The organism is Campylobacter sp. BCW_4319 (genome assembly GCF_001764435.1).
Lineage (GTDB): Bacteria > Campylobacterota > Campylobacteria > Campylobacterales > Campylobacteraceae > Campylobacter_D > Campylobacter_D jejuni.
The window spans coordinates 1-115,343 of the sequence record NZ_MKAQ01000009.1 but is presented as its reverse complement, the minus strand read 5'-3'; the positions used below and the strand labels follow the sequence as shown (position 1 = coordinate 115,343).

At 30.9% G+C, this 115,343-nt stretch carries 114 protein-coding genes, 2 tRNA genes, 3 rRNA genes and 1 pseudogene (1 of these 120 running past the window's edge); 78 read left to right on the top strand and 42 right to left on the bottom strand.

Annotated features, from left to right (window positions below; genetic code table 11):
- The 16 genes from pth to AJN56_RS03240 form a co-directional block, all read left to right on the top strand.
- Nucleotides 1-203, top strand: partial view of an aminoacyl-tRNA hydrolase gene (gene pth / locus AJN56_RS03315; protein ID WP_002857525.1) — the final stretch only. It extends 343 nt beyond the left edge of the window; only the last 203 of its 546 coding nucleotides appear in the window; its start codon lies off the left edge, out of view; the stop codon is at nt 201-203.
- Between the two features lies 1 nt (nt 204).
- On the top strand, nt 205-1,263 hold the full coding sequence (locus tag AJN56_RS03310) for an LptF/LptG family permease (protein ID WP_070246216.1): 1,059 nt from the start codon (nt 205-207) through the stop codon (nt 1,261-1,263).
- Between the two features lie 43 nt (nt 1,264-1,306).
- A complete protein-coding gene (lysA, locus tag AJN56_RS03305; protein WP_002868748.1) occupies nt 1,307-2,515 on the top strand; it encodes a diaminopimelate decarboxylase in 1,209 nt (402 codons plus the stop codon).
- Between the two features lies 1 nt (nt 2,516).
- Nucleotides 2,517-3,284: an HAD-IIA family hydrolase gene (locus tag AJN56_RS03300; protein ID WP_002867748.1), complete on the top strand. Its 768-nt coding sequence runs from the start codon at nt 2,517-2,519 to the stop codon at nt 3,282-3,284.
- Nucleotides 3,272-4,345: a prephenate dehydratase gene (pheA, locus tag AJN56_RS03295; RefSeq protein WP_002867749.1), complete on the top strand. Its 1,074-nt coding sequence runs from the start codon at nt 3,272-3,274 to the stop codon at nt 4,343-4,345. Before AJN56_RS03300 ends, pheA begins: the two co-directional genes overlap by 13 nt.
- On the top strand, nt 4,335-5,429 hold the full coding sequence (gene hisC, locus AJN56_RS03290; protein WP_002868749.1) for a histidinol-phosphate transaminase: 1,095 nt from the start codon (nt 4,335-4,337) through the stop codon (nt 5,427-5,429). The genes pheA and hisC overlap by 11 nt, the downstream gene beginning before the upstream one ends.
- A gap of 51 nt (nt 5,430-5,480) precedes the next feature.
- Complete coding sequence (fliF, locus tag AJN56_RS03285) at nt 5,481-7,163, top strand: flagellar basal-body MS-ring/collar protein FliF (protein ID WP_002857356.1); 1,683 nt, start codon at nt 5,481-5,483, stop codon at nt 7,161-7,163.
- The gene (gene fliG, locus AJN56_RS03280) at nt 7,163-8,191 is read left to right on the top strand and encodes a flagellar motor switch protein FliG (RefSeq protein ID WP_002854670.1); all 1,029 of its coding nucleotides are present in this window, start codon (nt 7,163-7,165) and stop codon (nt 8,189-8,191) included. The genes fliF and fliG overlap by 1 nt, the downstream gene beginning before the upstream one ends.
- A gap of 7 nt (nt 8,192-8,198) precedes the next feature.
- Nucleotides 8,199-9,029 (top strand): flagellar assembly protein FliH, encoded by an 831-nt coding sequence (gene fliH, locus AJN56_RS03275; protein ID WP_002858748.1) that lies wholly within the window; start codon nt 8,199-8,201, stop codon nt 9,027-9,029.
- Complete coding sequence (gene dxs / locus AJN56_RS03270) at nt 9,022-10,869, top strand: 1-deoxy-D-xylulose-5-phosphate synthase (RefSeq protein ID WP_070246219.1); 1,848 nt, start codon at nt 9,022-9,024, stop codon at nt 10,867-10,869. The genes fliH and dxs overlap by 8 nt, the downstream gene beginning before the upstream one ends.
- A gap of 85 nt (nt 10,870-10,954) precedes the next feature.
- Nucleotides 10,955-11,365 carry a peroxide-responsive transcriptional repressor PerR gene (gene perR / locus AJN56_RS03265; protein WP_002854244.1) on the top strand — a complete coding sequence of 137 codons (411 nt, stop codon included), beginning with the start codon at nt 10,955-10,957 and terminating at the stop codon, nt 11,363-11,365.
- A gap of 45 nt (nt 11,366-11,410) precedes the next feature.
- Nucleotides 11,411-12,607 carry a hypothetical protein gene (locus AJN56_RS03260; protein ID WP_002868751.1) on the top strand — a complete coding sequence of 399 codons (1,197 nt, stop codon included), beginning with the start codon at nt 11,411-11,413 and terminating at the stop codon, nt 12,605-12,607.
- A 2-nt stretch (nt 12,608-12,609) separates the two neighbouring features.
- Nucleotides 12,610-13,317, top strand: coding sequence for a bifunctional demethylmenaquinone methyltransferase/2-methoxy-6-polyprenyl-1,4-benzoquinol methylase UbiE (gene ubiE / locus AJN56_RS03255; RefSeq protein WP_002859428.1), 708 nt, complete (start codon nt 12,610-12,612; stop codon nt 13,315-13,317).
- Nucleotides 13,314-14,477 (top strand): exodeoxyribonuclease VII large subunit, encoded by a 1,164-nt coding sequence (xseA, locus tag AJN56_RS03250; protein WP_002859429.1) that lies wholly within the window; start codon nt 13,314-13,316, stop codon nt 14,475-14,477. The genes ubiE and xseA overlap by 4 nt, the downstream gene beginning before the upstream one ends.
- 9 nt (nt 14,478-14,486) lie before the next feature.
- On the top strand, nt 14,487-15,563 hold the full coding sequence (gene serC, locus AJN56_RS03245; RefSeq protein ID WP_002868752.1) for a phosphoserine transaminase: 1,077 nt from the start codon (nt 14,487-14,489) through the stop codon (nt 15,561-15,563).
- The gene (locus AJN56_RS03240) at nt 15,560-15,910 is read left to right on the top strand and encodes a RidA family protein (protein WP_002868753.1); all 351 of its coding nucleotides are present in this window, start codon (nt 15,560-15,562) and stop codon (nt 15,908-15,910) included. Before serC ends, AJN56_RS03240 begins: the two co-directional genes overlap by 4 nt.
- Here the strand turns inward: AJN56_RS03240 and AJN56_RS03235 are convergent.
- The 6 genes from AJN56_RS03235 to AJN56_RS03210 form a co-directional block, all read right to left on the bottom strand.
- Nucleotides 15,907-16,881, bottom strand: coding sequence for a beta-ketoacyl-ACP synthase III (locus tag AJN56_RS03235; RefSeq protein ID WP_002858639.1), 975 nt, complete (start codon nt 16,879-16,881; stop codon nt 15,907-15,909). The two genes, AJN56_RS03240 and AJN56_RS03235, sit on opposite strands and share 4 nt — an antisense overlap.
- On the bottom strand, nt 16,874-17,860 hold the full coding sequence (gene plsX / locus AJN56_RS03230) for a phosphate acyltransferase PlsX (protein ID WP_002868169.1): 987 nt from the start codon (nt 17,858-17,860) through the stop codon (nt 16,874-16,876). The genes AJN56_RS03235 and plsX overlap by 8 nt, the downstream gene beginning before the upstream one ends.
- Before the next feature lie 5 nt (nt 17,861-17,865).
- Nucleotides 17,866-18,012 carry a 50S ribosomal protein L32 gene (gene rpmF, locus AJN56_RS03225; RefSeq protein ID WP_002858674.1) on the bottom strand — a complete coding sequence of 49 codons (147 nt, stop codon included), beginning with the start codon at nt 18,010-18,012 and terminating at the stop codon, nt 17,866-17,868.
- Between the two features lie 23 nt (nt 18,013-18,035).
- The gene (locus AJN56_RS03220; RefSeq protein ID WP_002859434.1) at nt 18,036-18,389 is read right to left on the bottom strand and encodes a hypothetical protein; all 354 of its coding nucleotides are present in this window, start codon (nt 18,387-18,389) and stop codon (nt 18,036-18,038) included.
- Complete coding sequence (ndk, locus tag AJN56_RS03215; RefSeq protein ID WP_002859435.1) at nt 18,390-18,803, bottom strand: nucleoside-diphosphate kinase; 414 nt, start codon at nt 18,801-18,803, stop codon at nt 18,390-18,392. It lies immediately after the preceding gene.
- A 112-nt stretch (nt 18,804-18,915) separates the two neighbouring features.
- Entirely contained in the window at nt 18,916-19,200 is a 285-nt protein-coding gene (locus tag AJN56_RS03210) for a DUF362 domain-containing protein (protein ID WP_002854354.1), read from the bottom strand.
- Between the two features lie 205 nt (nt 19,201-19,405).
- Here AJN56_RS03210 and AJN56_RS03205 point away from each other — a divergent pair, with 205 nt between their 5' ends.
- Complete coding sequence (locus AJN56_RS03205) at nt 19,406-20,002, top strand: peroxiredoxin (RefSeq protein WP_002854219.1); 597 nt, start codon at nt 19,406-19,408, stop codon at nt 20,000-20,002.
- A 118-nt stretch (nt 20,003-20,120) separates the two neighbouring features.
- The gene (gene flhB / locus AJN56_RS03200) at nt 20,121-21,209 is read left to right on the top strand and encodes a flagellar biosynthesis protein FlhB (RefSeq protein ID WP_002868910.1); all 1,089 of its coding nucleotides are present in this window, start codon (nt 20,121-20,123) and stop codon (nt 21,207-21,209) included.
- Between the two features lie 5 nt (nt 21,210-21,214).
- Here flhB and motB read toward each other — a convergent pair whose 3' ends face one another.
- Genes motB through polA form a run of 3 tightly spaced genes read right to left on the bottom strand, consistent with a single transcriptional unit; the run spans nt 21,215 to nt 25,392 of the window.
- On the bottom strand, nt 21,215-21,958 hold the full coding sequence (motB, locus tag AJN56_RS03195) for a flagellar motor protein MotB (RefSeq protein ID WP_070246221.1): 744 nt from the start codon (nt 21,956-21,958) through the stop codon (nt 21,215-21,217).
- A gap of 2 nt (nt 21,959-21,960) precedes the next feature.
- Entirely contained in the window at nt 21,961-22,737 is a 777-nt protein-coding gene (gene motA, locus AJN56_RS03190; RefSeq protein WP_002859438.1) for a flagellar motor stator protein MotA, read from the bottom strand.
- A 15-nt stretch (nt 22,738-22,752) separates the two neighbouring features.
- Complete coding sequence (gene polA / locus AJN56_RS03185) at nt 22,753-25,392, bottom strand: DNA polymerase I (RefSeq protein WP_002859439.1); 2,640 nt, start codon at nt 25,390-25,392, stop codon at nt 22,753-22,755.
- Between the two features lie 161 nt (nt 25,393-25,553).
- On the opposite strand from polA, the gene AJN56_RS03180 reads away from it, so the two are divergent.
- Both AJN56_RS03180 and AJN56_RS03175 read left to right on the top strand, forming a co-directional pair.
- On the top strand, nt 25,554-26,915 hold the full coding sequence (locus AJN56_RS03180; protein ID WP_002875281.1) for an MFS transporter: 1,362 nt from the start codon (nt 25,554-25,556) through the stop codon (nt 26,913-26,915).
- Complete coding sequence (locus AJN56_RS03175) at nt 26,912-27,919, top strand: nucleoside hydrolase (RefSeq protein ID WP_002868914.1); 1,008 nt, start codon at nt 26,912-26,914, stop codon at nt 27,917-27,919. The genes AJN56_RS03180 and AJN56_RS03175 overlap by 4 nt, the downstream gene beginning before the upstream one ends.
- Here the strand turns inward: AJN56_RS03175 and AJN56_RS03170 are convergent.
- The 3 genes from AJN56_RS03170 to AJN56_RS03160 form a co-directional block, all read right to left on the bottom strand.
- The gene (locus AJN56_RS03170) at nt 27,875-28,318 is read right to left on the bottom strand and encodes a YqaA family protein (RefSeq protein ID WP_002859441.1); all 444 of its coding nucleotides are present in this window, start codon (nt 28,316-28,318) and stop codon (nt 27,875-27,877) included. The two genes, AJN56_RS03175 and AJN56_RS03170, sit on opposite strands and share 45 nt — an antisense overlap.
- Nucleotides 28,319-28,322: 4 nt before the next feature.
- Nucleotides 28,323-31,148, bottom strand: coding sequence for an excinuclease ABC subunit UvrA (gene uvrA / locus AJN56_RS03165; protein WP_002868915.1), 2,826 nt, complete (start codon nt 31,146-31,148; stop codon nt 28,323-28,325).
- 72 nt (nt 31,149-31,220) lie between these two features.
- The gene (locus tag AJN56_RS03160; protein ID WP_002858695.1) at nt 31,221-32,006 is read right to left on the bottom strand and encodes a sulfite exporter TauE/SafE family protein; all 786 of its coding nucleotides are present in this window, start codon (nt 32,004-32,006) and stop codon (nt 31,221-31,223) included.
- 122 nt (nt 32,007-32,128) lie between these two features.
- On the opposite strand from AJN56_RS03160, the gene AJN56_RS03155 reads away from it, so the two are divergent.
- The 9 genes from AJN56_RS03155 to AJN56_RS03115 all read left to right on the top strand — a co-directional run bounded on the left by AJN56_RS03155 (nt 32,129) and on the right by AJN56_RS03115 (nt 39,369).
- Nucleotides 32,129-32,254, top strand: a complete 126-nt coding sequence (locus AJN56_RS03155; RefSeq protein ID WP_002854718.1) for a hypothetical protein — start codon at nt 32,129-32,131, stop codon at nt 32,252-32,254.
- A 164-nt stretch (nt 32,255-32,418) separates the two neighbouring features.
- Complete coding sequence (locus tag AJN56_RS03150) at nt 32,419-33,669, top strand: anthranilate synthase component I family protein (RefSeq protein WP_002858746.1); 1,251 nt, start codon at nt 32,419-32,421, stop codon at nt 33,667-33,669.
- On the top strand, nt 33,666-35,267 hold the full coding sequence (gene trpD, locus AJN56_RS03145; protein ID WP_002868916.1) for an anthranilate phosphoribosyltransferase: 1,602 nt from the start codon (nt 33,666-33,668) through the stop codon (nt 35,265-35,267). The genes AJN56_RS03150 and trpD overlap by 4 nt, the downstream gene beginning before the upstream one ends.
- Nucleotides 35,254-35,853: a phosphoribosylanthranilate isomerase gene (locus AJN56_RS03140; protein WP_002868917.1), complete on the top strand. Its 600-nt coding sequence runs from the start codon at nt 35,254-35,256 to the stop codon at nt 35,851-35,853. Before trpD ends, AJN56_RS03140 begins: the two co-directional genes overlap by 14 nt.
- Entirely contained in the window at nt 35,850-37,028 is a 1,179-nt protein-coding gene (gene trpB, locus AJN56_RS03135) for a tryptophan synthase subunit beta (protein WP_002854204.1), read from the top strand. Before AJN56_RS03140 ends, trpB begins: the two co-directional genes overlap by 4 nt.
- A complete protein-coding gene (trpA, locus tag AJN56_RS03130; protein ID WP_002868918.1) occupies nt 37,021-37,770 on the top strand; it encodes a tryptophan synthase subunit alpha in 750 nt (249 codons plus the stop codon). The genes trpB and trpA overlap by 8 nt, the downstream gene beginning before the upstream one ends.
- Nucleotides 37,771-37,840: 70 nt before the next feature.
- Nucleotides 37,841-38,263 (top strand): chemotaxis protein CheX, encoded by a 423-nt coding sequence (locus tag AJN56_RS03125; RefSeq protein ID WP_002854524.1) that lies wholly within the window; start codon nt 37,841-37,843, stop codon nt 38,261-38,263.
- On the top strand, nt 38,263-38,571 hold the full coding sequence (fliN, locus tag AJN56_RS03120; RefSeq protein ID WP_002824739.1) for a flagellar motor switch protein FliN: 309 nt from the start codon (nt 38,263-38,265) through the stop codon (nt 38,569-38,571). The genes AJN56_RS03125 and fliN overlap by 1 nt, the downstream gene beginning before the upstream one ends.
- A complete protein-coding gene (locus AJN56_RS03115) occupies nt 38,572-39,369 on the top strand; it encodes a hypothetical protein (RefSeq protein WP_002868919.1) in 798 nt (265 codons plus the stop codon). It begins immediately after the preceding gene.
- Here the strand turns inward: AJN56_RS03115 and AJN56_RS03110 are convergent.
- The 5 genes from AJN56_RS03110 to plsY all read right to left on the bottom strand — a co-directional run bounded on the left by AJN56_RS03110 (nt 39,366) and on the right by plsY (nt 42,844).
- A complete protein-coding gene (locus AJN56_RS03110) occupies nt 39,366-40,826 on the bottom strand; it encodes a Ppx/GppA phosphatase family protein (protein WP_002866641.1) in 1,461 nt (486 codons plus the stop codon). The two genes, AJN56_RS03115 and AJN56_RS03110, sit on opposite strands and share 4 nt — an antisense overlap.
- Nucleotides 40,826-41,071 (bottom strand): YfhL family 4Fe-4S dicluster ferredoxin, encoded by a 246-nt coding sequence (locus AJN56_RS03105; protein ID WP_002854647.1) that lies wholly within the window; start codon nt 41,069-41,071, stop codon nt 40,826-40,828. Before AJN56_RS03105 ends, AJN56_RS03110 begins: the two co-directional genes overlap by 1 nt.
- Before the next feature lie 112 nt (nt 41,072-41,183).
- Nucleotides 41,184-41,855, bottom strand: coding sequence for a homeostatic response regulator transcription factor HsrA (gene hsrA, locus AJN56_RS03100; protein WP_002857553.1), 672 nt, complete (start codon nt 41,853-41,855; stop codon nt 41,184-41,186).
- 78 nt (nt 41,856-41,933) lie between these two features.
- The gene (locus AJN56_RS03095) at nt 41,934-42,251 is read right to left on the bottom strand and encodes a dihydroneopterin aldolase (protein WP_002857609.1); all 318 of its coding nucleotides are present in this window, start codon (nt 42,249-42,251) and stop codon (nt 41,934-41,936) included.
- Nucleotides 42,236-42,844, bottom strand: coding sequence for a glycerol-3-phosphate 1-O-acyltransferase PlsY (gene plsY / locus AJN56_RS03090; protein WP_002857304.1), 609 nt, complete (start codon nt 42,842-42,844; stop codon nt 42,236-42,238). Before plsY ends, AJN56_RS03095 begins: the two co-directional genes overlap by 16 nt.
- Nucleotides 42,845-43,043: 199 nt before the next feature.
- Between plsY and AJN56_RS03085 the strand changes: the two genes are divergently transcribed.
- The 4 genes from AJN56_RS03085 to hemJ all read left to right on the top strand — a co-directional run bounded on the left by AJN56_RS03085 (nt 43,044) and on the right by hemJ (nt 46,399).
- On the top strand, nt 43,044-44,069 hold the full coding sequence (locus AJN56_RS03085) for a cytochrome-c peroxidase (RefSeq protein WP_002857587.1): 1,026 nt from the start codon (nt 43,044-43,046) through the stop codon (nt 44,067-44,069).
- 93 nt (nt 44,070-44,162) lie between these two features.
- Entirely contained in the window at nt 44,163-45,500 is a 1,338-nt protein-coding gene (gene glmM, locus AJN56_RS03080; protein WP_002857318.1) for a phosphoglucosamine mutase, read from the top strand.
- Nucleotides 45,493-45,963 (top strand): signal peptidase II, encoded by a 471-nt coding sequence (gene lspA / locus AJN56_RS03075; RefSeq protein ID WP_002857354.1) that lies wholly within the window; start codon nt 45,493-45,495, stop codon nt 45,961-45,963. The genes glmM and lspA overlap by 8 nt, the downstream gene beginning before the upstream one ends.
- Nucleotides 45,947-46,399, top strand: coding sequence for a protoporphyrinogen oxidase HemJ (hemJ, locus tag AJN56_RS03070; protein WP_002857597.1), 453 nt, complete (start codon nt 45,947-45,949; stop codon nt 46,397-46,399). Before lspA ends, hemJ begins: the two co-directional genes overlap by 17 nt.
- Here hemJ and AJN56_RS03065 read toward each other — a convergent pair.
- Nucleotides 46,396-47,742: a coproporphyrinogen III oxidase family protein gene (locus AJN56_RS03065; protein ID WP_002868920.1), complete on the bottom strand. Its 1,347-nt coding sequence runs from the start codon at nt 47,740-47,742 to the stop codon at nt 46,396-46,398. The two genes, hemJ and AJN56_RS03065, sit on opposite strands and share 4 nt — an antisense overlap.
- A 128-nt stretch (nt 47,743-47,870) precedes the next feature.
- On the opposite strand from AJN56_RS03065, the gene cmeU reads away from it, so the two are divergent.
- Entirely contained in the window at nt 47,871-48,122 is a 252-nt protein-coding gene (gene cmeU / locus AJN56_RS03060; protein ID WP_002857293.1) for a CmeU family protein, read from the top strand.
- Between the two features lie 22 nt (nt 48,123-48,144).
- Here cmeU and cmeC read toward each other — a convergent pair whose 3' ends face one another.
- The 5 genes from cmeC to ccoG all read right to left on the bottom strand — a co-directional run bounded on the left by cmeC (nt 48,145) and on the right by ccoG (nt 55,930).
- Nucleotides 48,145-49,623 (bottom strand): multidrug efflux transporter outer membrane subunit CmeC, encoded by a 1,479-nt coding sequence (gene cmeC / locus AJN56_RS03055; RefSeq protein ID WP_070246223.1) that lies wholly within the window; start codon nt 49,621-49,623, stop codon nt 48,145-48,147.
- Nucleotides 49,616-52,738 carry a multidrug efflux RND transporter permease subunit CmeB gene (gene cmeB / locus AJN56_RS03050; protein ID WP_002868922.1) on the bottom strand — a complete coding sequence of 1,041 codons (3,123 nt, stop codon included), beginning with the start codon at nt 52,736-52,738 and terminating at the stop codon, nt 49,616-49,618. The genes cmeC and cmeB overlap by 8 nt, the downstream gene beginning before the upstream one ends.
- A complete protein-coding gene (cmeA, locus tag AJN56_RS03045) occupies nt 52,738-53,841 on the bottom strand; it encodes a multidrug efflux RND transporter periplasmic adaptor subunit CmeA (RefSeq protein WP_070246227.1) in 1,104 nt (367 codons plus the stop codon). Before cmeA ends, cmeB begins: the two co-directional genes overlap by 1 nt.
- A gap of 93 nt (nt 53,842-53,934) precedes the next feature.
- Entirely contained in the window at nt 53,935-54,567 is a 633-nt protein-coding gene (cmeR, locus tag AJN56_RS03040; RefSeq protein ID WP_002859459.1) for a multidrug efflux system transcriptional regulator CmeR, read from the bottom strand.
- Nucleotides 54,554-55,930: a cytochrome c oxidase accessory protein CcoG gene (gene ccoG, locus AJN56_RS03035; protein WP_002868682.1), complete on the bottom strand. Its 1,377-nt coding sequence runs from the start codon at nt 55,928-55,930 to the stop codon at nt 54,554-54,556. The genes cmeR and ccoG overlap by 14 nt, the downstream gene beginning before the upstream one ends.
- Before the next feature lie 160 nt (nt 55,931-56,090).
- On the opposite strand from ccoG, the gene rpsU reads away from it, so the two are divergent.
- From rpsU to AJN56_RS02995, 8 genes are all read left to right on the top strand, one after another.
- The gene (gene rpsU / locus AJN56_RS03030; RefSeq protein WP_002780697.1) at nt 56,091-56,303 is read left to right on the top strand and encodes a 30S ribosomal protein S21; all 213 of its coding nucleotides are present in this window, start codon (nt 56,091-56,093) and stop codon (nt 56,301-56,303) included.
- Between the two features lie 119 nt (nt 56,304-56,422).
- The gene (locus AJN56_RS03025) at nt 56,423-57,028 is read left to right on the top strand and encodes a UPF0323 family lipoprotein (RefSeq protein ID WP_002868683.1); all 606 of its coding nucleotides are present in this window, start codon (nt 56,423-56,425) and stop codon (nt 57,026-57,028) included.
- A 9-nt stretch (nt 57,029-57,037) separates the two neighbouring features.
- On the top strand, nt 57,038-58,207 hold the full coding sequence (locus AJN56_RS03020; protein WP_002868684.1) for a glutathionylspermidine synthase family protein: 1,170 nt from the start codon (nt 57,038-57,040) through the stop codon (nt 58,205-58,207).
- A 3-nt stretch (nt 58,208-58,210) separates the two neighbouring features.
- On the top strand, nt 58,211-59,146 hold the full coding sequence (locus AJN56_RS03015; protein WP_002854730.1) for a D-2-hydroxyacid dehydrogenase: 936 nt from the start codon (nt 58,211-58,213) through the stop codon (nt 59,144-59,146).
- Nucleotides 59,136-59,627: a YajQ family cyclic di-GMP-binding protein gene (locus tag AJN56_RS03010; RefSeq protein WP_002868685.1), complete on the top strand. Its 492-nt coding sequence runs from the start codon at nt 59,136-59,138 to the stop codon at nt 59,625-59,627. The genes AJN56_RS03015 and AJN56_RS03010 overlap by 11 nt, the downstream gene beginning before the upstream one ends.
- A gap of 8 nt (nt 59,628-59,635) precedes the next feature.
- On the top strand, nt 59,636-60,112 hold the full coding sequence (locus AJN56_RS03005) for a hypothetical protein (protein WP_002854442.1): 477 nt from the start codon (nt 59,636-59,638) through the stop codon (nt 60,110-60,112).
- 10 nt (nt 60,113-60,122) lie between these two features.
- Entirely contained in the window at nt 60,123-60,947 is an 825-nt protein-coding gene (locus AJN56_RS03000; RefSeq protein ID WP_002868686.1) for a hypothetical protein, read from the top strand.
- Nucleotides 60,947-62,659 carry an AAA family ATPase gene (locus tag AJN56_RS02995; protein ID WP_070246229.1) on the top strand — a complete coding sequence of 571 codons (1,713 nt, stop codon included), beginning with the start codon at nt 60,947-60,949 and terminating at the stop codon, nt 62,657-62,659. Before AJN56_RS03000 ends, AJN56_RS02995 begins: the two co-directional genes overlap by 1 nt.
- Here AJN56_RS02995 and AJN56_RS02990 read toward each other — a convergent pair.
- Genes AJN56_RS02990 through AJN56_RS02955 form a run of 8 tightly spaced genes read right to left on the bottom strand, consistent with a single transcriptional unit; the run spans nt 62,624 to nt 68,366 of the window.
- Nucleotides 62,624-63,196 (bottom strand): sulfite oxidase heme-binding subunit YedZ, encoded by a 573-nt coding sequence (locus AJN56_RS02990; RefSeq protein ID WP_002857273.1) that lies wholly within the window; start codon nt 63,194-63,196, stop codon nt 62,624-62,626. The two genes, AJN56_RS02995 and AJN56_RS02990, sit on opposite strands and share 36 nt — an antisense overlap.
- A complete protein-coding gene (gene msrP / locus AJN56_RS02985; protein ID WP_002868687.1) occupies nt 63,196-64,089 on the bottom strand; it encodes a protein-methionine-sulfoxide reductase catalytic subunit MsrP in 894 nt (297 codons plus the stop codon). The genes AJN56_RS02990 and msrP overlap by 1 nt, the downstream gene beginning before the upstream one ends.
- Before the next feature lie 55 nt (nt 64,090-64,144).
- Nucleotides 64,145-64,930, bottom strand: a complete 786-nt coding sequence (locus AJN56_RS02980; RefSeq protein ID WP_070246231.1) for a hypothetical protein — start codon at nt 64,928-64,930, stop codon at nt 64,145-64,147.
- Nucleotides 64,927-65,766, bottom strand: coding sequence for an orotidine-5'-phosphate decarboxylase (gene pyrF, locus AJN56_RS02975; RefSeq protein ID WP_002894559.1), 840 nt, complete (start codon nt 65,764-65,766; stop codon nt 64,927-64,929). The genes AJN56_RS02980 and pyrF overlap by 4 nt, the downstream gene beginning before the upstream one ends.
- A complete protein-coding gene (gene nusB / locus AJN56_RS02970) occupies nt 65,763-66,161 on the bottom strand; it encodes a transcription antitermination factor NusB (protein ID WP_002789667.1) in 399 nt (132 codons plus the stop codon). The genes pyrF and nusB overlap by 4 nt, the downstream gene beginning before the upstream one ends.
- Nucleotides 66,161-66,625 carry a 6,7-dimethyl-8-ribityllumazine synthase gene (gene ribE / locus AJN56_RS02965; RefSeq protein ID WP_002854278.1) on the bottom strand — a complete coding sequence of 155 codons (465 nt, stop codon included), beginning with the start codon at nt 66,623-66,625 and terminating at the stop codon, nt 66,161-66,163. Before ribE ends, nusB begins: the two co-directional genes overlap by 1 nt.
- A complete protein-coding gene (kdsA, locus tag AJN56_RS02960; protein ID WP_009882115.1) occupies nt 66,622-67,437 on the bottom strand; it encodes a 3-deoxy-8-phosphooctulonate synthase in 816 nt (271 codons plus the stop codon). The genes ribE and kdsA overlap by 4 nt, the downstream gene beginning before the upstream one ends.
- Nucleotides 67,434-68,366 carry a DMT family transporter gene (locus AJN56_RS02955; protein ID WP_002854544.1) on the bottom strand — a complete coding sequence of 311 codons (933 nt, stop codon included), beginning with the start codon at nt 68,364-68,366 and terminating at the stop codon, nt 67,434-67,436. Before AJN56_RS02955 ends, kdsA begins: the two co-directional genes overlap by 4 nt.
- A gap of 100 nt (nt 68,367-68,466) precedes the next feature.
- Between AJN56_RS02955 and der the strand changes: the two genes are divergently transcribed.
- From der to pflB, 5 genes are read left to right on the top strand one after another with little or no spacing between them, the layout of a single operon-like run.
- On the top strand, nt 68,467-69,849 hold the full coding sequence (gene der, locus AJN56_RS02950) for a ribosome biogenesis GTPase Der (protein WP_002854274.1): 1,383 nt from the start codon (nt 68,467-68,469) through the stop codon (nt 69,847-69,849).
- Nucleotides 69,836-70,333 carry a shikimate kinase gene (locus tag AJN56_RS02945; protein ID WP_011812707.1) on the top strand — a complete coding sequence of 166 codons (498 nt, stop codon included), beginning with the start codon at nt 69,836-69,838 and terminating at the stop codon, nt 70,331-70,333. Before der ends, AJN56_RS02945 begins: the two co-directional genes overlap by 14 nt.
- On the top strand, nt 70,330-71,289 hold the full coding sequence (gene trpS, locus AJN56_RS02940; protein WP_002854553.1) for a tryptophan--tRNA ligase: 960 nt from the start codon (nt 70,330-70,332) through the stop codon (nt 71,287-71,289). The genes AJN56_RS02945 and trpS overlap by 4 nt, the downstream gene beginning before the upstream one ends.
- 10 nt (nt 71,290-71,299) lie before the next feature.
- A complete protein-coding gene (gene serS, locus AJN56_RS02935; protein WP_009882121.1) occupies nt 71,300-72,535 on the top strand; it encodes a serine--tRNA ligase in 1,236 nt (411 codons plus the stop codon).
- A gap of 9 nt (nt 72,536-72,544) precedes the next feature.
- A complete protein-coding gene (pflB, locus tag AJN56_RS02930; RefSeq protein WP_070246233.1) occupies nt 72,545-75,007 on the top strand; it encodes a motility protein PflB in 2,463 nt (820 codons plus the stop codon).
- A 30-nt stretch (nt 75,008-75,037) separates the two neighbouring features.
- Here the strand turns inward: pflB and AJN56_RS02925 are convergent, their stop codons facing one another.
- The 7 genes from AJN56_RS02925 to AJN56_RS02895 form a co-directional block, all read right to left on the bottom strand.
- Nucleotides 75,038-75,673, bottom strand: a complete 636-nt coding sequence (locus tag AJN56_RS02925; protein WP_002859472.1) for a hypothetical protein — start codon at nt 75,671-75,673, stop codon at nt 75,038-75,040.
- A gap of 97 nt (nt 75,674-75,770) precedes the next feature.
- Nucleotides 75,771-77,213, bottom strand: coding sequence for a pyruvate kinase (gene pyk, locus AJN56_RS02920; protein WP_002857427.1), 1,443 nt, complete (start codon nt 77,211-77,213; stop codon nt 75,771-75,773).
- A gap of 48 nt (nt 77,214-77,261) precedes the next feature.
- The gene (locus AJN56_RS02915) at nt 77,262-78,608 is read right to left on the bottom strand and encodes an FAD-dependent oxidoreductase (protein WP_002857491.1); all 1,347 of its coding nucleotides are present in this window, start codon (nt 78,606-78,608) and stop codon (nt 77,262-77,264) included.
- 118 nt (nt 78,609-78,726) lie between these two features.
- Entirely contained in the window at nt 78,727-79,356 is a 630-nt protein-coding gene (locus tag AJN56_RS02910; protein ID WP_002854234.1) for a type III pantothenate kinase, read from the bottom strand.
- Entirely contained in the window at nt 79,343-79,633 is a 291-nt protein-coding gene (locus tag AJN56_RS02905) for a hypothetical protein (RefSeq protein WP_011812708.1), read from the bottom strand. The genes AJN56_RS02910 and AJN56_RS02905 overlap by 14 nt, the downstream gene beginning before the upstream one ends.
- The gene (locus AJN56_RS02900; RefSeq protein WP_002857599.1) at nt 79,630-80,628 is read right to left on the bottom strand and encodes a hypothetical protein; all 999 of its coding nucleotides are present in this window, start codon (nt 80,626-80,628) and stop codon (nt 79,630-79,632) included. Before AJN56_RS02900 ends, AJN56_RS02905 begins: the two co-directional genes overlap by 4 nt.
- Complete coding sequence (locus AJN56_RS02895) at nt 80,625-81,203, bottom strand: hypothetical protein (protein WP_009882129.1); 579 nt, start codon at nt 81,201-81,203, stop codon at nt 80,625-80,627. The genes AJN56_RS02900 and AJN56_RS02895 overlap by 4 nt, the downstream gene beginning before the upstream one ends.
- Nucleotides 81,204-81,346: 143 nt before the next feature.
- Here AJN56_RS02895 and gatC point away from each other — a divergent pair, with 143 nt between their 5' ends.
- The 8 genes from gatC (at nt 81,347) to AJN56_RS02855 (ending at nt 87,662) form a co-directional block, all read left to right on the top strand.
- Complete coding sequence (gene gatC, locus AJN56_RS02890; RefSeq protein WP_002854550.1) at nt 81,347-81,631, top strand: Asp-tRNA(Asn)/Glu-tRNA(Gln) amidotransferase subunit GatC; 285 nt, start codon at nt 81,347-81,349, stop codon at nt 81,629-81,631.
- Nucleotides 81,632-81,699: 68 nt separating this feature from the next.
- Complete coding sequence (locus AJN56_RS02885) at nt 81,700-82,263, top strand: CvpA family protein (protein ID WP_002857472.1); 564 nt, start codon at nt 81,700-81,702, stop codon at nt 82,261-82,263.
- 1 nt (nt 82,264) lies between these two features.
- Nucleotides 82,265-82,738 carry a Fur family transcriptional regulator gene (locus AJN56_RS02880; protein ID WP_002854230.1) on the top strand — a complete coding sequence of 158 codons (474 nt, stop codon included), beginning with the start codon at nt 82,265-82,267 and terminating at the stop codon, nt 82,736-82,738.
- Nucleotides 82,739-84,244, top strand: coding sequence for a lysine--tRNA ligase (gene lysS / locus AJN56_RS02875; protein ID WP_070246234.1), 1,506 nt, complete (start codon nt 82,739-82,741; stop codon nt 84,242-84,244).
- Nucleotides 84,241-85,485 (top strand): serine hydroxymethyltransferase, encoded by a 1,245-nt coding sequence (locus tag AJN56_RS02870; RefSeq protein WP_002854503.1) that lies wholly within the window; start codon nt 84,241-84,243, stop codon nt 85,483-85,485. Before lysS ends, AJN56_RS02870 begins: the two co-directional genes overlap by 4 nt.
- A complete protein-coding gene (locus AJN56_RS02865; protein ID WP_002859481.1) occupies nt 85,482-86,027 on the top strand; it encodes a DUF1882 domain-containing protein in 546 nt (181 codons plus the stop codon). The genes AJN56_RS02870 and AJN56_RS02865 overlap by 4 nt, the downstream gene beginning before the upstream one ends.
- Nucleotides 86,028-86,040: 13 nt before the next feature.
- A complete protein-coding gene (locus AJN56_RS02860) occupies nt 86,041-86,877 on the top strand; it encodes an SPOR domain-containing protein (protein ID WP_002911077.1) in 837 nt (278 codons plus the stop codon).
- Nucleotides 86,874-87,662 carry a shikimate dehydrogenase gene (locus AJN56_RS02855; protein WP_070246236.1) on the top strand — a complete coding sequence of 263 codons (789 nt, stop codon included), beginning with the start codon at nt 86,874-86,876 and terminating at the stop codon, nt 87,660-87,662. The genes AJN56_RS02860 and AJN56_RS02855 overlap by 4 nt, the downstream gene beginning before the upstream one ends.
- Nucleotides 87,663-87,735: 73 nt before the next feature.
- Here the strand turns inward: AJN56_RS02855 and AJN56_RS02850 are convergent, their stop codons facing one another.
- The gene (locus AJN56_RS02850) at nt 87,736-88,635 is read right to left on the bottom strand and encodes a membrane lipoprotein lipid attachment site-containing protein (RefSeq protein ID WP_002857417.1); all 900 of its coding nucleotides are present in this window, start codon (nt 88,633-88,635) and stop codon (nt 87,736-87,738) included.
- Nucleotides 88,636-88,724: 89 nt separating this feature from the next.
- On the opposite strand from AJN56_RS02850, the gene lgt reads away from it, so the two are divergent.
- The 11 genes and pseudogenes from lgt to AJN56_RS02795 all read left to right on the top strand — a co-directional run bounded on the left by lgt (nt 88,725) and on the right by AJN56_RS02795 (nt 100,889).
- Nucleotides 88,725-89,540 (top strand): prolipoprotein diacylglyceryl transferase, encoded by an 816-nt coding sequence (lgt, locus tag AJN56_RS02845; protein ID WP_002854600.1) that lies wholly within the window; start codon nt 88,725-88,727, stop codon nt 89,538-89,540.
- A 69-nt stretch (nt 89,541-89,609) separates the two neighbouring features.
- Nucleotides 89,610-90,392, top strand: coding sequence for a fumarate reductase cytochrome b subunit (locus tag AJN56_RS02840; RefSeq protein WP_002854660.1), 783 nt, complete (start codon nt 89,610-89,612; stop codon nt 90,390-90,392).
- Nucleotides 90,376-92,367 carry a fumarate reductase flavoprotein subunit gene (locus AJN56_RS02835; RefSeq protein ID WP_002854193.1) on the top strand — a complete coding sequence of 664 codons (1,992 nt, stop codon included), beginning with the start codon at nt 90,376-90,378 and terminating at the stop codon, nt 92,365-92,367. Before AJN56_RS02840 ends, AJN56_RS02835 begins: the two co-directional genes overlap by 17 nt.
- On the top strand, nt 92,360-93,085 hold the full coding sequence (locus tag AJN56_RS02830) for a fumarate reductase iron-sulfur subunit (RefSeq protein WP_002854302.1): 726 nt from the start codon (nt 92,360-92,362) through the stop codon (nt 93,083-93,085). The genes AJN56_RS02835 and AJN56_RS02830 overlap by 8 nt, the downstream gene beginning before the upstream one ends.
- 27 nt (nt 93,086-93,112) lie before the next feature.
- On the top strand, nt 93,113-95,299 hold the full coding sequence (locus AJN56_RS02825; RefSeq protein WP_002857319.1) for a dynamin family protein: 2,187 nt from the start codon (nt 93,113-93,115) through the stop codon (nt 95,297-95,299).
- Entirely contained in the window at nt 95,289-97,118 is a 1,830-nt protein-coding gene (locus tag AJN56_RS02820) for a dynamin family protein (protein ID WP_002858743.1), read from the top strand. Before AJN56_RS02825 ends, AJN56_RS02820 begins: the two co-directional genes overlap by 11 nt.
- On the top strand, nt 97,118-97,822 hold the full coding sequence (locus AJN56_RS02815) for a tetratricopeptide repeat protein (RefSeq protein ID WP_002858736.1): 705 nt from the start codon (nt 97,118-97,120) through the stop codon (nt 97,820-97,822). Before AJN56_RS02820 ends, AJN56_RS02815 begins: the two co-directional genes overlap by 1 nt.
- Before the next feature lie 135 nt (nt 97,823-97,957).
- A complete protein-coding gene (locus AJN56_RS02810) occupies nt 97,958-98,686 on the top strand; it encodes a gluconate 2-dehydrogenase subunit 3 family protein (RefSeq protein ID WP_002857555.1) in 729 nt (242 codons plus the stop codon).
- Between the two features lies 1 nt (nt 98,687).
- Complete coding sequence (locus tag AJN56_RS02805; protein WP_002869237.1) at nt 98,688-100,409, top strand: GMC family oxidoreductase; 1,722 nt, start codon at nt 98,688-98,690, stop codon at nt 100,407-100,409.
- A gap of 170 nt (nt 100,410-100,579) precedes the next feature.
- Nucleotides 100,580-100,666: pseudogene (locus tag AJN56_RS08865) on the top strand (hypothetical protein); the annotation flags it as partial.
- A 31-nt stretch (nt 100,667-100,697) separates the two neighbouring features.
- The gene (locus tag AJN56_RS02795; RefSeq protein ID WP_002857465.1) at nt 100,698-100,889 is read left to right on the top strand and encodes a hypothetical protein; all 192 of its coding nucleotides are present in this window, start codon (nt 100,698-100,700) and stop codon (nt 100,887-100,889) included.
- 78 nt (nt 100,890-100,967) lie between these two features.
- On the opposite strand, the gene AJN56_RS02790 is transcribed toward AJN56_RS02795, so the two are convergent.
- On the bottom strand, nt 100,968-101,714 hold the full coding sequence (locus tag AJN56_RS02790) for a putative metalloprotease CJM1_0395 family protein (protein ID WP_052785898.1): 747 nt from the start codon (nt 101,712-101,714) through the stop codon (nt 100,968-100,970).
- Nucleotides 101,715-101,820: 106 nt separating this feature from the next.
- Here AJN56_RS02790 and AJN56_RS02785 point away from each other — a divergent pair, with 106 nt between their 5' ends.
- The gene (locus AJN56_RS02785; RefSeq protein WP_002857306.1) at nt 101,821-102,183 is read left to right on the top strand and encodes an HIT family protein; all 363 of its coding nucleotides are present in this window, start codon (nt 101,821-101,823) and stop codon (nt 102,181-102,183) included.
- 73 nt (nt 102,184-102,256) lie between these two features.
- Nucleotides 102,257-102,829: a YceI family protein gene (locus AJN56_RS02780; RefSeq protein ID WP_002857612.1), complete on the top strand. Its 573-nt coding sequence runs from the start codon at nt 102,257-102,259 to the stop codon at nt 102,827-102,829.
- Nucleotides 102,830-102,832: 3 nt separating this feature from the next.
- On the opposite strand, the gene AJN56_RS02775 is transcribed toward AJN56_RS02780, so the two are convergent.
- Nucleotides 102,833-103,789 (bottom strand): membrane protein, encoded by a 957-nt coding sequence (locus AJN56_RS02775; protein ID WP_002857486.1) that lies wholly within the window; start codon nt 103,787-103,789, stop codon nt 102,833-102,835.
- A 167-nt stretch (nt 103,790-103,956) separates the two neighbouring features.
- Here AJN56_RS02775 and AJN56_RS02770 point away from each other — a divergent pair, with 167 nt between their 5' ends.
- The 3 genes from AJN56_RS02770 (at nt 103,957) to AJN56_RS02760 (ending at nt 106,318) form a co-directional block, all read left to right on the top strand.
- Entirely contained in the window at nt 103,957-105,534 is a 1,578-nt protein-coding gene (locus AJN56_RS02770; RefSeq protein WP_002866019.1) for an ABC-F family ATP-binding cassette domain-containing protein, read from the top strand.
- Nucleotides 105,524-105,859, top strand: coding sequence for a hypothetical protein (locus AJN56_RS02765; protein ID WP_002859498.1), 336 nt, complete (start codon nt 105,524-105,526; stop codon nt 105,857-105,859). The genes AJN56_RS02770 and AJN56_RS02765 overlap by 11 nt, the downstream gene beginning before the upstream one ends.
- A gap of 75 nt (nt 105,860-105,934) precedes the next feature.
- Entirely contained in the window at nt 105,935-106,318 is a 384-nt protein-coding gene (locus AJN56_RS02760) for a hypothetical protein (RefSeq protein WP_002857569.1), read from the top strand.
- Nucleotides 106,319-106,361: 43 nt separating this feature from the next.
- Here AJN56_RS02760 and AJN56_RS02755 read toward each other — a convergent pair whose 3' ends face one another.
- A complete protein-coding gene (locus AJN56_RS02755; protein ID WP_002869240.1) occupies nt 106,362-106,946 on the bottom strand; it encodes an IMPACT family protein in 585 nt (194 codons plus the stop codon).
- 126 nt (nt 106,947-107,072) lie between these two features.
- On the opposite strand from AJN56_RS02755, the gene AJN56_RS02750 reads away from it, so the two are divergent.
- From AJN56_RS02750 to rrf, 7 genes are all read left to right on the top strand, one after another.
- Complete coding sequence (locus AJN56_RS02750) at nt 107,073-108,299, top strand: hypothetical protein (protein WP_002869241.1); 1,227 nt, start codon at nt 107,073-107,075, stop codon at nt 108,297-108,299.
- The gene (locus tag AJN56_RS02745) at nt 108,292-109,029 is read left to right on the top strand and encodes a hypothetical protein (protein WP_002869242.1); all 738 of its coding nucleotides are present in this window, start codon (nt 108,292-108,294) and stop codon (nt 109,027-109,029) included. Before AJN56_RS02750 ends, AJN56_RS02745 begins: the two co-directional genes overlap by 8 nt.
- 479 nt (nt 109,030-109,508) lie before the next feature.
- Nucleotides 109,509-111,021, top strand: a 16S ribosomal RNA gene (locus AJN56_RS02740).
- 102 nt (nt 111,022-111,123) lie between these two features.
- A tRNA-Ala gene (locus AJN56_RS02735) sits at nt 111,124-111,199 on the top strand.
- Between the two features lie 8 nt (nt 111,200-111,207).
- A tRNA-Ile gene (locus AJN56_RS02730) sits at nt 111,208-111,284 on the top strand.
- A 473-nt stretch (nt 111,285-111,757) separates the two neighbouring features.
- Nucleotides 111,758-114,801 (top strand): 23S ribosomal RNA (locus AJN56_RS02725).
- A gap of 274 nt (nt 114,802-115,075) precedes the next feature.
- A 5S ribosomal RNA gene (rrf, locus tag AJN56_RS02720) occupies nt 115,076-115,192 on the top strand.
- The 16S, 23S and 5S rRNA genes sit together here with 2 tRNA genes alongside, the layout of an rRNA operon.
- The last annotated feature ends 151 nt before the right edge of the window (nt 115,193-115,343 follow it).

Genomic DNA, 115,343 nt, shown 5'->3' with positions numbered 1-115,343 from the left:
CTTTATGTGGAAATGACTATGAAAGAGTGCGTATAGGAGTGGGAAAGGGTGAAAATGTGATTTCCCATGTTTTAGGTAAATTTAAATCCGAAGAAGAAATAACTTTAAGCAAAGTTTTAGAGCATACAAAAAAAGCTTTGCTTGAGCTTATTGAAAATGATGATTTGTCTGCTATATCATCCAAATACAGCCTAAAGGCTTAAGATGTGGATATTTTTTCGTTTTATTTCAGGGATTTATTTAAAAAATTTTTTTATTATATTTTTTTCTTTACTTGGTTTTTATTGCGGTATTGATTTACTCTTAAATTTTAAAGATCTACCAAAAGCCGCAAATCTTGATTTGCTTTATGTTATGTTTTTATCTTTTTCGGCAGTGCCTTATGTATTACCCATTTCTTTGATTTTTGCTTTGGTAGTTTCTTTGATTTCTATGATCAGAGCAAATGAATTTGTAAGTCTTTATGCGTTAGGACTGAGTAGAAATTATGTTATTTTATTTCCTTTTTTATGGGCTTTATTTTTTTGTTGTATTTATATAGGATTGAATTTTACTTCTTTTGCTTATGCAAATGATTATAAGAGAAATATTTTAAAAAATGGCACTATTATGAATCAAAGTGGAGAAGTGTTTTTGAAATTTAACAATAATTTTGTTTATATTTCAAAGATAAACAATGGACAAAATAGTGCTCAAAATATAAAAATTTTTAATATTAATGATTTAAATTTAAACTCTTTTGTAAGTGCTAAAAATGCCCATTTTGAAGGTGAAAGCTGGATTTTGCGAGATGGTAATATTACATTATTACCTAAAAATTATGAACTTGCTAATGATGGTTTAAAGATACAAGATTTCTCCGAGCTTAAATCACTTGAGGGTTTTAAACCAAAGATTATAGAAGGGGTTGCTAGTAATAGTGATTATTCAATATCTGATGCACTTGAAAGTTTTGAGCTTTTTAAGGCACAAAATGTCAATACAGATACTCTTAAAATCAATCTTTATAAATTTGTTTTTACTCCTTTTTTTGCACCATTTTTAATGCTTATTATGTATTATTTTTTTCCTGTAATAGCAAGATTTTTTAATCTTGCTATTGTAACTTTTGTAACTTTTGTAGTGACTTTGATGATTTGGGGAGTCTTGTTTTTGCTTACTAGATTAAGCGAAAATAGTGTGATTGCAAGTGAAATTGGCATTGTAGTGCCTATTATAATTTTGGGTTGTTTAAGTGCTTATATGTATTATAAGCATCGATAAATTAAGCTTTGTGTAGTAAAATTATAAAAATTAAAGGTTAAATATGGATTATAAACAATTAAAACAAGAATTTAATACCCCTTTTTATATTTACAATTTTGATTTCATAAAAGAGCGTTTTTTAAATCTCAAAGAGGCTTTTAAGGCTAGAAAATCTCAAATTTTTTACGCTGTAAAAGCCAATTCAAATTTAAGTTTGTTGCAAATGCTTGCAAATTTAGATAGTGGATTTGATTGTGTGAGTATAGGCGAGGTAAAGCGTGCCTTAAAAGCAGGAGCAAAAGCTTATAAGATTATTTTTAGTGGAGTAGGAAAAACCAAAGAAGAGTTAAGACAAGCTTTAGAATATGATATTTTATATATTAACCTTGAAAGCGAAGCTGAAATGATGCTTTTAGAAAGTGTGGCTAAAGAACTTAATCTAAAGGCAAGAATCAGTATTCGTGTTAATCCAAATGTTGATGCAAAAACTCATCCTTATATTTCTACAGGATTAAATGAAAATAAATTTGGTGTCGAAATTGATATAGCAAGAAAAATGTATCTTTATGCAAAAAATTCATCTTTTTTAGAGCCTGTTGGAGTGCATTTTCATATAGGTTCGCAACTTTTAGATATTTCTCCCATTCATGAAGCAGCAGGCATCGTTGCAAAACTTGTAAGAGAGTTAAAAGCCTTGCAAATCGATCTTAAATTTTTTGATATAGGCGGTGGTTTGGGTGTGGCTTATGAAAAAGATGAGTGTGAATCTGATCTTTATGATTATGCACAAGGTATATTAGCACAACTTCATGGGCTTGATTTAACTATAGGAATGGAGCCTGGAAGGTATCTAGTTGCTAAAAGTGGAGAATTTGTTTGTTCAGTGCTTTATGAAAAACAAAATAAAACCAAGCGTTTTGTTGTAGTAGATGGAGCGATGAATGATCTTATACGCCCAAGTTTATACGAGGCTTATCATGAAATAATCTTACCTTATAATCAAGCTCAAGAGAGTTTATGTGATGTTGTAGGTGGAATTTGTGAGAGTGGAGACTTTTTTGCTAAAGCAAGGTCTTTACCTAGCACTCAAAGTGGCGATATAATGGTTATTAAAAATACTGGAGCTTATGGTTTTAGTATGAGTAGTAACTACAATACTCGTAATAAAGTTTGCGAATTAGCCCTTGAAGAAGGACAGGTAAGATTGATCCGTCAAAGAGAAAATTTTGAAAATCAAATCGCTTTAGAAGAGAAATTTTTAAAGGCTTAAAATGTTTTTTTTAGATGTTCAAGGGACTTTAATTTCTGATCATGATAAGAGTTTAATCCATGGCGCTAAAGAATTGATCGATTTTTTAAATGCAAAAAATCTTCCTTATGTTATCATTACTAACAATACAAAAAAACTTGATTTTTTAGAAAAATTACAGCAAAAAGGATTGGCTATAAAAGAAAATGCTTATATTGATCCTTTTAGCGTTTTAAAACACCTTTTAAAACCTTGTAAAGTTGCGGCTTTTGGTGCAGATGAGTTTGTAAAAAGTCTTGAAAATCTTGGTTTTGAACTCGATTTTGTAAATCCTAGTGCTGTGCTTGTAGCTAGTTATGATGATTTTAAATTTGTAGATTTTGCTAGTATGATAGAATTGGCTAGAAGAGAAGTTAGATTTATAGCTATGCACGAAACTAGCATTTATAAAAAAGATGGTAGGCCTTATCCTGGTGTAGGTAGCATTATGGCTATGCTTAAAAATGCTATTGATTTTGAATACGAGGTTGTGGGTAAGCCTAGCATTGCTTTTTATAAAGAAGCTTTAAATTTGATAAGAAAACAAAATTCAAAAATCGATTTTGAAGATATTAAAATCATTAGTGATGATTTTAGAGGAGACTTGCTTAAGGCAAAAGAACTTGGCATGAAAACCTTGCTGGTTTTAAGCGGAAAGATAAGCGACACAAAAGGGCTTGATACGGATTTGCTTGATGGAGTTTATCCTAGTGTTTTTGAGTTTTTAAAGGAGCTAAAATGCCAAATTTAGAAGAATTTAGAAATAAAATCGATGCGGTTGATGATAAAATTTTAGAACTTTTAAATGAAAGAATGACTTATGTTAAAAGTATAGGCGAGCTTAAACAAAGTAGTGGGGGAGCTATTTATCGTCCTGAGCGTGAAAGAGCCATTATCAATCGTTTAAAAAATGCAAATTTAGGACTTTTAGATCAAAATGCCATAGAGGCAATTTATCAAGAAATTTTTGCAGTTTCAAGAAATTTAGAAATGCCTCAAACTATAGCTTATTTAGGGCCTGAGGGAACTTATACTCATCAAGCAGCAAGAAGTCGTTTTGGTGCGATGAGTCGTTATATAGCCTTGGCTAATATCGAAGATGTTTTTAAAGAGTTAAGCAACAAAGAAGCAAAATACGGTGTTGTGCCTATAGAAAATAATACCGAAGGTGCAGTAGGTATTACTTTAGATTGTCTAGGTAAGTATAATGAGCTTAAAATTTTTGGTGAAATTTATATGGATATTCATCATTCTTTTGTGGGAATTAATGAAAATTTAAAAGAAATCAAACGCATTTATTCGCATCCGCAAGGTTATAATCAATGTCGTAAATTTTTAGAAAGTCATGAACTTAGCGCTATAGAATTTGTTCCTTCAAAATCTACGGCTAATGCGGCTTATTTAGCTTCGCAAGATAAATATGCGGCAGCAATTTGCTCTAAAATAGCGGCTAAGCTTTATAATGTGCCTGTGCTTTTTGATAAAATAGAAGATAATGCAGCCAATAAAACAAGATTTTTAATTTTAAGCGATATTAAAAATCCTAAAATGCCAAATTGTAAAACTTCTATTTTAGCACACACAGCACATAAACCTGGTGGGCTTAGCTTTTTATTAGAGCAGTTTAAAAAAGAAAATATCAATCTTACTAAGCTTGAATCTCGTCCTGTAAAATCAAAAGAATTTTTACACAGTTTTTACATAGATTTTGAAGGGCATATTGATGATGAAAATGTAAAAAAAGCTTTAAAAGATATACAAGAGATTGTTTGGCTTGGATCTTATTTATCAGGAGAAAAAGATGAAATTTAATGAATTTTTAAATCATTTAAGCAATTATGAACCCGGAAAAGATATAGAAGTTATTGCCAAAGAATATGGCGTTAAAGAAGTGATAAAATTAGCAAGTAATGAAAATCCTTTTGGTACGCCACCAAAAGCCATAGAATGCTTAAGACAAAATGCAAACAAAGCTCATCTTTACCCTGATGATAGTATGATAGAACTTAAAAGCACATTGGCTCAAAAATACAAAGTTCAAAATGAAAATATCATCATCGGTGCAGGTAGTGATCAAGTGATTGAATTTGCTATACATGCTAAGTTAAATTCTAAAAATGCTTTTTTACAAGCTGGAGTTACCTTTGCTATGTATGAAATTTATGCCAAACAATGCGGTGCAAAGTGTTATAAAACTCAAAGCATTACTCATGATTTAAATGAGTTTAAAAAGCTTTATGAAGCACACAAAGATGAAATTAAACTCATTTTCTTATGCTTGCCAAATAATCCTTTAGGCGAGTGTTTGGATGCAAGTGAAGTGACCAAGTTTATTAAAGGTGTGGATGAGGATTGTTTAGTTGTGATTGATGCAGCTTATAATGAATTTGCAAGTTTTAAAGATAGCAAAAAACATTTAGAACCTTGTGAATTGATTAAAGAATTTGACAATGTACTTTATTTGGGAACTTTTTCTAAACTTTATGGATTAGGAGGCTTACGCATTGGTTATGGTATAGCTAATGCTAATATTATTAGTGCATTTTACAAGCTTCGTGCTCCTTTTAATGTGAGCAATCTTGCTTTAAAAGCAGCAGTTGCAGCAATAAATGATGATGAATTTGCTAAAAAAACTTTAGAGAATAATTTTTCTCAAATGGAGCTTTATAAAGAATTTGCTAAAAAATATGATATTAAAATCATTGATAGTTATACAAATTTCATCACTTATTTTTTTGATGAAAAAAATAGTACAGATTTGTCTGAAAAATTGCTTAAAAAGGGTATAATAATAAGAAATTTAAAAAGCTATGGTTTAAATGCTATACGCATTACTATAGGAACATCTTATGAAAATGAAAAATTTTTTACAGAATTTGATAAGATTTTAAGATAGATAAATCAAATAAAAATATGTAAAATTCGCTAAACTAAGGGATGAGAATTAATGGATTTTAAAAATATGCTTCATCAAATTGGGCAACTTTATCAAAATTTAACTCGCAAGCAGCGTATAGTGATTGCTGCATCTATTGTAGTAGTGGTTGGGTTTTTGGTTTTTTTAGCTTTATTTCGTGGAAGTGGTAGTAATGCAAATAATGGATATGCAGTTTTAGTTGAAAATGTAAGCCCAAGTTCTTCTGCTGCAATTGTAGCTAAACTTGAACAAAATAATATTCCCTATAAATTAGAAAGTGAAAATAAAATTTTAGTTCCACAAGATCAGGTTTATCGTCAAAGAATGTTTATTGCAAGCGAAGGTCTTATAAAAGATAGTCGCGTGGGTTTTGAAGCTTTTGATACTCAAGCTTTTGGAGCTACAAATGAAGAGCAAAAAGTAAAATACCAAAGAGCCATAGAAGGTGAACTTGCAAGAACTATTGAGACTTTAGAACCTATTCGTAGTGCTGTTGTACATATAGCATTTCCTAAAGATAGTGTTTTTACTGAAAGGCAAATTCCGCCTACAGCTTCAGTTGTTGTTAATGTTCGCGAAGGCTTAAAGCTTACTAGAAAACAAATTGATGGTATAAAAAATATTGTTTCAGCGGCAGTTCCAAAACTTACTAAAGAAAATGTTAAGATTAGTGATCAAAGTGGCGTGCCTTTAGATGAGCAAGAAGCATATGAAGATGACTTGGTTCGTGCGCAAATTAAATTTAAAAGTGATCAAGAAAAAGCTTTAGAAGATAAGATTATAGAAAATTTAGCTCCTTTTGCAGGTGGTATGGATAAAGTAAAAGTGAGTGTAAATATAGATTTTGATTTTTCCAAGCAAGAATCTCAAAGTGAAATTTATGATCCAAATCCTATAGTGCGTAGTGAGCAAACTTTAAACGAGGAAAGAACAGGTAGAAAAGATCCAGAAATTCAGGGTGTTCCAGGTGCTGTTTCTAATATAGGTCCTGTTGAAGGACTTGACAATAAAGGTCAAATTGACACTTATAAAAAAAATCAAGTTACTACAAACAATGAACTTTCTAAAACTATCACAAATACAAAAAAACAATTTGCAACAGTTTTACGCACTTCAGCAGCTGTCACTATAGATGGAAAATATCAAGATGTGGTTGATGAAAATGGGGATGTGAAAAGCGAATATGTTCCATTGACTAAAGAAGAGCTTGCAAGTGTTGAGAGTATAGTTAAAAATACTATTAATTTTAGCGCTACTAGAGGTGATAGTGTTGTAGTGCAAAATTTACCATTTCATCGTGAGTCGATTAGAGTTGAGAGTAAAGTTAAAACTTTTTACAATCGTTTTGTTGAGCCATTTATTCCACCAGTTAAGTATTTTATTGCAGCGATTTTACTTTTTATTTTTTACAAAAAAGTCATTGCTCCATTTACTCAAAAAATGCTTGAAGATGTCGCAGCGCAAGAAGAAATGCAGCAAGGTCCAAATGCTGTTTTAGATGATGCTGAAGATGCTTTGGAAAAATTTAATGCAGCAAGGAAAAAAGTTGAAGAACAACTTGGTTTTGGGGATAATTTTAATGAAGATTCTATTCAATATGAGGTTTTACTTGAAAAATTGCGTGGTTTAGTAAGTGATAAAGGCGAGGAAATTGCAGCACTTTTACAAAACTTAATTCAAAATGATAGTGAATTTGGCGAAAAGGATATGTGATGATAAAGCTAAGTGAAGAACAAAAAATGGTCTATGATGATTTATCGATGCCTGAGAAGGTAGCGATATTTCTTATACAACTTGGCGAAGATGCAACAACTTCTGTGTTTTCACATATGGAAATTGATGTAATTACAGAAATTTCACGTTATATTGCTATGGCTAAAAATGTTGATAGATCCGTAGCTACTGCAGTTTTAGAAGAATTTTACACTCTGCTTCAATCAAATCAATATATTAAAAGTGGTGGTTTGGAATATGCTAAAGAAATACTTTTTCGTACTTTTGGGCCAGAGATTGCAAATAAAATTCTTGAAAAACTCACTAAAAGTATGGAGAATAATCAAAATTTTGCTTATTTGGCGCAAATTAAACCACAGCAACTTGCAGACTTTATTACCAAAGAGCACCCACAAACCATCGCTCTTATTTTGGCACACATGGATTCTATTCATGCGGCAGAAACTTTAGAGTATTTTAGTGATGAATTAAGGGCTGAGGTGGTTATAAGAATGGCAAATCTTGGCGATATTTCTCCAAGTATTATTAAAAGAGTTTCTGCAGTGCTAGAAAGCAAGCTTGAAAGTCTTACCTCTTATAAGGTTGAAGTGGGCGGCCCAAGAGCAGTAGCAGAAGTGCTTAATCGTTTGGGTCAAAAAGCAAGCAAATCAACCATTACTTATATTGAACAAAGTGATGAACGCTTAGCAGAGACTATTAAAGAGCTTATGTTTACTTTCGATGATATACAAAAACTTAGCACTCAGGCTATAAGAGAAATTTTAAAAGTAGCCGATAAGCGTGATTTAATGATAGGTTTAAAAGGTGCAAGTGAAGAGTTAAAGCAAAAATTCTTAGCCAATATGTCTACGCGTGCAAGCGAAGCTTTTCTTGAAGAAATGGGTTTTTTGGGTGCTGTGCGTGTTAAAGATGTTGAAGATGCACAAAGAAAAGTTGTTGAAGTGGTGCAAAAACTTGCAGAACAAGGTCTTGTTCAAACAGGCGATGCGGATGAAATGATAGAGTAGGTGAGAGATGGTTAATCGTAGCAATGTAATTTCTGGTGGGGCTTCTGATCAGCATGTTGTTGAAGGATATCGTTTTAAAGTTATTTCAGAATTTGATAATCATACAGGTGAAAAAAAACATACTCAAACTCCAGATGAAGAAAATACTAATATATCTTTAAATGACGAAAAACCAGTCGAAGAAAATCAAGTCATTGCCTCTACACAAGCTGTTATGGAAACTCAAATTCCAACATTTCAACCAAGCTTTGTTGAAGATTTACTTAAAAAAACAGATGAAATGTCAAGCAATATTATTAAACTTCAAATGCAAATAGAAAGCCAAGAGAATGAATTTAATAACCGCTTAAATTCAGAACTTGAAAATGCTAAAGAAAAATTTACCAAAGAGGGTTATGAGAAAGCAAAAGAAGAATTTCAAAAGGAATTGAGTGATTTTAAAGATAAGTATTTAAAAAGTATAGCCAAACTTGATAATGCTTGCGAAAATCTTGAAAATTTCATAGAAAAAAATGAGAAAGAATTAGCAGATACTGCTATAGATATCGCTAAAGAAGTAATCTTAAAAGAACTTGAACTAAATTCAAGTAAGATAGCTTATGCTTTGGCTAAAGATTTAATCGGCGAGCTTAAGGGTGCTAGTGCAATTGAGCTTAAGGTTAATGCAGAGGATTATGAGTATTTAAAAGAGCAATTTGATCAGAATGCTCATATTAAAATAAGTCTTGATGATGCAATTAGCAAAGGAAGTGTTGTTATTATAAGTGACGCAGGCAATATAGAATCCAATCTTAACTCTCGTCTAACTAAAATTAAAAAAATGGTGAATAATGAGTAAAAAATTTGCCCATACTCAAGAAGAGTTAGAAAAGCTAAGTTTAAAAGAATTAGAAAATTTAGCAGCATCTATGCGTGAAAAAATCATACAAGTTGTGAGTAAAAATGGTGGGCATTTAAGTTCAAATTTGGGTGCTGTAGAACTTAGTATAGCAATGCATTTGGTTTTTGATGCAAAAAAAGATCCTTTTATTTTTGATGTGTCGCATCAGTCTTATACACACAAGCTTTTAAGCGGAAAAGAAGAAATATTTGATACTTTAAGACAAATCAATGGTTTAAGTGGTTATACAAAACCTAGCGAGGGAGATTATTTTGTAGCAGGGCATTCTAGCACCTCTATTTCTTTGGCAGTAGGTGCTTGTAAGGCCATTGCTTTAAAAGGTGAAAAGCGTATTCCTGTTGCTTTGATTGGAGATGGTGCTTTAAGTGCGGGTATGGCCTATGAGGCTTTAAATGAATTGGGTGATTCTAAATTTCCTTGCGTAATACTTTTAAATGATAATGAAATGAGTATTTCAAAACCAATTGGAGCAATTTCAAAGTATCTTTCTCAGGCTATGGCAACGCAGTTTTATCAAAGTTTTAAAAAGCGTATTGCTAAAATGTTGGATATATTGCCTGATAGTGCTACTTATATGGCCAAGCGTTTTGAAGAGAGTTTTAAACTTATTACTCCTGGGCTTTTGTTTGAAGAATTAGGGCTTGAATATATAGGGCCTATTGATGGACATAATTTAGGTGAAATTATTTCTGCATTAAAACAAGCAAAAGCTATGCAAAAGCCTTGTGTGATACATACTCAAACCATAAAGGGTAAAGGCTATGCTTTAGCCGAAGGAAAACATGCTAAATGGCACGGGGTGGGAGCTTTTGATATAGATAGTGGAGAGAGTGTTAAAAAAAGTGATACTAAAAAATCTGCTACTGAAATTTTTTCTAAGAATTTGCTTAATTTAGCCTCAAAATATGAAAATATTGTTGGGGTTACGGCGGCTATGCCAAGTGGAACAGGTCTTGATAAGCTTATAGAAAAATATCCAAACCGTTTTTGGGATGTGGCTATTGCAGAACAGCATGCAGTAACTTCTATGGCCGCTATGGCAAAAGAAGGATTTAAACCTTTTATTGCAATATATAGCACTTTTTTGCAGCGTGCTTATGATCAAGTGATCCATGATTGTGCGATTATGAATTTAAATGTGGTTTTTGCTATGGATAGGGCAGGGATAGTAGGCGAAGATGGGGAAACGCATCAAGGTGTTTTTGATCTTAGTTTTTTAGCTCCTTTGCCAAATTTCACTCTTTTAGCTCCAAGAGATGAACAAATGATGCAAAATATAATGGAGTATGCTTATTTACATCAAGGACCTATTGCTTTTCGTTATCCTAGAGGGAGTTTTATTTTGGATAAAGAATTTAATCCTTGTGAGATAAAACTTGGTAAGGCGCAATGGCTTGTAAAAAATAGTAGTGAAATTGCTTTTTTAGGTTATGGACAAGGTGTGGCAAAAGCGTGGCAAGTCTTAAGAGCCTTGCAAGAAATGAATAATAATGCTAATTTGATTGATTTAATTTTTGCTAAACCTTTAGATGAAGAGCTTTTGTGTGAGCTTGCTAAAAAAAGTAAAATTTGGTTTATTTTTAGTGAAAATGTTAAAATTGGCGGTATAGAAAGTTTAATTAATAATTTTTTACAAAAATATGATTTGCATGTAAAAGTTGTTAGCTTTGAATATGAAGACAAATTTATTGAACATGGAAAAACAAGTGAGGTGGAAAAAAATCTAGAAAAAGATGTCAATAGTTTGTTGACGAAAGTTTTAAAATTTTATCATTAAATAATAAAAAATATTATTTAATATAAACTTCTTTTAATAAAAATTTTATTATTATTTTTACTTAAAAAAGTAAGGAATAAATAAAATGGAATTACTACAAATGCTTAAAAAACATGAGTTAAAAGCTACTCCGCAAAGACTATGTGTTTTAAAAATTTTAAAAAGACATGAGCATCCTAATATTGATGAATTATATACAGAAATTAAAAAAGAATACCCTTCAATCTCTTTAGCGACGGTTTATAAAAATCTTAATACTTTACAAGAACAAGGTTTAGTTGTTGAAATCAATGTTTTAAATCAAAAAACTTGTTACGATATCTATGAAGAAGAACATATTCATGTTGTTTGCGCCAAATGTGGTGGTATAGAGGATTTAAGTTTTAAAGATGCTAAGCTTTATGAATATCAAGAGCATTTAGAAAAAAAGATAGGCAATCTCGTCAATCATCTGTCTGTTTGTGCTTATGTTGATAGTTGCAAAAAGTGTCATTAAGCAAAATAAGGTTAAAATAACCCATATATTTTAAGGGTTATTTTAATGGTTTATGAAATTCAAAAAAACTTTTTACTATCTGATTGCACTCTTTTAGGGAATTTAAAAAAAGATAATATACCTTTTCGAAATTCTAAATTTGAAACTTTTTATACTCAAATAACTTCAAATCATAGTGTTAAATTTCAAAGTTTTTGCAATGAATTTTATAAAATTACAAAATTTAATAATTCAATTTTAGAACAGAATCAAGAAGAGAAAATTTCTAAAAAAAAATTTGAAAAAGCTCGAAAAAAGATTATAGGAAAGAGTATTAAAAAAGAACGCTTCGAATTTAAATTTTGCTCTTTAAAAAGTTATATTGATATGTATGAAGAGCCTAAAATTTGTATTTTAAAAATATTTTTTCCAACTTTGGATAGTTCCAATGAATTTAAAATTCCTAAAGATTTTAAAATTCAAAAAGAATTACATCATGATTTAAATTCTAAACATATCGTTTTATATGGTTTTGAATATCAAAATTTTGATATAGAGAAATATTTTAAAATTATAGAAAAAAATCAGAATTTTAGCTTGGATTTTCCAAATTATATTAATGCTTATGATGGATTTAGAATTTTTTTATTTTATTTATTTAAAAAATTAAAATTTTATTGGACTTTATCTTTAGAGAGAAAAGATAAGCAAAGTTTATGCGAATTTTTATTTTATTCAAGAAGCTTGTATATAGTTTTATCAAGTATGAATACTATTTTAGATAAAAATTTGAGTAATATTTTGGCTTTAAAGTTTAAAGATATAACGAAAAAAACTCAAGATATTTTAGCAAGTGAAAATTCAAATCAAGATTTATTGCTATTTTTAAGCGATGAAAAAATCCAAGATTTGTTTAATGATTTTGATTTTTTCATAAAGGAAAATTCTTTTTATGAAGGTGATTGCAAAGATAGGTTTTTTAAACAACTTGTTGCGTTAGAACTTAGAAAAAAAATTATTTTATTTAGAAAAAATATACTAAAAAATTTTGATTTAGAGCTTTTTGAAAATAGTTTTTTTGAATTGGCAATATTTTTAGAATATTTTTATCGTTTTTTAGAGATAAAAAATTTAAACAAACTTTATGAAAAATATTGCAAAGATAGGGATAAAAATATTTTTTCGAAAATAATCAATAATAAAAATAAATTTTGCAAATTGCTTAAAAAATCAAGTAAAAATTTGAAAATTTACAAAGGATAAAAATGCAAAAACAAGAAAAAATTATAGAAATGTTTAATCAAATTGCACCTACTTATGATAAGGCGAATAGAATTTTAAGCTTTGGAGCTGATGTAGCGTGGCGCAAAAAAGCTTGTCAAAGAGTGATGAGTTTGTATTTAAAAAAAGATTTAAAAATCGCTGATATTGCCTGTGGCACAGGGGATATGATAGAGATTTGGCAAGAGAGTGCTTTAAAAATGGAAAAAAATATTCTAAATATTAAAGGTATTGATCCAAGTAGTGGCATGCTAAATGTTGCAAAAGAAAAATTTCCAAATGTCGAATTTATAGAAGCAGGGGCGCAAAATTTACCTTTAGAAAGTCAAAGTTTAGATATTTTAAGCATTAGTTATGGCATTCGCAATGTTGTAGAAAGACAAAAAGCCTTAAGTGAATTTGCTAGAGTACTTCAAAAAGATGGTATTTTGGTAGTTTTGGAATTTACAAAAAGAGAAAAGGGTGGATTTATAGCAGCTTGTAGAGATTTTTATCTTAAAAATATTTTACCAAGTATAGGTGGGATAATCAGTAAAAATAAAAGTGCTTATGAGTATTTGCCAAACTCTATTGAAGGATTTTTAAGTAAGGAAGAGTTCATCTTAGAACTTAAAAATGCTGGTTTTGAAATACTTGATTATAAAAGTTTTAGCTTTGGCGTGAGTTCAATGTTTATAGCAAAAAAACTATGACACCAACAGAATTAAATCTTAAAGCAAAGGCTTTATTAGAAACACATTTTGATGATATAGTTTTAAGTGGAGAAATTTCAAAAATTACTTTGCATGGTTCAGGACATTGGTATTTTGATTTAAAAGATGAAAGATCAAGCATTGCTTGTGCTATGTTTAAAGGAGCTAATTTAAAAGTCGGATTTAAACCAGCTGTGGGGAATTTTTTAGAGCTTTGTGGAAGTGTAAGTTTATATCCTGAAAGTGGTCGTTATCAATTTATCGCTACTAGTATGAAAAAAGCAGGTTTTGGGGATTTGGAAGCACAGTTTTTGGCTTTAAAAGAGCGTTTGCAAAAAGAAGGACTTTTTGATCCACGCTTTAAAAAATCTTTGCCAAAATTTCCTAAAAAAGTAGGCATTATCACTTCAAAAACTTCTGCTGCTTTGCAAGATATGTTAAAACTTATTCACCAAAAAGAATATTTTTTGGCAAAAATTTATATTTTTGATGCTTTAACTCAAGGAAATAATGCTCCTTTTTCTCTTATACAAGCTTTAAAAAAAGCCGATGATATGGATTTAGATGTTCTTATTATAGCACGTGGTGGAGGAAGCAGAGAAGATCTTTTTTGTTTTAATGATGAAAATTTAGCAAGAGAGATTTTTAAAGCAAAAACTCCTATTATTTCAGCCATAGGACATGAGATTGATTATGTTATTAGTGATTTTGTTGCAGATTTTAGAGCTCCAACGCCTTCAGCTGCTATAGATACTTTGTTTTATTCTAAGTTGGATATAGAGCAAAGTTTGGATTTAATGGAAGAAAAATTAATGCAACTTTGGAATTATAAAATACAAAATTATGAAAATTTGCTTTTAAATTTAAGCAAATTTTTCAAATTTAATTCTTTGCCAAAAATAATAGATGAAAAAATAAAACAAAGCCATAATATAGAAAAGCAATTAAATCATCTATTGGCAAATCAAATGCGTTATAATGAATTAAAATTAGATAAATTGCAAAATGCTTATTTGCAACATGAGAATTTTTTTAATAAAAGCAAAAAGTTTATTTGTATCAGAAAAAATGGTAAAATAGCAAATTTAGAAGATCTTAAGAGTGATGATATCGTTATTTTAAGTTCTCAAACTTCTCAAAAAGAAGCAAAAATTTTATAAGGATAGATTATGAGAAAAATCAATTTCAGTGCAGGGCCATCGACTTTACCTTTAGAAATTTTAGAGCAAGCTCAAAAAGAACTCTGTGATTATCAGGGTAGGGGTTATTCTATAATGGAAATTTCTCACCGCACAAAAGTATTTGAAGAAGTGCATTTTGGAGCACAAGAGAAAGCTAAAAAACTTTACGGGTTAAATGATGATTATGAAGTATTATTTTTACAAGGTGGAGCAAGTTTACAATTTGCTATGATTCCTATGAATTTGGCTTTAAATGGGGTTTGTGAATATGCAAATACAGGAGTTTGGACAAAAAAAGCAATTAAAGAAGCACAAATTTTAGGTGTCAATGTTAAAACCGTAGCAAGTAGCGAGGAAAGTAATTTTAATCATATTCCTAGAGTGGAATTTAGAGATAATGCTGATTATGCTTATATTTGTTCTAACAATACTATTTACGGCACTCAATATCAAAATTATCCTAAAACTAAAACTCCTTTGATTGTGGATGCATCGAGTGATTTTTTTTCTAGAAAAGTAGATTTTTCAAATATTGCTCTTTTTTATGGCGGAGTGCAAAAAAATGCTGGAATTTCGGGTTTAAGTTGTATTTTTATCCGTAAAGATATGTTAGAAAGATCTAAAAATAAACAAATTCCTAGTATGTTAAATTATTTGACTCATGCTGAGAATCAGTCCTTGTTTAATACGCCTCCAACCTTTGCCATTTATATGTTTAATCTTGAAATGGATTGGCTTTTAAATCAAGGCGGACTTGATAAAGTACATGAGAAAAATTCTCAAAAAGCTGCTATGCTTTATGAGTGTATTGATTTAAGTAATGGATTTTATAAAGGACATGCAGATAAAAAGGACAGATCTTTAATGAATGTGAGTTTTAATATTGCTAAAAATAAAGATTTAGAGCCTCTTTTTGTAAAGGAAGCCGAAGAAGCTGGAATGATAGGACTTAAAGGACATAGAATTTTAGGAGGAATTCGTGCAAGTATTTATAATGCGCTTAATTTGGATCAGATAAAAACCTTGTGTGAATTTATGAAAGAATTTCAAGGAAAATATGCATGATAAAGCGTTTTGATGAGTGCGATAGAATGTCGCAAATTATTGTTTTTGATAAATATTTTAAGACTGCAGGACAAGTGGCTTTTGAACCTAGCGGAGATATTAAAAAACAAACCAAAGAAGCACTTGCAGAACTTGATGCTTTGTTTGAAAAAATAGGCGCAAGCAAAGGAGATTTGATTCAAATTCAAATCTGGTTAGCTAATATGCAAGATTTTGATGCAATGAATGAAATTTATGATGCTTGGATTAAAAATTATCCTAAACCTGTTAGAGCTTGTGTAGGAAGTGCTTTAGCAGAGGGTTATTTGGTAGAAATTCAAGCTTTTGGAAAGCTAAGAGAGAATTAAAAATTCTCTCCTCCAAATTTTAAAAGCGCAGATCCCCAAGTAAAACCACCGCCAAAAGCATCTAGTAAGATCAGATTTCCTTTTTTAAGTCGACCTTCTTCATAGGCATCATTCATTGCCATAGGTATAGAAGCAGCTGAAGTATTGCCATATTTTTGTACAGTGATCACACATTTTTCATCGCTTAGATTGAGTTTTTCTTGGACGGCTTTAATGATGCGTAGATTAGCTTGATGAGGAATAAAAAGATCAATTTCTTGTGCTAAAATGTTATTTTTAGCTAAAATTTCTACAACATCATTACTAAGCGTGTTTACTGCTATTTTAAAAACTTCATTGCCTTTCATTTGCATAGAAAGTGTTTGACATAGGCTTGATTTTTGCGATCTTTGAGTCATTAAAAGATCTCCATAATTACCATTGCTTGCAGTATGTACATCAAGGATATGATTTTCATTATCCAAACTTACAACTCCAGCACCTGCACCGTCTCCAAAGAGTATGCAAATACTTCTGTCATTGTAATCCATAATTGAACTTGTTTTTTCAGCTCCTATGATTAAAACATTTTTTTTCAAACCACTTTCTACTAAGGCTTTAGCTTGTTCAAGCAAATAGATAAAACCAGAACAAGCTGCTGAAATATCAAAAGCGCTAATATTTACAAGTCCTAAATTTGAAGCAATTTTACAAGCCGTTGAAGGCATAGTAAAATAATCAGGACTTAAAGTAGCTACAAGAATCGCATCAATATCTTCAGGTTTTAAATTTGCTCTTTCTATGGCTTTTAATGCAGCTTTTGTGCCCAAATCGCTAGTATTTTCATTTTCACTAGCAATGCGCCTTTCTTTAATACCTGTGCGTCTAGTGATCCATTCATCGGTGGTATCTACCATTTTTTCAAGATCAGCATTGCTTAAAATTTTTTCTGGAATATAAGAAGCTATACTTTTAAGACTGGCTTTAAGCATTGTATTTCCCAAGTTCATTTTCTATAAGTTTATTGATATGAGATTGGCTAAAATTTATAGCTTGAAAAATTGCATTTTTAATAGCTCTAGAATCGCTTTTTCCATGACTTATGATCACGCAGCCATTAACTCCAAGAAGGGGTGCTCCGCCATATTCTTGCCAATCTGTGTGTTTTTTTAATTTTTTAAAAGATGGCTTCATAAGTAAAGCACCTATTTTAGAAATAAAAGATTGCTTTACTTCGTTTTTTAGAAGTTGAAAAATAGCTGTTGCCACACCTTCACAAGCCTTTAAGATAACATTTCCATCAAAACCATCGCAGACTAAAACATCTATTTCACCATTGAAAATATCTCTACCTTCAGCATTGCCTATAAAATTTGGAATTTTTTTCATAAGCTGATGACTTTCTTTGGTAAGTTCATTACCTTTGCATTCTTCTTCACCATTAGAAAGTAAAGCAAGGCGTGGTTTTTGAATTTGCATGATTTCTCTAGCATAAACTTCACCCATTATGGCAAATTGAAATAAATTTTCAGCTTTGCAATCTGTATTAGCTCCAACATCCAAAAGTAAAGTTTTGTTAACGATATTTGGCATTAAAGTGGCAATAGCAGGTCTTGAAATACCTTTAAGTCTTCCAAGCCTTAAGGTAGCCAAAGACATACTTGCTCCACTATGACCCGCTGAAACTACAGCATCTACTTTTTTTTCTTTTAATAAATTAATAGCTTTGTATATGGTTGTTTCTTTATTTTTTAAAGCATCTGTGGCATTTTCATTCATCGAAAAAATTTCACTAGCTTCTTCGTATTGTATATATTGTTCTAATTTTTTTGGTATTAAAGGTTTTAGAATTTTAGAATTTCCCACTAAGATAGCGTTAAAAGGTTTTGCTTCTAGTGCCTTTAAAACGCCTTCTATAATGGGTTTTTCTCCAAAATCACCACCCATTGCATCAATGGCAATGTTAATCATTGATTTTAATATTCCTTAGTTGTTGGATTCGCACGGTGAGGCATTTTGTAGCTTCCATCTTTGTCTTTTATAGGCATAGGAAGACTAACTTTATAGTGAGTTCTGCGTTTAGCTGCACGAGTTTTGCTCACTCTTCTCTTTGGTACTGCCATTTTTTCTCCTTTATAAAATTTAATTAATTATTGCAATTTATGCAATAAAAATAATCACTCAAATAAACTTCAAGCTCGCTAATAGCAACTTCTATTAAATCAATATGTCCATCGAAAAATTCTATAGTATTGCTCAATTCGTTTGCTTCATCTTTAAAAATACCATCACTTGCAAAAAGTTCTAAATTTTCTTTAATTTCAAGTTCTAACTCAGTTCCACAACTATCACAAGGTCTATAGATAAAACCTTGCATAATAGCATTTATTTTAACAAGCTTAGGATTTATTTTTACTAAATTTCCCTCAAAAATCATATTTTCAAGATTAAGTTTAAAAGGATATTCCTTTGTATTAATCTTAGAAAAAGGGATTTTCATTTAGCAAATTTCATTTGGTTTAAAGAAAAATTCAATTTCTATTTTTGCATTTTCCAAGCTGTCACTTCCATGAACAGCATTAGCATCAATACTCTCAGCAAAATCGGCTCTAATTGTTCCTGCTTTAGCTTCTTTAGGATTTGTCGCTCCCATTAAATCTCTATTTTTTAATACAGCACCTTCTCCTTCTAGTACAGAAACAACAACAGGACCGCTAATCATAAATTCAACCAAGTCTTTAAAAAAAGGTCTTTCTTTATGAACAGCATAAAAATTTTCAGCTTGTTCTTTACTAAGTTGAACTTTTTTCATTGCAGCGATTCTTAATCCATTGCTTTCAAAACGATCTAAAATTTTTCCTATAACACCTTTTTTAACAGCATCAGGTTTAATTATAGATAAAGTTTTTTCCATCTTTGTAATAACTCCTTATTTTAATAAAGCTTAAAATTATACTTGAATTTGTTTAAAGAAAGTTAAATTAAAAGAAAAAGCTAGGAATCTCTAGCTTTTTAATTTTTTAAAATTATGCAAAAACTGGAGTGTCCCCACTTCTCATATCAGCGCCAATATTATCACGACTTGGTTGTCCTGATTCTACAGCACTCCAAACTATACATCCATCTGTTGGGCAAGCACTGGCACAAGCTGGTTGATCATTATGTCCTACGCATTCAACGCATTTGTTTGCATAAACATAATATCTATCTTCACCTTCTGGATTGTTAGCATCATCAACGATAGCACTCACTGGACACTCATCAATACAAGAACCACAAGCAATACATATATCTGTAATTTTTACAGCCATTTTTTCTCCTTTTTAATATTAAGATTTAAAAGATTTTAGCATAAAATTCTTAAATAATGTAAATTTTGATAATCAAAAATTTACATTATTTGATAATAATTATAACTTTCTTAAATTTTTAATATTATTTTAGATATTTAAAAAAAAATAAAGATTTAAACGATATAATTTCGTTATCAATAAAATTTATTATTTAGGAGAAAATATGATAGTTACTAAAAAAGCTTTAGATTTTACTGCTCCAGCAGTATTGGGAAACAATGAAATTGTTCAAGATTTTAATCTTTATAAAAACATAGGTCCAAAAGGAGCGGTAGTATTCTTTTATCCAAAAGATTTTACTTTTGTTTGTCCTTCAGAAATTATAGCTTTTGACAAAAGATATCAAGAATTTAAAAATCGTGGCATTGAAGTAATTGGAATTTCAGGAGATAATGAATTTTCACATTTTGCTTGGAAAAATACTCCAGTAAATCAAGGTGGTATTGGTCAGGTTAAATTTCCGCTTGTTGCTGACTTAACTAAGCAGATTGCTAGAAATTTTGATGTACTTTATGCAGAAGCAGTTGCCCTTCGTGGTTCGTTCTTGCTTGATGCTGATGGAACAGTTCGCCATGCTGTGGTTAATGATTTACCACTAGGTAGAAATATAGATGAAATGTTAAGAATGGTTGATACTATGCTTTTTACAAATGAGCATGGTGAAGTTTGTCCTGCAGGATGGAATAAGGGCGATGAAGGTATGAAAGCTAACCCTAAAGGCGTGGCTGAATATCTTGGCAAAAACGAAGCTAAACTTTAATTTCTTAGTATAAAGCCTCTTTACGAGGCTTTTTCTTCATTTTTATTCTTTAATTGAAATTCATAAATTTTCTACTATAATTTTACACACATATTAAAATTTTTATTTAGGCTAAAATATGGCAGGCGAAGATCAAGAAAAAACAGAAGAACCCACGTCCAAAAAGATAGAAGATGCGCGTAAAGAAGGTAATGTTCCAAAGTCTCAAGATGCGGCAGCTATTGTAACTTTGATAATTGGAGTAACTATAACTTTATTTATGATGAGTTTTATGGGCGAGAGAATTGTAAATTTATATAGATACTATCAAAGTTTTATTGGTGTTGAATTTGATTTGCGTATTATTCAAGCCATTATGATTAAAAGCATTTTTGAGGTTTTAATTATTCTTGCACCTATTGTTTTAAGTATTATGATTGCTGGGGTTTTGGGAAATATTATGCAATTTGGTTTTATTTTTACAACTAAACCTATTATGCCAAATTTAGGAAAAATCAATCCTCTAAAAGGTTTAAAAAATCTTTTTTCATTGAAAAAAATTGTTGAAAGTATAAAAATTATTTTAAAAGTGGGTATTGTTTTTACTATAGCTTTTATAGTTTTACTTAAATTTATGCAAGAGCTTCCAAGAGTTGAGCTTTATACTATGGTTACACAGCTTGCTTGGCTAAGAGACAGAGCTATTGTTTTAGCAGCTATTGTTATAGTTGCTTTTTTAATTATTGCTGTTTTAGATGTTTTTTTGGTGCGTTTTCAGTATTTTAAAGGTTTGCGTATGAGCAAACAAGAAATAAAAGATGAGTATAAACAAATGGAAGGAGATCCTCAGGTTAAAGGTAGAATTCGTAGACTTCAAATGGAAGCTGCGCGTCGTCGTATGGTTCAAGATGTTGCAGGTGCGGATGTGGTGATCACAAACCCAACGCATTATGCCGTAGCTATTCGTTATGATACAAGTAAAGAACAAGCCCCTAGGGTTGTTGCCAAAGGAGTGGATTTTCTCGCTCTTCGCATAAAACAAGTAGCCTATGAAAATAATGTTGTAGTTTATGAAAATCCTCCTTTAGCAAGAGAGCTTTATAAAGCTTGTGATGTTAATGATCTTATTCCTAGGGAAATGTTTAAAGCTGTAGCTGAGGTGCTAGGATTTGTTTATAATACAAATAATAAGAGTCGTTTAGCTGGTCAAGTAAAAAAAGGAAACTAAAACTTTTAAGGTGCTTTAGTTCCTATTTTGTTAATAAGCTCAAGAACCGATTTTTGAGTACTTGTATCTGCTGTATCGACTTTAAAATATATTTCTACTCTATTATTTTCTAGAGCTTGTGGATTTCCATTGATAGGATTATTAAGCCCGTAGCTTTTAATGCTAATATTTTTCAAATTTGCTCCACCTTCTATAAAATATTTTAATACATTTTCCGCTCTTTGGTAGGCGAGTTCATAACTTCTTATAATAGAGTCGCTATTGTCTGTATAGCCTCTAATTTCTATTTTTGCTTGAGGTGGCAAATATGTTGTTAGCTCAGCCATACGTTTTAAATAATCTTGTATATCAGCTGAAACGATTTGAGCACTACCTCTTTCAAATTCAACTTTAGATGGAAGGTTAAGAGCAACCTGATTATCGCTTTGATCTAGAGCTGCTTGAAGACGTTTGATAGTTTCTTGCTGTGTCATAGTCATTTGTTTTAACGATTTGAGTTTATCGCTTTCTTCTTTTGCTGCGCCTTTATATTTTTCTTGGGTTTTACTCTCTTCTTTGACTGTTTGAGTAGAGGTGTAATCAAAGATTTTAACAAATTCAGTTTTTAAAGCCTCTACTTTAGCAGGATTTGTTTTAGAAATTGCCCAAAGAGCAATAAAAAGTGCCAAAAGCAAACTTAGAAAGTCTGCATAAGGCACAGCCCATTTTTCACCTGCTGGACATTCTGGGCATTTATGTTTTTTAGCCATTTTTAACCTTTGTCAAATTGTGAAATTCTTGGATCATCGTGACTTAAGAAGTTAAAAAGTTTAGCTTCTAAATCTCTAGGATTAGCACCTTCTGCAATTCCTTTTATAGCTTCAGTAATAACAATTTGCTCTTTTACAAGATCCATTCCATTAGCTTTTAATTTTTTCCCCCAAGGAGCAAAAAGTGCATAAGCGCCAAAAATTCCCGTAACTGTAGCTGTGAAAGCACCTGAAATACCCGCTGCCATTGCTTGAGGATTGTCTAGCAATTTAAGAGCTAGAATAAGACCAAAAACCGCTCCAACAAGTCCCATGGTAGGGCAAGTTTCTCCAAATACTATCCAATATTCTGCGCATTCTTTATAATGCTCTTCAAGTTGTTCGGTTTGTATTTCCATGCTTTCGTGAATTTCTTCAAAGCTTTTACCATCTACAAGCATCATCATAGCATTTTTTAAAAATTCATTTTCAATCTCATTGGTTCTTGATTCTAATGCTAAAAGACCATCTCTTCTTGCAATAATAGCAAATTCTATTAACTGAGCTATCCTTTCAGGTAGATTTACTCCAGAACCTTTAAAGACAACTTTGAGTTCTTTATAAGCTGCTTTTACAATTTTTTTATGTGTAGAAGTCATTGCACAAAATGCAGCCGTTGGCATAACTATAAGAAAGGAAGAAAGATGAATAACATGTAAAGGATTTCCTCCTTCTAATATATCTCCTACTGAAATACTAGTAACTGCAAGCACCATTCCTAATATGGTTGAAAGATCCATTAATTATCTCCTTGATTATTTTAAATCGCCCCAATTTTTGGCGATACTTGAACTTGTTTTTAATTTTACTTTTAATTTTACTATATTTTCCATAATATCTCTAGTTTTTTTTACAAAATTTTCACACAAATCGTCTTTTACTTCAAAAATTAATTCATCATGAATTTGTAAAATAAGCTTTTTATCTTCATTTAATTCTTTATTGATTTCTAGCATTGCAAGCTTGATTACATCTGCTGCTGAGCCTTGCAAGATTGAATTAATGCTTTCTCTTTCATACATGGCAATTTGCATAGGTTTTGCGTTTTCAAAATCAAAATAACGCTTGCGACCGCTTAAAGTAACAATAAAACCATTTTGTTTAGCTTCGTTTTTAACTTTTTCAAAATATTTCTTAATGCTAGTAAAATTTTCAAAATATTTTTCTATGTAAGATTTGGCTAAATTAGCTTCTATTTTTAAATTTTGACTTAAGGTTTTATAACCCATACCATAAATAAGTCCAAAATTTATACTTTTTGCAACACTTCTGGTTTCATAATTGCTTTCACCAAAAATCATTATTGCTGTTCTTGCGTGTATATCTTCATCATTGGCAAAAGCATTTAAAAGTTTTTCATCTTCGCTAAAATGTGCAAGTATTCTAAGTTCGATTTGAGAATAATCAAGAGAGATAAAACTAAATCCATCTTTAGCTACAAAGCAAGATTTATAATCTTTTGCATATTGTCCGTGTGCAGGGATGTTTTGCAAATTTGGATCCTTAGATGAAAGACGTCCTGTAGCGGTTCCAGTTTGTAAAAAACTTGAATAAATGCGTGAATTTTTATCTTTTAACGCTAGTTTTAACAAAGGTTCGCAATAAGTGGAATAAAGTTTGGCAAGTTCTCTATAATCTAAAATTTTAGCAATTACAGGATGTTTATCTAAAAGTATATTTAAAACTTTTTCATCGGTAGAATATCCTGTTTTTCCTTTTTTTCCGCTTGGGAGTTTGAGTTTTTCAAAAAGTATATCACCCATTTGTTTAGGTGAATTTAGATTAAATCTATCCTCGCAAAGAGTATAAATTTCTTCACTTAAATTTTTGATTTCATTTTCAAATTTTTTCATAAGGATTTCAAGTGCATTTGTATCAAGCTTTATGCCATTTTCTTCCATCATCATAATGATTTTAATGAAATCAAATTCGCAGTTTTTAGCAAGTTCTAATAAAGGAGTTTCAAGATTTTTTAAAAAATAAAGATAAAATCTTAAAGTGATATAAGCATCTTCTGCAGCGTATTTACAAGCTTTTTCAAGTTCTACACTTGCAAAATTTTCTCCTTTTTTAACAAGGCTTTCAAAATGCAAGGTTTCGTAATTAAAAAGTCTTAAGGCTAAATCATCCATATTTACTCTTAAAGAAGGATTTTTAAGCCATGCCAAAATCATTGTATCTGCGTATTTTTGAGGTAAATTTAAGTCAAAATTGTTTTGAATGATTTTAAAATCATATTTGAGATTGTGCCCTATAACAAAATGATTAAAGATTGCTTCTATAGCTTTTTTGGCACTTTGCAATGAGATTTGCTCACCTACTCCAAGATAATTATGAGTTAAAGGCACGTAAAAGGCTTCATTTTCATTCATGCAAAAACTAAAACCAACAATTTTTGCTTCTTTAGTATCAAGTCCTGTGGTTTCGGTATCAAAAGCAATAATACTTTCTTTATCAAGGGTATTTAAAATTTCAAAAAGTTTGTTTTCATCTTGTACTAAAGTGGCTTTAAAACCTAAATTTTTATCTTTATTATCAGGATTTTGACGCAGTTTTTTAAGCAAAGTATTAAGTTCGTAATGTTCTAAAATTTCAAGTATTTTTAAAAGAGGTTCTTCATCAGGATAAGTGGCTTTTTCTATGAGATTTTGTACTTCTAAATTGTCATACAAAGAAGCTAATTTTTTGCTTAAAAATGCATTTTCCTTACCCTCTAAAAGCAAGTTACGACTTCTTTCGTTACGTACTAGGGTTAAATTTTCATAAATTCCCTCTATGCTACCAAACTCATCAAGCAAGGTTTTAGCTCCTTTTGCACCTATACCTTTAACGCCTGGAATATTATCAGAACTATCCCCACAAAGAGCTAAAAAATCTCTGATTTGATTAGGTTTTACTCCGTATTTTTCTAAACACGCTGCTTCATCATAGTCGTTTTTAGAAATAGGACTGTAAATGCTTGTTTTACCATCTTTTATGAGTTGATAAAGATCTTTATCTTGAGTGATAATACGTACAAAAATATCTCTATTTTCACAAGTTTTTACAAAAGAAGCAATGATATCATCAGCTTCATAACCTTCTTGAGAAACGCTTATGAAACCCATTTTTTCTATCATCTTTATGCAAATTGGAATTTGTTCTAGAAGTTCAGGTGGCGGTGGAGTGCGATTTTGTTTATAGTTTGGATCAATTTCGCTACGAAAAGTTTTTCCTTTGGAATCTAATGCAAAAACAATATAATCACTTTTATATTCATTTTTTAAGCTATAAATAAAATTTGCAAAACCGCTAATCATTCCACTAGCTTGTCCTTGTGAATTTTTAAAACCTTTTAATGCGTAGTAAAGTCTGAAAAAAAATCCAAAAGTATCAATAATAGTTAAAGTTTTCATAATAATTTCTTCTTTTGATAAAATATATTTTGGTTATATTATTTCAAAATTTTGCTTAAAATGTCTCGAAATTTAAAGATATTTAAGCGAAAATACTTCAATTTTTAGTCATAATATCGAGTAGAGTAAAAATTTTATATGAATAATGTAAGGAAAATGTAATGACAAATCAGCAAATTGATGGAATTGCAGATAAGAATTTTAACACACCTGAAGGTAGAAAAGTTTTTAAAAAGGCAGTTTTTTCTTGCTGGTTGGGAACTGCTATGGAATATGCAGATTTTGCACTTTATGGTTTAGCAGCTGCAACAATTTTTTCAGAAGTATTTTTTCCTGAGCAAACTCCAGTAATTGCACTTTTGCTTAGTTTTGTAACTTATGGCATAGGTTTTATTGCAAGACCTATTGGGGCTTTGTTTTTTGGTCATTTAGGTGATAAACACGGAAGAAAAAATGTTATGATGGCTACAATAGCTTTAATGGGAATTTCAACTACTCTGATAGGTTTTATCCCAAGTTATGCAGTGATTGGTGTTTGGGCGCCTATTTGTTTGGTTGCATTACGTTTTATGCAGGGTTTTGGCGCAGGAGCTGAACTTTCAGGTGGAACAGTTATGCTAGGAGAATATGCTCCTAGCAAGAGAAGAGGGCTTGTTTCTTCTGTGATTGCTTTAGGATCAAATAGTGGAACTTTGCTTGCGTCTTTTGTATGGCTTTTGATGGTACAAATGGATGAAGCAAGTTTTAAAGAATGGGGCTGGAGAGTTCCTTTTATGGGAAGTATTTTAATCGCTCTTTTTGCTGTATATATTCGTTTTCATGTCAAAGAAACCCCTGTTTTTGAAAAGCAAAAAAATGAAATGATGAAATTGCGTCTTAATAACGAAAAGCATATGAAAAAAGATGAAAGAAGTTTTTGGCAAAGAAGTCGTGCTTTTTGGACTATGGTGGGCTTAAGAATAGGCGAAAATGGACCTTCTTATCTTGCGCAAGGTTTTATTGTAGGTTATGTGACTAAAATTTTACTTTTAGACAAATCAGTAGCTACTACAGCAGTGATGATAGCTTCATTGGTAGGGTTTTTAGTTATTCCTTTGGCAGGTTATTTAAGTGATAAATTTGGAAGATGTATTACTTATAGAATGTTTTGTTTGCTTTTGATGATTTATGCTTTTCCTGCTTTTATGCTTTTAGATAGTAAAAATGAAATTATTGTGATTTTAACTATTATTGTAGGTATGTCTTTAGCATCTTTAGGGATTTTTGGTGTGCAAGCGGCTTGGGGTGTGGAGCTTTTTGGGGTAAAAAACCGTTATACAAAAATGGCTTTTGCTAAGGAGCTAGGTTCTATTCTTTCAGGAGGAACAGCGCCTATGGTGGCTTCTGCTTTGCTTGCATATTATGGCACTTGGTGGCCTATCGCGACATATTTTGTATTAACTGCAGGTATAGGTTTTGTGACTACATTTTTTGCGCCAGAAACTAGAGGTAGAGATTTAAATAAAATAGAAGATGCGATATGAGACTTATCTTAGACACGGACATAGGCAATGCTATTGCAGGAGCAAATACTGATGATGGTTTAGCACTTGCTTTGATTTTGTCATCTAAAGAAATCAAACTTGAAATGCTAAGCACAGTTTGCGGTAATGTTCCAAGCCTTGTTGCCTATAGTGTGGCTAAGGATTTATTTAAACGTTTAAATTTAAATATCCCAGTTTATTTGGGAGCGAATGAAGCCCTAAAAGAACCAAGTAAAGCTTGGCGTCAAAGACTTGATGAAAGTGTTAAAAATTTTAAACTTGAATATCTTTGGGAAAATATAAAAAGTCCTGAAATTTTAGAAAATATAAATCCTGATGCGATTTTTAAAATGGGTGAGTTGGTGAGTAAAAATCCTAAAGAAATTTCTATTTGTGCGATAGGACCTTTGACAAATATCGCTATGACTATGAAAATTTTTAAAGATTTTGATATAAATCTTAAAGAGCTTTTTATTATGGGCGGCAGTTTTGATATGCCTTATTACACTAAAGATACAAATTTTGGTTTTGATCCTGAGGCGGCTAGTATAGTGCTAAATTCAAGAGCTAAAATTACACTCATACCTTATAATGCAACCATGCAGACTTTATTAACACACGAGGATTTAAAAGAGTTGCAAGGTAAGAATATTTTATGTGATTTTATCGTTGAAACTTTAGGTGTTTGGATTGATTATGCCTCTAAAACACGTGGTACAAAGGGAACTTGGATGCATGATGCTTTAACGATAGCTTACGCATTAGATTCTAGTATTGCAGATTTTGATGAGTGTTATGCTGATGTTATTTGCGATAGTTCTTTGGCAAGAGGTATGAGTTGGCGTTGTTTTAAAGAACCAAAAATGAGTATGGGGGTGGATTTAAGCACTAAAAATTGTGTTAAAATTCTAAAAAATGTAGACAATGCAAAGCTTTTAAAACTTATAAAAGAGAGGTTTTTAAAAGGAGTTTGCTATGAAAATTATGAAAGCATAACGACTTAATTTTCCAAGTAAGATAAAAAATATAGTTTTTAAAAAAGAATATTTCGCAAAACCAAGTCCCAAGGCAAAAAGATCTCCTACTAAAGGTAAAAAAGTAAAAAAAGCAAATATACTTCCAAATTTAGCAAAATTAGCATTGAAATTTTCTAATTTTTTTAAGGATTTGCTAAAGTATTTTTCTAAAATTTTTTCTTTTCCAAAATACGCTAAAGCATAAGTACTTAAACTTCCTAAGGTATTACCCAAAGTGGCTACGATAAGTACCAAATTCGGATTAAAATCAAGTTTTATAAAGCCTAAAACAAAGGCTTCACTTGCTAAAGGTAATAGTGTGCTTGAAAGAAAACACACCATGAAAAGCCCCAAATAGCTAATATCATTATATAAAAAATCAAACATAAAATTATGATTTTTGTGTATTTTTAAGCTCTAAGTCTAGATAATATCCTGTGTAAGAACGGGTTTTTTTGTGTTCTTTAGCGACTTTTTCCACGCTTCCTGTGCTTATAACTTTTCCACCTTTAATTCCGCCTTCAGGCCCCATATCGATGATATAATCAGCATTTTTAATCACATCTAAATTATGTTCTATCACAAAAACAGAATTTTTAAGATCAACTAAATGTTGTAAAACTAAGATGAGTTTATTGACATCTTCAAAATGCAGTCCTGTTGTAGGTTCATCAAGTATATAAAGCGTTTTTCCTGTATCGCTACGGCTTAGTTCTTTAGCAAGTTTGATTCTTTGTGCTTCACCTCCACTTAAGGTGGTGGCATTTTGTCCTAGAGTTAGATAATCTAAACCCACTTTTACTAGAGTATCTAATTTTTGTTTGATTTTAGGAACGGCTGTAAAAAATTCACTCGCTTCTAAAACACTCATATTTAAAATTTCACTGATATTTTTGCCTTTATATTTGATTTCTAGCGTGGCATCATTGTAGCGTTTGCCCTCGCAAGTATCACAAACTACCATAACATCAGGTAAAAAATGCATTTCTATTTTGATTTCTCCATCTCCGCTACATTTCTCACATCTTCCACCCTTGACATTAAAAGAAAAGCGTCCAGCTTTATAACCACGCATTTTGGCTTCTTTAGTGGCGGCAAAAAGATTTCTGATTTCATCCATAGCACCTGTATAGGTGGCAGGATTTGAACGTGGTGTGCGCCCAATTGGGCTTTGATCAAGATAAATGACTTTATCAAGTTTTTCAAGTCCTTCTATTTGTACTCCGCCAAGTTTTTTAACTTTTTTCGCACGGTTTAATTCCTCTTGTGCAAAAGGAAGTAGGGTTTGAAGTATCAAAGAGCTTTTTCCAGAACCTGAAACTCCTGTTATAGCGACTAAATTTTGCAAAGGAAATTTTACGCTTAAATCTTGGATATTGTTAATATTTACATTTTTAAGCTCAAGCCATTCTTTCTGTGTTCTGTTTTGAAGTTGTGAAATTTGTTTTTTACCATTCATATAAAGTGCAGTTTCGCTTTTGCTTTTTAAAAGTTCTTTATAAGTTCCACTAAATACAACCTCACCCCCAAATTTTCCTGCTTTTGGACCAATATCTACAATAAAATCTGCTTCTTCTATGGTCATTTTATCATGCTCTACGACAATTAGGGTATTGCCCTTTTGTTGTAAATTTCTTAAAGTTTTAATCAGTTTTGCAGTATCTCTTTCATGGAGTCCTATGCTAGGCTCATCTAAGACATACATCACTCCGCTTAAACCACTGCCAATTTGTGAAGCTATGCGGATTCTTTGTGCTTCACCCCCACTAATCGTTCTTGCATCGCGCCCTAAGGAAAGATAACCTAGCCCCACATCATACAAGAAAAACAATCTTTCGTTGATTTCTTTTAGGATAGGTTTAGAAATAAGTTTTTGTTGCTCGCTTAAATAAGAAAAATTTTTCTCATCTGCAAAAAAGGCCGTACTATCTTCTATGCTCATATCTAAAATTTCACCCAAGCCTTTTTTGGCTACTTTCACGGCTAAACTTTCGGGTTTTAAACGATGCCCACCGCAGTCTTTACAAATTTTTTCACTCATATATTCGGCTAAATCTTTTTCATCTTTTAGCATTTCATAAGCCATTTTAACCACGCCTTCAAAAGTGCGTTTTAGACGATTTCTTTTCCAAAGAAATTCTATAGTTTTGGCATTACCATACAATACAAGGCGTTTTTGTTCTTCGCTTAATTGCATAAAAGGTATTTTGATAGGAATTTCATTTTGTTCGCAAAAGGCGATTAGGAATTTATAATAATAACTTTTGTTAAAACCATACATGATTTTAACAGCACCGTTTTCGAGACTTAAATTTTCATCGATGATTTTTTTCATATCTAAAGTATAACGAATTCCAAGTCCATCGCAAGCTTCACATGCTCCTTTTGGAGAATTAAAAGAAAAGCTTAAAGGTTCAAGTGGAACAAAGGAAATTTTACAATCAAAACAAGCTGAATGCTCGCTAAAATGATAGTGTTTATTAAGGTTTATTTCCTCATGATTTAAAACTTCTATTTCTATTTCTCCAAAGCTTTCCTGTAAACCTTTTTCTATATCGCTTGCAAGGCGAGAAAGTAAATCTTCTTGAATTTCAAGTCTATCTATGACAAGTTTAATGGTGTGTTTTTTGGTTTTGGCTAGTTCAATTTCTTCATCAAGTCTTACCAAAACTCCATCAATTTGAGCTCTTACATAGCCTTTGTTGCGTAAATTTTCAAGCAAATCTGCATAAGTTCCTTTTTTTTCTCGTATGAGTGGGGCGTAGATGATGATTTTTGCACCTTTTGGAAATTTTAAAATTTCACTGACTATATCACTTGCACTCATAGATGAGATTTTTTGTCCGCATTGATGACAATGTTGAATGCCAACTCTTGCGTATAAAAGTCTTAGATAATCATAAATTTCAGTGATGGTTCCTACAGTAGAGCGTGGATTTTTAGAAGTAGTTTTTTGATCTATGGCAATGGCTGGAGTTAAACCTTCGATTTTATCGACATCAGGTTTGCCTACCTTATCTAAAAATTGTCTGGCGTAAGCACTTAAACTTTCTATATAACGGCGTTGTCCTTCAGCATAAAGAGTTCCAAAAGCAAGGGTTGATTTTCCACTTCCGCTCAGTCCTGTAAAAACAATGAGTTTGTTTTTGGGAATTTCAAGGTGGATATTTTTTAGGTTATTTTCTCTTGCGCCAATGATTTTTATGGTATCGTTCATAGTCTTTCCTAAACATTAAATAAATTTAAGATTTTAGCATAATAATATTAAAAGAACTTGGATAAATCCAAGTTAAAAATTTATAAAATTTAGCTTATTAAGCAAAGAGTGGGTGGTTCCAAGTATTGATAAGGCATATACGCAAAGTAAAATTTTTCTATGAGCTGAAATATGCATTTTTTCTATGATTTTAATTCCTATAAAAACTCCAACCATAGAAGCTATACCTACTAGTATTCCTTTATGAATAACTTCAGAGTCTATAACTCCAGAATTTGAAAAAGATATAATACCAGAGACTGAAGCAAAAATAACAAAAAACAAGGATAAGGAAACAACTTTTTTACTATCATAGCCTAAAAAATAAGCTAAAATCGGAGCAATTAAAAGTCCGCCACCAATTCCCAAAGAAATAGCAAAAATACCAGTAAAAGCTCCAGCAATAAATAAAATGACATTCTTTACCCAAACGCTTCTTTGATTTTGCACAATGTTTTCTTTAATTCCAAAAGCATATTTGATAAAAAATATACAACTTACCGCCAAAAATACGCTAGTAAGAGCTACATCACTTAAAGCTTTTAAAAGCATTCCGCTAAAGCTTGCCCCTATGAGCCCTCCAAAACCTATCATAATACCATCTTTAAGATTTAGATTTTTTTTCTTATAATTAATATAAGAGCCAAAAACTGCTGCAAAAATCATTTGCAATACTGAAATTCCGATAGCATGGTGAGCACTTGCTCCAAGTGCGAACATAGAAGGAACGATAATCATACCTCCACCAATGCCAAAAAGTCCAGAAGCAATACCTGAAATGATTCCTATGATTAGATAAGGTAAATCTGTGATTTCCATAGCTTTTCCTAAAAAATATTAAATATTTCAAATACGGAATAATTTTATCTTATTAAGCTAAGTATTATCTTAGTTTTTTTATAACAATAGAATATTTTTTGGTAACTTTAAGCATCGTAAAAATGTTTCAAAATATTATAAAATATAAAGATTTTATAATATTTATTTTAAATTTAAAGCAAAATTTATATTTATTGATTAAAATTAATTTAGACTTTAAAAATTTTCATAAAAGTCTTAATTTTTGAAATATTTTATAAGAAAGGTAAAAGATGAGTGAAAATGGTTTTTTTAGTAATTCTTTGATTTTAAAACTTACACATACTCTTCGCTCTTGGCGTTTCTAAACTTCTTTTTATCTAAATTTTTTCTTTAATATTATTTTAATTTATTTTTTAAAAAAAGGTTTATTATGTTTGTTAAAAATGTAAATTTTTATTACAGACAAATCCTTGAAAAATTTGAAAATTCTTATTTTGCAGAGGATTTGACTAAGGTAATTATAGGGATTGATTGTGATTATTTAGATGCTAATGAATTATCCTTTAGCGAGTTTAAGGCAAAATATTATGAAGCTTTAAGCAAGAATAAAATTTGCGACTTTGCTGGATTTTTTGGAGTTTTTAGTGCAAATTTTGTATCTTTGTTTGAAAAAATTCCACTTTCTTCTAAGAAAAATTATGATTTTCCTTTATTTTTATTTGCCAATGCTAAGGCTTATTTGATTTATGAGAAAAATAGCAAGATGTTTTTTAAATTTGGTGCTTCAAAATATTTTGAATATTTAAAAGATGATATTGAACCAATGAAAAAGAAACAAAAAAATGATTTTGAAATTTTAAATTCTTTAGAAGATGAAAAAAATGATTTTTTAAAAATGTGCGAAAAAGCCAAAGAATATCTTTTAAGTGGAGATATTTTTCAAGTGGTCTTAAGTAAGCAACTTTGTATCAAACATCAAGTAAATGCTTTTGATTATTATGAGAGTTTAAGTGCTTTAAATCCAAGCGCTTATATGTTTTATTTTCCAAGTAAATATGGTGTTGTTTTGGGTTCTTCTCCAGAGTTTTTATTGAAAATTAAAAAAAGAGAGATTTATTTAGCCCCTATTGCTGGAACTAGAAATTTGGAAAATAACTGTGATCTTTTAGCTTTAGAAAAAGATCTTTTAAGTGATGAAAAAGAACTTAGTGAACATAAGATGCTTGTAGATTTAGCAAGAAATGATGCTTCTAAATTTGGCACTCAAACAAGAGTGGAAAATCTTTTTTCTATTATTAAAAATAAATTTGTAATGCACATAGTGAGTGAAGTGTATGCCAATATGAAAGAAGATGCGAGTATTTTTGATGTGATTGAAGCAGTTTTTCCAGCGGGAACTTTAAGCGGAGCTCCTAAAATAAGAGCTTTAGAGATCACTAGCGAGCTTGAAGATTGCGATCGTGGAATTTATGGTGGTGCGGTAGGATTTTTAAATTTTAACGAAGACATAACTTTAGCGATTTTAATCCGTTGCGCTTTTTTTACTCAAGATAAGGCTTATTTGGCAAGTGGGGCGGGTATTGTTTTGCAAAGTGAGAGTCAAAAAGAATATGCAGAAATTTGTGCTAAACGCAAGGCGCTTTTGGTAGCTTTTGAAAATTTAAAAAAGGAAAATCAATGATACTTTTAATTGATAATTATGATTCTTTTGTTTTTAATGTTAAAAGCATGTTAGAGCAACTCAGCAATGATGAAATTTTAGTAAGAAGAAATGATGCAATTTCTCTGAGTGAAATTAAAAATTTAAATCCTACTCATATTATTTTAAGTCCTGGTCCAAAGCATCCAAGTCAAAGTGGGATTTGTCTTGAAATTTTTAAAGCAAGGCTTAATATCCCTGTTTTGGGCATTTGCTTAGGACATCAAGCTTTAGCTTTAGCTTTTGATTCTTTAGTGGTTAAGATGCAAGAGCCTATGCATGCAAAAAATTCTTTGATAAAACAGTGCAGGGAAAATGAATTATTTTCTAATTTGCCTTCAAATTTTAGTGTAATGCGTTATCATTCTTTAGAGGTTAAACAGCTTAGTGATGAGCTTGAAATTTTAGCCCTTGATGAAAAGGGTGTGATTATGGCTTTGGGACATAAAAATTTACCTTATTATGGTGTGCAATTTCATCCTGAAAGCTATTTTAGTGAATATGGCTTACAACTTTTTTCTAATTTTTTAAAACAAGATATAAAAAAACCACAAAAACAAGAAAATCCTTTAAGTTTTTATTTGCAAAAAATGAGTGAAAATCATTTTTTACAAAGCGATGATTTTGAGCAAATTTGTAAGATTATTATGTCTAAAGATTATGAAATTTTACAAGTAGCGGCTTTGTTGATTTTAATCACTGAAAAGTCCTTAAATGAAAAATCTTTAAGTGCTTTTGTAAGACAAATTTTAAGATATTCTCAAACTTTTAGTGATGAGAGTGAGATGATTGATATTTGTGGAACAGGTGGAGATGGTTTTAAAAGTATCAATGTTTCTACGACTAGTGCTTTTATTTTAGCAGCTTTAGGAGTAAAAGTAGCCAAACACGGAAATCGTGCCATTTCAAGTTCTAGCGGAAGTACAGATGTGTTAGAAGCTTTAAATATAACTACTCCAAACACTTTAGAATCAGTTTTAAAACAACTAAATAATCAAGGGCTTAGTTTTTTACATGCTCCATTTTTTCATCCTTTAGTAGGAGAACTTAAAGAGATCAGATCAAGACTTGGAGTAAGAACGGTTTTTAATGTTTTAGGTCCTTTATTGCACCCTAATTTAAAGTTAAAATATCAACTTATGGGAAATTATCACGCACCTGTGCATAGGCTTTTGATAGAGGTTTTAAAAAATTTAGGACGCAAAAAAGCTTTAGTGGTAAGAGGAAATGATGGTATGGATGAGCTTAGTATTTGCGATGAAAGTAAAATTTATGAGCTTTGTGAAGGAGAAATTTTAGAGTATTCTATCTGTCCTGAACAATTTGGTTTTAAAAGAGCTTTTCATAGTGAAATCATAGGATCTAGTGCATATGACAACGCTAAAGATTTAAAAGATATTTTAAGCGGTAGAATGCAAGGGGCAAAATTTGATTTGGTAGTTTTAAATGCTATGTTTGCACTTTATACAGCCAATAAAGCAAGTTCGCCTTTAGTGGCTAAAGATATGATTTTAGAAGCCATTTATTCAGGTAAGGTTATAGAATATTTTAAGGAGTATCAAGCTTATGCTAAAGCTTAAAATTTGTGGTATTAAAGATGAAAAAAATGCCAAAGATTTAGCTTTTTTAAATATTGATTTTTTTGGACTTATTTTTGCTAAAAGTCCAAGAAGAGTGAGTTTAGAACAAGCGAGAAATTTAAGTGCAATTTTTCATGAAAAAGATAAAAAAGTTGTCGGTGTTTTTGTAGATGAAAATTTGGAACAAATTTTAAGATGTATTAAAGAAGCTAAGCTTGATGGGATACAAATTTATCGCACTATTACCAAAGAAGAATTTGAAATTTTAAAGGTGCAAAATGTTTTTGTTTGGCAGGTGATTAGTGTGGAAAATAGTTTAGATTTAAAAAGTGAAATTTTTGCTAATTTAGTACTTTTTGATGCTAAGGGAATTTTAAAGGGCGGTAATGGAATAAGTTTTGATTGGACTTTATTAGGTTCTTATACTAAAGATTTTGCATTAGCTGGAGGCATAGGTTTGGATAATATTCATAAGGCTGTACAAACGGGAGCTAAAATTTTAGATCTTAATTCAAAACTTGAAGATGAAAAAGGCTTAAAAGATATCAACAAAATAAAACAAATTTTAAAGGAGTTGAAAAAATGAAAAAAGCGTATTATGGGGATTTTGGTGGGCAGTTTTTGCCTGAAAGTGCAATGTTTGCTTTAAATGAGCTAGAAGGTGCTTTTTTGAAATTTTCTAAAGATAAACTCTTTAAAAAAGAATTAAACGAGCTTTTAAAAACTTATGTAGGGCGTCCTACTCCACTTTATTTTGCTAGAAATTTAAGCAAAAAATATCAGCATGAAATTTATTTAAAACGCGAGGATTTAAATCATACCGGAGCACATAAAATCAATAATGCCATCGCTCAAGCCCTTTTAGCAAAAAAAATGGGAAAGAAAAAAATCATAGCAGAAACAGGAGCAGGTCAACACGGGCTTGCAACAGCCACTGCAGCAGCACTTTTAGGACTTGAATGTGAAATTTATATGGGGGCAACCGATGTGCAAAGACAGGCTTTAAATGTTTATAAAATGGAGCTTTTGGGTGCTAAAATTCATGCAGTACAAAGTGGGCTTAAAACTCTAAAAGAAGCTACTACTGCGGCTATTCAAGCTTGGGTTGGAGATATTAAAAATATTTTTTATGTGGTTGGAAGTGCGGTAGGTCCTTATCCTTATCCTAAAATGGTAATGCATTTTCAAAGTATTATAGGAAAAGAATGCAAAATGCAACTTCAAAAACTCAATAAAAAAGTAGATTATATTATCGCAGCTGTTGGGGGTGGAAGCAATGCAGCTGGGATTTTTTATGATTTTATCAAAGATGAAAATGTTAAACTTATAGGTATTGAAGCAGGGGGGCTTGGCATTGATACGCCTTATCATGCAGCGACTTTAAATAAGGGAAAAACAGGCATTATTCACGGTATGAAAACCAAGGTTTTACAAGATGATTTAGGCAATATCTTGCCTGTACATAGTGTTTCTGCAGGGCTTGATTATCCAGGAATTGGTCCTTTGCATGCTTTTTTATTTGAAAGCAAAAGAGCGCAATATCATGCTATAAGTGATGAAGAATGTATGCAGGCTTTAAAATTACTTTGTAAAGAAGAAGGTATTATTGCAGCGATTGAAAGTTCGCATGCTTTGGCATTTTTAGAAAAACTTTGTCCAACTTTAAAAAAGAAAAGCGTGATAGTAGTAAATCTTTCAGGCAGGGGAGATAAAGATATGCAAATGATTAGAGATTATAAAAAAGGGGTGATTTATGGTTGATTTTAGAAAATTTTATAAAGAAAATGCAAATGTGGCTTATACGGTTTTAGGTTATCCAAATCTTCAAACAAGTGAAGCTTTTTTGCAAAGATTGGATCAAAGCCCTATTGATATTTTAGAACTTGGTGTTGCTTATAGTGATCCTATTGCCGATGGTGAGATTATTGCAGATGCGGCAAAAATAGCTCTTGATCAAGGCATGGATATTCATAGTGTTTTTGAGCTTTTAGCTAGGATAAAAACTAAAAAAGCTTTGGTTTTTATGGTTTATTATAATTTAATTTTTTCTTATGGCTTGGAAAAATTTGTGAAAAAAGCAAAATCTTTAGGGATTTGTGCTTTGATTGTGCCTGAATTGAGTTTTGAAGAAAGTGATGATTTAATTAAAGAGTGTGAAAGATATAATATAGCTTTAATTACACTTGTAAGTGTTACAACCCCTAAAGAAAGGGTTAAAAAGTTAGTAAAACATGCTAAAGGTTTTATTTATTTATTAGCAAGCATAGGTATTACAGGTACGAAAAGTGTCGAAGAAGCAATCTTACAAGATAAAGTAAAAGAAATCAGATCTTTTACAAATTTGCCTATTTTTGTAGGCTTTGGCATTCAAAATAATCAAGATGTAAAAAGAATGAGAAAAGTTGCTGACGGAGTGATTGTGGGAACTAGCATAGTAAAGTGTTTTAAACAAGGAAATTTGGATATAATAATGAAAGATATTGAAGAAATTTTCAAAAAATAAAATTTTAAAACATATTTTTATTTTATATTTACTATAATTTTAAATTAAGTTTTTTATAAAGGTGGTAGTTATGTTAAAGATTCTTGAGTATTCCATCACTCATTTTTGCGAGCATATCTTAAGACTTCGCATTGAAGCAGCTCAAGATATAAGCGGTGAACTTTATGGAGCGAGTATTCCTATCATGGGCAAAAGCGAAGGAGAATGTAATTTTTATTTATTTTTTCCAAAAGAATTTTTAAAAAAAATTGCAGAAATTTTAATTAATGATGAAAAATTTAAAGAAGATGACTGGTGCGATTTAACTAAAGAATGCGCCAATCAGATTATAGGTTATGCTAAAAATTTGTTAAATGATGCCAAGGGTGATGACGAGTATAAACTCGGAATTCCGGAATATTTAGGAAAAGTTGATTTTTCTGAAATAGTTCTAGATGAAGCTTTAACTTATAAATTTGAAAATTGTTATTTTAGAATAGGATATTGCAAATAATGAGCGATGATATAGAGTTTAACATTCATCATGGGCTTTTGCAATCTTATGAAGATATCTTAGATATTACAGTAGATTTTGTAAGCGAGCTTGGAACTACAAATATGAGTGTAGCGGAGCTTTTAAAACTTGAAGTAGGCTCGGTTATTGATCTTGAAAAGCCTGCTGGAGAAAGCGTTGAGCTTTATATCAATAAAAGAATTTTTGGCAAAGGTGAGGTTATGGTTTATGAAAAAAATCTCGCTATAAGAATTAATGAAATTTTGGATTCTAAGACTGTGCTTCAATACTTTAAAAAAGAAATTTAAATGAGATTGCTAGTATTATTTTTTTTAATTTTACCTTTATATAGTGTTGAGTTGATTAGTTATAATATCTACGATAGAAATGACCGAGTAGATTTAATGCTTTCTTTTGATAATGCTTATAATGGCAAGATTTCTCAAAAAAAAGAAAAAAATTTAACTCTTTTAACTTTTAGTGATTTAACGTATTCTAAAGATGAATTAAAAGAACTTAACTCTCAACTTGTAGATAAAATTAGTATTAGTTCTAAAAATAATAATACCTATATTATGCTACAAAACAAACAAAATATTAATTTAGAACTTAGCTCTATCAATGATAAATTTGGAGTAAGGATACGAGCTATAGAGCAAGGGAAAGCAAATATCGAATCTGTACCTACAACAACTGCGAATAATTCTCAAGAATTAATGCCTAAACCAAAAAGTACAAGTTTAGAAGGGTATGATTATACAAATTATATCTTAGTAATGCTGATTTTAGTTATTTTGTTAATAGTGCTTTGGTGGTTTAAAAAGACTATGGTTTATAAAAATAACAATGTTTCTAGAGATTTTACTATGATTTTCCAAAGATTTTTAGATAAAAATAATCAACTTGTTGTTTTTGATCACGCTAATAAACGTTATACAATGATAATAGGTAATTCCAATGTGCTTTTAGAAAGTGTTGAAATTCCAGAGGAACAAACAATAAAACATACAGAAAAAACAGAGAAAAATTTTGATTCTTTTTTTGAAGAGAATAAAAAAAGAATTCAAAATCTTATAGAGCAGCGTCAAAAAGGTAAAAAATCTTAAATTTTTTGATTGATTGCTAATGCTATGGTAGCTGGTTTTGCAATTTTTTTGAGCTCATCTTTGGGTAAATTAAGAATTTTGTTTTCTTGATATATATAAAGAGTATTGTTTGCAAAAGCAAAATCAATCTTATCTTCATTTGTGCTTAAAGTTTTAGCTAAGCACAAAATAAAATTAAGCCATGAAATGGTATGAATATTGGGTAAAAGTTGTTTATAGGGTTCAAGATTATAAGGATTAACTTTTTTTCCATTAAGCTTAATAATACTAGCAATTAAAGCTTTTTCTTTATGCGAAAATCCATAATTTAATCCACCTAGTACAAAATGAGCAGAGTGTTCATTAGCAAAATAGAAATTTAAATATTCTCCAATATGGCATAATTTGGCAGCATTTAGTAAAGTATGCTTATAGTTATCGTTAAGTTTATGAAGATTTTTAAGGGTTGTAAAAATTTGCAGAGCAAAATGTGGAGTTTTATTTTTTTGTTTTGATTGTAAAAATTTATCTTGCAAACATTTTAAACTAGGATTGAAATTTGGTGGAAATGTGATTTTAGGACGAAGTAAATCTTGCAAATAAACTCCTTCTCTGATTCCAACCCCACTCGTGATAACTTGTTTGGCTTTTATTTTTTCCGCAATCTTTAAAAAAATAAATATACCCTCTTTAATGGTATCAAAACGATCCTTTTTTATGCCAAAATTGATTAAAGAGTCTAAGTTTGAATTAAAAATTTTTAAAATATGTCCTTTTTCTTCATCTAGCATATAGCGAAAATCATGTAAATTTTTCAGTGGATAGGAATTTTTTTGCATGATGGAATTAGATATTGCTCTTAAGCTTCCACCTATTGCAATAAGGTTTTGATTGCAAAATTCTTTAGGAATTTGTTCTAAAATTGGTTTTATAAATTCTTCTAAAGAATCCATTTTTCCAGTATCATAGAACAATTCTTTTAGCCTAACAGTGCCAATATCAAGAGATATGCAAGAAATAATTCTATTATTTTTTATTAAACACAATTCACTAGAACCACCACCTATGTCTAAAGTGGTTCCATCCTTAAAAGGACTTAATAAATTTAGAGCTGCAAGACCACCTAAGTAACTTTCGCTTTTTCCATCTATACAGCGTATATTTAAAGACAGATTATCTTTGATTCTTTTAATGAAATTTTTTGAATTTGGGGCATCTCTTAAGGCTGATGTGCCTACTATAAATATTTTTTTGCACTTATGCTTTAAAGCGCATTGTTTGAAAAAAGCTAAGGCATCTTCGGCTCTTTGCATGGCTTCTTCTTGGAGAATTTTGCCATTATTATAAGCATTTTCTCCAAGTCTTACTTTGCGTTTGTATTCGCAAGTTGTATAAAAACCATATCTAGAAGTTTTTTCAAAAATCACCATTCTAATGGAGTTTGAGCCAAGATCAACAACGGCTGTTTTTTTTGCCATTAAAATTCTCTATCTCTATGTTTGAGTTTTAATTCTTCTATAGTTTCTACATTATCAGGATCAGGAATGATACATTCATATGGGCAAGCAACAATACAGGCAGGCTCTGAAAAATCATTAACGCACTCTGAACAAAGATCAGGGTCTATTACATAAATTGGACTATTTTCATAAATAGCTTCATCAGGACATTCTTCTCTGCAAGCATCACAACATACGCAGTCTTTTGTAATTAAAAGAGACATCATAACCTTTCAAAAATTTAAAAAATAATTTTAGTTTATACAATAACCAAACTTAAATAAAATATAAAAATAGAAATAAAGATAAATTTTTTGCACCGAAGGTGCAAAATTGTTAAGATTTTTTAGGGAAGCAGAAACGGTATCCTCTACGACGAACTGTTTCTATGGTAGATATATTTAATGGTTTATCCATTTTTTGACGAATTTGATTGATAGCTACTTCGATAACATTTGGAGTTACTAGCTCAGGTTCTTCCCAGATGGCATCTAAAAGTTGTTCTTTGGATACAATTTGATCCGAATGTCTTGCTAAGTGCGTTAAAACTTCAAAAGGTTTTCCTTTAAGTTCTATATCTTGACCTTTATAAGTAATTTTTTCCTCATCTGGATCAATAACTAAGTCTTCAATTTTAATAACATTGGTTCCGCCAAGTCTTAGTCTTGCTTCAATTCTTGCGAGTAGAATATCAAAATCTAAAGGTTTTTTAACAAAATCATCAGCTCCAGCTTTCAAAGCTTTGATTTCTGTTTCTTTGTCTGTTTTTGAAGACATAATCATAACTGAAGTTCTTGGAGATTTATGTTTAATGGTATTAACAAGTTCTGCTCCATCTCCATCAGGTAAAGTCCAGTTTGCTAAAACTAAATCATAATGTCTAATGCCGATAAAGTATTCTCCATCTTTAAAATTTTCAGAAGAATCGGTTTGATAACCAAATTCATTAAGATTGTCTATAATTGTTTTATTTAGGCTAATCTCATCTTCTATAACTAAAATTCTCATTTGTTCTATCCTTATTAAGAAAAATTTAAAGAATTATATCATAGCTTAAGTAAATGTTTAGATATCTTTAAAAAAAAATTAATATTTTTTTTTCAATTTAACCCCAACTGTAGCATTTTTTATTATATGGGGTTTGAAAATTTTTATGTTAAGATTGGTTAAATTAGGAAAATCTTTTTTTAAATTTAAGCTTACAAAGTCTAAAGACTCTTCAAGGGTGTAAAATTCTTCTTTTTTATACCATTTTTTAATTTTGGTAATTACCTCTGCATAATTTAAAAATTCATTTGCTTTAGCTTTAAGTTTGATAATAATTTTTTGTTTTTTTCTTCTTTCGAAATCTAATATACCAATGATACACTTAAAGTGAAATTTTATTTTTATATGACTTTGCATTCTTCTTTAAAAATCAATCTTTTAATATTAGGTAGATGTTTATATATTATAATAAAAGCGATAATGAAAACGGGTGCATGTGTATGAATTTCTAAGTCATAATTAAATATAAAAGAACTTATAACAAAAGCAAGTAACGCTGCTAAAGAAGCTAGCGAAGATATTTTAAAAATTTTTCCAATAACTACCCACACAATAAATGCTGTAAGCACTTCCAATGGAAGTAAAACTATCATAGCGCCTGCTCCTGTTGCTATGCCTTTCCCTCCTTCAAATAACAAGTAAATTGAAAAACAGTGTCCAAAAATAGCCAAAACTGCGACGCTCCAAAGCAAAGCTTGATCATAATGAAGAAATTTCAAGATTAGTAAAGGAATAGCTGCTTTTGCAAAATCTAAAATTATTGTAGCAATGGCAAGTTTTTTTGCTAGTTTGGGATTTTTTTCTTTTACTACTCTTAAAACATTGGTTGCCCCTATACTTTTTGAACCTTCTTTTTTGATATCAGTTTTAGCAAAAAATTTAGCTAGGATTAGCCCAAAAGGGATTGAACCTAAAAGATATATAAAAGCGTAAATTATTAAATTTTCCATAATATCCTTTTCAAATCATCTTAAAATTTTAAGATTTATAACTAAAAATTATATCTTATGAAAATAAATAAACAAAAAATAATTTTTAAGATAAAAATAGTATTAATTAATTGTAAATATTTTTTAATAATATTTATTTTTATTTAAGCTCTAAATGATTATTATTTTATTTTAATTTATCTTTAATAGGAGTTTGTAAATGAAAGTAAAATCATTGCTAATCGCATCCTTAGTTGCTTTTTCAAGCTTAAATGCTGCAAGTCTTATAGATGAAGCTAAAAATTCAGGTCTTGTTGCCTTACCAAAAGATCAAAAAGGCGTTGATGAAATTTTAAAACAAAATGGAGTAAAGGCTAGTGAATTTACTCTTGAAAAAGCAGAGCTTGGCAAAAAGCTCTATTTTGAACCACGTCTTTCAAAAAGTGGTATCATTTCTTGTAATACCTGTCATAATGTAGGACTTGGTGGAACAGATGGAATCAGTACTGCAATAGGTCATAAATGGACAGCAAATCCTCATCATTTAAATTCACCAACAGTTTATAATGCAGTCTTAAATAATACTCAATTTTGGGATGGTCGTGCAGGAACATTAGCCGATCAAGCTAAAGGTCCAATCCAAGCTGATCCTGAAATGGCAACTCCTGCTAAACTTGCAGTAGAAAAAATTTCATCTTTGCCTGAATATGTGAGTGAGTTTAAAAAAATCTATGGTAAAAGCGGTGTAAATTTTGACAATATTGCTGATGCAATTGCAAATTTTGAAAGAACTTTGATCACTCCATCTCGTTTTGATAAATTTTTAGAAGGCGATGAAAAAGCTTTAACAAAAGAAGAACAAAAAGGCTTAAAGCTTTTTATAGATAAAGGTTGTGTAGCTTGTCATAATGGTGTGAATTTAGGTGGCAATATGCAAGCGTTTGAAGTTGCTGGTAAATATAAATTTGCAAATTTAGGTGATTTTAAAGGTGATGCAAATGGCATGGTAAAAACTCCAACTTTAAGAAATGTTGCTGAAACTGCTCCATATTTTCATAATGGTGCGATTTGGAATTTAAAAGATGCTATTAAGGAAATGGGTAGTGTGCAACTTGGCATTAAAATTTCTGATAAAGAAGCAAAAAGTATTGAAACTTTCTTAAAATCTTTAACAGGAACAAAACCAGCAATTGTTTATCCACAACTTCCTATTTCTACTGAAAAAACTCCTAAACCTGAACTATAAGGTTCCAAACAAGCTCTATTTTTAGAGCTTGTTTAAATTTCTTTATCTTAGCTTTGTTATAATTGTCTTTAAATTTTGCTAGAAAGGTTTGCAATGAAACTTTTTGGAACTGATGGAGTTCGTGGAAAAGCGGGTGAATTTTTAGATAGTTTTTTGGCTATGCGTTTAGCAATGGCTGCGGGTATTTATTTTAAAGATAAAAGTATTACTAATAATATCTTAGTAGGAAAAGATACAAGAAGAAGCGGCTATATGATAGAAAATGCTATTGTTTCAGGGCTTACTTCTATAGGATATAATGTTATACAAATTGGTCCTATGCCAACTCCTGCGATTGCATTCTTAACTGAAGATATGCGTTGTGACGCAGGGATTATGATTTCAGCTTCTCACAATCCTTATTATGATAATGGTATTAAATTTTTTGATGCTCATGGAAACAAACTTAGTGAAGATATAGAGAAAAAAATAGAAGAAATTTATTTTGATGATAAGCTTATACAAGCCTCTAAGGTAGATATGGAAAAAATTGGTCAAGCAAAAAGAATTGATGATGTTATAGGAAGGTATATTGTTTCTATTAAAAATTCTTTTCCAAAAGATCTTACTTTAAAGTCTTTGCGTGTGGTTTTAGATGTGGCTCATGGGGCAGCTTATAAGGTAGCACCTACTGTTTTTAAGGAATTAGGTGCTGAAGTTATAGTAATGAGCGATAAACCTAATGGACTTAATATCAATGAAAATTGTGGAGCTTTACATCCTGCAAATTTAGCTGCTGAGGTAAAGCGTTTGCGTGCAGATGTGGGCTTTGCTTTTGATGGTGATGCAGATCGTTTGGTGGTTGTAGATGAAAAAGGCGAAGTGGCTAATGGAGATAGTTTATTAGGAGTTTTAGCACTTTATCTTAAAGAACAAGGTAAATTACAATCAAGTGTTGTAGCCACTATAATGAGTAATGGTGCTTTAAAAGAATTTTTAAATAAACATGGTATAGAACTTGATACTTGTAATGTGGGCGATAAATATGTGCTTGAAAAATTAAAAGCTAATGGTGGAAATTTTGGTGGAGAGCAAAGTGGGCATATTATTTTTAGTGATTATGCAAAAACTGGAGATGGTTTGATAGCTGCTTTGCAATTTAGTGCTTTAATGCTTTCCAAGAAAAAATCTGCAAGCTCTATTTTGGGTCAAGTCAAACCTTATCCTCAGCTTTTAACCAATCTTAAAATTGCAGAAAAAAAAGATTTAGATAAAATTAAAGGTTTAAAAGAATTAAAAAAAGATTTAGAAAATAAAAATATCAATACCTTATTTCGCTATTCTGGAACAGAAAATTTGATAAGACTTTTACTAGAAGCCAAAGATATTAAGCTCTTAGAAAAAGAAATGAAAAATGTTGTGGAGTTTTTTAAGAAAGCTTTAAATGGCTAAAACTTTTAAATTTATTTTTTATTTTTGGGGTGCCTTTGTTTTGGTTTTTGCCCTTGATCAATGGGTGAAATCCTTAACTTTAGCAGGACTTAGATGGCAGAGTGAATACTTAGATTTAACTTATGCTCTAAATACAGGCGTAGCTTTTTCAATGTTGAGTTTTTTAGAACATAATTTAAAATATTTACATCTTGCTTTAATTGTCGTGCTTTTTATTTATCTTTTTTGGCAAAAAACACTTTTAAAAACTCATAGCATAGCTTTTGGAATGATGCTTGGTGCTGGCGTTTCAAATTTATTGGATCGTTTTATACATGGAGGTGTAGTGGATATGTTTTTTTGGCATAAATGGTTTAATTTTGCTATTTTTAATGTTGCAGATGTCATGATAAATATAAGTGTGGCTTTGATTTTAATACAAGAAATATTTAAAAAAAGGAAAAAAGATGACAGAATGGATTAATGATTATTATTTTTGGATTAAATGGGTGCATTATTTGGCATTTGTTTCTTGGATGGCGGGTCTTTTTTATTTACCTCGTCTTTTTGTGTATCATGCTGAACATAAAGACAATAAAGGTTTTGTCGAGATTGTAAAAATTCAAGAAAGAAAACTTTATTTTTATATACAAACTCCTGCAATGATTGTAACTTTAATCACAGGAAGTTTAATGTTACATGCTCATAAGGAAGTTTTAATGGTAGGTGCGGGTTTTATGCATGTTAAACTTACCTGTGTTACACTTTTGATTATTTTTCATATACATAATTATTATTGTTTAAAAGCTTTAGCAAATGATACTTCTACTAAAAGTGGGAAATACTTTAGAATTTATAATGAATTTCCGACTATAATGTTTATTATTATCGCTTTAATGATGGTTGTTCGTCCCTTTTAGTTTGTCTCCGCTTTAAATTCCATACTAGCGGAGTTAAGCGGATCAATATTTTCTTTCATGATATCGATATAATCTTTATTTTTAAGACGCTTATCATCTCTAAATACTGCACGCACAAGATCCATTCCTGTGTAAAAATCTTTCATTAAAACCACAAAAAGATATTGACCAAATTCAGTTGCGATTAAAGCATTTTGATCTTTTATGATGGCACCACTTGTTTTAAGCCCTAAAAGTTCTATGAAAAGTTCTTTTTCGAGGTTGCAATTTAGAGTTTTGTTGAATTTATCAATTTCTATTTTCCCTGAAAAAATTTCAGTTAAAAAGACATATTTGATAATCTCTTTTTTATCAAAACAAGCTTTGGCTATATTAGCATTTTGTTTTTCTTGTATAAATTTAGCATAATCATTTAGATTAAATGCATTAATTAAAAGCTCCCCATCTAAAAAGCTAAAAGCTCCACTACCTACTCCTAGATATTCATGATGAGAACTAACATATTCGTCATTAAGCTTGTTTTTTTCTAAAGAAAAACTCCAACCATTGTTTTGGGTATAGTCTTTAAAAAATTCGCATATGATTTGATAATAAGCAAATTCATTATCTTTAATGCTTACACCTAGACTTTTAGCGATATTGTCTTTGGTGAGATTTGATTTCATTAAAGGATAGGTTGTAATTTGTTGTGGGGCTAAATTTTTAGCAATTTCTAAGTCATTTAAAAGTTGTTTTTCACTTTGTCCTGGAAGATTGAAAATAAGATCTATGCTAAAAATAGGCAAAATTCCTAAAGCTTTTGAAATTTTTTCTTGAAGTTCTTTAGATGAACCAAATTTATTGTATCTTGCCACTTTTTTTAAAGTTTCATCATCAAAACTTTGAATCCCACAACTTAAACGATCGATTATACCTTTAAACATAGAAAGTTTATTTGGATCAATATGATTTGGATCGCTTTCGCATGAAATTTCTTTTATATTAAATAATTTTTTACAAAGTTCTAAGGTTTTTAATAATTCCTCTTCATTAATCAGTGTTGTACCACCACCCACATACATGGAGGTAAAATCAAAACCTTTATCTTTCATGATTTTAATTTCTTCTCTAAGATTTTGAAAATATACTTTGGCTAAATTTTCATCATAATAATATTTATGAAAGCTACAATAAGGACAAAAAGTATGGCAAAAAGGTACATGGGCATAAAGCATATAGCTTTTGTCTTGTTTTGGAATTTTTTCTTCGGGTTGTTTTAAAAGTTCGACATTGAAACCTTTTTGGAGGGATTTTTCCATCATAGTATGAGAGTATTTTAAAGCTAAATTTTGAAATAAATTCATAAGTGGCCTATATATTAAAATATTTAAGACATAACTTTATCAATTTTTAGCTAAAATAGGAGTAAATTTTTTATTTCTTAAATAAAAAATGGGATTAAGTTTTTAAATTATTTAAAAAGGATATAAAAATGGATAAAGCCAAAATTGTTCAAAATTTAAATGCTTTGTTTAAACAAAGAGCAGAGTTTTACTCTTATTTTGATGAAAATATTGCCAAAATCAATAATACTGAAGTATTTGATTTTAAGAATGCTAAAAATTTAAATCCAGAAGAGGTATATAAGCAATTTTATCATTTTGATTATGCTATAAGAAAATTATTGCCTGCTATTTACAAGGCTTATGAAATTACAGATGCAGATTTAGACAAAGATTTTTAATTTATTTAGAGAATAGAACAAACTATTCTCTAAAAGACATATCTAAATTTTTTGATTCTTCTTTTATATTTTTACTCGTATCTTCACTTTGCTCAAATCCTCCACCAAATGCTTTGATTACATCTACTATGGAATTGGCATAAGAATATTTAATATTATTAAAAGCAACCGCAGCATTAAGCCAATTTTGACGTGCCTCTAAATAATCTTGCAAAGACATTTCTCCTATATCATAGCGTTCTTTAGCAATTTCATAGATTCTTTTGTAAGATTGTTCGCTTGCTTGTGCATTATCGTATTGTAAGCGTATAGTTTTTCTAGCTACTAAAGCATAGCGAATTTCTCCAAAAGCAGTAATCAAAGTATTTTGATAATTTACAAAAGCTTCATCTTTATTAAGCTTGGCTAAATTTACATTTTGGTAAATTTCACCCCAATGAAAAATAGGCAGAGTAAAGTTTCCACCTATATTCCAAGTCTTAGAACCTCCTTTAACCAAGGTATCTAAATCCCCGCTTTCAAATCCCAATAATCCTGTTAAAGAAAGGCTAGGTAAGAAAGCCGTGCGAGCTACTCCAACAAGATAATTTTGCTGAGTTAATTTTTCTAAAGAAGAGCCAATATCTGGACGTTGAAGCAAGATGGTACTTGAAATTCCAGTTGGAATGTCAAATTCTTTAAGATTAAAAACTTGATAGCTTTGATTTTTGTAAAGTATGTCATTTAAATCATTTGAAGTTAAAATTTTTAAAGCTTTAAGGTAATTTTCTTTATTTAACTTTGCTTCATTATATTGCAAAGCCATACTTTCTAAGTTGGCTCTTGCTTGAGCAAGTTCATATTCACCTACAGCGCCAACTTGAAATTTTTCATCATTAATCCTATAAATTTCTTTTGCAGATTCATAAGCTTCTTTAAGAGCATTTTCATTTTCATAAGCATTTACAAGATTAAAATAAGTTTGAACTGTATTTGAAATAACAGAAAGTCTTGCAGCTTCATAATCATACTCACTTGCTTTAAAGCCTGATTTTGAGGCGCGATATGTATCGCGATATTTTCCCCAAAGATCGATTTCATAGCTTAAATTAAGTCCCATTTTAAAATCATTACCGTAACTTACTTCCCCAGTTCGATTGCTTGGAGCATTTATAGCTGTTTTTGCACGACTTCCGCTTGCGCTACCATCAAATTTTGGCAACAAACTGCTAAAATCTATACCTAATTGAGCAGCAGCTTGTTCCATGTGTATGAAAGCAAGTTTTAAATCATTATTATTTTTAAGTGCTAAATCAACCACTTTATTTAAATTTTTATCATCAAAGTCTTTCCACCAATTTTTTGTGATAGAGCTATTGTTTTCTTTTTCCCAAGATAAGGCTCCAAGCTTATTATCAATGCTATAGTTTGCTTCGGGAATATTTAAATTTGGACTTAAAGAGCAAGCTGAAATCAAAAGAGTAAAACTTGCTATAGCACTAATTGAAATTATTTTATTCATGAACCTTACCTCTTTTTTTATCTAGCCATTCATTAAAATTTTCTAAAAGATAGAAAAATAAAGGCACAAAGAATATCGCTAAAGTTGATGCTGCGATCATTCCACCAATAAGCCCTGTTCCTAAAGAGTGTCTTGAAGCACTTCCTGCTCCTGTTGCGAAAATCATTGGCAAGACCCCAAAAGTAAATGCCAAAGAAGTCATTATGATAGGACGAAAACGAAGTTTTGCTGCTGCAACAGCTGCTTCAAAAACTCCTTTGCCTTTTTTAAAGCGCTCTTCCATTGCAAATTCTACGATTAAGATAGCATTTTTAGCTGAAAGTCCAATCAAGAGCAAAAGTCCTGTTTGAAAATATATGTCATTGCTAAATCCCCTTAAATATACCAATAAAAATGATCCAAATACCGCAAAAGGTACAGCTGTTACAACTGCTAAAGGTATAAGCCATCTTTCATATTGGGCAGCTAGAATTAAAAAGACAAATATCATACCTAAAGCAAAAGCATAGCTTGCTGTTCCTTTACTAGAAACTTCTTGATAAGCTGATCCACTCCAAGCTATGGAATAATCATCCCCTAAAGTTTCTTTTGCTACTTGAGCAATCGCTTCTATAGCTTGACCTGAAGTATAACCTGGTGCGGGTTGACCTTGAACTTGTGCCGCTGGGAAAAGGTTGAATCGTTTTACATCATCAGGCCCTGAACTTCTTTGTAAAGTTAAGAAAGAATCAAGTGGTATCATTTTTCCATCATTTGATCTTACAAAAATATTTTTTAATGCATCTTGTGTATTTCTAAAATCACCTTTTGCGCGGATATTTACTTGGAAGTTTTTACCTAGCATAGAAAAATCATTAACATAATAAGTGCCTATAGTTGCATTCATCGTGTTAAAAACATCTTGCATGTTAAGATTGTAGTGTTTTAATTTATCTCTATCAATTATAAGCTTGTATTGAGGGAAAGTTGTATCAAGTGTTGTTCTTACTCTTGATAGTTCTTTTCTTTGGTTGGCCGCAGCAACAAGTTTATTTACATCTTTTTGTATTTCATCATAGCTTTTTCCGCTTTTGTTTTGAACATACATTTCAAAACCGCCTGTGATACTTAATCCAGGTATGGGAGGTAAGCCTATAAATACACTTGAAGCATTGCGATCAAAAGCAAATTTTTTATTAAGTTCGGCTATAATTTGATCAGCGCTTACATTTCTATCTTTCCAATCTTGCAAACCTATAAACATTGCAGCGGCATTTTCTTTGAGTGAACTTGTAAAAAGATCAAATCCTATCATAGCCATTGCATCTTTAACTCCATTAGTTTTTAAAACTTCTTGGCTTATGTGATCAACCTCTGAAATTGTTCTATGGAGTGCTGAAGCTGAAGGAAGATTAATAATGCTAATCATCAAACCTTGATCTTCTTCAGGAACTAAAGAATTTGGTACTGCTTTATAGAGATAAAAAATTGCTCCAAGCATAATACAAAAAATTAAAACAAAACGAATGGTTCTTTTTAGGATATATGCTACTCCTGCGCTAAATACAGAGGTACTCCAATCAAAAAAATCATTAAATTTCTTTACAAATTTAAATGGCTCTCCTTCATTGCGTCGCAAAAAGAGTGCACATAAAGAAGGTGTTAAGGTAAGAGCAACAAAACCTGATATGGTTACAGATATAGCTAAGGTAAGAGCAAATTGTCTTTGAATCTCTCCAACAAAACCTGATATAAAAGAAACTGGTACAAAAACAGCACAAAGCACAAGAACAATTGAAATAACCGGAGAGCTAACTTCTTGCATCGCTTGGATAGCAGCATCTTTTACGCTTATTTGCTCATTTTCATGTAAAATCCTATCAATATTTTCTACAACTATAATCGCATCATCTACAACGATCCCTATGGCTAAAATTAAAGCAAAAAGCGTAAGCAAGTTAATACTAAAACCTAAAACATAAAGTCCAGCAAAAGTTCCTAACAATGAAACAGGTACAGCTATCATAGGAATAAGTGTTGCACGGAAATTCTTTAAGAACATATACATAACAATGATAACTAAAATTAGAGCTTCAACAAAAGTTTTAACAACTTCTTTGATTGATTCTATTACAAATTTTGTTGTATCGTAAGGAATTTTATATGTTAAACCTTTTGGAAAATTTTTTGAAAGTTCTTGCATTTTAGCTTGAACAAGTTCTGCTGTATGCAATGCGTTTGCCCCTGATTGAAGATTAATCATAATTGGAACTGCATCATTGCCATTTAATCGTCCTTGTGAGCTGTATTGTTGTGATCCTATTTCCACATCAGCTACATCTTTAAGTCTTAAAAATGATCCATCATTATTTGTTCTTAAAATAATGTTTTCAAATTCACTAGGATTTTGTAGTCTTCCTTGCATAGTGATTGAATAAACATAAGGGGATTTTTGGGTTACAGGTTCTTCGCCAATTTTACCAGTTGCGTATTGGGCATTTTGGTCATTAACCGCAGAAATTACATCAGTAGCTGTGATTCCAAATTTATTTAATAAATCAGGCTTGAGCCAAATTCTTAAAGAATAATTACGATTTCCTATAGCGTTTGCATCTCCAACTCCTGGAACCCTTTTTAACTCATCTAAAACATTTAAAGTGATATAGTTATATACATCTACTGCACTCATTGAGCCATCACTTGAATACATAGAAATTGCAGCAAGTGTTGTTGAGGAAGTTTTTCTAACTGTTACTCCAAGTTTTTTAACTGCATCTGGCATTTTTGCAGTTGCGGCTGAAATTCTATTATTAACATCTATGGTGGCTTGATCAGGATCTGTACCGATATCAAAATAAACAGTCAAACTCATAGTTCCTGAAGAACTTGAAGTTGAATCCATGTAAATCATATTATCTGCGCCATTGATTGCATCTTCGATAGGACTTGCAACTGTTGAAGCAATGGTTTGTGCATCAGCTCCTGTGTAAGTTGCACTTACTTTAACTGTAGGAGGGGTTAAAGAAGGATATTGTTCTATAGGTAAATTTGTAAGACCTATGGCTCCAGCTAAAGAAATGATAATTGCAACAACTGAAGCAAAAACAGGTCTTTCGATAAAAAATTTAGAAAACATTATTGTGCTCCAATTTCTTTAACTTCGCTACCAACTTGAATTTTTTTAAAGTTATCTAAAATGATTTTATCGCCATTTTGCAATCCTTTGTCAATAATGGCGTATTCATTGTTTTGGTAGCTTATATGTACAGAAGATTTTTCTACTTTTCCATTTTTAACAAGAAGAACATAAACATCATTTTGATCTTGTTTAACACCTATTTGAGGCACTTTAAAGCCATTTTTTTGTATAAAACCTTCTGAAGTAATTGTTGCAAAAGCACCCGGTAAAAGTGTTGAGTTATTGTTATCAAATACGGCTTTGGCTTTTACTGTTCCACTATTAGCATCTATAACCGAATCAATAAAATAAAGTTTGCCTTGAACGGTTTCTCCATTAAGATTTAAATTTGCATGAATGCTGTCTAAATCCCATTTTCCACTTTGAGTATTGCGGACTAAATTTAGTTTATCTGTATCTGAAATAAAGAAATCTGCGTAAATAGGATTTAAATTTGTAACTCTAACTAGTTCAGTTGTTGAAGCACTTACATAATCTCCTATATTAACTAAAGCATCTCCTATAGTACCATCAAAAGGAGCTTTTATCTCGGTATGATCTAGATCAATTCTTGCATTTGCAAGCTGTGCTCTAGCACTTGCTAGACTAGCTTTTGAATTGTTAAATGTAGCAAGAGAAGAGTCGTATTCTTTTTGAGAGATTGCACTTTTGCTAAAAAGAGCTTTAGAACGATTAAAATCCTTGCTTGCATTTTCGAAAGTTGCCTTAGCCATTAAAGCTTGTCCGTAAGCTGAATCAACACTAGCTTTAAATTTATCTTGTTCTATAATAAATAATGTTTGTCCTTTTTTTACCTTATCTCCAGCTTTAAAAAGTTTATTTACTATTACGCCGCTAACTTGAGGTTTTATAATGACATCATAATCACTGACAAGTTTAGCAGGGTAAGTAAAACTAAGTGGTAAATCTTCAGATTTAGCACTCATGGTTGTTACAGGTTGAGGCGGCATTTGTATTTTTGGTGCTTCTTCTTTGCTGCAAGCAGTGAGTAAAAGCACAACACCTAAAGCTAAAATAGTATTTTTTTGAAATAATTTCATGGTTTTGCCTTGAAAAATTAAATTAAAAATTGTAATATTTATTACAAAAATTTTTGGCTAATTATATCTTAATTTTGGTTAATAAAATTATTTTTAAGCTTTGGATCCATTGATCCCATTTAGAAAAACGTTTACAACAAATTCAACATGTTCTTTTTGTTCTTTTTTATTTTTTAAACGAGCATTAATTAAAACATTAAGATGATGATAAGGTTCTTTTAACATAGTGCAAAAAAGAACAGCAAGTTTTTCTGCATTTTTTTTCATATAAGAATTATTTTGTTGCTTGAAAAAATCCATAAGTATGTTATAGGAAAAATTTTGTTGATTGTTTTCTATCCAATTGGCAAGATGTCTATCTTTGTCATAAACTTGAGAATAGATAATTTTACCAAAAGCTACAGCTTCTGGTTGATTGAAAATTTCTATAAAAGCTAAACCAAAAGAAGTTAAAATTTCTTTTAAAGTGCCATTTTCAATTTCTTGTGTTTTGGAATAAATAAGATGAAAGTGTTTTTTACATATGTCATCTAAAATTTCAAAGAATAGCCCTTCTTTACTTTTAAAACCATCATAAATATTAGAATAAGATCCTCCAGATAATTTAATAATATCACTCAAACTTGTTTCTTGGTATCCTTTTGTTAAAAAAAGCTCTAAGGCCACTGCTTTGATTTTTTCTTGTCTGGCTAAAACTTTTTGTGATGGTGTTCTATTTGAGTTCATTTTTATCCTTTATAAGAGTGCTTTTAGGGTATACAAATATACTTTTTCTAAAAACCGAAATTTTTTCATTATCCTTTGCGTAAGCTTTTATATGTAAAGGAAAGATTACGTCTTTTTTATCATTATTTGCTAAATTTTTTGTAGCCCTGATAACAACTATTTTTTTGACTTGTTCTCCTGCTTTTAATTTAAAAGGTTTGTTTGGTCTTATGATTTCAATTCCATCATTTATTCCTTCTAAATTTGCTGTAAAATAATATTCATGAGGTTTAGAATCTGTATTTTGAAACAAAAAGGTATAAGCATTTGAAATGACTAATTCACCTTTAACATTTGAAATATTATATAATTCACTACTACGATTGATATTTAAAAGCATGCTTTCTTTTTTGCTTCCCATGATGATTAAAGCCAGTAAAGCAATTAGAAGAACTATAAAATATGCTATCGTTCTAAATCTTAAATAATGAACCTTAGAACGCGTTTCAATAGCTTTTGCACTTGTCCAATTGATCAAACTTGGACGATTAAATTTGCTTTGAACCTTAGAGCAAGCATCGGCACATTCAAGACAATTAATACATTCAAGTTGCATTCCTTTGCGTATGTCAATATGAGTTGGACAGATGCTAACACAGGCTTCGCAACCTATGCATTCTCCCTCAGGCGGTTTTTTATGAAGTTTGGTGTGTCCATCATAGATCAAGCCCCCGCGTTTTTCATCGTAGATCACTTGCATTGTATCATGATCGAACATTACAGATTGTATTCTTGCATAAGGACAGACATAAACACAAAATTTTTCTTGTAAATAGGTAATATCCAAAGTAAAAAGTAAGCTAGCACAAAATAAAATTCCAAGTAAAAGTAGATGCTCGCCAGGATTTTGAATATAATTGAAAAAATCTTCAGGAGGAATAAAGTACCAAAGTAAATTACTAACAGCAACTAAAGATATAAAATAAAAAATTATTACTCCAAGAAATTTTTTAAAATATTGTCCCTCATATTCTTTTTGTTTGTTATTGATATTTTTGCGAATTTTAAGAAATTTAGTTTGTATGATATCTCTATATATAACTCTAAAAATCGTTTGTGGACAACTCCAAGCACACCAAATTCTTCCACCTAAAGTTGTAATAAAAAAAATAAATAAAAAAAGAAATATAAGAACAAAAGGCATGAGATAAAATTCTTGTGTTGAAAAAGAAATAAAAAATAGGTTTAATTTAGAGTGATCAAAACTTAAAAGAAAAAAATGATTCTCATTAATTCTTATGAAAGGTAGGGCAAATATGATAATACTTGCAATTAAATATACAAAATATCGTTCTTTTGTATAGTTTGTAATGTGTCCTTGCATTTTTAGACCTTAAATTATAATTTTTTAGTACTTTGTAATTAAGGATTATAACCGATAAAAACTAAAACAATTTTTAAATGCTTTCTAAGTTAGAATTAATAAGAAGTGTTTTATAATTATATTTCACAACAAAAATTTACACAGAAAGGTGGTGAGGACTGTGCCAGGAATCAAGGTGCATCCTAACGAGTCTTTTGATGAAGCGTATCGTAAATTCAAAAAACAAGTAGATAGAAATCTAGTTGTGACTGAAGTAAGAGCAAGAAGATTTTTTGAGCCTATGACTGAAATTCGCAAAAAACAAAAAATTTCAGCACGCAAAAAAATGCTTAAAAGACTTTATATGCTTAGACGCTACGAGTCAAGACTCTAACCCAAAAGCCCGAAAGGGCTTTTTTATATCTACAAACTTCATTTGGTATTAAATTAAAAAGTATTTATTATTTTTTGTTAAAATTTCTAATTTAAATTTTCTGTTTTTAGGATAAACTTATGAAAAAAATCAAAAAAATCATTCAAATTGGTATGATAGGTGGTTTAGCAGCTGTTGCTGGAGGTGCTTTAGCAGGTTGTGGAAGTAATAATGACAATTCAGATACTTTAAATCAAGCAGCTAATGCTCAAGGAGCTTTTGTAATTATCGAAGAAACAGCTCCAGGGCAGTATAAAATCAAAGATCAATATCCAAGTGATGAAACAAGGGTAGTTTTAAAAGATCTTAATGGCACAGAAAGAATTTTATCCAAAGAAGAAATGGATGCTTTGATTAAAGAAGAAGCAGCTAAAATTGATAATGGAACTTCAAATTTAACTAAAGACAATGGACAAATCAGTAGTGGGGGATTGAGTTTAGGGGAAACTTTACTCGCAAGTGCTGCAGGTGCTATTTTAGGAAGTTGGATAGGTTCAAAACTTTTCAATAATCAAAATTTTGCCAACCAACAACGCGGTGCTTTTTCAAATCAAAGTGCTTATCAAAGGAGTGTTAATAGTTTTAATAAAGCAGGCACAACAAGCTCTGCTTCAAGTGCTAAAAAATCAGGCTTTTTTGGCGGAGGCTCTAAAGCCACAAGTTCTAGTTCTTCTTTTGGTTCTTAAGGATAAATAATGCAATTACTACAAGTAGATAAACTTCAAAAAGATTATTTAGAAAATATAGGTTTTTCTTGGCATACAGATGAAGATGGAAGTGATTATATTAGCAATAAGTTAGTTTGTGTTAAGGAAAGTGAAGCTAATGCTTATTATGAAGCGGTAAATGAGCTTTATGATATGTTTATTGCTGCAGCGCAAGAAGTGATTGATAATGATCGTTTTGATGAGCTTGGAATTCCTTTTAATCTTATTGATGCAATTAAGATGAGTTGGGAAAATGAGGTTCATTGGCATTTATATGGGCGTTTTGATTTAGCGGGTGGACTTGATGGCAAGCCTATAAAACTTATAGAATTTAATGCTGATACCCCTACTGCTCTTTTTGAAAGTGCGATTTTACAATGGGCACTTTTAAAACAAAATGGAATGGATGAAAGCGCACAATTTAATAGCATTTATGAAAGTTTGATGGATAATTTTAAAAGACTTATTACCCTTGATGAAAGTGTTGAAGGGTTTGAAGAGCATTATCAAGGATGGAAAATTCTTTTTTCAAGTGTTGCAGGAAGTAAAGAAGAAGAAATCACTACAAAATTGCTTGCACATATAGCCAATGAAGCAGGTTTTCAAACTAATTTTTCCTTTGTGGATGAGGTGGAATTTAGCGAAGAGGGTATTTTTAAAGAGGGCGAAAATTATGAGTATTGGTTTAAGCTTATTCCTTGGGAAGATATAGCCATAGAAGAGGGTGAACTTGCCATGCTTTTAACTCAAATCATGCGTAATCAAAGAGCAATTATTTTAAATCCTGCTTATACGCTTTTATTTCAATCTAAGGGAATTTTAAAAATTCTATGGGAACTTTATCCAAATCATCCATTACTTTTAGAAACAAAAGATACTCCTTTGGAAGGTAAAAACTATGTTAAAAAACCTGTTTTTGGTAGAGAAGGTGCAAATATCAGTATAATTAAAGATGGAAAAACTTTGCATGAGAATGTAGGTCCTTATGGGAATAATAAGGCTATTTATCAAGAATATGTAGAGTTTAATTCATGTGAAAACGAATACTATCAAGCAGGTGTTTTCTTTGCTTATGAAGGGTGTGGCTTAGGATTTAGAAAAGGAGGACTTGTGCTTGATAATTATTCTAAATTTGTAGGACATATTATAAAGGATTGAAAAATGAAAATTGTTTGTTTAGATGCGGCAACTTTAGGGGATTATGATTTAAGTGTTTTTGAAAAATTTGGTTCTTTGCAAATTTATACCACAACAAATAAAGAGCAAACCATAGAGCGTTTAAAAGATGCTAATGTCGCCATGACAAACAAGGTTGTAATTGATAAAGATGTGATTGATGCTTGTAAAAATTTAAAACTCATTTTGGAAACTGCTACAGGGGTTAATAATATCGATATTGAGTATGCTAAAGAAAAAGGTATTATTGTAAAAAATGCTGCTGGGTATTCTACTATGAGTGTGGTGCAACATACTTTTGCGTTTATGTTTGCTTTTTTAAATCAAGTGCTTTATTATGACAAATGGAGCAAAGAGGGTAAATGGTGTGAAAGTCCTATTTTTACAGATTATAGTAGAATTTTAAACACCTTAAGTGGTAAAAAACATGGTATTATAGGTTTAGGAACCATAGGTAAAGAAGTGGCAAAAATTTCAAAGGCTTTTGGAGCCGAAATTTATTATTATTCTACGAGTGGAGCTAATAAAAACGCAGATTTTGTACATTTGGAATTAAAAGATTTATTAAAAACTTGCGATATTATAAGTATCCACGCACCTTTAAATGAAAAAACCAAAAATTTACTCGCCTTTGAAGAATTAAAGCTTTTAAAAGATAATGCGATTTTGATTAATGTAGGAAGAGGTGGGATTGTCAATGAAAATGATTTAGCTAAAATCATAGATGAAAAAAATATTCGTGTAGGGCTTGATGTTTTAGAAATTGAACCTATGATGAAAAATCATCCACTTTTAAGCATTAAAAATAAAGAAAATCTTATTATCACTCCTCATGTTGCGTGGGCGAGCAAGGAGGCTTTAAATGCTTTAATGGATATAGTTTATAATAATTTAAAAGAATGGATAGAAAATGGCAAGTGAACATAGTTTTGATATTTCAGCAGCTTTAGATAAACAAGAGTTAAAAAATGCTTTTGAACAAGCTAAAAAAGAACTTGATAGTCGTTATGACTTAAAAGGAATTAAGTGTGAGATTGATTTAAGCGAAAAAGAGAGTATTTTTAAACTCAGTTCTTCTAGTGAAGGAAAGCTTGATGTTTTAAAAGATATAGTGATTTCTAAACTTATCAAAAGAGGAATTAATCCTAATGCTATTAAAGAGCTTTCTCGTGAAAGTGGAGCAATGTTTCGTTTAAATTTGAAAGCAAACGATGCTATTGATAGTGAAAATGCCAAAAAAATCAATAAAGCTATCAAAGATAGCAAACTTAAAGTTAATTCTTCGATTCGTGGTGAAGAAATTCGTGTTGTAGCAAAACAAATTGATGATTTACAAGCTGTGATGAAGCTTATAAAAGAGCTTGATTTAGAGTTAAATATCAGTTTTAAAAATCTTAAATAAGGTCAAATTTGAAGCATTGTTTAGCTCTGTGTTTTATTTTTTTTCTTTGTGCTTGTAGTGTGAAAAATCAAAATTTTTCGAGTCAAAGCTTGATGGTTTTGATTGCTTCTCCTATGATAAAAATCAATGACGCAGCTTTTTTAAAAAAAGAAAATAATGCTTTAAATTTAGAAGTTTATAAACTAGGGCAAGCTTTTTTTGAACTCAAAATCAAAGATAAAATTTGTATCAATGCAGTGTGTTATGATAAAAAAGTGTTTAATCAAAAATTTTTTAAAAATGTATATTATGATGATATTTTAAGTGATATTTTAAAGGCAAATGCTTTATGGCAGGGTAAAAATTTAGAAAAAACTGATTGTGGTTTTGAACAAAATTTAAAAGCAAAAAATTATGAAATTTTTTATCAAGTTTGTGATAATAAAGTAAGTTTTTTTGATAAAATTTCACATACTAAAATTATCTTAACGCATATTCAAAATTAAAGGATAGAGTTTGAAATTTTTTTTACTGGTATTTTGCTTTGTAAATCTAGCTTTAGCGCAAGTTTATAAAGGTGAATTGTATTTTTATCATTTGCAGGATAAAGAAATTTTTGCCATAGTTTATGATAATGCGCCTATGACTCCACTTTTTGACAGGGATAAAAATCAAACAAGTTCTAGTTTTTTAATTATTGATGATATAAATGGAAATTTAGAGATTCCGCTCGTTAAGACAAATGATTTTTGGCAGGATGAGCGTAAAAAATATAAAATCAATTCTTCTAAAATGCTTACATATGATAATAAAAATTTTCAAGGAGAAAATTTAGGAACAACTACTTTAGAACTTGTTGAAACGCAAGATGGCATTCGTATAAAGCGTAGTCTTGATTTTATAGGTTTTAATGATGATTTTAAAGAATTTCATCCTGTTCATAAGAGTGTATTTAGTTTTGAACAAATTCGCCAAAAGCCTATTTTTTTACAAGATGGAAAAATTAGTTTTGAAGAATGGTATTATTTTTATGAAGATGGTATGAGCCGTGCTATTTTAGAGTTAAATAATTTTGTTTATGATATTAATGCTCACGCATTTGTAAAACTAAATGATTTGTATAATACTAAAAATCAAAAATTTCAAAATCTTTTACATGAGAAGCTTAAAAATACATGTGATGAGTGTTTTGAAGATCTGCAAAATTTACAATTTAATAATAATTTTTTGCTTAATAATGGAAAACTAAAAATTTGTTATCTACCTTTTGAAGGTCATTTTTTAGATGAAAATATTTGCGTAGAATTTAACGAAGATGAGCTTAAGGAATTTAAAAAATAATGGAAAAATTAAAAAATTTTTTAAGTTTGAAAAATATAGAAGATACTCAAATTTATAAAGAGCTTAAGTGTGCTAAAAATGAGGCTTTGATTCTTAGAGAACTTTGTAGAAATTATGTCGTTTCTATTTCTTCTATCAATGCCTTTACTTTATTATCGACAATTTTTGGAAATGATAAGTATCTTTATCTTGATGCTTTGGAGGATTTAAAAAAACTTATCGAAAGAGGTTTTGTAAATCAAAATTCGAGTTTTTTTAAAAGTTTAGAAAATAATAAAACTCAAACATTAACTCTTGCCTTATTGCAAAGTGAGCTTAGTCTAAGTGAATATTTTTTAGAATTTTTAGAAGCAAAACCTCGTTTAAATTTTGAGAAACAAGAGGCTTATGCAGATTATTTAGAATATTTAAAAGATGAATTTGCGCGTATTCAATTATACGAAAGATTAAGTTTTATACAAAAAAGTGCTTATAATAGTGAAATAAAAAATCAAATTAAACTTTATGAAAAACATATCAAAGAAAGACTAAAAAAAAGTAAATTTTATAATGTATTGGCTGATATTTTTAAAGAATACAATCTTGAACATAAAGAACAAATTATTTTTCTAGCACTTTTAAAAGAAGAATACGCCTTAAGTAATGAAAGTTCGATTTCTAGAGAAATGAATTCTTTACTTTCTTTAATCAGTGAAAATGATTTAGAAAGGCATAAAAATAAAAAACTATTACAAGAAAATGCTCCTCTTTTAAACTTAATCGAGTATGATGAATATTTAAATGCTTTTGGAGATATTTCTAAAAGTTTTTTTATTATCGATGAAATTTTACAAAGAATTATAAATTTTGAACCAAAACAAAGTAAAAAAATCAAAATTGAAAGTGTTTTAAAAGATCAAGATATTTTCGAGCTTATAGAACCAAGCGCTGACATCAATGATATTATTATGCCTGAAAATACAAAAGAGCTTTTAGAAAATATTTTAAAACAACAAGATAAAAAAGTCCTAGAAAGACTTCATTCTTGGGGTATAAAGAGTAATAAAAATATAGAAGCTAAAATTATTTTTTATGGTCCTGCTGGTACTGGAAAAACTATGTCAGCTTTAGCTATGGCTAAATCAATGAAAAAATCTGTTCTTAGTTTTGACTGTTCTAAAATTTTGAGCAAATGGGTTGGAGAGAGTGAGCAAAATGTAAGAAAAATTTTTGATACTTATAAAAATATCGTGCAAACTTGTAAACAAAGTCCTATTTTACTTCTCAATGAAGCTGATCAGTTTTTAAGTACGCGTGTAGATGGAAGTAGTGGTAGCGATAAAATGCATAATCAAATGCAAAATATATTCTTAGAGCAAATTGAGCGTTTTAGTGGTGTGATTATCGCTACGACAAATTTTTTAGAAAGCTTAGATAGTGCATTTTCAAGAAGATTTGATTATAAGATAGAATTTAAAAAACCTGATTTTAAAGATAGGCTTAAAATTTGGGAAAAATTTCTACCTAAAAAAGCATTATTTGAAAAAGATTTTGATATAAATATTTTATCAAATTATGAATTAAGTGGAGCACAAATTTTAATGGTGGTGAAGAATACAGCTTTGAAAGTAGCTGTATCAAAAGATGGGGTTTTTAAAATGCAAGATTTTATAGAAAGCATACAAAAAGAATTAAATTCAAGTTTTGATAAAAGTAAGATTGTTGGATTTTAACTTTTTTAATGTTTTTGTATAGCGAACTATAAAATAAAACAAAGCTATAATTAAAGCACTCCATTCCCAAAACATAGGAATTTTTGGGGTTAAAAAATAATGATAACTTGCCAAAACTAAGCATAAATATCCTAGTTTTCTGATTTTACTAAGTTTTTTAAAGATTTTAAAAGAACTTAAAAGCATTAAAAATATGATTAAAAATGCGATAAATCCACTTGCTTCTAATAAACGATGTGAAATATCATCGAAAAGCCTTAAAATTTGAGCATTTCTATCAAAAATAAAATAATTTAAAAAGTGCAAAATCGCCCAAAAAGCTGCAAAAATACCTAAAATTTTAGGATAATTTTTTGTTTTTTTAAATTTAAGTAAAGAAAATAAAAGACTTAAATTTAAAAAGATTAAAGCAAATATTCCAGTGTAAATATAGGCTTCTTTTACAAAATCAAAGGCTTTTATGATATGATAAAAGCCATAAATTAAACTTATGATAAAGCTAAAATAAGCAAGAAATTTAAAGTATTTTGTCTGCATTAAAAATTCACTTTCAAGTCCATGTTTTTATATAAACTTGCCACTTCTTTTTCATATCCATTAAACATTAAAGTAGGTTTGGTAAAGAAGTCTCCTAAAGCCCTCTCGTTAGCTTGAGACCATCTAGGATGAGAAACATTAGGATTGACATTAGCATAAAAACCATATTCACTTGGAGCGTAACTTTCCCAAGTAGATTTAGGCTGTTCTTTGGTAAATTTTATTTTAACTATGGATTTAATACTTTTAAAGCCATATTTCCAAGGAACAACAAGGCGTATTGGAGCGCCATTTTGAGGCTTTAAGGCTTTTTTATACATTCCTACTGCAAGCAAGGTAAGAGGATGCATAGCTTCATCCATGCGAAGTCCTTCTACATAAGGATAGTCTATAGTTGGAAATAAAGCGTCTTGATCGGGAAATTGGCTCTTATCTAAAAGAGTGGTAAATTTAACAAATTTTGCCTCGCTTGTAGGTTTTGCCATTTCAATCAAACGACGCAATTCAAAGCCTACCCAAGGTACCACCATAGACCAAGTTTCAACACAGCGAAAACGATAAATTCTTTCTTCTAGTGGAAATTTTAAAATATCTTCCATGCTTAAAGTTAAAGGTTTTTCTATTTCTCCACTGATATCGATTTTCCAATTTTGAGTATTGAAATTTTGTGCCAATGATACAGCCTTTCTTTTATCTGTTGAAAATTCATAAAAATTGACATAATTTGTAGCCAGTTCTTCATCACTGATTTCAAGTTTGTTTGGATTAGTATCGCTTGTGAAATTTAAAGCAGATAGTTTAGAAGCAAGTACGCTTGAACTTATTAAAGCACCTGCTCCAAGTTTTAAAAAATCTCTTCTTTTTTTATATAAATTCTCAGGAGTTATAATCATAATTTTTCCTTATTAAAAATTTTTATTATTAAACTATAACAATGTTAATACAGGATTAATTTTGTGTGATTTTTTCAAGTTCTATATTGTAGAATATTTCTTCGCAAAATTCTTTATAATGATTAAGTAGTTTAATTTTTGAAGTTTCTTGCATTAGAATTTTAAATTCTAATTTTTTTAATTTTCTAAGTTCATCCTTGAGCTCTTTATCTTTTGAAAACAATAAAAAATATTCTTTAAAGATGAGCTCATAAATTTCAAAAGTTCCATCGACAAGATAATTAATCGCTTTATCAAGATGCCGATTAGAGTCTTTAAAATTTAAAGGATTTAAAACCATGAAACAAAGATGAATCATGGCGAAGTGAAAATATTTAAGATGTTTTTCAGGTAAGGTGAACAAATCGCTTTTTTGAAAATTTTGAAGATTGTTAAAGTCAGAATTCAAGAAATGATAGCCAAAACAGTCATTGATATTTGAAATCAAATTTTTAATTTTTTGTTCCCCATCAAGTTTTTTTCTAAAGGCTACAAAATAAGCGAGAGCCTTGTAAAATATTTGAAAAAATTCAATATGTTCATTTTCTCTTAGACAAATAAGACTTAAATCTTTTGGAGAAGTGGAGTGCTCTTGCATATAATTATAAACTTTCAGGGAAATTTTATTTCTTACCTCAAGCAAGTAGCTCAAGTCTTTTTGTTTTAAAATTTGATAATAAAAAAATATAAAATCTTTAATTAAACCTTTATGATCTTTTTCAAATAATGAAATTTGAAAATCCACGCTAAGAAACTGATTGTAAAGATTAAAGTAATCGCATTCTAATTGTTGATAATTCAATATTTTATCCCACACTTAGCATAAAATTCTTTTAAAGCATGTTCTTTATCAGGCTGAGTTTTAATCCATTCTTCAAAGTGATTACACATATCCCATTCTTTTTGCTGAATTACTTCATAATTTTGCTCTATATCGTTTTCGCTTATATTTTTTCTGTGTATTTTGTTTAAAATTTTTTCACATACAGCCCTAGGATTTTCATTTTTATATATAGGCCTTCCCACAACGATATAATCACTCAAATTTTCTCTAGCCATTGCAAGATTAGCAACACGTTTTTGATCATCACTTGTTTCTCCAAAAGGACGAATTCCAGGAGTAAGGGTTAAGAAATTTGAACTTGTGTGCTCTTTAATTTTTTTACTTTCAAAAACAGAGCATACCATACCATCAAGTCCATTTTCATAGGATATTTTTGAAAAATTAATTACAGCTTCTTCGATTTTTTGTCTATAAATACTAAAGAAATTTTCTTCATCAAAACTCGTAAGAGCAGAAACTGCTAAAACTAAAGGTCTTTTTGAAAATTTGCTAAGCCGTGTCATAACTTCTTGCATGGCTATTTTTCCAGCACTTGCGTGGATATTGATCATATCAACACCAAGTTTTGATATTTCTTCGCAAGCATCTGCCATAGTGTTGGGAATATCATGAATTTTAAGATCAAGAAATATTTTAAAATCATCAACTTTTTTAAGTTCTTCTATGAATTTAAAGCCATCTCTTAAATATGCTCTTAAACCTACTTTTAACCATATGTCTAAATTTTTTAATTCTTTGGCAAGTTGTAAGCATTCTTCTTTTGTAGAAAGATCAAGTGCAACACAAAGCTTCATTTTTTAGCCTTTATTAAGGCATCTAAAACTCCATTTATAAATTTTGGAGAATTGTCATTGGCAAGTTCTTTGGCAAGTTCTATAGCCTCATTGATAACAATGGCGCTAGGAGTATCGGTAAAAAGTAACTCATAAGCTCCAAGTCTTAGTATAGCTCTTTCTATATGTCCTAAAGCTGTAATTTGATTATCATTTAGAAATGAATTTAAGGTTTCATCAATATTGTTTAAATTATCTAAAATTCCATGATATAAATTTAAAGTAAAATTTTTTTGTTCATTGCGTATTTTTTTTTCATCTAAAATTTCATCTACAAAAACGTTGTTTTGAGAATTTAATTCAAAAGCATAAAGTAAGGAGATGACGCTTTGGCGAACTTGATGACGCGTTGCCATTAAAGCTCCTTGCTTAAATTTAACATCTCGATTACAGTTGTCATAGCTTCAAAGCCTTTATTGCCTGCCTTGCTTCCAGCTCTTTCTATGGCTTGTTCTATTGTGTCTGTAGTTAAAACACCAAAGCTTACAGGGATATTATGATTTAAACTCACATTGGCTATGCCTTTGGTGGTTTCTGCTGAAACATAGTCAAAATGCGGAGTTGAGCCACGAATTACTGCACCTACGCAACAAATTGCATCAAATTTTTTGCTTTCTATAGCTTTTTTTAACGCATACGGAAGCTCAAAAGCACCAGGAACAAGTATAAGGCTTAGATTTTCCTCTTTGCCCCCGTGTCTTAAAAAAGCATCTTTTGCTCCTTCTACAAGGCGATCTGTGATGATATGATTAAATCTTGCATTAATGATAGCAATTTTTGTATTTGAGTCTAAATTTAATTTTCCTTCAATAATATTCATTTGTTTTCCTTTATGATATTTTGTATTTCTAGTAATGTATTAACGCAATTTTTAAGGCGTGTAAGATTAAGCATATTAGGTCCATCACATAAAGCCTCGCAAGGATTAATATGTGTTTCAAAGAAAAAGCCATCTATGCCTACGGCTGCTGCCGCTCTTGCTAAAGGTTCTACAAATTCGCTTTTCCCTCCGCTACTTCCACCTGCAGCCCCTGGCATTTGTACACTATGGGTAGCATCAAAAATAACTGGAGCAAATTCACGCATGATGACTAAAGAACGCATATCTACTACTAAATTTCCATAGCCAAAGCTAGATCCTCTTTCAGCTACAAAAACACCATTTTTTTGAGCAGCTTCATAGCCTTCATCTTCTATGCCACGGGTTTGTAGAGCTTTTTTAACGCTGTATTTGATATCGCTTGGGTTTAAAAATTGTCCTTTTTTGATATTAACTTTTGCCTTAGTTTTTGCTGCGGCTACAAGTAAATCGGTTTGACGACATAAAAAAGCAGGAATTTGCAAGACGTCAGCTACTTCACTTACAGGGTTTGCTTGATTGCTTTCGTGTATATCGGTTAAGATTTTCATACCAAATTCATCTTTTACGCTTTGTAAAATTTTTAATCCTTCTTCAAGACCAGGACCTCGAAAAGAATTAATACTTGTGCGATTGGCCTTATCAAAACTTGATTTGAAATAAAATTCTATATTTGGATTTTCATTAAAATTTTTTAACTGTTCAGCAACTTTAAAAATCAAATCTTTGCTTTCTATCACGCAAGGACCAGCAATGAGTATCATTTTTTTCATTTTTTTCCTTTGTTCTTAACTAAAATTAATCCACCAAAAATAATGCCTATTATACCTAAAAAAACCATAGCACTTGGTAAACTATCTCCTAAAATTATCCCAACTATCATACTAAATACCACATCAAGATAACTAACTCCAGCAACTACTCCTGCTTGTTTAGCGATACCATAAGCTTTAGTGACGTGAATTTGATAAATGGTGCCTAAAGTTCCCATAATGGCAATGATAAGCCAAGCTGTAAGACTTGGCATCACAAAAGGTGCTAGAATGAAATCTAAATGTAAAGAATCAAGATGCTGTGGTTCAAAAAATTCAGCACTGATCATAGAAATTAAAGGCATTAAGGTTCCTAAAAGGATAAAAGAAAAGGCAATTTGTTCTGTAGTGTAAGATTTTCTAAGTTCTCTTACACTTGTAAGAGCTAAAGCGGCTAAAAATCCACTCGTGATACCTATAACTGAATTTTTTAAATCAAAGCCTGAATGATTTAAATTATGAGCCCAAGGCTGAGCGATTAAAAGCACTCCACCAAATGCTATTAAAATTCCTATCCAGCCTTTGATGCCAATATTTTCTTTAAAAACAACAAAAGCTATTAAAGTAATAAAAATAGGAGCAGTTTTTTGAAAAGCAAAAGCTCCGCCTAGTGTAATATTTGAAACATTATAGAAAAACATATATAGTGAAAGCGTGCCTACTACTCCACGAAATACCAAGAGCCAAAAATGCCCCCCTTCTTTATGTGCCTTAGATCGTTTTAAAAGATAGACTATGAAAAAAATTCCTATGATATTTCTAAAAAACATAATTTCTATAGAACTCATTTCCTTGCTAAGAATTTTTGCACAAGCTCCCATAAGTGCAAAATCCAAACATGCTAAAATCATGAAATAAATTCCTAAATTATGCTTGATTACTTTTAGCATTTTTTTCCTTGACTAAAATCTGTGTTAATTCTAGTCTTTTTTTGCTTAATATTAAGCCAAATTTTATATAATTTTAAAAATATAATTTTCTAGGAAAAAAATGCAAAGCATCATACTTATAGGCAAGCCAAATGTTGGAAAATCAAGTCTTTTTAATAGAATGGCAAGACAAAGAATAGCTATTACAAGTGATATTTCAGGTACAACTAGAGATACAAATAAAACGCAAATTCATATTCATTCAAAAAAAGCCATGCTTATTGATAGTGGAGGGCTTGATGAAAGTGATGAACTTTTTAAAAATGTGAAAAAAAACACTTTAAAAGTAGCTAAAGAAAGCGATATCATACTTTATCTAGTTGATGGGAAATTAGCGCCTGATGATGAGGATAGACAGTTTTTTTATTCTTTAAAAAAACTTGGAAAACCTATAGCCTTAGTGGTTAATAAAGTAGATAATAAAAAAGATGAAGAAAGGGCTTGGGAGTTTGCAAATTTTGGAGTAAAGGAAATCTTCAATCTTTCAGTAACCCATAATGTAGGCTTAGATGAACTTTATGAATGGCTTGAAAAATTTTTACATGAAGAGTTTTTAATCCCTGATGAAGAAGAAAATTTAGAAGATTTTTTAGAGCATTATGAAGAAGGAAAAGAATTTCAATTTAAAGAAGTCGATCAAAATCATATCAGAGTGGGTATTGTAGGGCGTGTAAATGTTGGAAAATCAAGTCTTTTAAATGCTTTGGTTAAACAAGAACGCAGTGTTGTAAGTTCTATCGCAGGAACTACTATAGATCCTGTTAATGAAAGTGTAGTTCATAAAGATAAAGTGATAGAATTTGTTGATACTGCAGGTATTAGAAAAAGGGGTAAAATTCAAGGACTCGAACGCTTTGCCCTAAATCGCACGGAAAAAATTTTATCTCATTCTCAAATAGCACTTTTGGTTTTAGATGCGCATGAGGGCTTTAACGAGCTTGATGAACGCATTGCTGGGCTTGTGGCTAAGCATTATTTGGGTGTGATTATTGTTTTAAATAAATGGGATAAAAGTGAGATGGATTTTGATAAGACTGTAAAAGAATTGCGTCTTGATCGTTTTAAATTTCTAGCTTACGCACCTGTGATTAGTGTATCAGCTTTAAGTGGAAAAAGGGTGCATGTTTTACTCGATAAAATTTTGCAAATTTTTGAAAATTTCACTCAAAAAATCCAAACTTCTAAGCTTAATACTTTGATAGAAAATGCCACAAGAGCACATCCTTTGCCGCATGATTATGGGAAATTGGTTAAAATTTATTATGCAGTACAATATGACTTAGCACCGCCAAAAATTGCACTTATTATGAATCGTCCTAAGGCCTTGCATTTTAGCTATAAGCGTTATTTACAAAATCAAATCAGAAAAGAATTTAATTTTGAAGGTGTGCCTTTAGTGATTGCTTCGCGTAAAAAGGGCAGTAAAGAAAATGATGAAAGCTAAAAATATCGTTTTTATAGGATTTATGGGTTCTGGAAAAAGCACTTTAGCAAGAGCTTTAGCTAAGGATTTAGATCTTGTTTTTTTAGATAGTGATTTTTTAATAGAACAAAAATTTAATCAAAAAGTCAGTGAAATTTTTGAACAAAAAGGGGAGAATTTTTTTAGAGAACAAGAGCAAAAAATGTCTGATTTTTTTAGTTCTTGTGAGAAAACTTGTATTGCTACAGGTGGGGGTTTTGTTAATGTTTCAAATTTAGAAAAAGCAGGTTTTTGTATTTATTTAAAAGCAAGTTTTGAATATTTAAAAAAGCGTTTAGACAAAGATGAAATTTCTAAAAGACCTTTGTTTTATGATGAAATTAAAGCAAAAAAATTATATAATGAGCGTTTAAGCAAGTATGAACAAAAGGCAAATTTTATTTTAAATATAGAAAATAAAAATATAGATGAGCTTTTAAGCGAGATTAAAAAGGTGATAAAATGAGAGTATTAACAGGCCTTCAGCCAAGTGGCGATTTGCATATAGGTAATTATTTTGGTGCGATTAAGCAAATGGTAGATGCACAAGAAAAAAGCCAAATGTTTATGTTTATTGCTAATTATCATGCCATGACTTCTTCTCAAGATGGAGAAAAACTTAAACAAAATTCCTTAAAAGCTGCTGCGGCTTTTTTAAGCCTTGGCATAGATCCTCAAAAAAGCGTTTTTTGGTTGCAAAGTGACGTTAAGGAAGTTATGGAGCTTTATTGGATTTTATCGCAATTTACTCCTATGGGTTTATTAGAGCGTGCGCATAGTTATAAGGATAAAGTTGCTAAGGGGCTTAGTGCTTCACATGGGCTTTTTTCTTATCCTGTTTTAATGGCAGCTGATATTTTGCTTTTTGATACACAAATTGTCCCTGTAGGAAAAGATCAAATCCAGCATGTTGAAATCGCACGCGATATTGCTTTAAAAGTTAATAATGAATGGGGTGAAATTTTTACCCTTCCAGAGGCTAAAGTTAATGAAGAAGTAGCTGTAGTTGTAGGCACTGATGGGGCAAAAATGAGTAAATCTTATCAAAATACTATAGATATTTTTAGCAGTGAAAAAACCTTAAAAAAACAAATTTCTTCCATAGTTACAGATAGCACCGCTTTAGAAGATCCAAAAGATTTTAAAAACTGCAATGTTTTTAAAATCGCAAAGCTTTTTTTAGATGAAGCAGGGCAAAAAGAATTACAAATACGCTATGAAAAAGGTGGCGAGGGTTATGGACATTTTAAAATGTATTTAAATGAACTTGCAAATGCTTATTTTAAAGAAGCAAGAGAAAAATATAATGAGCTTTTAGAAAAGCCTTCGCATTTGAAAGAAATTTTAGATTTTGGTGCGACAAAAGCAAGAAAAATCGCCCAAGAAAAAATGCAAAAAATTTATGAAAAAATCGGACTTTAAGGAGTAGAAAATGTTAGATTTAAAAAATTTGCAAAATAATTTTGATGAAGTGGCTAAAAAGTTAAAAAATAAAAAAGTTGATGAAAATATCTTAAAAAAACTTGCTGAACTTTTTGCAAGTTTAAAAAAAGAAAAAACAGCTTTAGAAGAATTTCAAGCTTTTCAAAATAAATTCAGTAAAGAGCTTGCTACAGCCGAAGATAAAGAAAGTTTAAAAGCAAAATTAAGCGAAAATAAAAGTAAAATTAATGAGCAAAGCGCTAAAGTAAATGCTTTAGAAAATGAGCTTGAAGAAATCGCTCATGCCATCCCAAATATCCCTGATGAGTGTGTGCCTGTGGGTGAAGACGAAGATGAAAATGTGGAGCTTAAAAAAGTTTTAAATCCATCTAGCTTTGATTTTACTCCAAAAGAACATTTTGAATTAGGTGAGAGTTTAAATTGGCTTGATTTTGTGCGTGGGGTAAAAATTTCACAAAGTCGTTTTTGTGTGCTTAAAAACGAAGGAGCTTTATTAAGCCGCGCTTTGGTAAATTATATGATAGATTTTAATAGAAGTCGTGGATTTGAATTTGTTAATGTGCCTTTTTTGGTAAATGGTGCTACTATGTTTGGGACAGGTCAGTTGCCAAAATTTAAAGAAGATATGTATAAGGTAGATGATGAGGATTTGTATTTGATCTCAACTTCTGAAATTCCAGTAACCAATCTTTATAGTGGAGAAATTTTAGCGAGTGAAACTTTACCGATAAAAATGACTTGTTATAGCGCTTGTTTTAGAAAAGAAGCAGGCAGTGCAGGGCGTGATACAAGAGGTATTATAAGACAACACCAGTTTGAAAAAGTAGAGCTTGTAAGTATTACTAAACCTGAGCAAAGTGATAGCGTGTTTAATGAAATGCTTGAGTGTGCAAGTGATTTACTCAGTTCTTTAGGTTTAGCGCATAGACATTTGATGCTTTGCACCGGAGATTTGGGTTTTAGTGCAGCAAAAACTGTGGATCTTGAAGTGTGGCTTCCAGGACAAAATAAATATCGTGAGATCAGTTCTGTTTCAAATTGTCGTGATTTTCAAGCAAGACGCGCTAAAATTCGCTATAAAAACGAACAAGGAAAAAATGAACTTGTTCACACTCTTAATGGCTCATCTTTGGCAGTAGGAAGAACCTTGGTAGCGATTATGGAAAATTATCAAGATAAAGAAGGAAAAATTCATATTCCTGATGTTTTGAAAAAATATTTTTAAAGAGTATAGATGGCTGAACAAGAAGATATAATACTAGAAAAACCCGAAGATGGCTTAAATCAACCAAGACTTGATGAGAGTTTAGAGGGATTTAAAGGGCAAGAGGGGCAAGCTCCAGAAGATGAAGAATTTGCATCATTGCCAGAAGAATTACCTCAAGAAAATAGTGAAAGTGGTTTTAAATTTACAAGAGAAAGTGCGCCTGAAGATGTATCAACTTTTGAAGAAGTTGAAAGTCAAGAGCCTACGCCTTGGTATAAAGATCGTAAGTTTATGTCTCTTGTAGGTTTATCTTTGGGGATTGTTTGTATTTTAGTTTTTACGCTTTTTTATTTAACTTTTAGTGAAGGAAAAATTAAACCAGATATTATAGCTTCTAAGCCTTTAGAACAACCTGTTGTTATGCCTGATGAATCATATAAATACAATGATATGCAAAGAATTGATGGTATGATCCAAAAAGCAAATGCTTTATATTTAAAGGGTGAGGTTGAACAGGCTTTAAAAGTTTATGAGCAAGTTGCCGTATATAATGAATCTTTATCTAATTATAATTTAGGCGTTTCTCAAATGAATGAGAATAAATTCCAAGAAGCTTTTGAAAGCTTCAAGAAAGCTATAGCCAATGGAGAAAATCAAAGTGTAGCTGCTATCAATGCTGCTGTTTGTGCTTTAAAGCTTAATGATAAGGAAAAATTTAGATATTATATTGATTTAGCTCAAGTGTATCTTCCAAAAGAAGGAAAATCAAAATTATATGATTATTATTTAAGCTTGATTAATTATTACAAAGGATATTACCCTGAGGCTTTACAAATGTTACAAAGAACAGATATGGAGCCGTATTCTGATGTTGCAAAGTATTTGTCTGCTAAAATTTATGCAAAAATGGACTTTGATTCCAAGGCTATACAGCAATTAAATTCTCAAGGCAATTTTGAATCTAGTTTATCTTTAGGTCTTTTATACGCTAGAATAGGAGAATATGCTAAAGCTAAAGTCGCTTTAAGTACAGCGATGAAAATTGAAAGAGATTTTAATCAGAGTTTGGCGGCTTTAACATTGGTTGATATTAAAACAGGAAATTATCAAGATATGTTAGCGCGCTTACAAAATTCTTATGATAATGATAAAGATAGATATAAGATTTTAGATGCTTATAAAATTCAAGTTCGTTTAAATAAGGATCTTTTTAATATAGCAGTTGCTCAAAATTCTTTTTCAAAAGATTTGTTAAAAAAACAAAAAGATCAATTCGATTTGCTTTTTTATTTTGCGCCTTATCAAGTTTTTGATAGTAAGCAGGCTGCTTTATATATTAAAAAAGCTAATGTTACAGATTTCGTTGATGATAGTGCTGATGCGGGAGTTTATCTTAATACAAGCAAGGCTCTTTCATCTACCAATGTAAAAATTGCCAATATTATTAACTATGCATTAAATCAGAAGTTACGCCTTGCTAACCAAGAATTTCAAAAACTTATCAAGGATTATCCAGAACATAGTATTTTACATTATAATTTGGCTTTAACTTATGCCCAAATGCAAAATTATGAACTTGCTTATAAGCATTTTTCAAGTTCATATCATCTTAATCCTAAAAATTACTTAGCAGGTGCTTTTGCTATGTTTTGTGCAAAATTAATTGATATTGATACAACTAAACTTTACAATGAAATTCTTGATAATATAGCTGCTGATTCTAATTTTAAAGCTAATATGCAAAAAAGTATGTTGTTTTTAGTTAATAATAATTATATTTCTATGCTTCCTTATTTAGATGAAACAAAAAAAGACACGCCTTTGAGTTTGATTTTTGAAGCTATTGTTGCTAAAAATAATAACCTTAATAATCAAGTAGATGTGAAAATTGCTAAATTGCGTTCAGAGTTGCCTGAAGATATTTTGGCAAATATTTTGTATTTTAATTCTTTAAATTCAAATTTAAATATTAAAGAATATGCTCAAAATGCTCAAATTCATTTTAAAAATTTAAAACTTGATTATCGTAGTGTTTTTGGTGGGCCAAATATAGCTAGGGAATTTTATGTTAATTTAATGCATATTGCAGGGCTTTTAAATTTAGAAAGACAGAAAATTAAAGAGTTGATTAATGTTTCAGGAGCAAAAGATGAGGGTATTTTACAAACTTTAGCTTATTTGGATATTTTTGCACAGCAATACGAGGAGGCTTATGCGCTTTATAATTCTTTGATTGATGATTATGGAGCTAAAGATACTAAAACTTTATTTTTAGCAGCCGTAGCAGCCATAGGTGCAAATAATCCAAATTCAGCTATAGCGCTTTTGCAGCTTTCTAAACTTACAGATAAAAATAACAAAGAAAGTAAAGCAGCTCTTGGTATGTTGTATCAAGAAGTAAAGAACTATGAAGCTGCAATATCTCAGTATAAAACTTTACCTAATAATTTTAAGAGTGAATTTTTTACTTTTGATATTAATAACAACTAAAAATGCTTAGAAATTTCTAAGCATTTTTAGTTAAGCTTGAAGATCTAGAGTTTTTCCGCCTAGTTCATCAATGCGATCGCTAACTTTTTTAAGTGCCGCATCTATTGTATTTTGACTGATTTGAGGAAGTTCTCCACCCCACATTTTTTCTGCTTGCTCAAATCCTTTTTTCATACCTTCAAGACCTTTTTTCAATTTTTCAACATCGTCGCCACCGCCTTTAATAACAAAATCCGCGATGCGATTGGCTGTATTTTCCACTCCAAAAAAACCATCTTCACTTACAAGTTGTTGAAGTTCATCTGTATTCATATCAAGTGGATTTTTGCCACTGTAGCCTAAGGATGCAAAATCAATATTTGTAAGTATAGATTTCGCAGTATCTAAATTGGCACCATTTAAAAGACTATCTAGTCCAGTTTGGGCATTGCTCGAACCTATTACAGCATTCATTGTTTGCTGTTGAAACTGAACTAGGTAAATTTGTGTAATGCCCTTTCCACCAAGTGCGTTTAATTTTTCAAGGGTATTTTTATCTACATCCTTGCTAGAATTAGCACTTTGAACATTTTTGTCTTTTGTGTTTTCCTTAGCATCATCTGCCTTCTTATTGCTAACTTGTGTTTGTGCCATGCTAGCGATATTTGAAAAAGTATTCACTTGCATATTTGCTCCTTTGTGTGAGGCTTTAATTTATATCGACTTTTGGCTTAAAAAATTTATAAGGACATTAAATTCCTTATTTTCAAAGGAATTTAATGTTTTATTGTAGATAATAAGCAATTTGCTCTTTATTGAGAATGCGGATAAGATTGCTAGTACCTTCTACTCCTGTTGGAAAGCCTGCAGTTAGAAGATAGCATTTATCTTCATCCATAAAACCTTTTTCAACACTTGATCTTACAGAGTCTTTTAATAATTCTGTAAGTTCATTACTTTTATTAACCAAGATTGCAGGATTAACTCCCCAAACTATACTTAAAGAGTTTAAGGTTTTTTCAGAATGCCCTACTGCTATGATTTCTATATTTGGACGATATCTCGCAATCTTAATAGCAGATTTTCCGCTACTTGTTAAAGAAAAAATAGCATCAGCGTTAAGATCTGTTGCAAGATGAGCTGAAGAACGCATGATTTTATCTGTATTGTCTAAATCATTAAAATCATTAAATTTGTTATATGGATAGCGTTTTTCTGTTTCTATTATAGTTTGGCACATTATACCAACAGCGTTTGCAGGATCTATACCAACGGCACTTTCTTCACTTAGCATTACTGCATCTGTTCCATCTAAAACAGCATTTGCAACATCTGAAATTTCAGCCCTTGTGGCGGTTTTGCTTTTGGCTAATGAAAAAAGCATCTGAGTCGCAGTAATAACAGGCTTAGAGGCATTGTTTGCTTTTTGTATGATTTCTTTTTGGATATTAGGAACTTTATAATAAGGCACCTCAATACCTAAATCTCCTCTTGCAACCATTATACCATCGCTAGATTTAATAATTTCATCAATATTTTCTACTGCATCAAATTTTTCAATTTTTGCAAAAATAGATATTTTTGCGTTATTTTGTGCTAAAATTTCACGAACTTCATCAATATCGTGCGCATTTTGTACGAAAGATATTGCTAAAAAATCTACTTCATTTTTTATACCCCAAAGTAAATCATTTTTATCTTTTTGTGTAATAACATCAATATTGATTTTAGTATTCGGAAAATTAATACCTTTATTTGAGTTTAAAAAACCATCATTTTCTATAATGGTTTCAATTTTTTGATCATCTATGTTTACTACTTTAGCACGAATTGATCCATCATATAGATAAATATATTCATCAATTTTTAACATATCTAAAATAGATTTTTGATTAATACTGATTTTATAATGATTTTGAGCAATCTTCTCTCCTAAAATTGTTTCACGATAAAAATCGAGTCTATCACCCTTTTTTAATTCAAATGGTTCTTTAAGTTCACCTGTACGAATTTTAGGACCACTAATGTCTTGTAAAATTCCAATACGAATATGCAATTCTTTAGCTACTTTTCTTATGGTATCTAAGTTTTTTTTATGATACTCATGTGTTCCATGAGAAAAGTTTAAACGGAAAACATTTACACCATTGATAATCATTTGGCGTAGAATTTCTTCCTTTTCACTTGCTGGACCTACTGTGGCTACAATTTTTGTTTTTTTAAGCATGGTAAACTCCTTTTGAAATTATTGTAGCTAAAAATAGAAACAAAATGATTACAATAATTCTGAAGAAAATTTATCTTCGTTAAATTCCATTCCTAGGTAATTACATACAAGCTTTGCATCTCTTTCAGCATTTCCTAGACAACTTGTTGCTCCAGGACTTGGAGTCATATTGAAAATAATACCAGGGGTTTCTGTGATGCTTGCTTCACCTAGCATTAATTCTCCTTTAGTTTTATCAATAACTTGCGGTCTTACGCCTCCAAAACCTTTCGCATAATAAATATCGCTTGCTTTAAGACTTGGGACTATTTTTTTGGCATCTTTAACAAATAAGCTTTTATCAACAAAAGGTAGTTCAAAAAGATAATTATAAAAGATGTAATTTCTAATTGTTGCATCTTTAAACATATTAAAAGTTACTTTTAAAACAGTTTTATCAAGTTTTAGTGCTTCAAAAAATTCTGGAACTGATTTTAGACCATGATAACGTTCTAGTTTTGGAATAACAAGTGCGGTAGGTCCAAAGCGAGTGTTCATATCAGCAAGCAAATCAGGATCTCCATGAAGAGCTGCAAATGGAAGTTTAGGATTTTGCACCATATAAACCTTACCATTTAAAAGTTTTTGTTTGGTTAAATAAAAACTTCCTGCAACAGGCCAACAAGACTTATCCATACCTAAGTTCATTTTATGTGCTAAATATAAAGAGTGCGCTCCAGCATTGACAACTACGCTTTTGGCATGGTATTCTTGATGATTTGAGGTTTTTAATATAAAAATATCATCCTTTTTTTCTATGTGAATAATTTCTTGATTAAAGGCAACGAAAGTATTTTTATTTTGTTTTTGGGCTTGTTCTATTAGATTTATACTCATTTTCCCAAAATCTACAGTTGTAAAAACCTCGCCGCTTTCAACACCCATGGCGCAGATATTTTCAGGTCTATCTTGATTGCAATCTTCTCCTAAAACAACCTTGGGTTCAATTTGTTTGATTTTTGCTTTATCGAAAAATTTTACATAAGGATAAAGTTCTTTAAATTCTTCATAGCGTTTTTTCATATAATCACATTCTATATCTCCAACAGCTAGAGCCATTTTTTGATGAGAAAACATGAAATTATTTTGCGCATTTTGCATGAGTCCATATTTAACTATCATATCAGCTGTTCTTTTTACTTTTCGCGCTTTTTCTAAAGTATAATTGGTTTCAATATCTCCACAATGAATGGTTTGAGAATTACTCGTTCCCTTAGAATTTAATGTTGCAGCTGTATTATATTTTTCTATCAAAGCAATATTTTTAATATTTGTATATCTTGCAAGCTCGTAAAATAATGCTGCTCCTGAAATTCCAGCTCCGATGACAAGCACATCAAATTCTTGTTGGCTCATTGTTTTTCCTTTTTTTATTTTAATAAACTTTTTTCTAAATAGAAGTTTAATTGAATTTGTTTTACAAAAAGTTAAATTTCATTAAGGTTTGATATCAATGAGAATTTTTGTAACATTTTTAATAAAGTAAATTGGGATTTTCTTTTATAATCTTTTTCATTCCTCTAAAGATTAAAAGTTTATCATAAATTGCGTGATCGAAATAATTTGCTAAAAATTGCCCATCTCCACCAGTGAAATAAAGCTTTTTGTTTTGAGCGGCATCTTTTATCAGTAGGTAAATTCCTTTAAAAACACCATAACTTAAAGCATCCATGGTTTTTTGTGGGAATGCATCAAGACTAACTTGAGTGTTAAATTCACTTTTTAATCGTGGTGAAATATGGCTATAAATTTTTTTATAATTTGCAATACCTGGCAAGATAAAACCACCAAGATGTATAGAATTAGAAATAATATCAATTGTAATAGCGCTACCTGCATCTACAACAACTCCATCTTCAATAGTATAACAAGCTGCTATGCGATCGATTCCTAATCCTTGATAAATTGTATCAAATAAAAAATAAGGTTCAAGATTGATAAAATTTTTTTGATTTTTTAAATGTTCTTTGAGATGTTCATTGACATTGATATAAAAAATTTTTTGTTCATTTTTAAATTCTAAAAACTGATCTATACTAAGAGTAAAATATTTGTTATCATCTAGGAAATTAGCATTTGAATTACCAATATCACAGAGCAGCATAGATATTAAATCCTTTCATTTCTAGATGATTTTTTGCTTTAGAGCAAAGAGAAGTCATGCTAAAAAAATATTTGTTATTTATGTTAATTTGCTGTGCTAGATTTTCTAAAAATAAGGCATCTTTCATTAAAAATTTTGTTTTTCCTGTATACATAAAAAGAATGTTATTTTGATCTTTAGCGCAAATATAACTTTTTTTTCTAGTCAACATACTTAAGTCATAGGGCTTTAAATTTAATTTTAAAGCCTTTATTGTTTGTTCTAAAATTTTTATCATAGCAAATCTAAAATTTTATTTCCGTAGTAAAATTTACCATTTCCCATGAAAGAAATTTTATCAACAGCTTCTGAAAGTTTAAATACTTGTGTATTATCTAAATTTAGATTCATTTTGATAAGATAGCCTGTTTTTTCAAAAATATATAAATAATTATTGTATATATTGCTTTTTACAAAAATAGCAAATTCAAATTTTTTTTCCGCAATTTTTCTTAAGTTATAATCAGTTTTAATAATAGTCCCATCTTTTTCTAGTATAAAAATACCATCATCGCTAAGTGCAACATCTTTTATGTCAGCGTCAAGATAAAGAGTTCTAGCAGGGCTTACAACAATGATTTTTTTAGCTGTTGCTGCTATAAGTTTATCTCCGATTACACTTAGATGGATTGCATTGTTGAAAAAATTTTCTGCTGAAATAACCACATCTTTAATGATTTGAAGATTGTTTCTTGAAAGAATTAAAATTTTACCATCTAGCGTTGGATAAACGATGATATTGTCTAAAAATATAGGATTAGCGGTACGACTGTCTTGGGCTGGAGCTGAGGTTAGGGTTTGACTGAATTTAATACCCAAAGAACGATTTGCAAGAACTATAGTATTGTTTGCAAGTACAAGGGCTAAATCATCTCCATTAGAAGCTACTCCTACAACACTAGCGTCAAATTGAAAATTATAAATTTCATTATAAGAATTGTCAAAAATTTTTAAATTTCCATTATTATCTGCAGTAAAATATTCCCCATCTTGATAAGCTAGAAGCATATAATTTTTAGGAAGTTTAAACTTGTCTATGGAGATATTATTTTTTAAGATAGCTGTATTATTGCTAAGTTTTGCAGAAACTAGATTCCAATCAACGATTTTACTTTTTAAATTGCTATTATGACTTAAATCTCCATCGGTTTGTTTTGGTTCAAAATATTGTCTTTTGGTGCCACAAGCACATAGAAATATTAAACAAAATAGTGTTAAAAATATTTTTTTCATTGTGTAATGCCTTGATAATGTTTGAGATTTTTAGTTATTTGATTTAAACTTGAATTTTCTTTTATCTGAGAAAGTAAAACATTAGCTTCTTCGATTTTATTTTGCTCTAAAAATTTGTAAGCTTCTAATAATTTATCATAATTTTTTAAAAATATCGATTTATCCCCTAAAGATAATGCGATAATATTTTTAAGTAAAGTGTTTGTTTGAGTATTACTGTAAATTTGTTTTAGTTCATTTTGGAGAGCTGTATTATTAAAATCATTAATATTTTCTTTTAGTAAAAAGATAGCGTAAAGATTGGTATTTTTATTTTTAAGTTGTTCTAAAAGATTTTTATTGCTAGGATCTTGTATTAGATTGGCATAAATTTCATTTGCTTCTTTTGTTTTATAATCGTTTATTTTTGAGATTATAAAATTTCCAGCAAACCAAGCAACTAAAATTATCACAACAGCAGATATATAAAATTTATACTTGCGTATAAATCTCTCTCCTTTGATAAAATTTTCTATAAATTGTTCTTCTGTGTTAAGTTCATTTTTAACAGCTTTTAAATTATCTTTTAGTCCCAAAATTTATCCTTGAAAAAATATTTTTATTTTTGTATAGAAAAATTATGGTATTGTATCATATAAATTGCAAAATATCCTAAACAATTTAAAGCTTTTTATGATATAATTTTCAAAATTTTAACTTTTTTATTAAGGTTTAAGAAATGCAAATAGATGAGAAATTATTAAGCAAGCTTGAAAAATTAAGTGCTTTACAAATAACAAAAAACAGAAATGAAACCATTGTACAGTTAAGTGAAATTGTGAATTTTGTTGAAAAATTAAACGAACTTGATCTAGATTCCCAAGAGATTACTGTGAGTACTATAAAAGGTGGAGCTCCTTTGAGGATTGATGAGATAAGAAATAGCAATGTTATTGATGAGGTTTTAGATTGTGCTCCAAAAAAACAAGAACATTTTTTTGTTGTTCCTAAAATCATAGAATGATTAACTTAGCATTTAGTGCTTATTTGTAGAATAAATTTAAAACAAAAAAAAATCAGAGAGTGATTGAAATGAATTTTTATTGGTTTGATGCTTTTATTTTAGGATTTACCTTGCTTTTAGGGCTTAAGGGTATTATCAATGGTTTGATAAAAGAAATTTTTGGACTTTTGGGTATTATTGGTGGTGTTTTTATTGCTTCAAAATACGCAACTCAAGCGGCTGAATTTATACAAAGTACTTTTTATAAGATAGAAAATCAAAGCTTAGCTGGATTTGCTGGATTTTTGGCCATATTAATTATTTTTTGGATAGTTTGTTTGTTGGCAGGTAATTTTCTTTCTAAGCTGATCAAATTAAGTGGCCTAGGTTTTTTAGATCGTATTGGTGGCTTTATATTTGGTGGGGCAAAAATCTTTTTAATTTTTGCAATTTTAGTTTTTTGTGTAGCAAGAATCGATTTTTTAAATGATAAATTAGATAATTTTGCTAAAAATAGCTATACTTTGAATTTGCTTAAAGAAACTGGATCTTTTATTATGAATCAACCTTTAACAGAAAATAGTCTAGATCATGCTAATGAAAAGTTGCAAGATATTGTAAGTGATTTAAACAATACTCAAAAAGGGGAGTGATATGCTGATAGAAAATGTGGAATATGATGTTTTACTTGAGAGATTTAAAAAAATATTAAGACAAGGCGGACTTAAATATACCAAGCAAAGAGAAGTACTTTTAAAAACTCTTTATCACAGTGATACTCATTACACACCCGAAAGTTTATATATGGAAATCAAACAAGCTGAACCCGATTTAAATGTAGGAATTGCAACTGTTTATCGTACTTTAAATTTGCTTGAAGAAGCAGAAATGGTAACTTCCATTTCTTTTGGTTCAGCAGGTAAAAAATACGAGCTTGCCAATAAACCTCACCATGATCATATGATATGTAAAAATTGCGGAAAAATTATAGAGTTTGAAAATCCTATTATAGAAAGACAGCAAGCCTTGATTGCAAAAGAACATGGTTTTAAACTTACAGGGCATTTGATGCAGCTTTATGGTGTTTGTGGTGATTGTAATAATCAAAAAGCAAAGGTAAAAATATAAATGTTTGATAATGTTTTAGAGCAGCAAAGAATAGAAAAAGCCAAGGAATTAAAAAATTTAGGGATCAATCCTTATCCTCATTTTTTAGAAAAAGAAATGTCTTTAAAGACTTTTAAGGATAAATTTTCTTATATTTTAGAGCAAGTTGAAAAAAGAGATGAAAGTATCAATGCTGTTGTTGCAGGACGTTTGAAACTTTTGCGTATAGCTGGGAAATCGATTTTTGCAAACATTGAAGATGAAGATACAAATTTGCAAATTTATTTTAATAAAGATAGTGTAGGTGAAGAACTTTATGCGATTTTGAAAAAGAATTTAGAAGTAGGTGATATTGTTTTGGTTAAAGGTTTTCCTTTTGTAACTAAAACAGGTGAGTTTAGTTTGCATGCAAGTGAAGTAAAACTCGCTACAAAAGCTATTGTTCCTTTACCTGAAAAATATCATGGATTAACAGATATTGAGCAAAGATATCGTAAACGTTATGTTGATATGATAATGAATGCAGAAGTTAGAAAAGATTTTTTAGTGCGTTCTAAAGTGGTGAGTTTGATTCGTCATTTTTTTGAAAATAAAGGCTTTTTAGAAGTAGAAACTCCTATGATGCATCCGATTGCAGGTGGAGCAAACGCTAAGCCTTTTGTAACTTTTCACAATTCTTTAGGCGTAGAAAGATTTTTAAGAATTGCTCCAGAACTTTATCTTAAAAGACTTGTAGTGGGTGGTTTTGAGGCAGTTTTTGAAATCAATCGTTGTTTTAGAAACGAAGGTATGGATTTAACCCATAATCCTGAATTTACAACTATAGAATTTTATTGGGCTTATCATAATTATAAAGATTTAATGGATTTAACTGAAGAACTTTTTGCTTTACTTTTAGATAAACTTAATTTGGGAAAAACAATAGAATTTGATGGAAAAATGATAGATTTTTCTAAACCTTTTGAAAGAATTACTTACAAAGATGCACTTTGTAAATATGGTGGTTTGGATAGGGATTTAATTGAAGATAAGGAAAAAATTCTTACTAAATTAAAAGTAGATGGTTTTGAAGCGAATGAAAAGCTTGAACTTGGACATTTACAAGCTGAACTTTTTGATAATTATGTGGAAGAAAAATTGATCAATCCTACTTTTGTGATTGATTTTCCTATTTCCATAAGTCCTTTATCAAGACGTAGCGATGAGGATTCTCAGATTGCTGAGAGATTTGAGCTGTTTATTTGTGGAAGAGAATTGGCAAATGGTTTTAATGAGCTTAATGATCCTCTTGATCAATATGAGAGATTTTTAAAACAAATTGAAGCTAAAAATGCAGGCGATGAAGAGGCTTGCGAAATGGATGAAGATTTTGTAAATGCTTTGGGTTATGGAATGCCTCCAACGGCAGGGCAGGGTATAGGTATAGATAGACTTGTTATGCTTTTGACAAATAAAAAATCTATTCGAGATGTGATATTGTTTCCTGCAATGCGTCCATTAAAATCAGAACTAAAGGAGAAAGAATGAGTTTAGAAATGTTTGATAAAGAAATTTTTGATTTAACAAACAAAGAGTTAGAGCGTCAATGCGAAGGTCTTGAAATGATAGCGAGTGAAAATTTCACTTTACCTGAAGTAATGGAAGTTATGGGAAGTATCTTGACGAACAAATACGCAGAAGGTTATCCAGGTAAAAGATATTATGGTGGTTGTGAATTTGTTGATGAGATTGAAACTCTAGCTATTGAAAGATGTAAAAAACTTTTTAATTGTAAATTTGCTAATGTTCAGCCTAATTCAGGTTCTCAAGCTAATCAAGGTGTTTATGCGGCTTTGATTAATCCAGGTGATAAAATTTTAGGAATGGATTTAAGTCATGGTGGACATTTAACTCATGGTGCAAAAGTAAGTTCTTCGGGTAAAATGTACGAAAGTTGTTTTTACGGCGTAGAACTTGATGGAAGAATTGATTATGAAAAAGTAAGAGAAATCGCTAAGAAAGAAAAGCCAAAATTAATAGTTTGTGGAGCTAGTGCTTATGCAAGAGTGATTGATTTTGCTAAATTTAGAGAAATTGCTGATGAAATAGGTGCCTATCTTTTTGCTGATATAGCACATATTGCAGGTCTTGTTGTGGCAGGCGAGCATCCAAGTCCTTTTCCGCACGCTCATGTAGTAAGCTCAACCACACATAAAACTTTGCGTGGTCCAAGAGGTGGTATTATTATGACAAATGATGAAGAGCTTGCTAAAAAAATTAATTCTGCCATTTTTCCAGGTATTCAAGGTGGTCCTTTGATGCATGTAATTGCTGCAAAAGCAGTAGGATTTAAATTTAATCTTAGCGATGAGTGGAAAGTTTATGCAAAACAAGTAAGAACCAATGCTCAAGTTTTAGCTAATGTTTTAATGGATAGAAAATTTAAACTTGTTAGCGATGGAACGGATAATCACCTTGTTTTAATGAGTTTTTTAGATCGTGAATTTAGTGGAAAAGATGCAGATTTAGCTCTTGGAAATGCAGGTATTACTGCAAATAAAAATACCGTTCCAGGAGAGATTAGAAGTCCTTTTATCACAAGTGGATTAAGACTTGGAACTCCAGCGCTTACTGCCAGAGGTTTTAAAGAAAAAGAAATGGAAATTGTGTCAAATTATATTGCAGATATTTTAGATGATATTAATAATGAAAAATTACAAGAGAATATTAAACAAGAATTAAAAAAACTTGCAAGTAATTTTATTATTTATGAAAGGGCTATGTTTTGATTTCACCAATGGATATGTCGCTAATTAAAATAATTGGCGATCATTATTATATAAGACGCGATAAAATTGTAAATAAAATTACACATAGAGGTCGCTTATTTTTTGATAAATTTGAAAGAGTTGATGCTCCTTTAAATTTAAATGTCATGAGAGAACACGCTGCTAAAAAAATTGTTGTCGCTCATGATTTAATAACAAAAGATAATAAAGTAGAAAATATTGTCTTTGATTATAATGGTTTTAATGCTGAAAGATTTTATCACCGTGCACAACTTATTTTAAGAGAAGAAGGTTTTATAAATTTCACAGCCTATAAGACTAAAACTCCAGGACATTTACATCTTTATATTCACAAAGGACACACGGCATTAAACGAAGGTTATTCTTTAGCGTCTAAACTTTCAATGATGTTTGCAAGTAAAATGCCAGTAGAATGGAAGGTGTTTCCTAGTATGGATGTACCTAGGGAATTTAATATTTTAATATTGCCTTATGAGGTTTATCAAAAAGAACGAGGAAGTTCTTGGTCTAAGCATATGTAAGAAAGGACAAATTATGGAAAATCAAAAAAATGAATTTGATGATATTATTTTAGAAAAAAGTAATAAAAGTGAAAAAGTAAAAAAAATTCTTTTACGAGTTATTGCTTTAGTTATTTTGTTTTTAGCTATCATGATAGTTATGAAGCTTATTAATGGTAGTGGTGATGAAAATACGCAAAATCAAAGTGTATTGCCAAGTGAACCTATAGCAACTCAAGACAATAACAATGATACTTCTTTTGAAAGTATGCCAATTACAGATAATACTTCAGCAGAAGATCAATTTGAGGCATTAAGAAAACAATTTCAAGATGAACAAAATACAACTCAAAATACAACAACCTCTAGTTCAAATAACAATGATACTACAAATTTTGCTATGCCTGATCAAGAAGTTCCAGCAGAACCCACAGCAACTACTTCAGAAAATACCACTCCACAAGCAAGTACTCCTAAACAAGAAGTAACACAAACTGCAAAACCTAAAGAAGAAGCAAAAAAACAAACAGCTGTAAAAAAAGAAAAAGAAAGTACAAAACAAATCCCTAAAAAAGAACAAAATGCAAATGATTTATTTAAAAATGTTGATGCTAAACCTGTACATTCAAGTGGTTTAGCATCGGGTATTTATGTGCAAATTTTCTCAGTAAGTAATTTGGATCAAAAATCAAAAGAACTTGCTTCTGTAAAACAAAAAGGTTATGATTATAAACTTTATAAAACTACAGTTGGAGGTAAAGAAATTACCAAGGTTTTAATAGGACCATTTGAAAAGGCAGATATTGCAGCAGAACTTGCTAAAATCCGTAAGGATATTGCAAAAGATGCTTTTTCTTTTACTTTAAAATGAAATTTTTAGCAGTTATAGGCGATCCTATTTCTCACTCTAAATCGCCTAGAATGCATAATAATGCTATCAAAGCCTTAGGACTTGATAGCATTTATACACGCTATCATTTAAGAAATGCTAACTGTTTAAGAGAAGATTTTTTTAAATTAGGACTTAGTGGAGCTAATATTACTTTGCCTTTTAAGGAAAAAGCTTTAGATATTGCTGATGTGAAGGATGATTTTGCTAGAAATATTGGCTCTGCAAATACTTTATGCTTAAAAGAAGATAAAATTTACGCTTATAATACTGATGCTTTAGGTTTTTTAGAAACTATTAAGGATTTTGATAATATAAAAAAAGCTTTGATTTTGGGTGCTGGAGGTACAGCTTTGGCGCTTGCTTATGCATTAAAACAAAAAGGCGTAGAAGTGTATATAGCTAATCGTAGTAAAGAAAGATTTAAAGATTTCTTAGCTTATCCAACTTATCTTTATAAAAACTTGCAAGATTTTGACTTTGATTTGGTTGTAAATTCAACTTCTGCTGGATTAAAAGATGAAAATTTACCTTGTGATAGAGAGCTTTTAGATGGAATTTTACCTAAAGCTAAATTTGCTTTTGAGGTAATTTATGGCAGAGAAACACCTTTTTATAGATTGTGTAAAGAGTATCATTTAAAAATTAAAGATGGGCTTGATATGCTTTTATGGCAAGGGGTTTTTGCTTTTGAGCTTTTTTTTGAAATACGAGATAAAAGAGAGATGATAAAAAATGCAATGCAACAGGCATTGATTTTAAAGTAGAATGATAGTTATTTTTTTGTATAAGAAAATCTTATTTTTTGTGTGAGAAAGTTTAATTTTCTCACAAGTTTTATCATTCAAATATTTCTACCCCATCTTGATTTTTACTTTGATTATTTTGATTTGTTGAAGATGGATTTGTAGGAATATTTTGTGTAGGCGTGTTTTCAATTGTATTATTTTGATTAGAATTTGTTTGAGGTAAGCTTTCTTCAAAGGTAGCATCGCCATCAAAACTATTAAAACCACTATTTGTATTAGGTATAGTTTTGCCTATGTCTGTTGCTTTTGGTAGATTGTTATAAAGTGTATTTAATGTATTTTTATAAAAAGCTAAAAAACTTTTATCAATTTCAAAAGCAGGTTGCTCTAAACCTTTATTGAGTTGAGTTGGTACAGTGGAGATAGTAGTTTTAAACATATTAACCCCATCATCATTTTTAATAGGATAGTTAAGTGCAACTAAAGAATCTAGTTTAGTACTACTTGAAAGATTGGTTGAATTTTGTGGATTGTGTGCATCTATAAAATCTATTTTACCTTTAAAATTTATACCTAAATTGGATTTTACATAATCTCCACTCATAAAATTGCTTGTTTTTTGTGCATTTTTTTCTTCCGTATAAATACTGATTGAACTTTTAAGAGTGTAGTCTGGATTAGTAGTAACTATTTTATAGCCTTTTAGCTGAGCGATGGTTTTGATCTGCTCTTCTAAATTTTGTTTTAAAAGATCAATTTCTTTTTCTATGCGAATTTTAAGCACTGAATTTTCAAAATAATCAGAATAATTGTTATTTTGTTCTATATTAATAGGCTCAAGAGCAATGCTTACTCCAGAATTAATAGGTTCAACCTTTGTTGGAACTTGGGGTTTAAAATTTGGCATAGAAACATTGACAAAATTACTACTTGTACCCCCACAAGCTGCTAAAATTAACATACTACTAGCAAGTAAAATATATTTTTTCATTTTTTACCTTTATTTAATGTGTTTGTGTTAATTATAGCAAGTTAAAGTTTTTTTGTTATATTTTTATAAAAGAAAATTAGGAAAGATATATGGAATTTTGGCAGCATATTTATTCAAATTTTAATGTTATAGCTTTTAGCATCTTTGGTTTAAAGGTGCATTGGTATGGCATTATGTATGTTATAGCTTTGCTTTTGGCTTTGCTTTTGGCTAAATTTTTTGTAAGAAAATTTCAACTAGACATTAATGAAAAACATTTGGATAGTTATTTTATATGGGTTGAAATAGGGGTTATTTTAGGTGCAAGACTTGGATATATTTTGATTTATGATGCAAATACTATGTATTATATTACTCATCCTTGGCAAATTTTTAATCCTTATATTAATGGTGAATTTGTAGGTATTCGAGGTATGAGTTATCATGGAGCAATTATAGGATTTTTGATAGCTACTTTATTGTTTTGTAAAAAATATAAAACAAATCCTTGGATTTTTCTTGATTTGGTTGCTTTAAGTGTTCCATTGGCTTATGTTTTTGGTCGTATAGGAAATTTTTTAAATCAAGAGCTTTTTGGTCGCATTACAAATGTGCCTTGGGGAATTTATGTTGATGGAGTATTGCGCCATCCATCGCAACTTTATGAAGCATTTTTAGAAGGTATTGTTGTTTTTATTATAGTTTATTTAGCAAGATTTAAGCAAAGCTTTCAAGGGGAATTGATTCTTGTGTATGCTGGTGCTTATTCATTGGCAAGATTTATATGTGAATTTTATCGCGAGCCTGATTTTGGTATAGGTTTTGTTTTATGGGGTATGAGTATGGGGCAAATTTTAAGTTTTATAATGTTTATAACAGCTTTGTTAGTTTATATTTGTATAAAGTTTAAAAAAGTAAATATTTAATCTATCTTAAAGACTTTTGTAATATAATGAAATGGATTTTTTTTAATTTCTTTTTACAAAGGAGTAAAGATGCGTGAGCTTATCGAAGGTTATTTGGGTAAGAGCATTGAGGGCAAAAAAAGTAAAATGCCTGCGAAATTAGACTTTATCCAAAGTGCTTCAGGGCTTTTTTTAGGTCTTTTTATGTGGGTGCATATGCTTTTTGTTTCTACAATTTTAGTCAGTGAGGATTTTTTTAATTCTGTAGTGCATTTTTTAGAATTAAAATTTGTTTACGATAATCCTGTTATGAGTTATCTTACTTCATTTTTAGCCGCCTGTGTTTTAGTGGTTTTTTTCGTTCATGCTTTACTTGCAATGAGAAAATTTCCTATTAATTACCGTCAGTATCAAATACTAAGAACACACAGTAAAAAAATGAATCACAGCGATACTTCGTTATGGTGGGTTCAAGCTTTTACAGGTTTTATTATGTTTTTCTTAGGTTCTGCTCATCTTATTTTTATTGTAACCAATGCAGATAAAATCAGCGGCGATATGTCAGGAGATAGGGTTGTAAGTCATTTTATGTGGCTTTTTTATGCTGTTCTTTTAGTCTGTGTTGAACTTCATGGAAGTATAGGGCTTTATAGACTTTGTGTTAAATGGGGTTGGTTTGAAGGAAAAAATGTAAAAGAAAGTCGCAAAAAGCTTAAAACTGCTAAATGGATAATCAGTATTTTCTTCCTAGTTTTAGGTGTGTTAAGTCTTGCAGCATTTATAAAAATAGGTTATGAAAACTACCAAAATCAAACCCAAACTACTGCGATGATAAAAAACTACAATGGAGCAAATTATGAATATACAATATAGTGATGCTTTAGTAATAGGCGGAGGATTAGCAGGTCTTAGAGCGGCTATTGAAGTAGCAAAGAGTGGCCAAAGTGTAACACTTTTAAGTATTTGTCCAGTGAAGCGTTCTCACTCTGCAGCGGTGCAAGGAGGTATGCAGGCAAGTTTAGCAAATGGGGCAAAAGGTGAGGGTGATAATGAAGATCTTCACTTTGCAGATACAGTAAAAGGAAGTGATTGGGGCTGTGATCAAGAAGTAGCAAGAATGTTTGCTCAAACTGCGCCAAAAGCAGTGCGTGAGCTTGCGGCTTGGGGTGTGCCTTGGACTAGAGTTACTAAAGGTCCAAGAACTGTTGTAATCAATGCACAAAAAACTGTGATTGAAGAAAAAGAAGAAGCGCACGGGCTTATTAATGCTAGAGATTTTGGTGGAACTAAAAAATGGAGAACTTGCTATATCGCAGATGCAACAGGGCATTGTATGCTTTATGGTGTAGCAAATGAAGCTATTAAACATCAAGTAAAAATTATTGATAGAATGGAAGCAGTAAGAATTATCCATGATGGTAAAAAATGCTTAGGTGTGATCGCTAGAGATTTAACTAATGGACAACTCATTGCTTATATTGCAAGAGGAACCATGATAGCAACAGGGGGCTATGGTAGAATTTATAAACAAACTACAAATGCGGTAATTTGTGAAGGAACAGGTGCAGCCATCGCTCTTGAAACAGGGCTTTGCAGACTTTCAAATATGGAAGCAGTGCAATTTCATCCAACTCCTATTGTGCCAAGCGGTATTTTGCTTACTGAGGGCTGTCGTGGTGATGGTGGAATTTTACGCGATGTGGATGGATATCGTTTTATGCCTGATTATGAACCAGAGAAAAAAGAACTTGCAAGCCGTGATGTGGTAAGTCGTAGAATGATGGAACATATTCGTAAAGGCAAAGGTGTAAAAAGCCCTTATGGGGATCATTTATGGCTTGATATTTCTATACTTGGAAGAGCTCATGTGGAAAAAAATCTCCGCGATGTACAAGATATTTGTAAAACTTTTAATGGTATTGATCCAGCAGATGAGGGTCCAAAAGGTTGGGCGCCAGTTCTTCCAATGCAGCATTATTCTATGGGTGGAATTAGAACTAAACCAACGGGTGAAAGTCAATGGTTAAACGGACTTTTTGCTTGTGGAGAAGCAGCTTGCTGGGATATGCACGGATTTAATCGTTTAGGTGGAAATTCATGTGCTGAAACTGTTGTAGCAGGTATGATAGTGGGAGATTATTTTGCAGATTATTGTAAAAATAATGGTGAAGTAATTGACACAAATGTAGTAAAAGACTTCTTAACTAAAGAGTATCAATATTTAAAATCTTTAGTAGATAAAGAAGGTAAACATAATGTTTTTGAAATCAAAAACAGAATGAAAGAAATCATGTGGGATAAGGTGGCCATCTTTAGAACAGGTGAAGGTTTGAAAGAAGCAGTAGATGAACTTGAAAAACTTTATAAAGATTCTCAAGACGTTAAAGTACATTGTAAAGAACTTGATTGTGCAAATCCAGAGCTTGAAGAAGCGTATAGAGTGCCAAGAATGTTAAAAATAGCACTTTGCGTAGCTTATGGAGCGCTTTTAAGAACAGAAAGTCGTGGGGCGCATTATAGGGAAGATTATCCAAAAAGAGATGATTTAAATTGGATGAAAAGAACCAATACTTTTTGGGTAGAAGGCGAAACCTTACCACGCATAGAATACGAAGAGCTTGATATTATGAAAATGGAAATTCCACCAGCATTCCGTGGATACGGTGCTAAAGGAAATATTATAGAAAATCCTTTAAGTGAAAAACGCCAAGCTGAAGTGGATGCTATCCGTGAAAAAATGGAAGCTGAAGGCAAAGGTCGTTATGAAATTCAAAACGCCTTAATGCCTTATGAATTGCAAGCTAAATATAAAGCACCAAACCAAAGAATAGGAGTTGATTATGAGTAGAAAATTGACAATAAAGGCATTTAAATACAATCCTTTAAGCAAAATTTCTAAACCACATTTTGTGACTTATGAGCTTGAAGAAACTCCTTTTATGACGGTTTTTGTATGTTTGACTTTGATCCGTGAAAAAATGGATGCAGATCTGAGTTTTGACTTTGTTTGTCGTGCAGGGATTTGCGGATCTTGTGCAATGATGATTAATGGAGTGCCAAAACTTGCTTGTAAAACTTTGACTAAAGATTATCCTGATGGAGTGATAGAGCTTATGCCTATGCCTGCATTTAGGCATATTAAAGATTTAAGCGTGAATACAGGCGAGTGGTTTGAAGACATGTGTAAGCGTGTTGAAAGCTGGGTGCATAATGAAAAAGAAACTGATATTTCTAAACTTGAAGAACGCATTGAGCCAGAAGTTGCGGATGAAACTTTTGAACTTGATCGTTGTATAGAGTGTGGAATTTGTGTAGCTTCTTGTGCAACTAAACTTATGCGCCCAAATTTCATAGCTGCTACAGGGCTTTTAAGAACAGCTAGATATTTACAAGATCCGCATGACCATAGAAGTGTGGAAGATTTTTATGAATTAGTAGGCGATGATGATGGTGTTTTTGGTTGTATGTCATTGCTTGCTTGTGAAGATAATTGCCCTAAAGAATTACCTTTACAAAGTAAAATCGCTTATATGAGAAGACAACTTGTCGCTCAAAGAAATAAATAAATCTTTCCCCTTTTTAAGGGGAAGATTGTGAAAGAATTATTCCAAAAAATTTGGCAAAATGAACTCCAATTTTTAAATTTTGATGCTAAATTTCAAGATAAAAGCAAACTTGATACAGCCGAGTGTGCGATTATTTTAAGTGTCAATAAAGACAATTATGAAAGATATTTTCTCTTAAAAGAATTTCAAGAGCTTTGCAAAAAAATTGATTTAAGAGTGGATATTTTTAGTATGCAAAATGCTCAAATTTGTATTTTAAATCTTTTTAAATCAGGTTTTATTTCAAAGCAAGATTTACTTAAGGCTCTAAAAATTTTAGAAAAAATTTCGAAAAATACCGAAATATTTGATTTTATTTTACAAGAAAAAGTTCAAAGTATAGATCAAAAAGCTTTATTTCAAAATGATTTTAAAGAATTAAACACCATTAATTTAGAGCTTCAAAAGCTAAGTTTTGATGAAAATTTAAAATCAAGACTTCAAAAAACTTTGGAAAAATTTCAAAATTTAGAGTTTAATATAGCCATCACTGGCGTGATGAATGCAGGAAAATCAAGTCTTTTAAATGCTCTTTTAAAAGAAGATTTTTTAGGGGTTTCAAACATACCTGAAACAGCTAATTTAACAGTATTAAGCTATGGTAAGAGTGAAGAAGCAAAGATATATTTTTGGGATAAAAAAGAATGGCAAAATATACTTGAAAGTTCGCACTTTAATGCAGATTTAAAAGAATTTATTGATAAGCTGGATAAGAGTGTAAATATAGAAGATTTTATTAAAGATAAACCTTTGATACAAAATATCGCACTTTGTGAGCTTAAAAATTTCAGTTCTGCTAAAAATAAAATTTCAGCTTTAATTAAAAAAATAGAAATTAAAAGTCATTTAGAATTTTTAAAAAATAATATTTCTATAGTTGATACTCCAGGGCTTGATGATGTTGTAGTTCAAAGAGAAATTGTTACAAATGAGTATCTTAGAGAAAGTGATTTTTTAATTCATTTAATGAATGCTTCTCAAAGCTTGACTCAAAAAGATGCAGACTTTTTGGTGCATTGTCTTTTAAATTCAAGGCTGAGTAAGTTTTTAATTGTTTTAACTAAAGCGGATTTGTTAAGCAAAAAGGATTTAGAAGAAGTCATTGTTTATACCAAGGAAAGCTTAAAATCAAGACTTGTGGATTTAGATGAAAATTTAGTGGAAAAGATTGATTTTTTATGTGTGAGCGCTAAAATGGCAAGTGATTTTTATAAAGGTTTAGCGTCCAAGGAAAGCTTGCAAAAAAGTGGTATGCAAGAATTTGAAAACTATCTTTTTAACGAGCTTTATGCAGGAGAAAAAAGTAAGATTGCCTTAAGAGCTTACAAAAAAGAATTGCATTTAGAGCTTAAAAATATTCTAAGCGAATATGAAATGCAAAATCGTCTTATTAAGGAGAATAAACAAGGTGTAAGTGAAGAAAATCAAAAGCTTTTACTTGAACTTCAAAAGCAAAACACCTTATTAAAAGAAGCACAAGATGAAATTTCAAATTCCATTGCAAAACTTAAAAATATAGATAGTGGCATAGATAATCTTGTTTTACTTTTGGCTAAAAAATTAAAAGAACGCTTGATAGATGAGTTTAAATATTTGAAAAATAATGCACAAAAGCTTAATCTTTCTCGTATTTTAAATATAGTTGATATTACCACAAAAGATGGGATTAATGATATTTTAAGAGAAATTAAATTTGAAAATATTAAAAAAATCGAGGAGCTTAAAACAAATTTATCTTTAAAATATGATTTTTTAAAAGATGATTTTGATAATGGTTTTGAAGGTTTTAAAGATGGAATTTCAAAAAATATAGATAGTATTTTTCAAAGCGAAAAATTTGCACTTTTAAGATTGAAAATTGAAAAATTAAGCAATCTAAAATCAGATTTATATGAGCTTGAAACGAATTTAGATACGGTTATTTTTGATACTTTTAAAGAATTTAAAATGAGCGAAATTTTAAACTCTTTAAATATCAATGGAGCATTTTTTGAGTTTTTAAATGATAAATTAAAACATTATGAAAAAAATCAAAAATCAAAATTAGAAAGTCTTGAAAAAGTTTTACAGAGTCTGAAAAATCAAGATGCTAATATTTTAAATTCTTTTGAAGAAAATTTAGAAAAAATTGAAAAATTAAAACAACTTGAAATGGGGCTTTTAAATGCAGATTAATCTTTTAAATGATTTTATAAAAGCCTATGAAAATACCTATAGCGTGAGTTTTGATGATAGTTTTAAAGGGCGTATTCAAGAGCTTTGCAAGGAACTTAACGAGCCTTTTATGCACGCAAGTTATGCTTTAGAAAATGAATTAAAAGAGCTTGTGTTTTCTTTGGATAAGAATGTTAATATCGCTATTATAGGGCAGTTTTCAAGTGGTAAATCAAGTTTGCTAAATTTGATCTTAGGGCGTGATTGTTTGCCTACGGGTGTTGTTCCTGTTACTTTTAAACCTACTTTTTTACGCTATGCAAAAGAATATTTTTTAAGAGTAGAATTTGAAGATGGAAGTGATATTATCACAAATATAGAAAAATTAGCCTTTTATACGGATCAAAGAAATGAAGTAAAACAAGCAAAAAGTTTGCATATTTTTGCACCCATTCCTTTACTTGAAAAAATCACTCTTGTAGATACTCCAGGTTTAAATGCAAATGAAAATGATACTTTAACAACTCTTGATGAACTTAAAAATATTCATGGGGCGATTTGGTTAAGTTTAATTGATAATGCAGGTAAAAAAAGTGAAGAAGATGCCATAAAAGCAAATTTAGAACTTTTAGGAGAAAATAGCATTTGTGTATTAAATCAAAAAGATAAATTAAGCGCAGAAGAGCTAGATAATGTTTTAAATTATGCAAAAAGTGTGTTTTTAAAATATTTTAATGAGCTTATTGCTATTTCTTGCAAAGAAGCTAAAGATGAGCAAAGCTATGAAAAATCTAATTTTCAATCTTTGCTTGATTTTTTAACTCAGCTAGATACAACAGTTTTAAAAGAAAAATTTGTTAAAAGAAAAATTTTAAATTTATGCGAAATTTTAGAAGATGAAAACCAACTTTTTGTAGGTATTTTTGATCGTTTATTAAATCAATTTCAAAGTTATGAAAAGCATTTACTTTTAGCGTATGAAAATTTTTTAAAAGAGATTGAAATTTTAAATCATCAGATTTTAGAACAGCTTAAAAGCATTAGCGAAAGAATTTCTAGTGAAATTTTTGCAAGTGTTAAGGAAAAAGATGCTTATTTTTACAAAGAAAGCAAAGGATTTTTAAAGAAAGATTTATACACAAGATATGATTATAAAGCGCCTTATATTTCAAGCGACGATGCTTTTTTGGCGATGTTTTATAATAGTGATGTGATGAGTAAAGAGTTTAAAAAAATCAAAAATGAACTTTATAAATCTTTTGAAGAAATCAAGATGAAATTAAAAGATTTTATAAACATACTTGAAAGAGAAATTTTGCTTTTTAAAGCAGAATTTTCAAACATACAAAAAGATCACATTTTCCAAAGTGATAAAAATTTTAGTGAATTAAGAGCTTTTTGCAATGCAAGTGATGAGTACTTTTTGAAAGATTTTAAGGAGCTTTTATTTAAAAGTATTTTAGAGCTTGATTTATTTTTTGAAAAATTAAATCTTAAGGCTTTTACAAATTATGAAAATGCTACGAAACTAAGCCTTGCATTTTTTAGTCGTAAAATCAATGAAAGTCGTGTTCTTTATGAGCTTGATAGTTCTGAATTTGTACTTTTTTATCCTAAAAAAAGTGAAATTTATGAAAGAGTTTTAAATGAATTAAATGTTTATGAGTTTGAAACTTTGCTTATTAATAAGCCTATTTTGACAAAAATTGCAAAAAATTTTTTAGAACAAAGTCAAAATTTAATCCAAGAAAAAAATAAATTTTTAGATCTTAAAAAAGCAGAGCTTCAAAAAAGAAGAGCACAGATTTTAAATGTTAGAGAAAGTATAAAGGAAGATTAATGAGAATATTTTTAACTTTATTTTTATTTTTTAATTCATTATTTGCATTAAGTGAACTAGAAGAGGGTTTAAAACTTTACGAGGCAAATAAATTTGATAAAGCTTATGAAATTTTTAAAAGTCTTTGTGAAAAAGATATTTCTAAAGCTTGTTTTTCTTTAGCTTTTATGCATGAAAGTGCTAGGGGTGTGAGTAAGGATTTAAATCAAGCTTATAAATTTTATGATAAAGCTTGTAAATTGGGTTTAGCAAATGCGTGTTCTAATATGGCTTTGCTTTTGCAAAATCAAGGTTATGAAAATGAAGCTCTTTTGGCTTTTAATAAAGCTTGCACTTTAGGAGAATCATTAAGTTGTAATAATATAGCTTTATTTTATGAAAAAGAAAAAGATGGACAAATGGCCTCAAGTTTTTATAAAAGATCTTGTGATTTAAAAAATGCAAGAGCTTGTTATCAGTTAGGATCTTTATATGATAAAGGAGAGCTTGTTAAAGCAAGTGTAAAATCTGCTCTTGCTTTTTATTCTAAATCTTGCACTTTAGGTTTTGGTGAGGCTTGTTATTTGCTAGGACGCTATAATCAACTAGAAAAACAAGATCTAACAAAGGCAAAAAGATATTTTGGTATGGCTTGTGATCAAAAACATCAAGAAGCTTGTGCAGCTTATAAAGAACTTAATTCTAAAGATATAGAGCTTTATTAAAAGTTCTATTTTCATTACTTTCAAAGATATACTTAAATAAAATTAAGAATAACACAAAATTTATTGCTTTTTAAAGTTAAATTTATATTAATAGGACTAATATAGTCTTGCTTAAATTATTATCAAGGAGAAGTAATGCAAGACAATATTATTGATCGCAGAAGCTTTTTTAAACTAGGGCTTCTAGGTGGTTCTGTAGTAGCAGCTAGCACTATAGGTGGCGGTGCTGTTTTAAAGGCAGCAGAACTTACGCATTCGCATCAAGCTTCACAAGGAAAATCAAATAAAATTAGAGGTAGAATGTTTTTTCAAACTCAAACTGAATTTGATACCTTAAGTGCAGCCTGTGAAAGAATTTATCCTAAAGATGAGCAAGGAGAAGGAGCTATAGGTTTAGGCGTGCCTTATTTTATCGATAATCAGCTAGCTAGTGCTTATGGTTATAATGATAGAGAATATATGCAAGGGCCTTTCATGGAGGGCAAAGCCGAACAAGGCTATCAAACTCCTATGCAACGCAAAGATATTTTTTTAGAAGGCGTGCATGCTCTTGAAGAAAATGCTCAAAAGCGTTATAAAAAATCTTTTTCTTTGCTTAAAGGTGGAGATCAGGATAAAATTTTAAGCGATTTTGAAAAAGGAAAAATTCAAACTACAGGTTTTAAATCTTCTTATTTTTTCACACTTTTAAGAGATATGACAGTAGCTGGAGTTTTAGCTGATCCAATTTATGGCGGAAATGATAATAAAAATGGTTGGAGAATGATGCAATATCCAGGCGCACAAATGAGCTATGTGGATAAAATTGCAAGTGATGAATTTTTTAACATTGAACCTATGGGTTTAGCAGATATGGAGAGTTAAAATGGCTGAAGTATTAAAAAAAGTAGATGTAGTAACAGTTGGAGCAGGATGGACTGGAGGTATAGTGGCTGCAGAGCTTACTAAAGCAGGTTTGAATGTACTTAGTTTAGAACGCGGACATATGCAAAGTACTGAAAATTTTAATTATATCCATGATGAGTGGAGATATGGGATTAATTATGGTTTGATGCAAGATTGCTCAAAAGACACTGTGACTTTTCGCCATGATCCTAGTGGTTTAGCCTTACCTTATCGTAAAATGGGTTCGTTTTTATTGGGTAATAATGTTGGCGGTGCAGGGGTGCATTGGAATGGTTGGACTTTTAGGTTTATGCCTTATGACTTTGAAATTCAAACCCTAAGCAAACAAAGATATGGTAATAAATTAGGTAATGATTATACCTTGCAAGATTGGGGCGTGACTTATAAGGATATGGAGCCTTATTATGATAGATTTGAAAAAACCTGTGGGGTATCAGGTGAACCAAATCCTTTAGCGGAAAAAATGGGAGCTTTTAGATCCAGTCCTTATCCACAAGAACCTCTTGAAAATACTAAAATGCTTAAACGATTTGAAAGTGCAGCAAAAAGTTCAAATTTACACACTTATCGTTTGCCAGCTTCAAATTCTAAAGGTGGCTATACAAACCCTGATGGTCAAGATTTAGCTCCTTGTCAATACTGTGCGTATTGTGAGCGTTTTGGTTGTGAGTATGGTGCAAAAGCAAGTCCTTTAAACACAGTAATTCCAAAGGCTATGAGCACAGGTAAATACACCATACGCACTTATAGTAATGTAACGCAAATTCTTAAAAAAGACGGAAAAGTAACGGGAGTAAAATTTGTCGATACTAGAACGATGAAAGAGTATATCCAGCCTGCTGATATAGTTGTACTTACAAGTTATATGTTTAACAATGCTAAGCTTTTAATGGTAAGCAGCATAGGTGAGCAATACGATCCAAAAACAGGTAAAGGAACTTTAGGTAGAAATTATTGTTACCAAATGAATATGGGCACAACAGCTTTCTTTGATGAGCAATTTAACACCTTTATGGGTTCAGGTGCTTTAGGAACTACGAGTGATGATTTTAACGGAGATAATTTTGATCATTCTAAGGAAAAATTCCTTCATGGAGCTATGATTTATAGCGTTCAGCTTGGAACTCGCCCTATACAATCAGCCCCACTTCCAGCAGGAGCTCCAACTTGGGGTGCCGAATTTAAAAAAGCATTAAACTATAATTTCACAAGAGCTATTACCGTAGGAGGGCAAGGTGCTTCTTTGCCTCATAAGAATAATTATTTAAGTCTTGATCCAACTTATAAAGATGCTTTTGGTATGCCACTTTTACGCTTAACTTATAATTTCACTGATCAAGATAGAGCTTTGCATAAATTTATCACAGATAAAACAGCTGAGGTAGCAAAAAGAATGCAAGGAGTAAAATCAATCAAAAAAGGTGCTTATCTTAAGGATTATAGCGTTGTGCCTTATCAATCTACTCATAACACAGGTGGAACAACCATGGGCGCAGATAGAGAAACTAGTGTGGTTAATACTTATTTACAACACTGGGATGCGGATAATCTTTTTGTTGTAGGAGCAGGAAATTTCCAACATAATAGTGGATATAATCCAACTGATACTGTGGGAGCTTTGGCTTATCGCTGTGCTGAAGGTATTTTAAAATATCATAAAAGTGGAAAAAGCTTAGCTTGATAATAACTTGAGAGTTTTTGAAAACTCTCAAGATTATAAATTTTTAATTTTCTTCCGATATAGTATATAATATCAAGGAAGGCAAAAATGATTAATGGTATAAATTCTTATTCAAACTACAATTATACAAAAAGGCAAATGTAGTCTGCTCTTGGAGGGTGGTATCCAAGATGATTACTTTAAGTTCTTTTAATAGATATTTTGGAAATAATCCTCTGCAGACACTTACTAAAATTAGAGATGAAAGTATTGAAAATGCAAAAATTTAAATTATAAAAAGGATAAAAAATGTTAAATATTTTACATGCAAATTCAAGTCATCGTTTCCATAAATGTATGCCTAAGGAAGTTCATCAAATATATGATACTTTAAAGCTTATGGAACAGCAAGAAGGTACAAAAAAAGTAGAAGCCAAAAAAGAAGAGCAAAGTAATTCTACAAATACAGATAAAGTAGATAATAAAAAAATAAATTTTTAGACATGTCCGTTTAGTTTTAAAACAAAGCTTTATTTATAAGGAAGATTGGCATAATTTTTTTTATTTAAATTAAGAATTTTAAGATGCGATGCTGAATTTAATGTCGTTATTTTGTGAATTTTGTTGATAAGTTCTAGTGACAAGATTTTTAAAGTCTTTATCAAAATTTGAATTTTTATCGTTGTTTTTTGAATCTTTATCTGTTTTTTCTAAGCTATTTTCTGAATTTTTGTCATCTTTTTCTTTATTTTCTTCATCTTTTTCTTTATTTTCTTCTTCTTTTTCTTTATTTTCTTCTTCTTTTTCTTTGGCTTCTTCGGCTTTAAGTTTCATTGCTTCAGCTCTTGCTTCAAATTCCATTTTTGTAGCATTTGCTGCAACTTTATAGTCTTGTGGGCTAGGATCAGCAGGAGCCATAGCTGCTGCTGCGATTTGTCTTGCATTGGCTATAGTTTCTTCTGGTGTGTTTCCTTTTTGCATGCTGATAGGAACTTCGCCCGCTGTAGCATACATTTGATTATCAGGGCCTCTTGTGTAAGTAAAACTTGCAGCACCTGCTAAGCCGCCACCCGCTGCTTGATGTGCAGCTTCATGAGCCTTTACATTTCTATCGATACTTTGGAGTTCGCGAACTTGAGCTACTTCTTTTTGGCTTAGCTCTACGCCATTAACCATTTGGGTTTGTTCGCCATTTTTTTCTTTATCATCTTTATTTTCACTAAGATTTTTTTCATCTTTTTGAGTGGAATCAGATTGATTTGTTTTATCAAAAGAAGGTTTGCTAGAGTAGTAATCATAAGAGTTATAACTTGAACTAATTTGCATTTATCCTCCTTTTTGTTTTTTAAATTTTAGGAATTTTAACGCATTTTGACTTAAAAATTTGATAAATTTTGTAAAATAATCATAAATACAATTTCAAAGGAATGTAATGATTTATGAAAATGATTTGATTTATATAGAGAAAGAGGAGGCTCAAGTGCCTTGGCTTAAAATTTTTACTAAAGAAATTTATAAAGAATTTAGCGATTGTCCTTTAGAGTTGCAAAAGGAACTTTTTGAAAAAATTTTACTTTGTGAAAAGGCTATGATAGAATTTTACAAACCTGAAAAAATCAATATCGCCTCTTTTGCAAATTATGTGCCAAGGGTGCATTTTCATGTTATGGCAAGATTTAAAGAAGATGCGTTTTTTCCAGAGTGTATGTGGGGAAAACAGCAAAGAGAAGCAATAAAGCTTGATTTGCCTAAATTTGAAGAATTTGTAAAATTTTTAAATAGTAAAATTTTTTAATTTTTATTAATGATTTGTTATGTTTTATCTAATAAAATTTTTATATTGAAAATTACTATAAAAAAGGAAAAAAATGAAAAAAGTTTTATTAAGTTCATTGGTTGCGGTGTCTTTGTTAAGCACAGGTTTGTTTGCTAAAGAATATACTTTAGATAAAGCACATACAGATGTAGGTTTTAAAATCAAACATTTACAAATTAGCAATGTAAAAGGAAATTTCAAAGATTATTCTGCGGTGATTGATTTTGACCCTGCGAGTGCTGAATTTAAAAAGCTTGATGCAACTATAAAAATCGCATCTGTAAATACAGAAAATCAAACAAGAGATAATCACTTACAGCAAGATGATTTTTTCAAAGCAAAAAAATATCCTGATATGACTTTTACAATGAAAAAATATGAAAAAATCGATAATGAAAAAGGTAAAATGACAGGAACTTTAACTATAGCTGGAGTTTCTAAAGATATCGTTTTAGATACTGAAATCGGCGGTGTAGCTAAAGGCAAAGATGGAAAAGAAAAAATAGGCTTTTCTTTAAATGGAAAAATCAAACGCTCTGATTTTAAATTTGCAGCAAGTACTTCAACTATTACTTTAAGTGATGATATTAATTTAAATATCGAAGTTGAAGCGAACGAAAAATAATTTTTAGCCTAAGAGTTTAATTCTTAGGCTTTGTAAACTTTTATCTAAATTTTCTTCACTTTCTTGCCAAATTAGTTTAAAATCTGGTTTAAAATTTTCATTTTCTAAATTAAATTCCGTATTTTTTAAGGTGGATTCTAAAAAAGCAAGATGATTTAAAGCTTGATTTTTATCATTAAAAATTAAAATAAAATCATTGTCTACGATGAAAATTTTTGCTCTAAAGCGTTTTAAAATTTTTGCAATTTGTTTTAAGATGAGTTTGGCATAGCTTTCTTTAGTATCTTTTAGTTCATTAAAATGAAGCAAGGCAATGATATAGTTGTTTTTTCCCTTTGTAAAGCGTGTAAGGCTTTTTTCATTAGGTAGTTTTGTTAAGATGTCAAAAAAAGCCAATTTATAAGCGTGATTTAAAAGATAAAAACAAAAAACCAAACTTGCAAATTCAAAATACCTTATTCCTGCTCCTTCTTGGAATAAAAACTGAAAATATGCAGCAAAAAATGCGATAATAAGATAATATTCTTTAGTTTTAAAAGTTTTGATAAAAATGAGTATTAAGCCGACTAAAAAAAATAAAAATCCTAATTCACTCACAGGCTTAAAAAAATCTAATGCAATAAAATGAAATTCTAAACCAGCGCTATTAAAAGTAGTATTTCTAGGTAAAATGATGCTTAAAACGCCTATAAAAATAAGGGTTGTAATTGAAGCAATATTTTTTTTACTTAAAATTAAAGCATGGTGTTTTCCAAGGCAAAATAGAGTAAAAATCATAGGTAAAAACAAAGCCACAAATAAATTAGCTTGAAAAAAACTTGCATAAAAATAAGGCAACTTAGCTCCTAATAGCACTAAAGTTAAAAAGAAAATTCTTGAATTTTTAAAGTAAAAGGATAATACAAGTGCTGAAATTTCAAAAATAAAACTCAATGATATTAAAAAATCTAATAAAAACATTTCAAATCCTTGATTTTAATAAAAGTGATAATTGTATAGAAAAAAACTTAAAAGCGGGTTTTATTTATTTTAATTATGAAATTTTAGACTATCAATCTCAATTATTTTCAAGTTTTTTTTGATACAATCCTTAAAAATTTTTATAAGTAAAAAATTTAAGGAAAATCATGGTTGAAGTAAAAAATCTTACTATGCGTTTTGCAAATCAGCTTTTATTTGAAAATGTTAATTTAAAGCTTGTTAGAGGACAAAGATACGGACTTATTGGTGCTAATGGTGCAGGAAAATCGACTTTTTTAAAAATTCTTTCAGGAGAAATTGAGTCAAGTAGTGGTGAAATAGTATTTGATGAAGGTTTAAAAATCGCAGTTTTAGGACAGGATCAATTTGCTTTTGAAAACTACACCATCAAAGATGCGGTGATGTGTGCAAATAAGCGTTTATATGAGGCTTTAAAAGAAAAAGAAAAGCTTTATATGAGCGAGGAATTTACAGATGAGATCAATGAGCGTTTAGGTGAGCTTGAGATAATAACGGCTGAAGAAGATCCAAATTATGATTGTGAAACGCGTTGTGAAAAAATTTTAAGTTCTTTAAAGATTAAAGATTTTGATGCTTTGATGAGCACCTTGCAAAGTGCGGATAAATTTAAAGTCTTACTAGCTCAAGTTTTATTTTTGGGTGCGGATGTGCTTTTTTTAGATGAGCCTACAAATAACCTTGATTTAGAGGCGATTTCTTGGCTTGAAAATGAGCTTTTAAGACATGAAGGAACTTTGGTTGTTATCTCTCATGATAGACATTTTTTAAATAAAATTTGCACAAGGATTTTGGATGTGGATTTTAAACAAATTCGTGATTTTGCGGGAAATTACGATGATTGGTATATGGCTTCAACGCTTTTGGCAAAACAAGCTGAGCTTAAACGTGATAAAACCTTAAAAGAAAGAGAAGAATTAGAAAATTTCATTCGCCGTTTTAGTGCGAATGCTTCTAAGGCAAAACAAGCTACGAGCCGTGCTAAGGCACTTGAAAAACTAGAGCTTGAAGAGATTAAAATTTCAAGTCGTAGAGATCCTAGTATAGTGTTTAGAACCAATCGTGAAATAGGTAATGAAGTTTTAGAATTTAAAGGTATAGGCAAGGCTTATGATAAACAACTATTTTCAAACTTGGAGTTAAAAATAGAAAAAAATGATAAAATCGCTTTGATTGGGGCAAATGGTGTGGGTAAAAGTACTTTGGCAAAAATCATCGCTCATGCTATAAGTCCAGATACTGGATCTATGCACCTTGGGGCAACTATAGAGCTTGGATATTTTCCTCAAGATACAAGTAATTTAATTTGTGAAAATTTGAAACTTTATGAATGGCTTATGAGTGAAAAATTTAAAGATCTAGATGAAATCCGCAAGTGTTTAGGTAGAATGCTTTTTAGTGGCAGCGATCAAGAAAAAATGGCAGCAAGTTTAAGTGGGGGTGAAAAACATCGTTTAATGCTTTCTCGTTTAATGCTAGAGCGTCCGAATTTCTTGCTTTTAGACGAACCTGATAACCATTTAGATCTTGAAAGTATTATTGCATTGGGTGAAGCTTTGTATAATTTCAAAGGTGTAGTGCTTTGTATCAGCCACGATAGGGAGTTAGTTTCTGCTTTTGCTAATAGAATTTGGCATTTAGAAAATGGTAAGCTTACGGATTTTCGTGGAACTTATCAAGAATTTTTAGGAGAAAATGATGGCTAAATTTAGAATTCAATACAGCGCAGGTTTTGGGCACTATACGCAAAATCACAAGGGTTTTGGACCTACGATTTATATAGAAGAGGTCGTAGAGTTTGATAATGGCAAGGATTATTTTGATTATATAGATTTTTATAAAACTTATTCAAAGAGCGATGATACTTATTTTCATATTAGTTTTTTAGAAGATAGACCTTTAAGCGATAAAGAAATCACGATTCGCAATGAATACCGCAAAATGCGTGATGAAAACTGTAAAAAAGCCAAGGAAGAATTTATAGCTAATAATGAGCTTGATGTGGAGCATTTGCCTACTCATCATGATTGAAAAACATTAATTTTTGCATAAAAAAGGAACACTTTTTGCTTGTATAGTTTTTGCATATTTTGAAAGGAGAAAACTATGCAGGTAAATTATAGAACGATCAGCTCGTATGAATATGATGCTATTAGTGGTCAGTATAAACAGGTGGATAAACAGGTTGAAGATTATTCTTCATCTGGAAAATCTGATTTTATGGATATATTAAATAAGGCGGATGAGAAGTCAAGCGGAGATGCTTTAAATTCTAGCAATAGTTTTCAAAGCAATGCGCAAAACTCAAATTCAAATTTAAGTAATTATGCTCAAATGTCAAATGTTTACGCTTATCGTTTTAGACAAAATGAAGGTGAGTTGTCTATGAGAGCTCAAAGTGCTAGCGTTCACAATGATCTTGTGCAACAAGGTGCAAATGAACAAAGTAAGAATAATACTTTGTTAAATGATTTATTGAACGCAATTTAATCAAAAGCTCCATTTTGGAGCTTTTGTATTTACTTGCAAGAATTTATAATTTCTCTATTTCAAAAGGTGCAAAATTTTTACAAAAAATTTCAAATTCTTGCTCCTCTTTTTCATTTAATTTGATATGTAATATAGCTTTGCAATCCTTAAAATCTTTTGTGAAATTAAAAGAATAAGTTTTTAAAAAATATTCAAAACGATTTAAATTTTTTAAATCAATAGCAATGGATATATTTTTTTTCAATTCGAATGAAAGTAAAGAAGAATTATTAATCACGGCATTTGCTGCATCGCTATAAGCTCTTGCAAGTCCCCCTGTACCAAGTTTTATACCGCCAAAATATCTTACAGTGATTAAAGCCGCATTGATAAGATCATAGCCCCTTAGAACATTTAAAGTTGGCATTCCAGAAGTTCCTTTAGGCTCTCCATCATCGCTTTTATCTTCTACAATTTGATTAAAATCATTTAAAACACGATAAGCATAGACAAAATGAACAGCTTTTGGATGCTCTTTTTTTAGCGTTTCTATTAAAAATTTAAAATCTTTAAAAGGGCAAAGAAAAGATAAGAAAATAGATTTTTTAATATCGATTTGTGTTTGAAAAATTTGATTAATAGTTTGCATTTTTGCCTTTTTTGTTTAAAATTATACTTATAAAAACTAAAATCAATTTGATGTTAATTTTTAAGATATTTGATATTTATATGATTTGCATTGATATTTTAAGTTTAATTTTGTAAAATTTTCATTATGGAAAAAATCAAAAATTATAAACTTATCATCATTTTACTTAGTCTTGATTTGTTGGCTTTGCTTTATGGAATTTCAACACTGAGTATTAGTGCTGATGAAGCTGATATTTATTTTGGTGAGCAGGGTAAATCACTTATTTTTTCCCATAGTTTGCTTTATTATATATCTCATTTTGGAACTTTTATTTTTGGGCAAAATGATTTTGGTTTAAGGCTTCCTTTTTTATTTTTTCATTTTTTAAGTTGTTTGCTTTTGTATTTGCTAGCTTTAAAATATACTAAAACTAAAATTGATGCTTTTTTTTCTTTATTGTTATTTGTTTTATTGCCGGGTACTGTTGCAAGTGCTTTACTGGTTAATGCCGCATCTTTGGTGATTTTTTTAACCCTTGCTATATTATGTGCTTACGAATATGAAAAAAAATGGCTTTTTTATATATTATTGATTATAGTATTATTTGTTGATAAATCTTTTAATATTTTATTTTTAACTTTTTTCTTTTTTGGGATTTATAAAAGAAATGCTATTTTATTTACCTTATCTCTTGTTTTGTTTGGAGCGAGTATCAGTTTTTATGGTTTTGATACAGGTGGTCGTCCAAGAGGTTATTTTTTAGATACCTTAGGAATTTTTGCTGCATGTTTTTCTCCTTTGGTTTTTGTGTATTTTTTTTATACTATTTATCATTTGACTTTTCAAAAATATAAAAATTTATTATGGTTTTTAATGAGCGTAACATTTGTATTTTGTTTGTTGCTTTCTTTAAGACAAAAACTTTTTTTAGATGATTTTTTGCCTTTTTGTGTTATTTGCACTCCTTTGCTTATAAAAACTTTAATGCAAAGTTATAGGGTGAGATTACCAGTTTTTCGATTAAGGTATAAAATCTTTATAGAATGTTCTATAATTTTTTTGATATTTTGTTACTTTTTAATCGTCGCTAATCAATTATTGTATTATTTTATAAACAATTCAAATCGTCATTTTGCCAATAATTATCATTTTGCTAAAGAATTGGCGCTAGAATTAAAAAAACAAGATGTTTTAGAGCTTGCAACAGCCCCAAGTTTGCAAAAAAGATTGCGATTTTATGGAATAAAAAATAGCAATAAGTTTTATTTAAAAGCTTTAAAACAAGCCGATAAGCATGATATGGACAAAAAAATTGTTAAAGTAAAACTTGGAAAATATGAAAAAGTATATCAGATTTTAAACTATGATTAAAGCTTTCAGTTTGTTGGAATTTGTGTTTATAATTCTCATTTTAGGTATAGTTTTTAATTTAGGCAGTCTTTACTTAAAAAAAGACAATCTACTAGAAGGTGCAATACAAATTCTTAATGATATCCAATATACCCAAAGTTTAGCCATGATGCAAGAAGGCATAAGAGTTGATGAGTTGGCTATCGCAAAAAGAGAGTGGTTTAAAAGTAAATGGCAGATTTATTTTATAAAATCAGCTGCCACAGGTTATGATCAAACATATACTATTTTCTTGGATAAAAATGGCGATGGAAATGCTAATTTAGGTAAAACTGAAATCAATATAGATAGAGAAATTGCTGTTGATGTAATCAATCATAACAAATTAATGAATTCAGGTCAAAGTGGAGTTATTAGTAAAGATGATGAAAAAACTACACAAAGATTTAATCTTACAAAAAGATTCGGAATAGAAAAGGTTGAATTTAAAGGATCTTGTTCAGGATTTACTAGATTAGTATTTGATGAAATGGGCAGAGTGTATTCTCCGTTAAAAAATGCCAATTATGCATATGAAAAAACTTTAGCAAAGAATAATTCAGATTGCATTATACGTTTGTTATCAAAAAAGCATGCTCTTTGTATCGTTATAGATACGCTTAGCGGTTATGTTTATATTCCAGATTTTAAAACACTTAAAAGTCAATTTGTTAATATAAAAAATAAAAATTACGAGTGCTCTAAAATATAGCCCCCATTTTTCAACCCACCAAATACTTATATAAATACTTACACAAATATTTATACTATTTAATCCTTTATTTAATCCCCTTTTAAGTTTAATTGGTTATACTTTCATTTCCTTTTTTGAAAAAAAGGACTTAAAATCTTTTAAATTATAAAGTTTCACTAGCTTAGTAGATTTTATAAATTAACTCTTTTGGTTTTTATTTTATAAACTAAAAGCTTTTTTATAAATCTTGTTTTTTAATTTAAAAACTTTTCTTTTAAAAATGATTTTTTGTTTTGTTCTTTTAAATTAGTATTGTTATTCAAATCTTATTAGTCAATCTTTGAAATCTAAATAAGTGATCGATTGAGCCAGATAAAGATTTAGGCATAAGCAATTATGTAAAATCTATTCAATCTAATAATTAAAAAGATTAAAAGCTTTTCTTTTAATCTTTCATAACTTTTTCTTTGAAGAAAAAGATTAAACTATCTATAATTTTTATGGAGAGTTTGATCCTGGCTCAGAGTGAACGCTGGCGGCGTGCCTAATACATGCAAGTCGAACGATGAAGCTTTTAGCTTGCTAGAAGTGGATTAGTGGCGCACGGGTGAGTAAGGTATAGTTAATCTGCCCTACACAAGAGGACAACAGTTGGAAACGACTGCTAATACTCTATACTCCTGCTTAACACAAGTTGAGTAGGGAAAGTTTTTCGGTGTAGGATGAGACTATATAGTATCAGCTAGTTGGTAAGGTAATGGCTTACCAAGGCTATGACGCTTAACTGGTCTGAGAGGATGATCAGTCACACTGGAACTGAGACACGGTCCAGACTCCTACGGGAGGCAGCAGTAGGGAATATTGCGCAATGGGGGAAACCCTGACGCAGCAACGCCGCGTGGAGGATGACACTTTTCGGAGCGTAAACTCCTTTTCTTAGGGAAGAATTCTGACGGTACCTAAGGAATAAGCACCGGCTAACTCCGTGCCAGCAGCCGCGGTAATACGGAGGGTGCAAGCGTTACTCGGAATCACTGGGCGTAAAGGGCGCGTAGGCGGATTATCAAGTCTCTTGTGAAATCTAATGGCTTAACCATTAAACTGCTTGGGAAACTGATAGTCTAGAGTGAGGGAGAGGTAGATGGAATTGGTGGTGTAGGGGTAAAATCCGTAGATATCACCAAGAATACCCATTGCGAAGGCGATCTGCTGGAACTCAACTGACGCTAAGGCGCGAAAGCGTGGGGAGCAAACAGGATTAGATACCCTGGTAGTCCACGCCCTAAACGATGTACACTAGTTGTTGGGATGCTAGTCATCTCAGTAATGCAGCTAACGCATTAAGTGTACCGCCTGGGGAGTACGGTCGCAAGATTAAAACTCAAAGGAATAGACGGGGACCCGCACAAGCGGTGGAGCATGTGGTTTAATTCGAAGATACGCGAAGAACCTTACCTGGGCTTGATATCCTAAGAACCTTATAGAGATATGAGGGTGCTAGCTTGCTAGAACTTAGAGACAGGTGCTGCACGGCTGTCGTCAGCTCGTGTCGTGAGATGTTGGGTTAAGTCCCGCAACGAGCGCAACCCACGTATTTAGTTGCTAACGGTTCGGCCGAGCACTCTAAATAGACTGCCTTCGTAAGGAGGAGGAAGGTGTGGACGACGTCAAGTCATCATGGCCCTTATGCCCAGGGCGACACACGTGCTACAATGGCATATACAATGAGACGCAATACCGCGAGGTGGAGCAAATCTATAAAATATGTCCCAGTTCGGATTGTTCTCTGCAACTCGAGAGCATGAAGCCGGAATCGCTAGTAATCGTAGATCAGCCATGCTACGGTGAATACGTTCCCGGGTCTTGTACTCACCGCCCGTCACACCATGGGAGTTGATTTCACTCGAAGCCGGAATACTAAACTAGTTACCGTCCACAGTGGAATCAGCGACTGGGGTGAAGTCGTAACAAGGTAACCGTAGGAGAACCTGCGGTTGGATCACCTCCTTTCTAGAGTACAAAGTAATAAGTCTCACAACTATTACTTCAATATATAAACTCAATTGATTCTTGTTTAGATTTCAAAGATTGATGATAAAGCTAATTGTTTATGGGGAATTAGCTCAGCTGGGAGAGCGCCTGCTTTGCACGCAGGAGGTCAGCGGTTCGATCCCGCTATTCTCCACCATTTATTAAGGGCCTATAGCTCAGCTGGTTAGAGTGCACCCCTGATAAGGGTGAGGTCACAAGTTCAAGTCTTGTTAGGCCCACCATAAAAAAGATTTGAATAAAGAAGCTTTAAAATCTAAAGCAAGTATATAAAGTAGATTAAATATATAAACTCTAAATACTTAGATTTATTTTTATCTTTAGCTATAAAAGAATATACTTTAGATAGATATAAATAACATATACATTATGTATTTATATTTATAATGATTATATTAATATATATACTTCCTTTAGGTTTTAAACCTAATGTTCTTTTTAATTATCATTGTTAAGAGTCACAAGCAAGTTTTAATAAAAACAATTTTACAGGACTTGTTAAAGGATAAAACCTATTTATCTTTTCTTTAGTTATTACTACTAAAGACAAGTTTCAAACTCACAGCTTAGTTGAGACTAAATCATTTAGTTTTATATTAAGTGTTTGAATGCTTTCCGTCTTAAGATAAAGAAGTCTTATCATAAAAACTTTAACAAGGAAGTGATGCGTTTTAGAATCAATAATAAAAGGTAAAAAAGGTAAGCTACTAAGAGCGAATGGTGGATGCCTTGACTGGTAAAGGCGATGAAGGACGTACTAGACTGCGATAAGCTACGGGGAGCTGTCAAGAAGCTTTGATCCGTAGATTTCCGAATGGGGCAACCCAATGTATAGAGATATACATTACCTATATAGGAGCGAACGAGGGGAATTGAAACATCTTAGTACCCTCAGGAAAAGAAATCAATAGAGATTGCGTCAGTAGCGGCGAGCGAAAGCGCAAGAGGGCAAACCCAGTGCTTGCACTGGGGGTTGTAGGACTGCAATGTGCAAGAGCTGAGTTTAGCAGAACATTCTGGAAAGTATAGCCATAGAGGGTGATAGTCCCGTATGCGAAAAACAAAGCTTAGCTAGCAGTATCCTGAGTAGGGCGGGACACGAGGAATCCTGTCTGAATCCGGGTCGACCACGATCCAACCCTAAATACTAATACCAGATCGATAGTGCACAAGTACCGTGAGGGAAAGGTGAAAAGAACTGAGGTGATCAGAGTGAAATAGAACCTGAAACCATTTGCTTACAATCATTCAGAGCACTATGTAGCAATACAGTGTGATGGACTGCCTTTTGCATAATGAGCCTGCGAGTTGTGGTGTCTGGCAAGGTTAAGCAAACGCGAAGCCGTAGCGAAAGCGAGTCTGAATAGGGCGCTTAGTCAGATGCTGCAGACCCGAAACGAAGTGATCTATCCATGAGCAAGTTGAAGCTAGTGTAAGAACTAGTGGAGGACTGAACCCATAGGCGTTGAAAAGCCCCGGGATGACTTGTGGATAGGGGTGAAAGGCCAATCAAACTTCGTGATAGCTGGTTCTCTCCGAAATATATTTAGGTATAGCGTTGTGTCGTAATATAAGGGGGTAGAGCACTGAATGGGCTAGGGCATACACCAATGTACCAAACCCTATCAAACTCCGAATACCTTATATGTAATCACAGCAGTCAGGCGGCGAGTGATAAAATCCGTCGTCAAGAGGGAAACAACCCAGACTACCAGCTAAGGTCCCTAAATCTTACTTAAGTGGAAAACGATGTGAAGTTACTTAAACAACCAGGAGGTTGGCTTAGAAGCAGCCATCCTTTAAAGAAAGCGTAATAGCTCACTGGTCTAGTGATTTTGCGCGGAAAATATAACGGGGCTAAAGTAAGTACCGAAGCTGTAGACTTGCGCACAACTTAGATTATTTAAGTTTAGAATATGAGAAACTAAGTTATATTTTTACTGATTTTTATAGAGTAAAGATAGAAATAAAACTTAGTAAAATCAGTAAAAATATTCTTAGGCTAAAGTTAAGTAGTTTAAGTTGTGTGCAAGTGGTAGGAGAGCGTTCTATTTGCGTCGAAGGTATACCGGTAAGGAGTGCTGGAGCGAATAGAAGTGAGCATGCAGGCATGAGTAGCGATAATTAATGTGAGAATCATTAACGCCGTAAACCCAAGGTTTCCTACGCGATGCTCGTCATCGTAGGGTTAGTCGGGTCCTAAGTCGAGTCCGAAAGGGGTAGACGATGGCAAATTGGTTAATATTCCAATACCAACATTAGTGTGCGATGGAAGGACGCTTAGGGCTAAGGGGGCTAGCGGATGGAAGTGCTAGTCTAAGGTCGTAGGAGGTTATACAGGCAAATCCGTATAACAATACTCCGAGAACTGAAAGGCTTTTTGAAGTCTTCGGATGGATAGAAGAACCCCTGATGCCGTCGAGCCAAGAAAAGTTTCTAAGTTTAGCTAATGTTGCCCGTACCGTAAACCGACACAGGTGGGTGGGATGAGTATTCTAAGGCGCGTGGAAGAACTCTCTTTAAGGAACTCTGCAAAATAGCACCGTATCTTCGGTATAAGGTGTGGTTAGCTTCGTACTAGGATTTACTCCGAAAGCGAAGAAACTTACAACAAAGAGTCCCTCCCGACTGTTTACCAAAAACACAGCACTCTGCTAACTCGTAAGAGGATGTATAGGGTGTGACGCCTGCCCGGTGCTCGAAGGTTAATTGATGGGGTTAGCATTAGCGAAGCTCTTGATCGAAGCCCGAGTAAACGGCGGCCGTAACTATAACGGTCCTAAGGTAGCGAAATTCCTTGTCGGTTAAATACCGACCTGCATGAATGGCGTAACGAGATGGGAGCTGTCTCAAAGAGGGATCCAGTGAAATTGTAGTGGAGGTGAAAATTCCTCCTACCCGCGGCAAGACGGAAAGACCCCGTGGACCTTTACTACAGCTTGACACTGCTATTTGGATAAGAATGTGCAGGATAGGTGGGAGGCTTTGAGTATATGACGCCAGTTGTATAGGAGCCATTGTTGAGATACCACTCTTTCTTATTTGGGTAGCTAACCAGCTTGAGTTATCCTCAAGTGGGACAATGTCTGGTGGGTAGTTTGACTGGGGCGGTCGCCTCCCAAATAATAACGGAGGCTTACAAAGGTTGGCTCAGAACGGTTGGAAATCGTTCATAGAGTATAAAGGTATAAGCCAGCTTAACTGCAAGACATACAAGTCAAGCAGAGACGAAAGTCGGTCTTAGTGATCCGGTGGTTCTGTGTGGAAGGGCCATCGCTCAAAGGATAAAAGGTACCCCGGGGATAACAGGCTGATCTCCCCCAAGAGCTCACATCGACGGGGAGGTTTGGCACCTCGATGTCGGCTCATCGCATCCTGGGGCTGGAGCAGGTCCCAAGGGTATGGCTGTTCGCCATTTAAAGCGGTACGCGAGCTGGGTTCAGAACGTCGTGAGACAGTTCGGTCCCTATCTGCCGTGGGCGTAAGAAGATTGAAGAGATTTGACCCTAGTACGAGAGGACCGGGTTGAACAAACCACTGGTGTAGCTGTTGTTCTGCCAAGAGCATCGCAGCGTAGCTAAGTTTGGAAAGGATAAACGCTGAAAGCATCTAAGCGTGAAGCCAACTCTAAGATGAATCTTCTCTAAGCTCTCTAGAAGACTACTAGTTTGATAGGCTGGGTGTGTAATGGATGAAAGTCCTTTAGCTGACCAGTACTAATAGAGCGTTTGGCTTATCTTTAATAAAGCATCACTTCCTTGTTAAGGTTTTTAAGAAAGCTTTGAATATAGATAATATTTAGAGTTTAATAGAAATCTTTCAAGTAGAGTTTGTATTAGAACTTGCTCTTAACATTGTTTTTTAAGTATTCTATATAAAAACTTATCAAAGATAAAAGATAAGAAAAAAATAAAGAAAAACAAAAGAAGAAAGAGAATAAAGAAAAAAGTAAAGAAATAAAAAGATTAAGCTTTATTCTTAAATTCAATCTTTCAAAGAATATTTAAATAACAATGTCCGTGATTATACAGATGTGGAAACGCCTTGCTCCATCCCGAACCAAGAAGCTAAGCACATCGTGGGTGATGATACTACGCCTTACTGGCAGGGGGAAAGTAGCTCATTGCGGACTTGTTAAATGTCTTCATTACTTACTTTATATATATAAATCCTATGTTTATTTTTATTGTTGTTTTAGATGGTGCTTAGAATCGTGTTTAAAAAAAGAGTTTGTTACTGGTTAGGGTTTTTAGAGAGAATAGGGTGTTTTTAGGGGTTTGGAA

Excerpts from the sequence above, each read along its gene's own strand:
- AJN56_RS03310 (WP_070246216.1), top strand. The coding sequence starts at position 205 with ATGTGGATATTTTTTCGTTTTATTTCAGGGATTTATTTAAAAAATTTT.
- lysA (WP_002868748.1), top strand. The coding sequence starts at position 1,307 with ATGGATTATAAACAATTAAAACAAGAATTTAATACCCCTTTTTATATT.
- AJN56_RS03300 (WP_002867748.1), top strand. The coding sequence starts at position 2,517 with ATGTTTTTTTTAGATGTTCAAGGGACTTTAATTTCTGATCATGATAAG.
- pheA (WP_002867749.1), top strand. The coding sequence starts at position 3,272 with ATGCCAAATTTAGAAGAATTTAGAAATAAAATCGATGCGGTTGATGAT.
- hisC (WP_002868749.1), top strand. The coding sequence starts at position 4,335 with ATGAAATTTAATGAATTTTTAAATCATTTAAGCAATTATGAACCCGGA.
- fliF (WP_002857356.1), top strand. The coding sequence starts at position 5,481 with ATGGATTTTAAAAATATGCTTCATCAAATTGGGCAACTTTATCAAAAT.
- fliG (WP_002854670.1), top strand. The coding sequence starts at position 7,163 with ATGATAAAGCTAAGTGAAGAACAAAAAATGGTCTATGATGATTTATCG.
- fliH (WP_002858748.1), top strand. The coding sequence starts at position 8,199 with ATGGTTAATCGTAGCAATGTAATTTCTGGTGGGGCTTCTGATCAGCAT.
- dxs (WP_070246219.1), top strand. The coding sequence starts at position 9,022 with ATGAGTAAAAAATTTGCCCATACTCAAGAAGAGTTAGAAAAGCTAAGT.
- perR (WP_002854244.1), top strand. The coding sequence starts at position 10,955 with ATGGAATTACTACAAATGCTTAAAAAACATGAGTTAAAAGCTACTCCG.
- AJN56_RS03260 (WP_002868751.1), top strand. The coding sequence starts at position 11,411 with ATGGTTTATGAAATTCAAAAAAACTTTTTACTATCTGATTGCACTCTT.
- ubiE (WP_002859428.1), top strand. The coding sequence starts at position 12,610 with ATGCAAAAACAAGAAAAAATTATAGAAATGTTTAATCAAATTGCACCT.
- xseA (WP_002859429.1), top strand. The coding sequence starts at position 13,314 with ATGACACCAACAGAATTAAATCTTAAAGCAAAGGCTTTATTAGAAACA.
- serC (WP_002868752.1), top strand. The coding sequence starts at position 14,487 with ATGAGAAAAATCAATTTCAGTGCAGGGCCATCGACTTTACCTTTAGAA.
- AJN56_RS03240 (WP_002868753.1), top strand. The coding sequence starts at position 15,560 with ATGATAAAGCGTTTTGATGAGTGCGATAGAATGTCGCAAATTATTGTT.
- AJN56_RS03235 (WP_002858639.1), bottom strand. The coding sequence starts at position 16,881 with ATGCTTAAAGCCAGTCTTAAAAGTATAGCTTCTTATATTCCAGAAAAA.
- plsX (WP_002868169.1), bottom strand. The coding sequence starts at position 17,860 with ATGATTAACATTGCCATTGATGCAATGGGTGGTGATTTTGGAGAAAAA.
- rpmF (WP_002858674.1), bottom strand. The coding sequence starts at position 18,012 with ATGGCAGTACCAAAGAGAAGAGTGAGCAAAACTCGTGCAGCTAAACGC.
- AJN56_RS03220 (WP_002859434.1), bottom strand. The coding sequence starts at position 18,389 with ATGAAAATCCCTTTTTCTAAGATTAATACAAAGGAATATCCTTTTAAA.
- ndk (WP_002859435.1), bottom strand. The coding sequence starts at position 18,803 with ATGGAAAAAACTTTATCTATAATTAAACCTGATGCTGTTAAAAAAGGT.
- AJN56_RS03210 (WP_002854354.1), bottom strand. The coding sequence starts at position 19,200 with ATGGCTGTAAAAATTACAGATATATGTATTGCTTGTGGTTCTTGTATT.
- AJN56_RS03205 (WP_002854219.1), top strand. The coding sequence starts at position 19,406 with ATGATAGTTACTAAAAAAGCTTTAGATTTTACTGCTCCAGCAGTATTG.
- flhB (WP_002868910.1), top strand. The coding sequence starts at position 20,121 with ATGGCAGGCGAAGATCAAGAAAAAACAGAAGAACCCACGTCCAAAAAG.
- motB (WP_070246221.1), bottom strand. The coding sequence starts at position 21,958 with ATGGCTAAAAAACATAAATGCCCAGAATGTCCAGCAGGTGAAAAATGG.
- motA (WP_002859438.1), bottom strand. The coding sequence starts at position 22,737 with ATGGATCTTTCAACCATATTAGGAATGGTGCTTGCAGTTACTAGTATT.
- polA (WP_002859439.1), bottom strand. The coding sequence starts at position 25,392 with ATGAAAACTTTAACTATTATTGATACTTTTGGATTTTTTTTCAGACTT.
- AJN56_RS03180 (WP_002875281.1), top strand. The coding sequence starts at position 25,554 with ATGACAAATCAGCAAATTGATGGAATTGCAGATAAGAATTTTAACACA.
- AJN56_RS03175 (WP_002868914.1), top strand. The coding sequence starts at position 26,912 with ATGAGACTTATCTTAGACACGGACATAGGCAATGCTATTGCAGGAGCA.
- AJN56_RS03170 (WP_002859441.1), bottom strand. The coding sequence starts at position 28,318 with ATGTTTGATTTTTTATATAATGATATTAGCTATTTGGGGCTTTTCATG.
- uvrA (WP_002868915.1), bottom strand. The coding sequence starts at position 31,148 with ATGAACGATACCATAAAAATCATTGGCGCAAGAGAAAATAACCTAAAA.
- AJN56_RS03160 (WP_002858695.1), bottom strand. The coding sequence starts at position 32,006 with ATGGAAATCACAGATTTACCTTATCTAATCATAGGAATCATTTCAGGT.
- AJN56_RS03155 (WP_002854718.1), top strand. The coding sequence starts at position 32,129 with ATGTTTCAAAATATTATAAAATATAAAGATTTTATAATATTTATTTTA.
- AJN56_RS03150 (WP_002858746.1), top strand. The coding sequence starts at position 32,419 with ATGTTTGTTAAAAATGTAAATTTTTATTACAGACAAATCCTTGAAAAA.
- trpD (WP_002868916.1), top strand. The coding sequence starts at position 33,666 with ATGATACTTTTAATTGATAATTATGATTCTTTTGTTTTTAATGTTAAA.
- AJN56_RS03140 (WP_002868917.1), top strand. The coding sequence starts at position 35,254 with ATGCTAAAGCTTAAAATTTGTGGTATTAAAGATGAAAAAAATGCCAAA.
- trpB (WP_002854204.1), top strand. The coding sequence starts at position 35,850 with ATGAAAAAAGCGTATTATGGGGATTTTGGTGGGCAGTTTTTGCCTGAA.
- trpA (WP_002868918.1), top strand. The coding sequence starts at position 37,021 with ATGGTTGATTTTAGAAAATTTTATAAAGAAAATGCAAATGTGGCTTAT.
- AJN56_RS03125 (WP_002854524.1), top strand. The coding sequence starts at position 37,841 with ATGTTAAAGATTCTTGAGTATTCCATCACTCATTTTTGCGAGCATATC.
- fliN (WP_002824739.1), top strand. The coding sequence starts at position 38,263 with ATGAGCGATGATATAGAGTTTAACATTCATCATGGGCTTTTGCAATCT.
- AJN56_RS03115 (WP_002868919.1), top strand. The coding sequence starts at position 38,572 with ATGAGATTGCTAGTATTATTTTTTTTAATTTTACCTTTATATAGTGTT.
- AJN56_RS03110 (WP_002866641.1), bottom strand. The coding sequence starts at position 40,826 with ATGGCAAAAAAAACAGCCGTTGTTGATCTTGGCTCAAACTCCATTAGA.
- AJN56_RS03105 (WP_002854647.1), bottom strand. The coding sequence starts at position 41,071 with ATGTCTCTTTTAATTACAAAAGACTGCGTATGTTGTGATGCTTGCAGA.
- hsrA (WP_002857553.1), bottom strand. The coding sequence starts at position 41,855 with ATGAGAATTTTAGTTATAGAAGATGAGATTAGCCTAAATAAAACAATT.
- AJN56_RS03095 (WP_002857609.1), bottom strand. The coding sequence starts at position 42,251 with ATGCAAAGTCATATAAAAATAAAATTTCACTTTAAGTGTATCATTGGT.
- plsY (WP_002857304.1), bottom strand. The coding sequence starts at position 42,844 with ATGGAAAATTTAATAATTTACGCTTTTATATATCTTTTAGGTTCAATC.
- AJN56_RS03085 (WP_002857587.1), top strand. The coding sequence starts at position 43,044 with ATGAAAGTAAAATCATTGCTAATCGCATCCTTAGTTGCTTTTTCAAGC.
- glmM (WP_002857318.1), top strand. The coding sequence starts at position 44,163 with ATGAAACTTTTTGGAACTGATGGAGTTCGTGGAAAAGCGGGTGAATTT.
- lspA (WP_002857354.1), top strand. The coding sequence starts at position 45,493 with ATGGCTAAAACTTTTAAATTTATTTTTTATTTTTGGGGTGCCTTTGTT.
- hemJ (WP_002857597.1), top strand. The coding sequence starts at position 45,947 with ATGACAGAATGGATTAATGATTATTATTTTTGGATTAAATGGGTGCAT.
- AJN56_RS03065 (WP_002868920.1), bottom strand. The coding sequence starts at position 47,742 with ATGAATTTATTTCAAAATTTAGCTTTAAAATACTCTCATACTATGATG.
- cmeU (WP_002857293.1), top strand. The coding sequence starts at position 47,871 with ATGGATAAAGCCAAAATTGTTCAAAATTTAAATGCTTTGTTTAAACAA.
- cmeC (WP_070246223.1), bottom strand. The coding sequence starts at position 49,623 with ATGAATAAAATAATTTCAATTAGTGCTATAGCAAGTTTTACTCTTTTG.
- cmeB (WP_002868922.1), bottom strand. The coding sequence starts at position 52,738 with ATGTTTTCTAAATTTTTTATCGAAAGACCTGTTTTTGCTTCAGTTGTT.
- cmeA (WP_070246227.1), bottom strand. The coding sequence starts at position 53,841 with ATGAAATTATTTCAAAAAAATACTATTTTAGCTTTAGGTGTTGTGCTT.
- cmeR (WP_002859459.1), bottom strand. The coding sequence starts at position 54,567 with ATGAACTCAAATAGAACACCATCACAAAAAGTTTTAGCCAGACAAGAA.
- ccoG (WP_002868682.1), bottom strand. The coding sequence starts at position 55,930 with ATGCAAGGACACATTACAAACTATACAAAAGAACGATATTTTGTATAT.
- AJN56_RS03025 (WP_002868683.1), top strand. The coding sequence starts at position 56,423 with ATGAAAAAAATCAAAAAAATCATTCAAATTGGTATGATAGGTGGTTTA.
- AJN56_RS03020 (WP_002868684.1), top strand. The coding sequence starts at position 57,038 with ATGCAATTACTACAAGTAGATAAACTTCAAAAAGATTATTTAGAAAAT.
- AJN56_RS03015 (WP_002854730.1), top strand. The coding sequence starts at position 58,211 with ATGAAAATTGTTTGTTTAGATGCGGCAACTTTAGGGGATTATGATTTA.
- AJN56_RS03010 (WP_002868685.1), top strand. The coding sequence starts at position 59,136 with ATGGCAAGTGAACATAGTTTTGATATTTCAGCAGCTTTAGATAAACAA.
- AJN56_RS02995 (WP_070246229.1), top strand. The coding sequence starts at position 60,947 with ATGGAAAAATTAAAAAATTTTTTAAGTTTGAAAAATATAGAAGATACT.
- AJN56_RS02990 (WP_002857273.1), bottom strand. The coding sequence starts at position 63,196 with ATGCAGACAAAATACTTTAAATTTCTTGCTTATTTTAGCTTTATCATA.
- msrP (WP_002868687.1), bottom strand. The coding sequence starts at position 64,089 with ATGATTATAACTCCTGAGAATTTATATAAAAAAAGAAGAGATTTTTTA.
- pyrF (WP_002894559.1), bottom strand. The coding sequence starts at position 65,766 with ATGAAGCTTTGTGTTGCACTTGATCTTTCTACAAAAGAAGAATGCTTA.
- nusB (WP_002789667.1), bottom strand. The coding sequence starts at position 66,161 with ATGGCAACGCGTCATCAAGTTCGCCAAAGCGTCATCTCCTTACTTTAT.
- ribE (WP_002854278.1), bottom strand. The coding sequence starts at position 66,625 with ATGAATATTATTGAAGGAAAATTAAATTTAGACTCAAATACAAAAATT.
- kdsA (WP_009882115.1), bottom strand. The coding sequence starts at position 67,437 with ATGAAAAAAATGATACTCATTGCTGGTCCTTGCGTGATAGAAAGCAAA.
- AJN56_RS02955 (WP_002854544.1), bottom strand. The coding sequence starts at position 68,366 with ATGCTAAAAGTAATCAAGCATAATTTAGGAATTTATTTCATGATTTTA.
- der (WP_002854274.1), top strand. The coding sequence starts at position 68,467 with ATGCAAAGCATCATACTTATAGGCAAGCCAAATGTTGGAAAATCAAGT.
- AJN56_RS02945 (WP_011812707.1), top strand. The coding sequence starts at position 69,836 with ATGATGAAAGCTAAAAATATCGTTTTTATAGGATTTATGGGTTCTGGA.
- trpS (WP_002854553.1), top strand. The coding sequence starts at position 70,330 with ATGAGAGTATTAACAGGCCTTCAGCCAAGTGGCGATTTGCATATAGGT.
- serS (WP_009882121.1), top strand. The coding sequence starts at position 71,300 with ATGTTAGATTTAAAAAATTTGCAAAATAATTTTGATGAAGTGGCTAAA.
- pflB (WP_070246233.1), top strand. The coding sequence starts at position 72,545 with ATGGCTGAACAAGAAGATATAATACTAGAAAAACCCGAAGATGGCTTA.
- AJN56_RS02925 (WP_002859472.1), bottom strand. The coding sequence starts at position 75,673 with ATGCAAGTGAATACTTTTTCAAATATCGCTAGCATGGCACAAACACAA.
- pyk (WP_002857427.1), bottom strand. The coding sequence starts at position 77,213 with ATGCTTAAAAAAACAAAAATTGTAGCCACAGTAGGTCCAGCAAGTGAA.
- AJN56_RS02915 (WP_002857491.1), bottom strand. The coding sequence starts at position 78,608 with ATGAGCCAACAAGAATTTGATGTGCTTGTCATCGGAGCTGGAATTTCA.
- AJN56_RS02910 (WP_002854234.1), bottom strand. The coding sequence starts at position 79,356 with ATGCTGCTCTGTGATATTGGTAATTCAAATGCTAATTTCCTAGATGAT.
- AJN56_RS02905 (WP_011812708.1), bottom strand. The coding sequence starts at position 79,633 with ATGATAAAAATTTTAGAACAAACAATAAAGGCTTTAAAATTAAATTTA.
- AJN56_RS02900 (WP_002857599.1), bottom strand. The coding sequence starts at position 80,628 with ATGAAAAAAATATTTTTAACACTATTTTGTTTAATATTTCTATGTGCT.
- gatC (WP_002854550.1), top strand. The coding sequence starts at position 81,347 with ATGCAAATAGATGAGAAATTATTAAGCAAGCTTGAAAAATTAAGTGCT.
- AJN56_RS02885 (WP_002857472.1), top strand. The coding sequence starts at position 81,700 with ATGAATTTTTATTGGTTTGATGCTTTTATTTTAGGATTTACCTTGCTT.
- AJN56_RS02880 (WP_002854230.1), top strand. The coding sequence starts at position 82,265 with ATGCTGATAGAAAATGTGGAATATGATGTTTTACTTGAGAGATTTAAA.
- lysS (WP_070246234.1), top strand. The coding sequence starts at position 82,739 with ATGTTTGATAATGTTTTAGAGCAGCAAAGAATAGAAAAAGCCAAGGAA.
- AJN56_RS02870 (WP_002854503.1), top strand. The coding sequence starts at position 84,241 with ATGAGTTTAGAAATGTTTGATAAAGAAATTTTTGATTTAACAAACAAA.
- AJN56_RS02860 (WP_002911077.1), top strand. The coding sequence starts at position 86,041 with ATGGAAAATCAAAAAAATGAATTTGATGATATTATTTTAGAAAAAAGT.
- AJN56_RS02855 (WP_070246236.1), top strand. The coding sequence starts at position 86,874 with ATGAAATTTTTAGCAGTTATAGGCGATCCTATTTCTCACTCTAAATCG.
- AJN56_RS02850 (WP_002857417.1), bottom strand. The coding sequence starts at position 88,635 with ATGAAAAAATATATTTTACTTGCTAGTAGTATGTTAATTTTAGCAGCT.
- lgt (WP_002854600.1), top strand. The coding sequence starts at position 88,725 with ATGGAATTTTGGCAGCATATTTATTCAAATTTTAATGTTATAGCTTTT.
- AJN56_RS02840 (WP_002854660.1), top strand. The coding sequence starts at position 89,610 with ATGCGTGAGCTTATCGAAGGTTATTTGGGTAAGAGCATTGAGGGCAAA.
- AJN56_RS02835 (WP_002854193.1), top strand. The coding sequence starts at position 90,376 with ATGAATATACAATATAGTGATGCTTTAGTAATAGGCGGAGGATTAGCA.
- AJN56_RS02830 (WP_002854302.1), top strand. The coding sequence starts at position 92,360 with ATGAGTAGAAAATTGACAATAAAGGCATTTAAATACAATCCTTTAAGC.
- AJN56_RS02820 (WP_002858743.1), top strand. The coding sequence starts at position 95,289 with ATGCAGATTAATCTTTTAAATGATTTTATAAAAGCCTATGAAAATACC.
- AJN56_RS02815 (WP_002858736.1), top strand. The coding sequence starts at position 97,118 with ATGAGAATATTTTTAACTTTATTTTTATTTTTTAATTCATTATTTGCA.
- AJN56_RS02810 (WP_002857555.1), top strand. The coding sequence starts at position 97,958 with ATGCAAGACAATATTATTGATCGCAGAAGCTTTTTTAAACTAGGGCTT.
- AJN56_RS02805 (WP_002869237.1), top strand. The coding sequence starts at position 98,688 with ATGGCTGAAGTATTAAAAAAAGTAGATGTAGTAACAGTTGGAGCAGGA.
- AJN56_RS02795 (WP_002857465.1), top strand. The coding sequence starts at position 100,698 with ATGTTAAATATTTTACATGCAAATTCAAGTCATCGTTTCCATAAATGT.
- AJN56_RS02790 (WP_052785898.1), bottom strand. The coding sequence starts at position 101,714 with ATGCAAATTAGTTCAAGTTATAACTCTTATGATTACTACTCTAGCAAA.
- AJN56_RS02785 (WP_002857306.1), top strand. The coding sequence starts at position 101,821 with ATGATTTATGAAAATGATTTGATTTATATAGAGAAAGAGGAGGCTCAA.
- AJN56_RS02780 (WP_002857612.1), top strand. The coding sequence starts at position 102,257 with ATGAAAAAAGTTTTATTAAGTTCATTGGTTGCGGTGTCTTTGTTAAGC.
- AJN56_RS02775 (WP_002857486.1), bottom strand. The coding sequence starts at position 103,789 with ATGTTTTTATTAGATTTTTTAATATCATTGAGTTTTATTTTTGAAATT.
- AJN56_RS02770 (WP_002866019.1), top strand. The coding sequence starts at position 103,957 with ATGGTTGAAGTAAAAAATCTTACTATGCGTTTTGCAAATCAGCTTTTA.
- AJN56_RS02765 (WP_002859498.1), top strand. The coding sequence starts at position 105,524 with ATGATGGCTAAATTTAGAATTCAATACAGCGCAGGTTTTGGGCACTAT.
- AJN56_RS02760 (WP_002857569.1), top strand. The coding sequence starts at position 105,935 with ATGCAGGTAAATTATAGAACGATCAGCTCGTATGAATATGATGCTATT.
- AJN56_RS02755 (WP_002869240.1), bottom strand. The coding sequence starts at position 106,946 with ATGCAAACTATTAATCAAATTTTTCAAACACAAATCGATATTAAAAAA.
- AJN56_RS02750 (WP_002869241.1), top strand. The coding sequence starts at position 107,073 with ATGGAAAAAATCAAAAATTATAAACTTATCATCATTTTACTTAGTCTT.
- AJN56_RS02745 (WP_002869242.1), top strand. The coding sequence starts at position 108,292 with ATGATTAAAGCTTTCAGTTTGTTGGAATTTGTGTTTATAATTCTCATT.